Genomic DNA, 113989 nt, shown 5'->3' with positions numbered 1-113989 from the left:
ACAAGGTGTTCGCGCTGGCCGACTCGGTCGACCGGATACGGCGCCGGAACCTGGCCCCCGGCACCCGCGAGAGCGACCGCGACGTGCAGGTCGGGGCCGCTTCGGTACGGTCGCAGGACGGCGCGGTCGTCGCGGTCTACGGCGGCGAGGACGCCGTCACGCACTTCAGCAACAACGCCGACACCTCCAACGTGCCGGCCGGCTCGGCGTTCAAGCCGTTCGTGTACGCCGCCGCCCTGGAGTACGGCGGGCTCGGCTTCGTCCCCGCGGACCTCTCCGGAGTGCCGTCGACGCCGGGGCTCGACGACTCGCTGGTGGGCTCCCGGAACGACGCCTTCGTGGCGGCGGGCGAGAACGTCGGCCTCGACAAGGTCAGGGATCTGGCGGTCGCGACGGGGCTGCGCCCGGACAGCATGGCGCGGCTGGACCCGGCGTTCCCGGTCGGCACCTCCACCCCCAGCGCGGTCCGGCTGGCCAGTGCGTACACGGCCTTCGCGGGCGACGGCACCGCGCGGGAGCCGTACTCGGTGACGCGGGTGGAGCGCGACGGCGCCGTGCTCGGCGGCTTCGAGCCGCCGCGGGCCCGGCGCGCGATGGACCCGGCGGTGGCCCTGGAGGTCGGCGCGGCGCTCCAGCGGGTGGGCTCGACCGCGCTGGGCCCCACCCGGGACCAGTGGTTCGGCGCCCCGGTCTGGGCGGGCAGGACCGGGGCGGACGACGGGATGAACTCGGCCTGGTTCATCGGCGCGACGAGGGAGCTGTCCACGTCGGTCACGATGTTCCGTACGGAACCGGAGAGCGCGCGGCTGCTCGACATGACGGGGGTGGGCGGCGCCGACTCGGAGCGTGGCACGGTCTTCCCGCCGCGGATCTGGAGCGACTACCAGCTCACGGTGGCGCCGGACTCGTTCACCACGGCCCCGGTGGCACCCGTACCACCGCCCGCGGACACCTTCCCGGCGACCGGCCCGGCGCGGGAGGAGAGCCTCCCGGCGGACGGATCACTCGGATCGCGGACCGCCGGGAACCGGAACACCGGGATGCCGAACGCGCAGAGCGCGGCCGGGGGCGATCAGGCCACCGGCTCTCAGTCGTTCGGGACGGTCTCGTAGCGCGGGGTGTTCTCCGCCATCTGCCGGAGCGCGTCCTTGCGGTCGCGCTTCGAGAGCCGGTCGATGTAGAGGTACCCGTACAGGTGGTCCGTCTCGTGCTGGAGGCAGCGGGCGAAGTAGCCCGTGCCGCGCACCTTGATCGGGTTGCCCCGGGGGTCCTGGCCACGCACCACCGCGTAGTCGGGGCGCGCCAGCGACGCGTACGCCGTCGGCACCGACAGGCAGCCCTCGTTCGAGTCGTCCAGCACCCGCTCCGCCGGCGGCAGCTCCTCCAGCACCGGGTTGCAGACGACCCCGACGTGGCGCACCCCGTCGTCGTCCGGGCAGTCGTAGACGAAGACCTTGCGGTCCACACCGATCTGGTTGGCGGCCAGGCCCACGCCCTCGGCCGTGCGCTGGCTGGCGAACATGTCGTCGATCAGCGCGGCCAGTTCGTCATCGAACTCCGTGACGTCCTGGCACTCCTTGTGGAGCACCGGGTTGCCGACGACGGTGATCGGGCGGGAGGTGCCGCGCTCGCGGTACGCCAGCTCGCGCGCCTCGGCGTCCTCCGTGTCCACGACGAACCCGTCGCCCTCCGGTTCCGCCACCGGGGCCGCGCCGTCGATCCGCTGTTCCGTCTCCTGCTGCGCCATGTCCGCAGTACGCCTTCCTCGGTACCCGATGTGCTGCCTGCACGATCCGTGCGATGTGCCCGTACAGCCTATGCGCAGCGTCCGGCCCCGGGAGCCGTTCGGCGACTTCCCGCCGCCCGCTCCCCCGGCCGCCCGGTGCCCCCGGCCGCGCCGGCGCGGGCCGTCAGCAGACCTCTTCCAGGTCGCGCCACTCCCGGGTGTCCGGGCTGTCGGCGACCCAGCCGTCCAGCAGTCCCCGTACCAGTCCCGGCGGCGCGGCGATGCCGCACTCGCGCTCCGGCGCCCACAGCTCCCCCGCCGTGCGGTGGCCGAGCGGTCCTGGATGGCCCGGCTCGCTGTGGTCGTGCGGGTCGAGGTGCTCGTTGTCGCCCTCGGCGCTCGGCATCCGGCTCTCGGAGCAGGCGCGGCACAGCAGCCGTACGGACGAGGACCAGTCCTCGGCGGCGAACCCGGCGTCGGCCGCCAGCCGCTCCAGGGCGTCCCGGTCGGCCTCGGTCGCCGCCTCCAGCAGCACCACCCAGGTGGGTACGGGCGAGGGGGCCCACAGCTCGATCTCGTCGAAGACGGGGTAGGCGCGCGTGGCGCCGTCCTGGCCCGCCGATGTGGTCCGCTCGCCGTTGGGGACGCCGTCGTGCAGGACGACCTCGCCCCAGCGCCGCCCGGAGGACGGCAGCGGAATGGACAGGACCTCGATCCTGGCCGGGTCGAGCCTGCGGCCCCAGACGACCTCGGCCTCGCCCTCGGGCGAGAGCCGGACGGCGGCGCTGCCCAGCTCCATGCCCTCCGGCTCTCCGTTGGCGGCTCCGGCCGGGCGTATGGGCTGCGGATTGCCCGGCACGCGCAGCCCGTACGCCTGCCAGGCGCGGCGGGCCAGCGGCCAGTCCTGGAGCGCGGTGGCGGCGATCCCGACGTTCCACCAGTCGGGGGCGCCGGTCTCCTTGTCGAGCAGCGCGACGGCCCGCAGTCCGGCGGCGCGGGCCTGCTCCCAGTCGTGCCGGAACTTATGCAGGAGCGCCAGATTGAACCAGGACTCGGAGAGCCAGGGTTCCAGGTCCGCCGCGCGCGTCAGCAGCGCGCCCGCGTCCTCGTACCGGCCGTCACCGATCAGCGTGAACGCGCGGTCGGTGGCCTGCCGCCACGAGGCGGAGGGCCGATGCCGTACCTTCCCGAAGATCCTCACGATTCCCGCCTGCCGGTCGCTCGGGTCAGTGCCCCCGGACACCTTTTTCCTCGACTTCTTCGACACCCGCTGCTTCGCATCCAACCATGCTCGGTCGGGCGCCCGCTCATTACCCATCGGTTACCCCTTCCGACCAGGCACCGAGCGGCTCCTGGACAGGACGCGCGCCAGGGATTCCACCACCTCGGGCTGGTAGTCGTACGCCGTAGCGAGGCGCAGCCGCTCCAGAGCCCTGAGCGGTCCGCTCGCACTGGCACATTCCCCGACCAGGTCGTCGTACGCGTTGACGGCGCGAACGATCCGGGCGGACAGCGGCTGCTCCCGGTACGGATCGGCCTGCCGCTCCACGACGGTCGCGACGGCGGACGGCACCCCGGTCTGCCGTACCACCGCGCCGCCGAGCAGGGCGATGCGCCGCTGCTCGGCCATCGGCAGCAGGGCCGTGGCGCCCTCGGGGACCGGGTCCACCAGGGAGAGCTGGCCGATGTCGTGCATGAGGGCGGCGTACTCCAGAACGGTCAGCTCGCGCCCGGAGAGCCCCAGCTCGCGCCCCACGGCGCAGCTCAGCTCGGCGACGCGGTGGGCGTGGCCGGGCGAGGTGTATCCGGCGATCTCGGTGGCGCGCGCGAGGGAGGCGATGGTCTGCCGGTAGGTGGTGCGGACGGCGGCGTACCGGCGGAAGGAGAGCTGGGTGAGCAGCAGCGGTACGCAGAAGACCGGCAGCGCCCACAGCCCCGCGACCGCGACGCCGAGCGCGATGACCGCTCCGGTCGCGCAGACCGCGGAGCCGATGTGCAGCAGCGCCCGCAGTTCGTCGCGCAGCAGGGGCCCGAAGGGGTGGTGGGTGCGGGCCCGCAGGATCAGGGCGGTCAGTACGGCGTCGCAGAGCGCGGTGAGCGCGAGCAGCAGCAGGAGCAGCAGCGCGTAGCCGGGGCCGGAGCCGAACTGGTGGCGCAGCTCGTCCGCGTTGTACAGCGGCTGGAAGCAGACGGCCGCGAATCCGGTGGTGAGGGTGCGTCTGACCAGGTGGTCCAGGGCCGGTCCCGCTCCCCTGGCGACGTGCGGGACGGCCCCGGCGAGGGCCGCCGCCAGGACGACGGTGACGGTCTGGAGGACGCCGTGGTGGGTCTGCTGTCCGGCGTTCTCGCCCAGCAGCGCGTAGCCGAGGGCCCCGGCGGCGGCGAGCGGGGCGGGTTCGCGCTCGCCGGGGACCGCGCCCCAGCGGGCCAGTTCACCGACGGCGACGAGCACGCCGAAGGCGAGGGCGATCCGGGGCTCGGCGAGCCCGTTCCAGAGGGTGGAGCCGAGCCCGGCGAGGGTCAGCAGCCCGGCCGCGCCGTACACGCCGAGGACGGTCGGGGAGACGGGGTGGCGGCGCCCGGCGGCGGTCCCGACGACGGCCGCCGTCATCGGTGACCGCTCCGGGGCGCCTGGCCCGGTGCGCCGGTCCTGGCAGGAGGGACGTTTCCGCGCCCGGCGGTCGCGGGCCGGCGCCCAGGAGGCGGGTCGGGGAGCGGGGCCGACTCCGGTGCGGGCGCCTGGCGCTGGGCGGGCGCCCGGGTCTCGTCCGCCGTGACCGCCGTGCGCCAGCCGTGCCGGTCCAGGGCGCACACCAGCGCCCGCACCATCTCGGGGTCGAACTGCGTGCCCGCGCACCGCTCCAGCTCCGCGACGGCGGCGGGCACGGGCCGTCCGCGCCGGTACGAGCGGGTCGACGTCATCGCGTCGAACGCGTCGGCCACGGCCACCACCCGCGCGAACTCGGGGATGCGGTCCCCGGCGAGCCCGTACGGATAGCCGCTGCCGTCGAGGCGCTCGTGGTGGTGCAGGATCGCCGAGCGGGCCTCGCCGAGGAACCCGATGCCGCGCACCATCTCGTGTCCGTACTCCGGGTGCAGCTCGATCACCCGGCGTTCCTCGGGGGTCAGCGGCCCGTCCTTGCGCAGCACCCGGGTGGGGACGCCGAGCTTGCCGACGTCGTGCAGGATTCCGGCGAAGCGGAGCATCTCGATCCGTTCCTGTTCCATGCCCATCTCCTGGGCGATCAGCACGGAGGCGTGCCCGACCCGCTCGCTGTGCCCCCGGGTGTAGGTGTCCTTGATGTCGACGGCCTGCACGAGCGCCCTGATGGTGGCCTGGTGGGCGGCGCGCTCGCGGTGGTACTGGGCGAAGACCCAGCAGGAGATGTACATGGGCAGCAGGACGAGCAGCGCCGAGGCCGGGCCGTACGGGCTGCGCCACAGGACGGCCATCATCAGCCCGGCCAGCCCGTGGGCGCCGTGCGGGGCGAGCGAGCGGGACAGCAGCCCGCGCCAGGCGGTGCGCGCGGGCAGCCGCTCGGCGGTGAGGAGGATGCCGCCGTCCAGGGCGCACAGCACCAGGCAGAAGGCGAGGGCCGCGGCGCCGGCGGGCAGCAGGACGTACGGGAAGTCGGGCACGGTGAGCCCGTACCCGCCGCCGCCGAGCGCGACGGGACCGCCGAGGACCACCTGGGCCCGCGAGGCCGCCCAGGTCGCCACGGCGAGCTGCGCCGCGCGCCAGATCCGCCGCGCGGTCCTCGGCTTCCGCTCGACCTTGCCGCACAGCGCGCCCGGCACGGCCACCAGCGCGGCGGCGGCGGGCGGCAGCAGCAGGGCGGCGGCGATGAGCACGGGGAAGAACGACCCGGCGGCGACCGGTACGGAGCCGCTCACCGACCGGCCGAGGAGGCGGCAGCGGGCGGGCAGCTCACAGAAGGCGTAGACGGCGGCCAGCAGGGCGGTCGCCCGCCACGGGGTGCCGGCGCCCGGTGCGGGATAGGCGCAGGCCGCCGCGCAGAGCGCGACGCACAGGATGTACGCGCGTCCCGCACCCGGTATGACCCTCACGCGTCCCCACCCCCCTCGCCCGGCCCGAACAGACGGTCAGGCTAGCGAGTTGGGGGGCCGCGATCGGCCGAATGAGGGGGATTAGCACCTTCGAGTGATTTTGGTGCCGTGCGGCTGTACGTGCGGATGCGTCGCGCTTATTCCTTGGCCAGGCCCGGCAGGTCCACGCCCGCCGAGGACACCTCGTGGCCCGTCGTCCCGCGCCCCGCCGTCCCGCGCTCCGCGGTCGTCGTCCCGTGCGTGGCGGTGGAGGTCACATCGTGCTCCGGCACGGCCTGACCCGACCTGATCAAATCGATTCTGCCCATGACCTTGGAGCGCAGGTCGGCCGGTACGTCGTCCGATCCGCAGCACCGCTTGACCAGCTTCTTCACGGCCCGCTCAAGGCCGTACTTCTCCAGGCACGGGGAGCACTCCTCGAAGTGCACCTCGAACTTGGTGCAGTCGCTGTCGGGCATTTCGTGGTCGAGGAACTCGTAGAGGTGGTCGAGAACCTCGGCGCAATCCGTCTCATGCGGCTCTCCGCAGCTCATGAGTCCGAACCTTTCCGATCATCCGACGGCTCTCCGACACCCGCCGGCACGAGCCCGCGGTCACGGGCGTAGTCCTCCAGCATGCCGCGCAGTTGGCGGCGGCCGCGGTGGAGTCGCGACATCACCGTACCGATGGGTGTCCCCATGATGTCCGCGATCTCCTTGTAGGCAAAGCCCTCGACGTCCGCGAGATACACGGCGATGCGGAACTCTTCGGGAATCGCCTGGAGCGCGGACTTCACATCCGAGTCCGGAAGGTGGTCGAGGGCCTGGGACTCGGCGGAGCGCAGCCCGGTCGACATGTGCGACTCGGCGCGCGCCAGCTGCCAGTCCTCGATCTCCTCGGCGGCGCTGCGCTGGGGCTCACGCTGCTTCTTGCGATACGAGTTGATGAATGTGTTGGTGAGGATGCGGTACATCCACGCCTTGAGGTTCGTTCCTTCGCGGAACTGGTGGAAGGAGGCGTACGCCTTGGCATAGGTCTCCTGCACGAGGTCCTCGGCGTCGGCCGGATTGCGCGTCATGCGCAGCGCGGCCGAGTACATCTGATCGAGGTAGCCCAGCGCGTCCCGCTCGAACCGGGCGTTGCGCTCAGCGGTGGTCTCCTCGATCCGGCCGTCGTCGGTCGTTCCGTCGGTCCCTGTGACCGGACCCACCTCCTCCAACGCTGTGGCGGGACCGAATGCGGACCCACTCGAATCGGAGAATAGTCGACCTTGTCGCGACGGGGCCTGTCGGTCCGCTCCTCCGGCCGTCCGGCCGGCGCCGGTCTTGGCGGCGGAAAGCACCGTCCACTCCAGGTCAGTGGCTTCTGAGCGGCGCGGGCAGATGGTCGAACCCATACGACGGACTCCCTCTCGATGCGCGATGTACCGGCTGTGCCCTTGACAACAGAGACACCTTGCTCAACATTCCCGGAGGCCGCCCAGCCAGGCCGCCACCGACCGGGTGATCAGCTCCAGCGCCTCGTCCCCCGTCGACGGCGCCCGCTTCGGCACGGCGAACCCGTGGTCGCCGTACGGGACCTCGACCAGCTCGTACGGCACGTCCCCGGACGCGGCGTCCGGGGCCGGGAACTCGGCGGGCTTCCCGAACGGGTCGTTCCCGCCCTGCACGACGAGGGCCGGGACGCCGGCCGTCAGCAGCTCGGCGCTCCGGGACTTCTCCGGCCTGCCCGGCGGGTGCAGCGGGAAGCTGAGCGCGAGCACGGCGCGGGCGCCCAGCTCACGCGCCGTGCGGCAGGCCACGCGCGCCCCGGCGCTGCGCCCGCCCGCGACGACCGGCGGCCCGGAACCGGCCAGCGCGGGCCAGAGCGCCCGCCAGCCGGTGTCCAGGGTCTTCGGCGCGGGCGCCACCTTCCTGCCGGCCACCCGCCAGGGCTGCTCCACCAGGGCGACGGTGACGCCGAGCGCGGGCAGCGCACCGGCCAGCGCGGCCAGGTCGCGGGCCTCGATGCCGCCGCCGGCGCCGTGCCCGAGGGCGAGGACGAGACGGGGGCGCCGGGCGCGGTGCCAGGTGATCCGGGCCTCCCCGGCGGGGGTGTCGACGGTCTGGGTGTCTGTGGTCACCCGGCCCATCCTGCCGCCCGGCGGTGGATCCTCAGAAGAGCGTGCTCTCCTCGGGCGCGGCCAGTTCCGCCGGCAGTTCGGGCCCGTTGTTGCGGACATTGCTGACGGCCGTCGCCACGGGGTACGCCCGCATCAGCCCGGCGGGCGGCGGCGCGAGCAGGCTCCGCAGCTCGTCCGGGTCGGTACGGGCCGGGTCGAGCCAGGCGTCCCAGCGGTCCGGGGTCAGCATCAGCGGCATCCGGGGGTGGATGTCGGCGAGCGCCCCGGGCCCCTCGGCCGGGGCCACCGCGAGCGGCGCGGTCTCCGCCTCGGTGGTGAGCACCGAGCAGGTCGCCCACCAGGCGGCCGGGTGGTCGGGCGGCAGCGTGGGGTCGCGCCAGAACTCGTACACACCGGCCAGGGCCATCACCGAGCCGTCGGCGGGGGTGACGAAGTACGGCTGCTTGCGCGACCGCTTCTTCTTGCCCTCTTCCTCCAGCTGCCGTTCCTCGGAGCCGGTGGCCCACTCGTAGTACCCGTCGGCCGGCAGGATGCAGCGCCGCGCGGCGAACGCCCGCCGGAACGAGGGCTTCTCGTGCACGGTCTCCGACCGTGCGTTGAACATCCGGGCCGCGCCCTCGGGGGTCTTCGCCCAGGAGGGCACCAGCCCCCACCGGAGCCGCCGCAGCTGCCGGACCGGCCGGCGATCGGGCGCCTCTTTGAGAGGGCGCTCCAGCACGGCGTAGACCTCTTTGGTGGGCGCCACGTTCCAGTCGGGGGCGAGGGTCTCGGCCGGCTCCCACTTCTCGATCCCGAAGACCCCTTGAAGATCCTCGGGCCGCCGGCTCGCCGCGTACCGTCCGCACATCTGTTCCGGCCCCCTTCGTACCCCGGCAATCCTACTGTTCCGGGGCGTGGACCAGGAGTCCGGGAGGCCGGGGTTCCCGCGAGGGGCACCGGTCGGCGCGTACCTGCCGATGCCGCGTGTGGACCGCCTGTGCGTCCGCGCCCCCCGGGAACGGCCGGCCGCGGGTGGGCGTCTTTCACCCGTACCGCGTACGAGTGCCAGACTGCCACGACGCATCCCCAGTTGAGGAGCCCCGGAGAAATGGCCAGCATCGACCCCGCCTCGCTCGGCGATCTCTGGGATCGCGTCTTCGGCGATCAGCCCGCGCCCGACCGGTGGCTGGTGATCGTGACGGCGGCCGTCGCGCTCGTCGCCGTCGTACCGCACGCGCTCTGGCGGCTGACCCGCAACGCGATCACCATCGCGCACGAGGGCGGCCACGGGCTCATAGCCCTGGTCTCCGGGCGCCGGCTGGACGGTATCCGGCTGCACTCGGACACCTCGGGGCTGACCGTGAGCCGGGGCAGGCCCACCGGGATCGGCATGATCCTCACGGCGGCGGCCGGCTACACCGCGCCGCCCCTGCTGGGGCTCGGCGGGGCGTGGCTGCTCTCCGCGCACCACATCACCCTGCTGCTGTGGCTGGCCACGGCGCTGCTGCTGGCGATGCTGGTGATGATCCGCAACGCGTACGGCGCCCTCACCGTGATCGTGACGGGGGCGGCGTTCCTGCTCATCTCGTGGCTGACCGGTCCCGAGATCCAGTCGGCGTTCGCGTACACCGCCGTGTGGTTCCTGCTGCTGGGAGGCGTACGCCCGGCGTTCGAGCTCCAGTCCAAGCGCGGCCGGGGCGGCGCCGGGGACTCGGACGCGGACCAGCTGGGCCGGCTGACGCACACACCGCCGCTGGTGTGGCTGCTGTTCTTCCACGCCGTCTCGCTCTGCTCGCTCATCGGCGGCGGGCGCTGGCTGCTGGACGTGTAGTGCCCTATCACCCTCTGATTACGCCCCGGTTTCAGGGCATTTGATCAGGATCAGGGCCCGTCGGGAACCACTAAAGTGTTGGCCATGACCGAAAGCTCCACGCACCCCGCCCTCTGGCCCGCCCCCTACGCGAGCGGGGCCGTCGAAGCGACGGTCACCGTGCCCGGATCCAAATCGGTCACCAACCGCGGTCTGGTCCTCGCCGCGCTGGCCGCCGAGCCCGGCTGGCTGCGCCGCCCGCTGCGCTCGCGCGACACCCTGCTGATGGCCGAGGCGCTGCGGGCCATGGGCGTCGGCATCGAGGAGACCGTCTCCTCCAGCTCCACCGGCGACGCCACCACGGGCGAGGCGTGGCGGGTGATCCCCTCGGGGCTGCACGGCCCGGTCACGGTCGACGTCGGCAACGCCGGTACGGTGATGCGCTTCCTGCCGCCCGTGGCGACGCTGGCGGACGGCCCGGTGCGGTTCGAGGGCGACCCGCGCTCCTACGAACGTCCGCTGCACAGCGTCATCGACGCGCTGCGGGTCCTCGGCGCCCGGATCGACGACGACGGCCGCGGGTCCCTCCCGCTGACCGTGCACGGCGGTGGCGCGCTGGACGGCGGCCCGGTCGAGATCGACGCCTCCGCGTCCTCCCAGTTCGTCTCGGCGCTGCTGCTGTCGGGCGCCCGCTTCAACCAGGGCGTGGAGGTACGGCACATCGGCTCCGTACTGCCCTCCCTGCCGCACATCCGGATGACGGTCGACATGCTGCGCGGGGTCGGCGCCCAGGTGGACGAGCCGGAGACCGGCGGTGAGCCCAATGTCTGGCGGGTCTCCAGCGGCGCGCTGCTCGGCCGCGATCTGACCGTGGAGCCCGATCTCTCCAACGCCCAGCCGTTCCTGGCGGCGGCGCTGGTCACCGGCGGCCGGGTGACCGTCCCCGACTGGCCGGTCAGGACCACGCAGCCGGGGGACGCGCTGCGCGAGATCTTCACCGCGATGGGCGGTGTCTGCGAGTTCACCGAGACCGCCGAGTCCACCAGCCTCACCTTCACGGGCACCGGGCGGATCCACGGAGTCGACCTCGATCTGAGCGAGGTCGGGGAGCTGACGCCCGGGATCGCCGCCGTCGCCGCGCTCGCGGACTCGCCCTCGACCCTGCGCGGCGTCGCCCATCTGCGGCTGCACGAGACCGACCGGCTGGCCGCGCTCACCAAGGAGATCAACGAGCTGGGCGGTGATGTCACCGAGACCGCCGACGGCCTGCACATCCGCCCGCGCCCGCTGCACGGCGGCGTGTTCCACACGTACGAGGACCACCGCATGGCCACGGCCGGTTCGATCATCGGCCTGGTGGTGAAGGGGGTGGAGATCGAGAACGTCGCCACGACCGCGAAGACCCTGCCCGATTTCCCGCGGATGTGGACGGACATGCTCGCGGGAGCGGGATCGGGAGCCTGACGCGATGCGGCGCTACGGCAAGAACCCGGACGAGGACGACATCCGTACCCGTCCCAACCCCAAGGGCAACCGCCCGCGTACGAACATCAGGCCCAAGCACGAGGACGCGGCGGAGGGCATGGTCCTCACCGTCGACCGGGGCCGGCTGACCTGTCTCGTCGACGACCGGGTCGTCCTCGCGATGAAGGCGCGCGAGCTGGGCCGCAAGGCCGCGGTGGTGGGCGATCAGGTCTTCCTCGTCGGCGATCTGTCCGGCAAGAAGGACACGCTGGCGCGGATCGTACGGATCGAGAAGCGCCGCTCGGTGCTCCGGCGCACGGCGGACGACGACGATCCGTACGAGCGCGTGGTCGTCGCCAACGCCGACCAGCTGGCGATCGTCACGGCGCTCGCCGACCCCGAGCCGCGCCCCCGGCTGATCGACCGCTGCCTGGTCGCGGCGTTCGACGCGGGGCTGGAGCCGCTGCTGGTGCTGACCAAGTCGGACCTGGCGTCGGCGGACGAACTGCTGGAGACGTACCGGACGCTGGGCATCCGCTATGTCGTCACCCGCCGCGACGAGCTGGTGAGCGGGCACGCGGCGGATCTCGTGCGGGAGTATCTGGACGGCCGGGTCACGGCCTTCGTCGGCCACTCGGGCGTCGGCAAGACGACCCTGGTCAACGCGCTCGTGCCGGACGACCGGCACCGCATCACCGGGAGCGTCAACGCGGTGACGGGACGGGGCCGGCACACGACCACCTCGGCGCTCGCGCTGCCGCTGGCGAAGGCGGAGGGCTGGGTGATCGACACGCCCGGTATCCGCTCCTTCGGGCTGCACCACGTCGATCCGTCCCGGGTCATCCTCGCCTTTCCCGACCTGGTGCCGGGCACGGAGGGCTGCCCCCGCGCGTGCAGCCACGACGAGCCGGACTGCGCGCTCGACGCGTGGGTCGCCGAGGGCCACGCCGAACCGGCCCGGCTCTACTCGCTGCGGCGGCTGCTCGCCACCCGGGAGCGACGCGAGGGCGACTGACCGGCGTACCTTCACGGTCATTCCGCTCCGGTAAGGCCATAATCACACCAGGCGGGACCAGCCCTTGGAGCCGGACGAGCCGGACCGGGGGCCACTGACGCGGGGAGGCCCTTGACGATGGCGTGGCTGCTGGTTGTGGTCGCCGGAATCCTGGAGACGGGTTTCGCCGTCTGTCTCAAGCTCTCCCACGGTTTCACCCGGCTGTGGCCGACGATCGCCTTCGCGGCCTTCGCGCTCGGCAGCTTCGGGCTGCTGACGCTGGCGCTGCGCAAGCTCGACGTGGGTCCCGCGTACGCGGTCTGGACGGGTATCGGCGCGGCGGGCACCGCGATCTACGGAATGATCTTCCTCGGCGACATCGTGTCCGTACTCAAACTCATCTCCATCTCGCTGGTGATCGTCGGCGTCATCGGGCTTCAGCTCTCGGGCTCGGCGCACTGAGCAGCGCGGACGGCACCGCGGTGACGGCGGTACGGACCAGCGGCCCCACGGAGTCCCCGCCGGGCGCGACGAGGTGGGCCAGCGCGAGGCGTACGGCCAGCTCGCAGCGGTGCAGCAGTTCGGCGCGGCCCTGATCCATCCGGCTGCGGTCGAGCGCCGCCGCCGATCTGTCCCGTACCAGCGCCACCAGCTCCGTGGCGGCGGGCGGTCCGGCGTCGGCGCGGCGCTGGGCCGGGACGGCGGACGGGGTGGCGGTGGGCCGGACGGGACGGGGCGCGGGCAGCCACGACCCCCAGCAGCCGGTCAGCAGCGCGCGCAGCAGCGGCCGGGCCACGGCCTCGCCGACGGTCCACTCGGCGACGGCCACCAGCCGGTCGGCGGGGTCCGCGCGCTCTTGCAGCAACCGTTCCACACCGTGCAGATAGCGGTCGGCCTCGCGGCGCAGCAGCGCGCGGGCCAGGCCGTCCTTGCTGCCGAATTCGTTGTACAGGGTCTGCCTGGAGAGACCGGCGGCCGACGCCACGTCGACCATCCTGACCGTGGACCAGGGCGCCTCGGCGAGGGCCGAGAAGGCGGCGTCGAGCAGGGCTTCGCGCGCTGAAGGCATCGTTGTCTCCGGGACGGTTCGGCTCTGGGGCTCGGATCTTTGGCGGTGGTCGGTGGTCGGTGGCGGTGGTCGGTGGTCGGTGACGCGTCGGTGTGCGGGCTTCGCGTGGCGCGTCGGCGTGCAGAGGTTCGGGCGTTCGGCGTCACCTCGCCGGTCGCCGTCACGTCGTCGGCGCCGGGTCATCCGTGCGAGTGCTGTCGGTGCCGGCCGGGCTCGAATACGCGCTCAGAGTTGACGGGTCGTCGCTGTCTGTCAAGACCGGCGGCGACTTCACGCCGGATCGCGCGGTGCCCACGGAGCGGACCTCGTGGCCGGGCGCGGCGCCCGGTGGATACTGTGACGCCCATGCCCGATTACCACGATGACCTGCGTCTCGCCCATGTCCTGGCGGACGCCGCCGACGCCGTGACCATGGACCGTTTCAAGGCGCTGGACCTCAAGGTCGAGACCAAGCCGGACATGACCCCGGTGAGCGAGGCCGACAAGGCGGCCGAGGAGCTGATCCGGAGCCATCTCAAGCGGGCCCGGCCGCGCGACGCGATCCTGGGCGAGGAGTACGGGGTCGAGGGGACGGGGCCGCGCCGCTGGGTCGTCGACCCCATCGACGGCACCAAGAACTACGTCCGCGGTGTGCCGGTCTGGGCGACGCTGATCTCGCTGATGGTGAGCGCCGAGGGCGGTTACGAGCCGGTCGTCGGCGTGGTCTCGGCGCCGGCGCTCGGCCGGCGCTGGTGGGCGGCGAAGGGCGGCGGCGCGTACACGGGGCGCAGCCTGACCTCGGCGAGCCCGTTGCGCGTCTCGAACGTCTCGCGGGTCCAGGACGCGTCGTTCGCGTACTCCTCGCTGACCGGCTGGGAGGAGCAGGGGCGGCTCGACGGCTTCCTGGATCTGACCCGGGCCTGCTGGCGCACCCGGGGGTACGGCGATTTCTGGCCGTACATGATGGTCGCCGAGGGTTCGGTGGACATCTGCGCCGAGCCCGAGCTGTCGCTGTGGGACATGGCGGCGCCCGCGATCGTCGTCCAGGAGGCGGGCGGCACCTTCACCGGCCTCGACGGGCGCCCCGGTCCGCACAGCGGCAACGCGGCGGCGTCGAACGGGGTGCTCCACGAGGAGCTGCTCGGGTATCTGAACCAGCGCTACTGACCTAACGGGGTGCCGCGCGGCCGGACCCGGCCGTGCCCGTGGGTCACGTGCGGCGGCCGGGGCGTTTGTCGGATTCGCGCACGCCCCGTGCTCGCTCCCAGCGACCCTTGCTGACGGCGCTCGACAGTGTCACTCTGAGAGTCCCCCCACTTGTGAACTTGTGAATCGTTTCTCGAAACCCCTCACCCGCTTCGCGAGCGGTTCACCTAGGAGGTGGCTCCACCCCATGCTCGTCCGTGACGCCATGAGTTCGGTGGTCCTGACCATCGGCCCCACCCACACCCTCCGCCAGGCGGCCCGGCTGATGTCGGCGCGCCGCGTCGGCGCCGCCGTCGTCCTCGACACCGACCACTGCGGCATCGGCATCCTCACCGAGCGGGACATCCTCAACTCGCTCGGTGCGGGCCAGAGCCCCGACACGGAGACGGCCTGTTCCCACACCACCAACGCCGTGGTCTTCGCGGCGCCGGCCTGGACGCTGGAGGAGGCCGCGGCCGCCATGTCGAACGGCGGCTTCCGGCATCTGATCGTGCTCGACGAGCGGGAGCCCGTCGGCATCGTCTCCGTACGCGACATCATCCGCTGCTGGGCGCCCGTCCGGCGGGCACCGGCCCGGCGGGAGGACGCCGTACCGGCGGGCGCCTGAGCGCCCGGCGGGGCGCGCCCCGCCGCCGGGGGGCCGGTTCGGCACGGCCCCGCGCGAGGCCGGGCGCGAACGGCGGAAGGGACCGGACCCCGTCAAGGACCCGGCCCCTTCCGCCTCGGCAGGACCGTCAGCCGCGCAGGGCCTGAACGGCGGCCTCCAGCCGCTTGCCGAAGTCACCGTCCGCCTGGCGGAAGTTGTTCACCGCGCGCTCGGCGATGTCGTCCCGCGACACCTTCGAGATGAACCCGGCGAGGTTGTCGACCAGCCGGGCCTTCTCGTCCTCGGAGAGCAGGCGGTAGAGGTTGCCCGCCTGCACGAAGTCGTTGTCCTCGGCGTGGCTCGGCGCCTCGTGGTTGCCCGTGCCGCCCGTGACCGGGACGGACTGCCACAGCGGCCGGTCCGTCTGGAAGGGCCCGCCGAAGCTGTTCGGCTCGTAGTTCTTCGCACCCTTGTGACGGCCGTCGTACAGGAAGCCGTCCCGGCTGTTCGTCCGGGCCTCGGTGGCGTGCGGACGGTTCACCGGAAGGTGGTCGGCGTTGATGCCGACGCGGTAGCGGTGGGCGTCGCCGTAGGCGAAGAGACGGCCCTGGAGCATCTTGTCCGGGGACGGGCCGATGCCGGGCACGAAGTGCGCCGGGGAGAAGATCGACTGCTCGACCTCGGCGAAGATGTTCTCCGGGTTGCGGTTCAGCTCCAGCTTGCCGATCTCGATCGGCGGGTAGTCCGCGTGCGGCCAGACCTTGGTCAGGTCGAACGGGTTGAAGCGGTAGGTCGCCGCGTCGGCCGCGGGCATGACCTGGATCTGCACCGTCCAGGACGGGAAGTCACCGCGCTCGATGGACTCGCGCAGATCGCGCTGGTGGGAGTCGGCGTCCTCACCGGCGAGCTTGTCGGCCTCGGCCTGGGTGAGGTTCTTGATCCCCTGGTCGGTCTTGAAGTGGTACTTGACCCAGAAGACCTCGCCGGCCTCGTTGTTCCACTGGTACGTGTGCGATCCGTACCCGTTCATGTGGCGCAGCGTCGCCGGGATGCCGCGGTCGCTGAACAGCCAGGTCACCTGGTGGGTGGACTCGGGCGACAGACCCCAGAAGTCCCAGACGTTGTCCGCCTCCTGCGAGCCGGTGTACGGGTCGCGCTTCTGGGTGTGGATGAAGTCGGGGAACTTGATGGCGTCCTTGATGAAGAACACCGGGGTGTTGTTGCCGACGAGGTCGTAGTTGCCCTCCTCGGTGTAGAACTTCAGCGCGAAGCCGCGGGGGTCACGCACCGCGTCGGCCGAGCCGAGGTTGCCCGCCACCGTGGAGAAGCGCAGGAAGGTCTCGGTCTGCTTGCCGACCTCGGAGAGGAACTTCGCGCGGGTCCACTGGGAGACGTCACGCGTCAGCGTGAAGGTGCCGTACGCGCCGGCGCCCCGGGCGTGCACGATGCGCTCCGGGATGCGCTCACGGTTGAAGTGCGCCAGCTTCTCCAGCAGCGCCTGGTCCTGGACCAGAACGGGACCACCGACGCCCGCGGTCTCGCTGTTCTGATTGTCGGCGACCGGCGCTCCGGCCTCCGTGGTGAGCGGTCCCTGCGTCACGTGCGCCTCCTGCGTCATTTACTGCAGTCCCTGTCCCTTGGCGATTGCCGGTCTCGATCCTACAATGGACTAAGTCCAAGTCAAGCAAACATCCAAAGTCGCACTGATTCGGGACCTGGGTCCCCTCACTGTTAGGCTGAGCCCATGAGTGACCTGTTGGAACGACTTCGCGGACGCGGCTGGCGCATGACGTCTCAGCGGCGCGTGGTGGCCGAGGTCCTCGACGGGGACCACGTCCATCTGACGGCCGACGAGGTGCACGCGCGCGCCGTCGCCAGACTTCCGGAGATCTCCCGGGCGACCGTCTACAACACCCTGGGTGAGATGGTCACGCTCGGCGAGGTCATCGAGGTCTCCACGGACCGCCGCGCCAAGCGGTACGACCCGAACGCGCACCGCCCGCACCACCACCTGGTCTGCGCCCGGTGCGGCGCGATCCGCGATGTCCACCCCGGGGGCGACCCGCTGGCGGATCTGCCCGAGAGCGAGCGCTTCGGCTTCACGGTGTCGGGCGTCGAGATGACCTACCGGGGCACCTGCCCCAACTGCGCCTCCGCGTAAACGGTTCTCCCGGAGGACACTCCGCCCGGGTGCGCCGGCGCGGCTCGCTGCGGCGCACCCCGCGTTCCCTTCGTCCGTCCTTCCGTCCATGCCGACGGGACGACGGACGTGCACATGCCGAAGGCCCGGATCTCTGACGAGATCCGGGCCTTCGGTTTCAGTAGCGGGGACAGGATTTGAACCTGCGACCTCTGGGTTATGAGCCCAGCGAGCTACCGAGCTGCTCCACCCCGCGCCGCTGAACGCAACATTACGTCGCGCCGCCGACCAGCGCAAATCCGATGTCGACGGCCGGAGGAAGGCCGGTCGCGCGGTCAGGCCGTCAGCTCCTGGTGCAGCGCCTCGCGCAGCCGGGCCGCCCGCTCCGAGACCTCGGCGGGCCCCAGCTCCACGGCGCGCGCGCACCAGCGCTGGCCCTCGGTCAGCTCGCCCCTGCGGGCGGCGAGCAGCGCCAGTCGCAGCGCGGCCCTGCCGTGACCGGCCTGAGCGGCCCGGGTCCACCACAGGGCGGCCTCCCGCTCCCCGCCCTCACGCGCGAGCAGCAGCCCGAGGTTGAAGGCGCCGCTGCGGCTGCCCGCCTCGGCGGCCTCCCGGTACCAGCGGGCGGCGCCGCCGTTGTCCCCGCGCGCTGCGGCCAGCATGCCGACCCGCACCTGGGCACGGCGGTGCCCCTGCTCGGCGGCGCGCTCGTACCACTGCTCGCACTCGCTCTTCGCCGTGTGCGGCTCACCGAGCGCGGGCGGTCCCGGCGGCGGCTGGCGCGAGTCGAGTACGGTCGCCAGCCGGAACGCCGCCTCGGCGCTGCCGCCGCCCGCCGCGCAGCGCAGATAGCGCTCGGCCGACCGGTCGTCGCCGTCGCGCAGGCAGGCGATGCCGACCTGGAGCGCCGCCTCGGTGTGACCGGCCGCGGCGGCCCGCTCGTACCAGACCAGGGCCGAGGCGTCGTCGTCACGTCCCGCGTACAGAATCCCCAGGTTGAAGGCGGCGTCCACGCTGCCCGCCTCCGCCGCCTTGGAGAACCAGGGCTCGGCGCCCGTCGGGTCGTCGGCCTGGAGCAGCAGAACGGCGAGGGCGTTGGCCGCCTCCCGGTGCCCCGCGTAGGCGGCGCGGCGGTACCACTGCTCGGCCTGGACCGTACGGTCCTGGGCGGCGCAGAGCAGCCCGAGGTTGTACGCGCCGTTGACGTCACCCGCGTCCATCGCGGCCCGGTACCAGCGCTCGGCGGTCTGCTGCTCGCCGCGCGCCGCGTGCAGCGCGCCGAGTGCGTTGGCGGCGTTCCCGTCGCCCTCCTGCGCGGCGCGCAGCCACCAGACGGCGGCACTCTCCTCGTCGCCCGCGTCGCGCAGCAGGAAGCCGAGGGCGCAGGCGGCCCGCGACTCGCCGTCCCTGGCGGAGGACAGGTACCAGCGGCCGGCCTCCTTCAGCTCGCCCCGCTTCTCCAGGATCGCGCCGAGGTGCAGCGCCGCCCTGCGGTGGCCCCGCGCGGCGGCCTGGCGGTACCACTGGGTGGCTTCGGCGATCAGCGCGGCCCCGGAGGCCGCACCGGCCGCCGGGGCCCCTCCCGCCCCCGTCCTGACGCCGGTGCCGAAGCCGCTCCCCGTACCCGTGTCGAAGCCGGCGCCGGTACGGAAGCCGCGCCCGGTGCCCGTGGGGAAGCCCGTGCCGGTACGGAAGCCGTCCCCCGTACCCGCGGGGAAGCCGGTGCCCGTGCCGGTCCCGAACGCCGTGCCGCCGCGCAGGCCCGTACCGGTGTCCATGGGGCGGACCGGATGCGCGCCCAGCCGGATACGGCCCGAGGTGGGCGGTCCCGTACCGCTGCTGTAGACCACGTCGGCGCCGGAGCGCGCCGTCTCGCGGGCCCGCCGCTCCAGGGAGCGGGCCAGCCGGTACGCCGCCTCCCGGTGCCCCTGCTCGGCGGCGGCGCGCAGCCAGCGCTCGGCACCCACATCGCTGCGGTGCTCCAGCAGGTCGGCGAGGGCGTAGGCGCCGAGGGCGTGGCCCTGCTCGGCGGACTGGCGCAGCCAGTACTCGGCGGCGGGCTCGTCGCCCCGCTCCCGGTAGTGACGGCCCAGCGCGTGGGCGGCCGGCGCGGATCCGGCGACGGCGGCGATACGCCACCAGCCGGACGCCTCGTCCACATAGCCGCGCTGGTACAGGAGAACGCCGAGGTTGTTGGCGGCGGCCCGCTCGCCCTCGGCGGTGGCCGCCCGGAGGTAGGGCTCGGCGGCGTCCAGCTCGCCCCGGCGCAGCAGCAGTGCGCCGAGGACACTCATCGACGCGGTGTCGCCAGCGTCGGCGGCACGCCGGTGGCGCGCCTCGGCGTCGGCGGAGTCCTCGGTGCCGGAGGTGCCGGCAGCGCTGTCAGCGCCCTCTTCCTGTCGCCGCACAAACCGCCCTGTCTCCAACAGAGTTGCCCTATCCCCCATATTTTCCATCGTCGCACCACCTGCCACCCGCGTACAGCTGGCGTACCGCGACCCGTCAAGGTCACTTCAGCGTTTTGTCGACATGCCCACAGAGAGACAAGTCAAACACCCGGGTGCCCAACTCGCCCGCCCCGAAACTCGGTTCGCGTCCGACGCATGGCAAGGGCCCGGATCCTTTAAGGATCCGGGCCCTTGCCTTCGAGTAGCGGGGACAGGATTTGAACCTGCGACCTCTGGGTTATGAGCCCAGCGAGCTACCGAGCTGCTCCACCCCGCGCCGTTGTGTCCCAACCGTACCACGGCGCGGGGTGGAGCCCTGCTCAGCTGCTGTCGCCGCCTCCTGAGCCCGAGTCGGAGCCCGACGCGGAGTCCGAGTCAGCTCCCGAGTCAGCTTTCGAGCCCGAGCCGGAACCCGAGCCGGAGCTGCCGCCGGAGTCGGCGTCAGCGGCCCGCTGGAGGGCGTCCTGAAGGTCCTTCTGGGCCTTGCCGTAGGCCGTCCAGTCCTGCTTCTGGAGCGCTGTCTCACCCTCCTCGTACGCCTTCTGGGCGTCCGCGATGGCCTGTTGGAGCGCCTTGCCGCCGGTGGCCGGCGGTTTGGTGGTGTCCCCGGTGGGCGGCTTCGTCGGCTCCTCGGTGCCCTCGGAACCGAACACCGCGTTCAGCGCCTCCGGCAGGCTGTCCTTGAAGACCGGCTTGCCTCCGTAGGAGACGGCCACCTTCTTCAGCAGCGGATAGTTGGCGCTGCCGCCTCGCGCGTACACCGGCTCGATGTACAGGAAGCCCCCGTCGAGCGGCACCGTCAGCAGGTTGCCGTACTCGATGTCCGAGTCGGTGCCTCTCAGGTTCCTGACGAACTCGGCGACCTCCGGCACACCGTTCAGCTCACTCTGCACCTGCTGCGGACCCTGGACGGTGGAGGTCACTCTCAGGACTCTGATCTTGCCGTAGTCACCGCTGGTGGCGTCCGCGTCCACCGCCATGAACGCCCCCAGGTTGGGGCGCCCGTTGGGCGTGAAGGTGGTCGTCAGGGAGAACTTCTGCTGGTCCTGCCCGGGCATCTTCAGGCTGAGGTAGTACGGCGGGACGGAGTTGCTCTCCTTGGTGGTCGGGTCGTCCGGCACCTGCCACGCGTCACTGCCGCTGTAGAACTGCGCGGCGTCCGTGACGTGGTAGCGGGTCAGCAGTTCGCGCTGCACCTTGAACATGTCCTGCGGGTAGCGCAGATGGTCCATCAGGTCGGAGTCGATGGCGCTCTTGGGCTGCACCGTGCCGGGGAACGCCTTCATCCAGGTCTTGAGGACCGGGTCCTCGGTGTCCCACTGGTAGAGCTTGACGGTGCCGTCGTAGGCGTCGACGGTCGCCTTCACCGAGTTGCGGATGTAGTTGACCTGGTTCTGCTGGGCGACGACCGCGCGCTGGCTGTCGGTCAGCGAGTCGGCGGTCGTGTCGCCCAGCGTGGTACGCGAGGCGTACGGGTAGCCGTTGGTCGTCGTGTACGTGTCGACGATCCACTGGATACGTCCGTCGACCACCGCCGGGTAGGCGTCGCCGTCGATGGTCAGCCACGGCGCGACGGCCTCGACGCGCTCCTTGGGCGTGCGGTTGTAGAGAATCCGCGAACCGTCGCCGATGGCGCCCGAGTAGAGCATCTGCGGCTCACTGAACGCCACGGCGTACGCCGCGCGGTTCAGCGGGTTGGAGAGGTCGACGCCGCTCTTCCCCTTGTAGCTCGTCGTCCGCTCGCCGTTCTTCTCGTAGTCGAGCTCCTTCTGCGGACCGCCCACGATCGAGTACTGCTCGGTCTTCTCGCCGTAGTAGATGCGCTGCTCGTACTTGCCGCCGATGTTCCCGGACGTCGGCAGGCCGGACTCCGTGAAGTCGGGAGCGCCGACGGTGCCCTCGTTCTCGTCGGTCACCGTGTTGGTGCCCTTCGAGGCGATCAGGCCGTACCCGTGCGTGTAGGTGAAGTGGTCGTTGATCCAGTTGCGCTTCGGGATACCGGTGATGTTCAGCTCGCGCAGACCGACCACCGTGTCCTGCGGCTTTCCGTCGGCGTCCTTGTACCGGTCGACGTCCAGCGTGGCGGGGAACTGGTAGTACTTGCGCTCCTGCTGAAGCTGCTGGAACGCGGGCGAGACCACATTGGGGTCGACCAGCCGGTAGCTGGCGGCCGAGTCGGCGGCCTTGCGCTGCTCGGTCTTCTTGGCCGGGTCGCCCTTGCCGCCGTAGTCCTGCACATCGGCGGTGTCGATGCCGTACGCCTCACGCGTGGCGTCGATGTTCTTCTTGATGTACGGCGCTTCCTTGGCCTGCTCGTTCGGCTGGACCTGGAACTTCTGCACGATCCCGGGGTACAGACCGCCGATGAGGATCGCCGAGAGCACCATCAGACCGAAGCCGATCATCGGCAGCTGCCAGGTGCGGCGCCAGAGCGTCGCGAAGAACAGCAGCGCGCAGATGACGGCGATGCAGAAGAGGATCGTCTTGGCCGGGAGATAGGCGTTGGCGTCCACGTACCGCAGACCGGTCCAGTTGCCCGCCGCCTTGAAGTCGCTGGACTTCACGGCCAGGCCGTACCGGTCGAGCCAGTACGCCACGGCCTTGAAGGAGACGAAGACCCCCAGCAGCACCGAGAGGTGGCCGGTGGCCGCGGCCGTCGCACGCGCACCCGGGCTGGTGACGCGCAGCCCGCCGTACAGATAGTGGGTCACAGCCGCGGCGATCAGCGACAGCACGGCCGCCGCGAAGCCGAAGGCCAGCAGGAAGCGGTACCAGGGCAGATCGAACGCGTAGAACGACACGTCCATCTTGAACTGGGGGTCCTTCTGCCCGAAGGGCACCCCGTTCACCCACATCAGCCAGGTGCGCCACTGGCCGGCGGCGGAGGCCCCGGCGATCAGCCCGATCAGGGCGGTGATCGCCAGCAGCACCCACTTCTTGTACGGGGCGATCCCCATCCGGTAGCGGTCGAGGTTCTGCTGCTCCATGGACATCGCGCTCAGCGGCGGCCTGAGCCGGTGCGCCAGCCAGATGTTCACCCCGACGGCAGCGGCCATCAGCAGCCCGAAGACCGCGAACAGACCGATCTTGGTCCAGAGCGTGGTGGTGAACACCGATGAGTACTTGACCGAGCGGTACCAGAGCCAGTCGGTCCAGAACCCCGCGAACATGATGAACAGCATGGCCAGCACGGCCAGCACGCCCAAAGTCATGAGCAGGGTCCGGGCCCGACGGGATGGCCGGCCCACTCTGATCCGTGGCCCTGTCGGGCCTCCGCCGCGGTCCGGCATCTGGAAAGCCAACGTGCGCACCTCAAAGTTCGCGGTCGTGTGATTCAGCGGGTCATGCGGGTCATGCGGTGTAGGCAACGGGCCCCGCGATCGTAGAGCCCACTCATGCAACTTACTGAGGCTTTACCTAGTTCCCGCATCCGGGTCCGAAGGAGGCAGGATATTGGCCATGTCCAATGTTTCCCCCTCATCAGGCACACCCATGGCCGCGAGCCCGCTGACCCGTGCGGTGCTCGAAATCGACGAGTACGCCTCGGGGCTCGGCTGGGATCAGCCCGCCCGGCTGTTCGCGCTCGTCGACACCACGCGGCTGCGCGCCGACGAGCCGGAGCTGGCGGCCCAGCTCGGGCTCGACAGTGACGACGGAGCCGTCGCGCCGTTCACCCCCGTCGAGCAGGACGAGATCCCGGCCGGCACCCCGCTGGACGAGTTCCTCGGCACCATCGCCTGGCCCGGGGCGGTGGCAGGCTGCGCGATGACCGTCGAGCGGCTCATGCTGCCGCCGTCGGCGGAGGCGTCCGTACCGGACGGTCTCGACGAGGCCGCCCTCGCCACATGGGTCTCGGCCCACCCGGAGCGCCAGGAGGTACGGATGACGGTCGCCGTGCTGCGTGACGGCGCCCGGGAGTCGGCGCTGCGGCTGCGCGAGAAGGACTCGCCGAACGAGGTCCTCACCGGCGCGGGGCTGGTCCCCGGACTGGCCGAGGCGCTCGCCGCCACCTTCGAGTCATGACCCCCGGCCCCCGGGCCCGCGTCCGCGCTCCCGCGGGGCGCGGGCCAGGGGGCTCCTGCCGGGCGCTCAGGCGCTTCTGCCGCTCGGGTGCCCGTACCGCTCGGGCCCGCACCGCTCCGGCGCTTCTCCCGCCCCGTGGGCGCTTCCGGTCGGCTAGCTCGCCGAGCAGCTCGGCAGGCCGGTCGTCTTCCCCGCGCTGATCCTGTCCAGGGACTTCTTGGCGTCCGCGAGGGTCTTCACCTTCACCAGCGTCAGCCCGGCCGGGATGTCCGAGGCGGCCGTGGCGCAGTTCTGGTCCGGGGTGAGGAAGTACTGGGCCCCCGCCTTGCGCGCGCCGACCAGCTTCATGCCGATGCCGCCGATGGGGCCGACCTTGCCGTCGTCGTCGATCGTGCCCGTACCCGCGACGAACTTGCCGCCCGTGAGAGAACCGGGGGAGAGCTTGTCGACGATGCCGAGGGCGAACATCAGCCCGGCGCTCGGTCCGCCCACATCGGCCAGCTTGATGTCGACGGTGAACGGGAACGTGTGGTCCGTGCCGGCCTGGATGCCGACCACGGCGCGGTCGCCCTCGTCGGACTTCTTGGTGGTGATCGTGACCTTCTCGGTGGCGGTGGGCTCCTTGCGTGCCTTCTCCGCCGCCTTCGCCTCCTTGGCGGGGACGATGGTGAACACGACGTCCTCGCCGGGCTCGTGCTTGGTCACGAGCTTCGCGACATCCGCCGGAGCCTTCACCGTCTCGCCGTCCACGGCCGTGATCACGTCTCCGGCGTGCAGCGTGCCTTCGGCGGGGCTGTTCTTGAGCACGGAGGCGACGATGGTGCGCGAGGAGACCGGAATCCCGAGCTGCCGCAGAGCCGCGACCTTGGCGCTCTCCTGGGACTGGCTGAACTCCTCGGCGTTCTCCTGCGTCGACTGCTCTTCCGTCTTGCCGTCCGGATAGAGGGTGTCGTGCGGTACGACGATATTGTCGTGCGCCAGCCAGCCGTAGACCGCTTCCGCGATATTCATGTTGTAGTCCGCCCCGGTGACTCTGACCGTCGTCATATTGAGATGGCCCGAGGTCGGGTAGGTCTTGCGATCGGAGATCTGCAACACCGGCTCGCCACCGGCGTCACCGAGGGTGTTCACCGTCGGACCGGGGCTCATCTCCGCGTACGGGACTTTGATCAGCACTCCCGCGCAGAGCAGCGCGATGAGGAGGAGCGTGGAGGCGAGCATCGTCGCGGTGCGGCGTGGCATGGAACGACAGTACGGGAAGGGTCTGTCAGTGCGCCTTGGGGGCCGGTCCGTACGGGGCCGCGCGGCAGGGGGCGCGGCGGCCTCGTCCGGTGACACGGTGACGCACAGGCACGAAGGTACGAAGGCGTGCCGACACGGAGGCGTCAGACGGGATCCGACCCGGGAGTCCCCGGAACCGCCTTCTCCATCGCGTCACGGAACCGGGCATAGCCGTTCAGCTCGGCTATGTCCCCGGTGGTGCGGTCTCTCGACGCCCAGCTCCCCCATATCGCCGCGCCGATGACGGCGAAAAGCGGAATCAGCAACCAGGCAAGTGCAGCCATACCGAACTCCTGACTCAATGAGTGTCCGCTGCGGTCTCCACCTGACCGATCAGCAGATTAACCATTTGCTGAACCAACGCTGCTGTCAGGGATGCGGTTACGCAAATCGGGCCGTACGGGTGCTGTCGTGGTACTGACACGGCTTCAGATTGCGCCGAACGCGCTACCCGCCCGCCGTCGCCCGGCCGGCGCCCCTCTCGGAGGCGCTACGCGCCCACCCATTCCTCTGTGCCGTCCGAGAATTTCTGGTGCTTCCAGATCGGGACCTCGCTCTTGAGGTCGTCGATCAGCCTCCGGCACGCCTCGAACGCCTCTCCCCGGTGCGCGCAGGACACCGCGACGACCACCGCCAGATCACCGACGGCCAGATCCCCCACGCGGTGGACGGCCGCCAGCGCGCGCACCTCGTGACCGGCGACGACCTTCTCCGCGACCCGGCGCAGCTCGGCCTCCGCCGACGGATGACAGGAGTAGCCGAGGCCGTCGACACCCGCGCCCCCGTCGTGATCGCGCACCGTGCCGACGAAAAGGGCGATGCCGCCCGCCGCGTCGTCCCCGACCGCGCGGAAGACCTCGTCGACGCTCAGCGGGGTGTCGCGGATCGCCAGCAGCCGGATGGGATCCTGTGCCGCCTGTTCGCCCGGATGGGGGTGCGTGCTCGCCATGCCGTCCATCGTGCCGTACGGCCCGGGCGGCACGGACACCCGCCCGTCCCGCCCGGAGAACGGAGCCGGGCGCGGGCAGGCACGGGCCCCCGGCCCCCGCCGAGGGACGGGCGGGCGGCCCCGCGGCCGACCGGCCGCTACAGCCGGCGCCGCGCCTTGCGCGCCCTGCGCACGAGCGCGGCCGTACCGAGCAGGGCCACCGTCGCCCCCGCCGCGCCCGCCGCTGTGGCGTCCTTGCGTCCGAGCCGGCGGCCCGCGACGGTGTGCCGGCCCTCGACCTCCTCCAGCAGCGCGGCGAGCACCTCCTCGTTGGTCCATCGGGGGCGCCAGCCCGCGTCGTGGAGGCGGCTCACGCTGACCACCCAGGGGTGCATCGTGTACGCGAGGTCCCCGGCGGGTGACGGCGTCAGACCGATGCGGTGCAGCCGGGCGGCGGCCCCCAGCGCGACCGCCGAGGGCAGCTCCATGCGGCGGATGCCGCTCAGCTCCTCGACCTCCTCCTGTTCCAGCCAGCCGTCACAGCCGACCGCGAACTCGCCCTCGACCTTTTCGAGCGCGGCGTACTCCAGCGCGCTGACCAGGTCCTCGATGTGGCAGAACTGCCAGGTGGGACGGGAACCGGCGACGACGAGCAGCCTCGGTGACTCGAAATAGCGGGTGAGGGCGGTGTCCGTGCCGCCGACGAGGACGGCGGGCCGTACGACCGTCACATTGAGGCCGGGGTGCGCGCGGGGCGCGCGGCGCCCCAGGCGTTCGATCTCCAGCAGGTCGCCCACGCCGGTGGCCTCGGCGGTGGCCCGCAGCTCCGCGTCCTCGGAGAGCGGGATGTCGTTGTCCGGCAGCGCGCCGTAGACCATGGCCGAGGTGCAGAGCACCACCCGGTGCACCCCGGCGGCGGCCGCCGCCGTCAGCACCGTCTGCGTGCCCCGGACGTTGTAGGCGGTGCGGGCGGCGGCGTCGGTCTCCAGGTCGAGGTCGAGCGCGAGGTGCACCACCACGTCCGCGCCGCGCAGCTTGTCCGCGATGGCCGGGTCGCGGACGTCGAGGACGTGCCACTGTGCCTCGGAGACCTCTCCTCTGCGCTCGTCGAAGGCGATGACCTGCTTGATCTCCTCTGACGCGGCCAGGCGCCGGGTGAGCAGATCACCCACGCCGGTGGCGGCGCCGGTGACCGCGACGACGGGGCCGCGGGACGGGGTCGGGGTTGAGCGGTTTCGCGCTGCGCGAACCTGCGGATCTGGGGAACTCACCGGGCGTCTCCAGCGGTTGTCTTCAATACGTACGTGAATGACACGTACGTACCAGGTGACGTCCATCCTGCCGCAGGCGATCCGCCGACGGAGCATCGAGCCCGGAAGCCACCGGGGTGTCGAGGCCGTTTCCGCCGGTCAAACCGGGGGAAACAGGCGGACGGAACGGGTCGGGGGCCAGGTCCGGGCACAGCCGCCGGACGGCCCGAGGCCCACGAGCCAGGCCCGCTCGGCCCGTCCCGCTTAGGCTGGGTGGTGCAGTCGGGCAGCCGCCGCCGGCAGGAAGCCGGTGGCCCTACGAGCCGAGGAACCCCGTGAGTGACACCCCATTCGGATTCGGCCTTCCGCCGGAGGAGCCGGAGGACGGCGACGGCAAGAAGAAGGACTCTGCCGGAGGTGGTCAGGGTGCCGGTGGCCAGGGCGGTCCCGGCAACCCCTTCGCAGGATTCGGGCTGCCGGGCCCCGGCGGCGCGGGCGGACCGGGCGGCGCCGACAATCCGTTCGCCGCGATGTTCGGTTCGCTGAACCCCAACGACCTGGGGGCGGCCTTCCAGCAGCTGGGCCAGATGCTCAGCTACGAGGGCGGCCCCGTGAACTGGGACATGGCGAAGCAGCTCGCCCGCCAGACGGTCTCGCAGGGCACGCCCGACGGCACGAAGGACGCGAGCATCGGCCCCGCCGAGCGGTCCGCCGTCGAGGAGGCGGTCCGGCTCGCCGACATCTGGCTGGACGGCGTGACCTCGCTGCCCTCGGGCGCGAACACGGCGGTGGCGTGGAGCCGCGCCGAATGGGTCGAGGCGACACTGCCGGCCTGGCAGCAGCTCGTCGACCCGGTGGCGGAGCGGGTGGGCACCGCCATGGGCGAGGTGCTGCCCGAGGAGATGCAGTCCGTGGCCGGGCCGCTGATCGGCATGATGCGCTCCATGGGCGGCGCCATGTTCGGGCAGCAGATCGGACAGGCCGTGGGCGTGCTGGCCGGCGAGGTGGTCGGCTCCACCGACATCGGGCTGCCGCTCGGACCCGCCAACAAGGCGGCGCTGCTCCCGCTGAACATCGAGGCGTTCAGCAAGGACCTCGGGGTGCCCAAGGACGAGATCCGGCTGTACTTGGCGCTGCGCGAGGCCGCCCACCAGCGGCTTTTCGCCCATGTGCCGTGGCTGCGGTCGCACATGTTCGGCGCGGTCGAGGGCTATGCGCGCGGGATCAAGGTCGACACCAGCAAGCTGGAGGACGTGGTCGGGCAGTTCGACCCGGCGCATCCCGAGGAGCTTCAGGAGGCGCTCCAGCAGGGCATGTTCCAGCCGGAGGACACCCCCGAGCAGAAGGCGGCGCTGGCCCGGCTGGAGACGGCGCTCGCGCTGGTCGAGGGCTGGGTGGACGCGGTGGTGCACGAGGCCGCCAAGCCGAGGCTGTCGGGAGCCGACGCGCTGCGCGAGACGCTGCGCAGGCGGCGGGCGTCCGGCGGTCCCGCCGAGCAGACCTTCGCCACGCTCATCGGCCTTCAGCTGCGTCCGCGCCGGCTGCGGGACGCCTCGCGGCTGTGGGCCTCGCTCACGGACGCGCGGGGGGTCGACGGCCGGGACAGGCTCTGGGAGCACCCGGACATGCTGCCGACGGCTTCCGACCTGGACGACCCGGACGGTTTCGTCCACCACGAGCAGGCGGACTTCTCCGAGCTGGACAAGATGCTCGGTGAAGCGGCGAGCGGCGGGCCGAATCTCCGCAAGGACGACGGCCGGCAGGACGACGGCAAGGACAGCACCGACGGCAAGGACGACTCCGGCACATGAGCCTGCACGACGACGCCGTCCTCGTACTGAAGGAGTACGAGGACCAGCCGGAGCTGCGCGGGCTCTACCTCGACCATCTGGCGGCCCACCCGGACGCCATGTGGAAGGCGTGCGCGGCCGGGCATCTGACCGCCAGCGCCCTGGTGATCGATCCGGAGCGGGAGCGGGTGCTGCTGACCCTGCACAAGAAGCTCGGTATGTGGCTCCAGATGGGCGGCCACTGCGAGCCCGGTGACAGGACGCTGCTGCGGGCGGCGCTGCGGGAGGCCATGGAGGAGTCGGGGATCCTGGACCTGTGGCCGCTGCGTGAGGAGCCCGTACGGCTCGACCGGCACCCCATCCCCGCGCCCTGCCACTGGCACCTGGATGTCCAGTACGCGGTGCTGGCGCCGCCCGGGGCGGTCGAGAGGATCAGCGAGGAGTCGCTCGACCTGCGCTGGTTCTCCTACGACGAGGTGGCGGGGGTGGCCGACGGCTCGGTCGTACGGCTGCTGGAGCGCACCCGGGCCGCACTGCCCGGCTGACCGGCCGAGGTCCGCGACGCGGGCGGGACGACAGTGGGACGGGTGGGGGCGGGTCACGTACGTGGCCCCGCCCCCACCCGATCGTCCGGTGCGCCGCTCTCCGGCCGTCCTGCGCCCGGTCCGCGCCCCCGGCCGCCGGTCAGCGGCCCCAGTCGTTGGTCGGGTTCTGTCCGTGCGCGCCATTGCCGCCGATGCCGTACTGCGCGCCGAGTCCCTGGCCGATCACCGCGTTCTGCGGAGGCATGACCTCGCTGGGCTGGACGAGGGCGAAGCCCTCCCCGAGGAAGCTCAGCTCCCACCCCTCGCCGGTGTTGCCGCGCCGCCGCCGCACGCCCGAGGAGTGCGTCTGCGCCTGCATCTGTACGCGCAGGGCCGAGGACCAGGCGACGACCGCGTCGGCGTCCGCGCTGATGTACTTGTCCGGCGTGACCCGCATCATCAGCGGCTGGCCCGAGGTCATCAGCGCGACCCTGCCCCGGCCGGAGATGTGCAGCTGGTACTTGCCGGAGCCGGAGATTCCGTACTGGCTGTCCACCGCGACGACCTCGGTGTGCAGCGCGGAGTCGAGCGCCAGCACATAGGCGCTGTCCACGGTCATACCGTCCTGGCCGACCTCCACGACGTGGATGTACTGGGCGAGGTTGGCCAGATAGACCGTGCCCTGCCCGGAGCAGCGCATCAGTTCCAGTCCCTCGCCGGTGTACGTGCGGGTCAGGCGCCGGTCGTGCGACTCGTACTCGCCGTCGAAGTCGATCAGTCCCTGATAGGCGACCATGGCGCCCTTGCGGGCCAGGACATCGTCGTGACCGGTCAGCGCGACCCGCAGGAGCTGCGGATTCTGCACCGTGTAACGGTCCTCGGACTGCTGTTCCGTGTGTGCGAAAAGCGGACTCTGCATGGGTTTCTCTCCTCTCAGCCCTGGATCCGCAGTCGGTCGGTGCTGTCCTCGCTGGGCTGCACGACCACGATGCCCTCGCCGGAGAAGGCCATCTGATACGCCTCGCCGCTGCCCCGGCCGATCAGCGCGGACGCCTTGAAGCTGCGCTTGCCCTTCACCTTGAGGGCGGGCGACCAGGCGACGAGGGCGTCGGGGTCGACATACGTCTCGTCCTCGCCCCGGCCGCAGTCCACGACGACGGGGGTTCCGCGCGAGGTCAGGGCGACCCACCCGGTGCCCGCGATCCGCACGTTCCACAGGCCCTGGCCGGCGAACTTGGCCAGCCCCTTGACCCGCTCGACGCCCCACTGGAGGTGCGCGTCGAACGCCAGGAGGTTGGAGCCGTTGACGGAGAGCGCGTCGTCGTCGAGGTTGATGACGACGACGTCAGCGCCGTAGTCGGCGAGATAGAGCAGCCCGTCGCCGGAGCACTTCATCACGGGCGTGGACTCGCCGGTCACCCACTGGGAGGCGATCTGGCGGACGGCGGGCGGGTTCGGCTCGTACTGGATGAAGCCCTCGTAGGCGATCATCGAGCCGGTGCGGGCGAACAAGTCCTGGCCTGTGGCCATCGCGACCTTGAGCATGGAGTGGCCGTGGTTCTCCATCCGGGCCACGACGGGGGTGGGGGCGTAGCCCGTGAGCTGCTGGTTCATTGTCAGGGCTCCCTCAGACCTCGTACGGCTGGACGACGATGAAGTTGCCGGGGGCTCCCCGGAACTGAAGGTTCACGGTCTCTCCGCTGTGGCCGGGATAGGCGTGGCGGCGCAGGCTGACCTGGCTGGAGACGATCACCTGGGACGCCGCCGACCAGGCCACGACCGCGTTGGAGTCGGCGAAGGTCGTGGGGGTGACGGGGAGCACCACCGGGGTGCCGTGGGTCTTCACGACGACGGTGCCGGTGCCCTGGAAGACCATGGTGAACAGGGCGCCGCCGGGAATGCCGTGGCCGTCGATGCGACGGACCTCGTACTGGAGGCTCTCGTCGAAGGCGAGGACGTTCTCGGCGGAGACGCAGATGCCGTCGCCCTGGAGTTCGACGGGGTGCAGATGTGTGCCCTCGTCTGCGAGGAAGACCTGCCCCTTGCCGGTGCAGCGCATCAGCTGCATCTCCTGGCCGGTGACGTTGCCGACGATGCGGCCGACGAAACCGGCGCCCTTGTAGCCGAAGTCGACCTTGCCCTGGTACATCACCATGCTGCCCTGCCGGGCCAGGACCGGGCTGCCGTCCGTGCCGAGATCGACGCGCACCAGCTGGCTGTTCTGCGCGGTCCAGCGCTGCCCTGTGGGTACTTCCCGGTACGGCTGGAGGGCGGCCTGAAGCCCGGCGCCACCGGGCGGGGCCCCCTGCGGAACGCCCTGGGGGGCGCCGGGCGGCTGCTGTCCGTACGGGCTCGGCGCGGGCTGCCCGTACGGAGCCGGCGCGGGCTGTCCGTACGGCGCGGGCTGCCCATATGGCGCGGGCGCGGGCGGAGGTAGCGCCCCGGGCGGCGCGGACAGTGGCGCCACGACCGTCTGCGCGGCGTGCACCGGCTGCGGCGCAGGGGCCGGGGCCGGCGGGGGGACGGGGGCGCCGAAGGCCGGAGCGGGCGGGGGAGCCGGGACGGCGCTCTGCGCAGGCACGGCGGGCGCGGCCGGCGGGGCGAAGCCCGGGACCGGACCGGCGGGCGGGGCGAAACCCGGCACCGGCCCGGCGGACAGCGGCTCCGGCGCGGCCGGCTCCTCCTCGGCGACCTCGCCGCCGAAGTTCTTGAGGAGGGCGTCGAGCCCGCCGTCGAAGCCCTGGCCGACGGCGGCGAACCGCCAGACGTCCTTGCGGTAGAAGTCACCCAGCATCACGGCGCGCTCGGTGGTGAACTCCTCGCCGGTGAAGGCGTATCTGACGACTTCCTCCCCGCCCGCGACGATCCTGATGTATCCGGGGCCGATGTGGGACATCTGTCCCGCGCCGTCGATGGTCGCGGTGAAGGAGAGCTTGTGAATGGCTTCCGGGACGCGGTCCAGCGTCACCCTGAAGGACTCGGTGTCACCTGCCTGGGCGCCCAGCAACTGGATCGATTCCTCGGGTGACTTCGGCTGGTTGAAGAAGATGAAGTAGCGGTCGTCCGAAAGCTGCTCGTCCGCGTCGAGACCGAAACAGCTGATGTCGAAGGTCAGTCCGGGAGCGGCGATCCGCACGCCGACGTACAGATCCGTTCCCTGTGTGAGATCACTGACCCGGGCCTTGTGGCCGCGCTGAAATTCCCTGGCCATGCGTAACGACCGTCCCCCGTCCCGACGATGAATCCTTCGCGCCAGGCTAACGGCTCGCTCCGACAACGGGCCGAGCCGGTACGGACTCGGTACACGATCGACGAGCGCTCATTCCTCCGATACGACGGGGAGCTGCGGCAGCCGCTCGGCGGCCACCACGCCTTCGAGGTAGCCGCGCGCCCGCTCGGTGCGGGGGTACGCCTCCAGCAGCTCCCAGAAGTCCGGGCCGTGCCCCGGCACGAGCAGATGGGCCAGCTCATGAACGAGTACGTAGTCGATGACGTACTCGGGCATGCCCTGGAGGCGGTGCGACAGCCGGATGCTGCCTTCCGCGGGGGTGCAGGAGCCCCACCGCGTGTTCTGGTTGGTGACCCAGCGCACGGTGAGCGGTCTGGCCCGGCCGCCCAGGTGCTGGGCCGACAGCCGTTCGGCCCGCCGGGTCAGCTCGTCGTCGCCGAGGAGGCGTTTGCTCTCCCGCGCGGCGAGCTTGTCCAGCATCACCGTCACCCAGCGCCGCTCCTCCGCCTCGGACATTCTGGCGGGGATGAGCACGATGGTCCGGTCGCCCTCGCGGTACGCCGAGACCGTTCTTCTGCGGCGGGCGCTTCTGCGGACCTCGACAGCGCTCGTCGCCGAGCGGCGCGGGGAGGATTCGGCGGACACGCCACGACGTTACCCGCTGGCCGAGGCGGACGTCCTGCCTACGCGTTGGTCCGGCCTCGATCCATCGCATGACGCACTGCGTTTGAACGACTAATGACCGCTCCTGTGGATAACTTTGCGCACCGTCCGCCGCTGACCCGCATTCTGAGCACACGGACGCGGAAATCGAAGGACGGGGAGGCCGGACATGCATCCGATGGTGAAACCCGCGCTGCGGCGCGCCTGGCGGGAGCGGCAGACGGTGCAGTTCGGGGTGACGCCCGCGCACGCGGTGCTGGTGGGTCCGGTCGACACGGCGACCGGCAGCTTTCTGGAGCTGCTGGACGGGACGCGCGGGCTGCCGCTGCTGCGGGAGGAGGCCCGCGCGATGGGGTTGCCGGACGGCCGGGCGGACGCGCTGGTGCGGCGGCTGACGGCGGCGGGGGTGCTCGACGACATGGACGCGGGCGGCGCTGCGGCCGACGCGTTGCGCGGGCGGACCAGGACCGTCGAGCGGCTGCGCCCCGATCTCGCCTCGCTCTCCGTCGTCCACCCGGAGCCCGGGGCGGGGATGCGGCTGCTGGCCGCGCGGCGGTCGATGCGGGTCCAGGTCAGAGGCGCGGGACGGGTGGGGGCGGTCGTCGCGGCGCTGCTCGCCGCCTCCGGGGTGGGCCGGGTCGACGTGCTGGACGGCGGCTGTGTGCGGGAAGGGGACGTGGCGCCCGGCGGACTGCCGCCCGAGTGCGTCGGGGAGCGCAGGGACGCGGCGGCCGGGCGGCTGGTCCGGCGCTCGGCGCCGGGCGCGGCGGAGCACGCGCGGCGTGGGGAGGGGCCGGAGCCGGGGCTCGCTCTGGTGATCGTGGCGCCGCGCGACGGGCTCGGGGCCCACGCACCCGATCCGCGGGCGGCCGAGGACTGGATCGCCACCGGCACTCCCCATCTCTACGCGGGGGTGATCGAGGCCACGGGACTCGTCGGGCCACTCGTCCTGCCCGGTGGCACGGCATGCGCGGGCTGTGTCGCGCGGATGCGGGCGGATCGCGACCCGGGGTGGCCGAGGATGCGGGCGCAGTGGGGATCGGGCCGCCGGGCCACGCCTGTGGCGGCCTGCGATCTGGGGCTGGCGACCACGGTGGCGGGGCTGACGGCGGCGCACGCCCTGTCGTTCCTGGACGGGGAGTTGCCGGCCAGTACCGGCACGCGGTGGGAGGTGTCGCTGCCGTTGCTGGAGTGGCATTCCGAGCGGGTCACGCCTCACCCGGAGTGCCCTTGCGGCGCGGCGGGACGGCGAGCGGGGGAGCGCGTCGCGGTGGAGGGGGCCGCGCAGGACACAATGGCGGGGTGACCGCCGTAACCGGCTTGGCTGTCTGGGACTGGTCGCAGCACACCCGAGGAGGGGCTCATGTCCGATCTTCCCCGCAAGGCGGTCACCCGCACCGCGAAGTTGGCCACGCTGCCCTTGGGTTTCGCGGGCCGGGCCACCTGGGGCCTGGGCAAGCGGATCGGCGGGAAGTCCGCCGAGATCGTCACCCGGGAGTTGCAGCAGCGCACCGCCGACCAGTTGTTCAAGGTCCTCGGTGAGCTGAAGGGCGGCGCGATGAAGTTCGGGCAGGCGCTGTCCGTGTTCGAGTCGGCGCTGCCGGAGGAGATCGCCGGGCCCTACCGGGCGGCGCTCACCAAACTCCAGGAGGCGGCCCCGCCGATGCCGACCCGCACGGTGCACGCGGTGCTGGCGGAGCGGCTGGGCGACGAGTGGCGGGAGCTGTTCGTCGAGTTCGAGGACAAGCCGTCGGCCGCCGCTTCGATCGGGCAGGTGCACCGGGCGGTCTGGCACGACGGGCGCGAGGTCGCGGTCAAGGTCCAGTACCCGGGTGCCGGGGAGGCGCTGCTCTCCGATCTGACCCAGCTGAGCCGGTTCGCCCGGCTGCTGGGGCCGCTGATCCCCGGGATGGACATCAAGCCGCTGATCACCGAGTTGCGGGACCGGGTGTCCGAGGAGCTGGACTACGCCTTGGAGGCCGAGGCGCAGCGGGCGCACGCGGCGGAGTTCGCCGACGACCCGGATGTGGTGGTGCCGGCGGTCGTGCACCAGGGCGAGCAGGTGCTGGTCACCGAGTGGATGGAGGGCGTGCCGCTGGCGGAGGTGATCTCCGGGGGGACACCGGAGGAGCGGGACCGGGCGGGGCAGTTGCTGGCGCGCTTCCTGTTCTCCGGTCCGGCGCGCACCGGGTTGCTGCACGCGGATCCGCATCCGGGGAACTTCCGGCTGCTGCCGCCCGCTTCCGGTGCCGGGGACGAGGCCGGAGCCGACGAGGGGGACGCGGGCGCGTTCCGGCTCGGGGTGCTCGACTTCGGGACGGTGGACCGGCTGCCGGGCGGGCTGCCGGACATCATCGGGGAGGCGCTGCGCACGGCGTTGGAGGGCGACGCCCAGGCGGTGTACGACCGGCTGCGCGAGGAGGGTTTCGTCAAGGGCTCCGTCGATCTCGACCCGGACGCGGTGCTGGAGTATCTGCTGCCGATCATCGAGCCGACGGCGGCGGAGGAGTTCACGTTCACCCGGAGCTGGATGCGCGAGCAGGCCACCCGGATCGCCGACCCGCGCTCCCCCGCGCATCAGCTGGGCAAGCAGCTGAATCTCCCGCCGGCGTATCTGCTGATTCACCGGGTCACGCTGAGCACGATCGGTGTGCTGTGCCAGCTGAACGCGACGGTGGGGCTCCGGGAGGAGTTGGAGTCGTGGCTGCCCGGGTTCCTGCCGGAGCCGGAGCCGGAGGCCGAGGGAGCCGGCGCCGCGATCGAGGCGGAGGGCTGACAGTCCGGTGGGGCCGGTCCTCCTGGACCGGCCCCACCGGGGCAGCGTCGGTGGTGACACCGACGGCTGTCCGGTTCGCCTCACGCGGTGGGCGCCGCCGACGGGATCGGCGGCGCCCGGGCTGCCGCGACGGGACTTCTACTGCATGACGGCCATGGCCAGCGCGCGGCGGGCGCGCATGGACACGCGCTCGGCCCGGCGCTGCATGCGCCGCGCGGCGACCAGGCGCACGGCCCGGCGCTCCTCGGTGGCTTCCCGCACACGTTGGTTCATATGCGCGCGAGCCAGGGCTTCTGGGATGAGTTGCATCTCGCGGGTCCTGTTCTGACGCGATGCGTTCGCGCCCATGGTGCTGACTACTGGCGTGGCGGAGCCTGACGGCTCACGCGTGGAAGAGGTCATCGGAGCCTGCTTCTGGGGATCGTGCGTGTAGGGGCGGTCGATGGTTCCGGAGAGGTTCATGCCGCGACCGGGTTCTTGCGCGGACGCCCACGCGGACGCTTCCGGGCCACGACCACGCCCTGGACGAACAGCTCACCGCCCCAGACACCCCACGGCTCGCGCCGCTCCTTGGCGCCGGCGAGGCACGCCTCGATCAGCGGGCAGGTGCGGCAGAGGGTCTTGGCGTACTCGACATCGGCCGGGGACTCCGCGAAGAAGACCTCCGGGTCGTAGGCACGACAGGGGACGGCTACGCCGAGGTTCTCGATGGCGTCGTCGAGCGCGGTGAGCGCGGTGAGGGGGGTCAAGGTGGAGTCCTCCGTGGGGACGGGCGGGGAGTTCGTTGCGGAAGGCGGTACGGACGTGGCGTGCGCTTCGAGTTGCACGGCGGTGTCTTCCTCGTCTGGTCGGTCCGGCTGGTGGCCGGTGTCTGCTGGTACCGGGTGTCGCTTGCCCGGAGGCCCCTTCTCTCCGTCCGCCCCGTTCGGGGCAAACAAAAGGGCCGCGGATCCCGAGTGGGGTTCCGCGGCCCTGAAGGCGCCTGCCTGATGGCGAATCAGGCTGGATCACTCCAGGGTTCGAGCCCACGGAAGGCCCACATCGTGTGATGCTTCGTCTGCTTCTTCGCCTCGGCACCGGTCGCCGCGAAGGCATAGGCCGTAGCCCGTGCTGCCGCTACTCCTGCTTCCGGTGCCTCGGTCGGTCGCTCATTGCGCACCAGGACGGGACGCTCCCGGACAGGGAGGGTCGACAGATCCATGGGACGGGCGGCAAAGGAGCCGGACAGTCCGCTGGCGATGAGTTCGGAACGGGAGGCGCCGAGCGAGCAGGCGGAGACGACCGAGAGACCGGTCATTTTCTCGGGGCTGGTGAAGCCTGTGTTGATGCTGATCACTGGAATCGCCTCCTCTCGGCGTCTCGAAGACCGGCCTGAGCCGGTCGTACGTATATGGACAAGTACAGCTGAGATAAGTAGAGCACGGGACAGTGGCTTCGGAGAAGCCGCCGTTTCCGTGGTTAAGAACCTATGGGGATTCGCGGGGCGGGCGCAAACTATTTTTTCGTCGAGTTCGCATCAGCTGTCCGTATCGTCCCCGGCAACCTCCTCACCTGCGCAGATCGCCAGCACATCCGCGCCGAAGCGGTCAAGCTTCCTGACGCCGACCCCGGAGATCACGGCAAGCTCCCCCGCGGTGCCCGGCACCGCCTCGGCGATCGCCATCAGCGTCTTGTCGGTGAAGACGCAGAACGCGGGCTGGCTCAGCCGCTCCGCCTGGTCAGCCCGCCAGTCGCGCAGCCGGCCGTACAGCGCCTCGTCCATGTCCGACGGGCACTCCTCGCAGCGCATGAGCTTCATCTCGCCGGCGTCGGTGAGCGTCTTGCGGCACACCCGGCAGCGCGCGGGGCCGCGCTGCTTGCGCCGGGCCGCCCCGCCGCGCTCGACGGATCCGCCCGCACCGGACGCCGTGCCCCGCGCGCCGGGGGCCGTGGAGCCCGGCCGGAGGCCGTTCAGGAAGCGGGTGGGCCGCCGGGAGGCCCGGCCCCCCGGCGCGCGCGAGAGCGCCCAGGAGAGCGAGAGATGGAGCCTCGCCCTGGTCACCCCCACATAGAGAAGCCGCCGCTCCTCCTCGACCTGCTCGTCGGTCTTGGCGTAGGTGATCGGCATCATGCCCTCGGTGAGCCCCACCAGGAACACCGCGTCCCACTCCAGGCCCTTCGCCGCGTGCAGCGAGGCGAGCGTGACGCCCTGCACGGTGGGCGCGTGCTGCGCGGCGGCGCGCTCGTCCAGCTCGGCCACCAGATCGGAGAGCGTCGCCTCCGGCTTCGCCCGGACGAAGTCCTCGGCGAGCCGGACCAGGGCGGCCAGCGACTCCCAGCGGTCCCGGACGGCGCCCGAACCCGCCGGCGGTTCGGTGGTCCAGCCCTTGGTGGAGAGCACCGCGCGCACCTGCGAGGGCAGTTCCACGACATCGTCGAGCAGCGCGTCGTTCCCCCCGAAGCGGGCGGCGCCGCGCAGCGCCGCGCCCGCTTCCCGTACCTCTTGGCGCTCGAAGAACCGCTCGGCGCCCCGCAGCTGGTAGGGGACACCGGCGTCGGCCAGGGCCTGTTCGTAGACCTCCGACTGGGCGTTGATGCGGTAGAGGACGGCGATCTCGCCGGCCGGGACGCCCGCCGCGATCAGATCGCGGACACGGCGGGCGGTCCCCTCGGCCTCGGAGGGCTCGTCGGCGTACTCCGTGCAGACCGGCTCGGGGCCCGGGTCGCGCTGCGAGATCAGCTCCAGACGGTGCTCGGCGGCCCGGCCGCGCGCCTGGTTCAGCAGGCCGTTGGCGAGATGGACGACCTGCGGGGTCGACCGGTAGTCGCGGACCAGCTTCACCACGGTCGCGCCCGGGTGCCGGGTCCGGAAGTTCAGCAGGTGGTCCGGGGTGGCGCCGGTGAAGGAGTAGATCGTCTGGCTGGCGTCACCGACCACGCACAGGCTCTCCCGCTCCCCCAGCCACAGGTCGAGCAGCCGCTGCTGGAGCGGGCTGACGTCCTGGTACTCGTCCACCACGAAGTGCTGGTACTGCCGGCGCACATGGTCGGCGATGTCGTGCCGGTCCTGGAGGATGCCGACCGTCAGCAGCAGCACGTCCTCGAAGTCGATGACCGAACGCTCGCGCTTCAGCTGCTCGTACATCCCGTAGACCTGGCCGATCTCCGCCGGGTCGCGGGGCGCTTCGCGCAGGGACTTGGCCACGGCCGCCGGATAGTCGGCCGGAACCGTCTGGGTGACCTTCGCCCACTCGATCTCGCTGGTCACATCCCGCAGCTCACCCCGGTCGAGCCGGATACGGCAGCGGGCGGCGGCCTCGGCGACCAGCTGGACCTTGCGGTCCAGCAGCCTCGGCAGCTCGCCGCCGACGGCCTTCGGCCAGAAGAACTGGAGCTGGCGCAGCGCCGCCGAGTGGAACGTCCGCGCCTGGACGCCGCCGGCGCCGAGCTGGCGCAGCCGCCCGCGCATCTCGCCCGCCGCGCGATTGGTGAACGTGACGGCGAGCACGCTGCCCGGCTGGAGTATCCCCGCCCGCACCCCGTACGCGATCCGGTGCGTGATGGCGCGCGTCTTGCCCGTGCCGGCCCCGGCCAGCACGCACACCGGCCCGTGCAGGGCCGTCGCCACCTCGCGCTGCTCCGGGTCCAGCCCGTCGAGCACCGCGTCGGCGTCGCGCGGCGGCGTCACGATCTGGCCGCCGCCGGATTCCTGCGGGAAGAGTGGGGAGTACGTCGCTGCTGTCACCCCGCCATGCTGCCAGGTCCCCCGAGCCTCCCGGGAAAGTTGTCCACAGGGGAGCCACGGCGGTCATACCGATCGCATCGTCGGACCGGGACAACGGTGACGGGCGGGCGTCGGACCGGAGGCGCGGTGACGGCTTCGGGAATGGTCACCGGGTCACGTACGTTCGGCAGAGGGCGAGTGTCGTACCCGTACGACGGGCGACGCGTCCAGCGAGACGGACGAGACAGAGGAGTGCGAGAGACCATGCCGGGCACTGTGACGATGTACAGCACCACGTGGTGCGGATACTGCCGTCGGCTCAAGGGCCAGATGGACCGCGAGGGCATCGCGTACACGGAGATCAACATCGAGCACGACCCGGAGTCGGCGGCCTTCGTCGAGAAGGCCAACGGCGGCAATCAGACCGTGCCGACCGTGCTCTTCCCCGACGGCTCCACGCTGACGAACCCCTCCCTGGCCCAGGTCAAGGAGAAGGTCGGCGCCTGACGGTGCGGCGCCGGACGACGCGGCGCCCCACGTTGCCCGCTGTCGCGAAGCCCCCGTCCGAACGCCCCCGTCCGAACGCCCCCGCCGGAGCGTCTGCGGCGGGGGCTTCGTCATGCCCCCGGCGGGGGCTTCGCCGTGGGGCTCAGCCCGCCGGCTTCGGCAGGGGCTTGCCGTACCACAGCTCCACCAGGCGCGCGGCGATCGAGATGCCCGCCGGGGGCAGGATCTCGCCCGACTCGATCGCGGTGCGCAGGTCCTCCCGCGAGAACCAGCGGGCCTCCTCGATCTCCTCACCGTCCACCGTGATCTCCGAGGAGGTGGCCCGTGCCATGAAGCCCAGCATCAGGCTGGAGGGGAACGGCCACGGCTGGCTGGCGACGTACTCGACGTCCCCGATCGTGACGCCCGCCTCCTCGAAGACCTCGCGGACCACCGACTGCTCGATCGACTCCCCGGGCTCCACGAACCCCGCGAGCGTGGAGAACCGGCCCTCCGGCCAGTGGACCTGCCGGCCCAGCAGCGCGCGGTCGTTCTCGTCCGTGACCAGCATGATGACCGCGGGGTCGGTGCGCGGGTAGTGCTCGGCCCCGCACGCCTGGCAGCGGCGGATATGGCCGGCCGCCGCGATCACGGTGCGCTCACCGCAGCGGGAGCAGAAGCGGTGCAGCCGCTGCCAGTTCTCCAGCGCCACCGCGTGCACCATCAGACCAGCGTCGCGCGCCGAGAGCAGCAGTCCCGCCTCGCGCACTCCCGCCGGGCGCGCCGACTGGTCCATCCGGCCCGGCAGGGTGTCCTTCTGGAGCGCGAAGTAGCGGACCCCGTCCTCGTCCGTGCCGAGGAAGTAGCGGTGGGTCTCGGTGAGGGGCGCCTCGAAGGACGGGGTCATGACCAGTTCGGTCCGGCCGTCCGGGGTGTCGTCGATCAGCGCCTGTCCGCCGGACACCACGAAGACGCGGGTCGTCGGGTGGCTCCAGGCCGCGGCGAGCCACGCCTCGTCGAGACGGTGGTGCGCGGCCCGGTCGATGCCGCTGTGGGCGGTGAGGCCGATGGGTCGGTGTGCGGTGGCGTCACTGCTGAGGGTGCTCACAGGTAACTTCCAACTCCCCCGGGTGGGTCGGGTTTCGATCAGCGGAGTGTTCGGCTCGGGGCGGCGGCCGGGACGGATCCCAGGTCACCCCAGAGATGGGCGGTGGTCTCCACACCTTTGAGGAGCAGTTCGATCTCGATCTTCTCGTTCGGCGCGTGCCAGCCGTCGGACGGTACGGAGACGCCCAGGAAGAGCACCGGCGCGCCCAGCACGTCCTGGAGGTCGGCGGCCGGCCCCGAGCCGCCCTCGCGGGTGAAGCGGACCTTCCGGCCGAAAGCGCGGCCCATGGACCGTACGACCGACTGGAGCGCCGGGTGGTCCAGCGGGGTCAGACAGGGGCGGGTGGCGGCGCCGAAGGTGATCCGGTGGCGGATCCCGGCCGGGACGCGGGCCTCGGCCCACTCCCGTACGGACCGCTCGATCCGGTCCGGGTCCTGCCCCGCGACCAACCGGAACGAGAGCTTCACCAGGGCGGACGACGGGATGATCGTTTTGCCGCCCGGGCCCTGGTAGCCGCCGCCGATGCCGTTGACCTCGGCGGTCGGACGGGCCCAGACGCGTTCCAGGGTGGAGTAGCCCGCCTCGCCGAGGGTGGCGTGGGACGAGGCCGTGCGCAGCCAAGCGTCCTCGTCGAAGGGCAGCTCAGCGATGAGGGCGCGCTCGGTCTCCGTCAGCTCGGCGACGCCGTCGTAGAAGCCCGGGACGGTGACACGTTCGTCCTCGTCGTGCAGGGCCGCGACCAGGCGGGCGGCGACCGTGGCCGGGTTCGGTACGGCTCCGCCGAAGGAACCGGAGTGGATGTCCTGGTCGGGGCCGTGCAGCTCGATCTCGCAGTCGGCGAGGCCGCGCATGCCGGTACAGACCGTCGGGGTGTCCTCGGACCACATTCCGGTGTCGGAGACGATCACCACGTCGGCGGCGAGCCGCTCCGCGTGCCGCTCGGCCAGGGCGCGGAAGTTCGGGGAGCCCGACTCCTCCTCGCCCTCGACCAGCAGTTTGAGGTGGACGGCGGGGGTGGTGCGCCCGGTGGCGGCCAGATGCGCCCGTACGCCGAGGGTGTGGAAGAACACCTGCCCCTTGTCGTCGGCCGCTCCGCGCGCGTACAGGCGGCCGTCCTTCACCACCGGCTCGAACGGGTCGGTGTGCCAGCCGTCCTCGCGGGCGGCGGGCTGCACGTCGTGATGGCCGTAGACGAGCACGGTCGGCGCGGCCGGGTCGTCGGAGGGCCACTCGGCGAAGACGGCGGGGGCACCGGGTGTGTCCCAGATCTCAGTGACCGGGAAGCCGGTCCTCTTGAGTTCGGCGGCGAGCCAGTCGGCACTGCGCCGCACATCAGCGTCGTGGTCGGGGTCCGCGGACACGGAGGGAATGCGCAGCCACTCGGCGAGGGCGTCGAGGAAGGCCGTGCGGTGGATCTGGACGTACGTACGGACGACGCTGTCCGGGGTGTCGCTCATGATGTCGAGCCTAACGGGCCCGGCGGGCGGTCTCGTCTGCCGGAGGTGACGGCGGCCGGGCGGCGGGGGCGTCCGCGCTCCCGTCGTCGTGGGTGAGGAGACGCTCCAGCTCGGGACGGCCGGGGAGGCGCTCGGGGCGGACGACCTCTCCCGTCCGTACGTACAGGAAGGCGGCGGTCACGGCGGACAGCGGAACGCCGAGCTGCTCCGCCCAGGCGAGCCGGTAGACGGCGAGCTGGAGCGGATCGGCGGTACGGGCCCGGTTGGTCTTCCAGTCCACGATCTCGTACGTGTACGAGAGGGCGCCGGTGGCCGGGTCCGTGGCCCGGTGGCGGTAGACGGCGTCGATACGGCCCCGGACGACGCGGCCCGCGAGGGTGAGGTGGAAGGGCGTCTCCACGCGGTACGGCGTGCGGCGGGCGTACGGGGTGCGCTCGAACGCCTCCTTGAGCGCGGCGAGGTCGCGCTCGTCGGTGATCTCCGGCTCGTCCTCGTCGCCGCCGGGCAGCTCGTCGGGGCCGAGCATCGGCAGCGGTATCTCCTCGAACCGCGACTCGACCCAGGCGTGGAACCGGGTGCCCCGGCGGGCCGCGGGCTGCGGCGGGCGCGGCATCGGCCGGGCCAGCTCCCGGGCGAAGCCGTCCGGGTCGGCGGCCAGGCGCAGCAGCTGGGAGGCGGAGAGGGACGGCGGTACGAGTACGTCACGGACGGTGGCGCGGGCGCGCCGCAGCTCGCCCGCGAGCGCGTCGAGGTCGCGGTCCCAGGAGGCGAGGGTGCGGGCCTCCTCCGGGGTGAGCGGCTCCTCGGGGGTGAGCGGCTCGTCCCGCGTGGACGGCTCGTCCGGGGGCGCGCCGGACGGCGGCCGGGGGGCGGGAACGGGCGCGGGCGTGGACTCCGGGGCGGGGTGCGGGCGCGCGGTCCCGGCGTCGGGCCCGTCAGCCCCGCGCTCCCCCGGGGTGGCTCCGGCGGGCTCGACGGGGCGACGGGCTCGGTCCGGGTCCGGCTCGTACGGGTCGGACCCGGACCGATCAGCCAGGTCCCGGTCATACGGATCGGCCAGGTCGGGGTCGGACGGATCGGCCGGACCGGATTCGAAGGAACCGGATTCGAAGGGATCGGACTCGAAGGGATCGGATTCGTCGAGGTCCGGTCCGAAGGGGTCCGGCTCGTACGGGTCCGGCTCGTACGGGTCCGGCTCGTACGGGTCCGGCTCGTACGGGTGCTCGTGCGGGTCCCGCTCGTACGGGTGCTCGTGCGGCCCGTCCCGGAGGCCCGGCTCCCCGGACGTCCCCGGCGTCCCTCCCCCCGCTCCGAAGTCCGCGCTCCCGTCGCTCGCGTCACTCCCCGCGCTCTCCTCGCTCCCGCCGCCGTCTCCGGCCGCCCGAAGTTCCTCCAGGTGGGCCAGGACCCTGTCCCTGGCCTCGCGGCGCCGGGCGAAGGACCGCGCGTCCAGGGGCAGCGGCCAGGGGTGCGGGGCGGTCTCGGCCGCCAGCGACGGGTTCTCCTCGGCCTCCTCGGGGGCGTCCGCCCACACCTCGATCTCGCCGTGGCCCGCCGCGCAGTGGTCGTGGAGGGCGTGCAGGAAGTTCGAAGGGCCACGGGGGCGCTTCTGGGTGGGGCCCCACCAGTGACCCGAGCCGAGCAGCAGGGAGCGCGGGCGGGTGAAGGTGACGTAGCCGAGGCGCAGCTCCTCGGTGTGCTGGTGCGCCTTCATGGCCTCCTTGAAGGACTTGAGGCCCTTCGCGTCCCACGAGGTGACGCCGGGAAGCGTCGGGGCGTCGCCGCGCAGGGGATGCGGGAGGACCTTGGGCTGCGCGGTCCACGCCTCGCGGGCCCTGGTGTTCGGGAACTGACCGGTGACAAGTCCCGGGACGGCGACGACGTCCCACTCCAGGCCCTTGGACTTGTGGGCGGTGAGGACCTTCACGGTGTTCTCGCCGCCGGGCAGCGCGTTGTCGAGGCCCTTCTCGTACTGCGCGGCCGTACGGAGGAATCCGAGGAAGGCCAGCAGACCCGCCTCCCCGTCGAGGGCGGCGAAGGAGGCCGCGATGTCGAGGAAGTTGCCGAGGGTCTCCCGGCGGCGGGCGGCCAGGGCGTGCGGGGAGGCGGAGAGTTCGACTTCGAGGCCGGTGGTGGCGAGGACGCGGTGCAGGACGTCCATGAGCGGGTCGGCCAGGGAGCGGCGCAGCTCGCGCAGCTCGGCGGCGAGCCGGGCGAAGCGGACCCGGGCGGCGGCCGAGAAGGGCAGCCCGTCCTCGGGGGCGCCCGCCGACTCCAGGAAGGTGTCGAGCGCGTCGGCGAGCGAGATCACCTCGGCGGGATCGGTGCCCTCGACCGCCGCGGCGAGCCGCGCGTCCGGGTCGTCGTCCGTACCGGCGCCGCTGGACCGGTGGACCAGCAGCCGGGCGCGCCGGCCGAGCAGGGCCAGATCACGGGGGCCGATGGACCAGCGGGGGCCGGTCAGGAGCCGGACCAGCGAGGCGTTGGCGCCGGGGTCCTGGAGGACCTCGCACACCGCGACGAGGTCGGCCACCTCCGGCAGGTGGAGCAGCCCGGACAGCCCGACGACCTCGATGGGCACGTCGCGGGCCACCAGTGCGGCCTGGATCTGCGGGAAGTCGCCCGCCGTACGGCACAGGACGGCGATCTCGGCGGGCTCCTTGCCGGTGCGCACGAGATGGGCGAGGGAGTCGGCGAGCCACTCGATCTCCTCCTCGTGGGTCCGCAGCAGGGCGCAGCGCACGCTGCCGTCGCGCTCCGCGCCGGGCGCCGGGCGCAGCGCCTCGACGCCCTCGTGCATGGCGCGCAGCGGTGCGGCGAGGCCGTTGGCGAGGTCCAGCAGCCTGCCGCCGCTGCGGCGGTTCTCGCTGAGGGAGTGGCGGGCGGCGGGGGTGCCGTCGGCGTGCGGGAAGTGGGACGGGAAGTCGTCGAGGTTGGCGACGGAGGCGCCGCGCCAGCCGTAGATGGCCTGGCAGGGGTCGCCGACGGCGGTCACCGCGTGGCCGGTGCCGCCGCCGAAGAGGCCGGACAGCAGCAGGCGCTGAGCGACCGACGTGTCCTGGTACTCGTCGAGCAGCACGACCCGGAACTCGTCCCGGAGCAGGGCGCCGACCTCGGGTCTGGTGGCGGCCAGCTCGGCGGAGAGTGCGATCTGGTCGCCGAAGTCGAGGAGATCGCGGGCGCTCTTGGCCTCCCGGTAGCGGCCGACGAGTTCCAGCAGCTCACGGCGGGCGAGGGCGGTCTCGGGGATCTTGCGCAGCTCGGCGTTGGAGAGCCTGACCCCTTCGAGGGCGGCGAGCAGCTCGGTGTCGTGGGCGGTGAGCCGGGCGGGCGTCACGAGATGCTCGGCCAGTTCGGCGTCGAGCGCGAGCAGATCGCTGACCAGGGCGGGGAGCGTCTTGGTCAGCGCGGGGTACGGGCCGGGCGCGTCCCGCAGGACGCGGGCGGCCAGCTGGAATCGGGTGGTGTCGGCGAGGAGCCGGGCGGTGGGTTCGAGGCCGATCCGCAGGCCGTGGTCGGTGAGGAGCCGGCCGGCGAACGCGTGGTACGTCGAGATGCGCGGCTCGCCGGGGGGATCGTCCCCCGCGAGGGGGTCCGGATCGGTGACCCCGGCGCGGACCAGTGCCTTGCGGACGCGCTCGGCCAGCTCGCCCGCCGCCTTGTTGGTGAACGTGAGCCCGAGGACCTGCTCGGGCGCGACCTGTCCGCTGCCCACCAGCCACACCACCCGGGCGGCCATCACCGTCGTCTTCCCCGAGCCGGCTCCGGCCACGATCACCTGCGGGGCGGGCGGCGCGGTGACGCAGGCCATCTGCTCCGGGGTGAAGGGGATACCGAGCAGCTCCTTGAGCCGCTCGGGATCGGTGAGGGGTGCGGACATGTGAGGAAGGCTAGCCGCCGCCACTGACAGCGGCCGGGGGCGGCGTACGGGGGCCCGGCCGGCGACCGTCACGAGGTGACCGTCACGAGGCGGCTGCCGCCTCGTGACGGGTGTCTCATTCCACGACCTGCTGCCCCTCCGGCTGCGCGCTGCACGACGCGCGGAACGCGCAGTGCGCGCAGTGCTGGCCCGTGGAGGGGGTGAAGCGCTCGTCCAGGACGCGGCCGGCCGCCGTGGTGAGCAGCTCGCCGACCCACTCGCCGGTGAGCGGTTCCTGGGCCTGGACCCTGGGGAGTTCCTCGCCGCCCTCCTTCCTGGGGGCGGGCTGGCGCAGCTGGACCAGCTCGGCACCGGCCGACGGCGGGCGGCGGCCGTCGAAGACGTCGTCCAGGGCGCCCTCGGCCACGGCCAGCTGGTAGACGGCGAGCTGGGGGTGGCGGGCCACCTCGTCCTTGGTGGGGGCCTGCTTGCCGGTCTTGAAGTCGACCACGTAGGCGTGGCCCTCCGCGTCCCGTTCGACCCGGTCCATGGAGCCGCGGATCCGTACTTCGTACGGGCCCGCTTCGAGGGTGACGTCGAAGCCGTGCTCGGTGGCGGCCGGGGTGCGGCCGCCCCGGTCCATGACGTGCCAGCGCAGGAAGCGTTCGAGCGCCACGCGCGCGTGCTCCTTCTCCTGCTGCGACTTCCAGGGCGCGTCGAAGGCGAGCGCGTCCCACACGGAGTCCAGCCGGGTCATGAGGACGTCGAGGTCGGCGGGGGTACGGCCGGAGGCGACCTCGTCGGCCAGGACATGGACGACGTTGCCGAACCCCTGGGCGGCCGTGGCGGGCGCGTCCGCCTTCACCTCGCGCCCCAGGAACCACTGGAGCGCACAGGTGTGGGCCAGTTGCTCCAGGGCACTGCCCGAGAGCGCGACGGGCCGGTCCCGGTCGCGCAGCGGTTCCGGCGCCCGCGTCGGCTCGTACATGCCCCACCAGCGGTCCGGGTGCGCGGCGGGGACGAGCACCTGGCCCTCGTCGTCGGCGAGAGCCGCGAGCCGGGCGAGACGCCGGGCCGCCGCGTCCCGCAGCGCCGGGGTGGCGGCCGGGTCGACGGTGGTGGCACGCAACTCCGCGACCAGCGGGGCGACGGCGAGCGGGCGGCGGGGGCGGGCGGTGATGTCCCGGGGCTCGACGCCCAGTTCCGGCAGGAAGCGGGAGGGCTGGTCGCCGTCGTCGGCGGGCGCCTTGACGGCCGTGACGACGAGCCGGTCGCGGGCGCGGGTGGCGGCGACGTAGAACAGCCGCCGCTCCTCTGTAAGGAGGGCGCCGGGCGAGAGGGGCTCGGCCAGCCCGTCCCGGCCGATCCGATCCGCCTCCAGCAGGGAGCCGCGCCGCCGCAGGTCGGGCCAGAGCCCCTCCTGTACGCCCGCGACGACGACCAGCCGCCATTCGAGACCTTTGGAGCGGTGCGCCGTCATCAGCCGTACGGCGTCCGGGCGTACGGCGCGGCGGGTGAGGGTGTCGGCGGCGATGTCCTGCGCGTCCAGCTCCAGCAGGAAGTTGAGCGCGCCCCGGCCCCCGGTGCGCCGTTCGGCGCGGGCCGCCGCGTCGAAGAGCGCGCACACCGCGTCGAGGTCGCGGTCGGCGTTGCGGCCCCCGGCGCCGCCGCGCAGGGCGGAGCGTTCGAGTCGGCCGGGCCAGGTGGTGCCCTGCCACAGCTCCCACAGCGCCTCCTCCGCCGTGCCGCCGCCCGCCAGCAGCTCGCGGGCCTTGCGCAGCAGCGCGCCGAGCCGTTGCGCGCCCCTGGCGTACGCGGGGTCGTGCGCCACCAGCCGCTCCGGCTCCGCGACGGCCTGTGCGAGCAGCACGTCGGACGGCGCGGGCACCGCGACCCCGCCGGCCCGCTCCTCGTCCCGCAGCGCCCGGCCGAGCCGCCGCAGATCGGCCGTGTCCATTCCGCCGAGGGGCGAGGCGAGCAGGGTGAGAGCGGTCTCGACGTCCAGCCAGGCGCCCTCGCCCGTCGCGGGACCGGTGGACCGCGCCGGAGCCCGCAGCGCCGCCGTGGCGACCGCCCGCAACGCTGTCAGCAGCGGCGCCACCGCCGGTTCGTGGCGCAGCGGAACGTCGTCGCCGTCCACCTCCAGCGGAACGCCCGCCGAGGTCAGGGCGCGGCGGATCGAGGGGATGGTGCGGCCTCCGGCCCGCACCAGCACCGCCATGTCCTGCCACGGCACCCCGTCCTCCAGATGGGCGCGGCGCAGGATGTCGGCGATGTTGTCCAGCTCGGCCGACGGGGTGGGGAAGGTGTACGTCTCGACCCGGCCGCCCTCCCGTACCGCCGCCGGTTCGCGATGCGTGCGCACCTTCTCGGCGGGGAGCCGGGTCAGTGGCATCCGGCGGGTCAGCAGCCGGGTCGCGGCCAGCAGCCGGTCGCCCGAGCGGCGGGAGGTGGTGAGCACCTCCACCGGCGCCGGGCGGCCGTCGGGGCGCGGGAAGGCGTCGGGGAAGTCGAGGATGCCGTTCACATCCGCGCCCCGGAAGGCGTAGATGGACTGGTCGGGGTCGCCGAAGGCGACCAGGGTGCGGCCCCGGCCCGCCACCGCGCGCAACAGCCTGACCTGCGCCGGGTCGGTGTCCTGGTACTCGTCGACGAACACCGCGTCGTATCGGGCGACGACCCGCGCGGCGACCTCCGGGCGCTCGGCGAGCAGCACCGCCCGGTGCACCAGCTCCGCGTAGTCCAGCACCCCCTGCATGTCCAGGACGTCCAGGTACTCGGCGAGGAAGGCGGCGGCGGCGCCCCAGTCGGGCCGTCCGGTGCGCCGGGCGAACGCCGCCAGGGCGTCGGGACCGAGCCCCAGCTCGCGGCTGCGGGCGAGGACGGCCCGTACCTCGTCGGCGAAGCCGCGCGTGGTCAGGCAGGCCCGGAGTTCGTCCGGCCAGCGCACCCGCTGGTGCCCCTCGCGCTCCAGCTGGAGCTGGCCCGCGAGGAGATCGCGTACGGCCACGTCCTGTTCGGGGCCGGAGAGCAGCCGCAGCGGTTCGCTGAACAGCTCGGCCTCCTGGTGGGCGCGGATCAGGGCGTAGCAGAAGGAGTGGAAGGTGGTCGCCTGCGGGGTGCGCGCGCCGCCGAGCCGGACCGCCATCCGGTCGCGCAGCTCCACCGCCGCCTTGCGGCTGAAGGTCAGGACGAGGATCCGTTCGGGGTCGGTGCCCCGGGCGACCCGCCGGGCGACCGACTCCACCAGCGTCGTCGTCTTGCCCGTGCCCGGCCCGGCCAGCACCAGCATCGGTCCGGCGCCGTGCTCAACCACACGGCGCTGCGCCGCGTCCAGCACAGGAGGCGCCACCGCGACCGGCGGGGTACGCACCAGTCGGTACGCGCCCGGCGGCCGCTGCCCCGCCCGCCGGTGCGGGGCGCGCCGGGGGACGGGCCCGGGGACGGTCCCGGGCGGAGAGCCGGTGGAAGGCCCGGTGGATGAAGGGAAGCTCACGTGGATCGCCGGTCCTGGAAGAGGTGCTGGTGGTGACGGTGCCCGGGCACGGGACGGATGTCCGTGTCCCGGCGGCGGCGCCCGCGGTGCTCGGTGCGCCGGCGGGGCGCGGCGGGCGGCCGGGTCCGGTCCGGGCGCGTGCCGACGACGCTACGCCGTCGGACGGGCGGGACGCGCACCGCCCGCCACCGGGAGGCCGCCCGGCCGGACCGGCGCGTCAGCCGTACGGGCCGTCCGCCGCGTCCGGCGGCTCCCGCCGGACGGCCGGATGGCGGAAGCTGTCATGTGTGAGCCACATCGCCGCTGCCCGCGCCGTCCCACCGCGCCCTCCTCATGTCCAGGCGCGGCAGGTGTCCCTCCGCCGTACGCGCGGCCTCGCGCAGCGGCGTGCCCTCCTCGCGGTAGTGGTCCAGGGCCCGCAGCTCGTGTCCCGCGAGCAGCACGCCGTCGGAGCGGACCACGCGCCACCAGGGCACGGCGCCGCCGTAGAGCGCCATGGCCCGGCCCACCTGGCGGGGGCCGCCGTCGCCGAGCCACTCCGCGACGTCGCCGTACGTCATCACTCTTCCGGGCGGGATCAGCTCGGCGACGTCGAGCACTCGTTCCGCGTACTCGGGCAGCGCGCCGGCCCCCGGCTCCCCGGCCGCCCCGGTATCCGTCGCGTCCCCGGCATCGTGGTTCCTCATCCGCCCCATCCTGCCGCACTCCACCGACAGCGGGCCGGGCGCGGTCCGCTCACCGTGTTCCGGCGCGTACGGGCCGTCACCCCCGGTGCGTACGGTCGCGAAGGGCCGCGTCCCGCGCGCCCGATGCCCCCGCAATGCACCCTGATGCCCCCGTCTGTCATCCGCTCGTGCCACCATCATCCGGGCGGTGACAGGTGATACGAGATCAAGAAGAGACCGATTCGGCGGAGGGACCGGCCGTGCAGCCTTCCGAGGCGGACGGCACCTCCGGTGCCCCGTCGCGTCCGGACACCGGGCCGAAGGCCGGACGGGATGCCTCGGATCCGGCCGGAGAAGCACCCCCCGATCCGCCCCGTCCGGCCCCTCGCGCGGCCGCTGACGACGCCCCGCGGGAGACGTTCGGCGCAGCGCCTCCCAAGGACGGGGACAAGGACGGGGACAGGGCCGGGGACAAGGACGGGCACGACGACGGGAGCGCGACCCGCGCCGACCGCGTCTCCGGGGACGAGCCGCTGCTCGCCGCCCGCGTCCACCGCCCCTCCGATCTGCTGCGCCTGCTGGTCGGCGTCCTCGCCATCGCCCTCCTGCTGGGTCTCTCCGCCTTCGCCCACGGCACCACCACCGGGCTGGAGAACGACATCAGCAAGGGCACCGGCCAGGCCCCCGACCTGATCGTCAAGCTGGCCGGGCTGGTCTCCAGCATCGCCGTCCTGCTCGTGCCGGTCGCGTTCGCGATCGAGCGGCTGATCAAACGCGACGGTCTGCGTATCGCCGACGGTGTGCTCGCCGCCGTACTGGCCCACGGTGTGACGCTCGCGACCGACCTGTGGGTCGCCCAGGCCGCCCCCGAGTCCATCGAGGCGGCGCTGACCCGGCCGCAGCTCGGCGGCAGCGGGATCACCGACCCCGTGCACGGCTATCTCGCCCCCGTCATCGCGTACATGACGGCCGTGGGGATGGCCCGCAGACCCCGCTGGCGGGTGGTCCTGTGGGTGGTGCTGCTGCTGGACGCCTTCGCGATGCTGGTCGCCGGCTACACCACACCGTTCTCGATCATGCTGACGGTCCTGATCGGCTGGACCGTGGCCTACGGCACGCTCTACGCGGTCGGCTCGCCCAACGTCCGGCCGACCGGACAGAACCTGATGGCGGGTCTGCGCCATGTCGGTTTCCGTCCCGTCAGCGCGATGCGCGCCGAGGATGTCGCCGACGCCAGCGAGCAGGGCGACCGGGGCCGCCGCTATCTGGTCACCCTGGAGGAAGGGCCACCGCTCGATGTGACCGTCGTCGACCGCGAGCAGCAGGCGCAGGGCTTCTTCTACCGGGTCTGGCGGCAGCTGACACTGCGTTCCATCACCACCCGCAGATCCATCCCCTCCCTGCGCCAGGCGCTCGAACAGGAGGCGCTGCTCGCGTACGCGGCCATCGCCGCCGGGGCCAACGCGCCCAAGCTGATCGCCACCTCCGAGCTGGGCCCCGACGCCGTCATGCTGGTCTACGAGCACCTGGGGGCCCGCTCGCTGGACTCGCTGCCCGACGCGGAGATCACCGACGAGTTGCTGCGCGGCGCCTGGCGCCAGGTCAAGGCGCTCCAGTCGCGGCGCATCGCCCACCGCAGGCTCACCGGTGACGCCCTGGTCGTGGACCGTACGGGCAAGGTCATCCTCACCGAGCTGCGCGGCGGCGAGATCGCGGCGGGCGATCTGGTGCTGCGCATGGACACCGCCCAGCTGCTCACCACGATGGGGCTGCGGGTGGGCGCGGAGCGCTCGGTCGCCGCCGCCGTCGGGGTGCTCGGCCCCGACGCCATCGCGGACTCGCTGCCGCTGCTCCAGCCCATCGCGCTGAGCCGCTCCACGCGCGCCACGCTGCGCAGACTGGCCCGTGAGCGGTCCCAGCGCGAACGGGACGCGGTGCTCCAGGCGTCCGAGACGAACAAGCGCGCCAAGGTGGCGGAGACGGTCGCCGCCGACGGCGACCGCAAGGCGGCGCGGAAGTCCCTGCGGGCGGAGAAGCAGGCGGAGAAGCGGGCCATAGACGAGGCTCTGGACGAGGCGCGCGAGGAGGACCTGCTCTCCCAGATGCGCCAGCAGGTGCTGCTGATCAGACCGCAGGCACCGGTCGAACCCGTCCGGCTCGAACGGATCAAGCCGCGTACGCTCCTCAGCTTCATCGCCGGGGCGGTCGCCGCGTACTTCCTGCTGACCCAGATCACCCAGGTGGACTTCAGCACGGTCGTCAGTGACGCGCACTGGGGCTGGGTGCTCGCCGCGCTGGCGTTCTCCGCGCTGAGCTATGTCGCGGCGGCGATGAGCCTGCTCGGCTTCGTACCCGAGCGGGTGCCGTTCCGGCGGACGGTCATGGCGCAGGTCGCGGGCTCCTTCGTCAAGATCGTCGCACCGGCCGCGGTCGGCGGTGTGGCGCTGAACACGCGCTTCCTCCAGCGCGCCGGGGTACGGCCGGGACTCGCCGTCGCCAGTGTCGGCGCGTCCCAGCTGTTCGGGCTCGGCGCGCACATCCTGCTGCTGCTGTCCTTCGGCTATCTGACGGGTACGGAGAAGACCGCGTCCCTCACCCCGTCCAGGACCGTGATCGCGGGGCTGCTGACGGTCGCCGTGCTGGTGCTGGTGGTGACGGCCATCCCGTTCCTGCGCAAGTTCGTGGTGACCCGGCTGCGCTCGCTGTTCGCCGGGGTGGTGCCGCGCCTGCTGGACGTGCTCCAGCGGCCGATGAAGCTCCTCACCGGCATCGGCGGGATGCTGCTGCTGACGGGCGTGTTCGTGATGTGTCTGGACGCCTCGATCCGCGCCTTCGACAACGGCAATCAGCAGTTGAGTTACGCGAGTATCGCCGTCGTCTTCCTCGCGGGCAACGCGCTGGGCTCGGCGGCGCCCACCCCGGGCGGCGTCGGCGCGGTCGAGGGCGCGCTGACACTGGGTCTGCTGGCGGTCGGGCTGCCGAAGGAGGTCGCCGCGCCGGCGGTGCTGCTGTACCGGCTGCTGACGCTGTGGCTGCCGGTGCTGCCGGGATGGCTGAGCTTCTCCCACCTCACCCGTAAGGGAGCGCTCTAGTCACCGCCGGGCGCAGCGCCCGGGCCCCGGCCGCGCCCCACCCGAGGAGCGCTGCCGGACGCCGCCCGCAGCGGCGTCCACCCGCATGGCCCGCCGCCCCGCGCGGGCCGTCCGGTCTGCCCGCACGATGAGGACATGCCGACCTTCTCCGCCCGGCGCGGCACGGCTCTCGCCGTCACCGCCGCCGCTCTGCTGGCCGCCTCCGGATGCTCCGACGGCGGGACATCCCGCGGCGGGAACTCGGGGGGAGGCAACTCCCCCACGGGATCGTCCCGGAGCGCCGGCCTGCCCGGCGACCTCACGTCCCAGCGGCTCGACTGGAAGGCGTGTCCCGCGCCGTCGACCTCGGAGGGCGGCGGCCCCTCGCCCTCCCCGCTGCCCGGCGGCACGCCGTGGCAGTGCGCCACCATGAAGGCGCCCCTCGACTACACCAAGCCGGACGGTGACACGATCGGTCTGGCGCTCATCCGGGCCAGGGCGCGTGACACGAAGCAGCGCATCGGCTCGCTCGTCTTCAACTTCGGCGGCCCCGGCGGCTCGGGCATCACCGGCCTGCCGTCCTTCGCGAGCGACTACGAGAAGCTCCGCTCCCGCTACGACCTGGTCAGCTTCGACCCGCGCGGCGTCGGCCTCAGCGCCGGCGTCCGGTGCGAGAGCGACAAGCAGCTCGACGCGTACTACGCGCGGGACGCCTCGCCGTCCACCCCCGCCGAGCAGAGGAATTACGTGAAGGGGCTGGCGGGCTACGCTGCGGCCTGCGAGAAGAACTCCGGCAAGGTGCTCCCGCACGTCGGCACGGCCAACGCCGCGCGCGACATGGAGCTGATGCGCACGGTCCTCGGGGACAAGAAGCTGCACTACTTCGGGATCTCGTACGGCACCGAACTGGGCGGCGTCTACGCGCATCTGTATCCGAAGTCCGTCGGCCGCGCGGTCTTCGACGCCGTGGTCGACCCCACCCAGGACTCCGAGCAGGGCTCGCTCGGCCAGGCGAAGGGCTTCCAGCTCGCCCTGACCAACTTCGAGAAGGACTGTGTGGCGCGCGGCAGCGCCTGCAAGCTGCCGGGCACCACCCCGAAGGAGATCGAGTCCTTCATCACCGGGCTGCTCGACCGGATCGGCAAGCGGCCCATCACGGGGATCGGCAACCGCCGGCTGACACAGACCCAGGCGACCAACGGCATCGCCCAGTCGCTCTACTCGAAGGAGTTCTGGCCGTATCTGGAGCAGGGCCTCGACGAGGCGGACGGCGGCAACGGCGCTCTGCTGCTCGCGCTGTCCGACGCGATGAACGGCCGTGACCAGTACGGGAAGTACAGCAACCTCCAGGCGGCCAACGCGGCGGTCAACTGCGCCGACTCCAAGGAGCGCTACACCCTGGCGCAGACGAAGGCGAAGCTGCCCGGCTTCCGCAAGGCGTCCCCGGTCTTCGGCGACTTCCTCGGCTGGGGGCTGATGGGCTGCTCCAAGTGGCCGGTGGCCGGGCAGTGGACCCACCCGGACGTCAGCGCGCCCGGCTCGGCCCCGATCGTGGTCATCGGCAACACCGGCGACCCGGCGACCCCGTACGCGGGCGCCAAGGCGATGTCCGACGCGCTGGGCAAGGGCGTCGGCGTGGAGGTCACCTACCACGGCCAGGGCCACGGCTCGTACGACAGCGGCGACAAGTGCGTCCGGTCCGCGGTCGACGACTATCTGCTGAACGGCAAGGTCCCGGCGGCCGGCACGGTCTGCCGCTGACGCCGGACATCCGCCCCGGGTACGGGGGGGGGGGGGGGGGGGGGGGGGGGGGGGGGGGGCCCCCCCCCCCCCCCCCCCCCCCCCCCCACCGCCGTACCTCAGCGACCTCAGCGGCCTCAGTAGATGGGCTTGCTCGGCTCGATCTGGTTCACCCAGCCGATGACTCCGCCGCCGACGTGCACCGCGTCGGAGAAGCCCGCCGACTTCAGCACCGCGAGGACCTCCGCGCTGCGGACGCCCGTCTTGCAGTGCAGGACGATCTTCTTGTCCTGCGGCAGCGTCTCCAGGGCGGTGCCCATCAGGAACTCGTTCTTCGGGATCAGCTTGGCGCCGGGGATCGAGACGATCTCGTACTCGTTCGGCTCCCGGACATCGATGATCTCGATGTTCTCGCCGTCGTCGATCCACTCCTTGAGCTGCTTGGGAGTGATCGTCGACCCGGCCGCCGCCTCCTGCGCCTCCTCGGACACGACGCCGCAGAACGCCTCGTAGTCGATCAGCTCGGTGACGGTGGCGTTCGGGCCGCAGACCGCGCAGTCGGGGTCCTTGCGGACCTTGACCTGGCGGTACTGCATCTCCAGGGCGTCGTAGATCATCAGCCGGCCGACCAGCGGGTCGCCGATGCCCGCGAGGAGCTTGATCGCCTCGGTGACCTGGATGGAGCCGATGGACGCGCAGAGCACGCCCAGCACGCCGCCCTCGGCGCAGGAGGGGACCATGCCGGGGGGCGGGGGCTCCGGGTAGAGGCAGCGGTAGCAGGGGCCGTGCTCGGACCAGAACACGCTGGCCTGGCCGTCGAACCGGTAGATCGAGCCCCACACGTACGGCTTGTCCAGCAGCACGCAGGCGTCGTTGACCAGGTAGCGGGTGGCGAAGTTGTCCGTGCCGTCCACGATCAGGTCGTACTGCGAGAAGATGTCCATCACGTTCTCGGCCTCAAGCCGCTCCTCGTGAAGGATCACGTTCACATAGGGGTTGATCCCGAGGACGGAGTCCCGTGCGGACGCCGCCTTGGACCGGCCGATGTCGGCCTGGCTGTGAATGATCTGCCGCTGGAGGTTCGACTCGTCGACCTCGTCGAACTCCACGATGCCGAGCGTGCCGACACCGGCCGCGGCCAGGTACATCAGCGCCGGGGAACCGAGACCCCCGGCCCCCACGCACAGCACCTTGGCGTTCTTCAGCCGCTTCTGACCCTCCATCCCGACGTCCGGGATGATCAGATGACGGGAGTACCTGCGGACCTCGTCGACGGTCAGCTCGGCAGCGGGCTCGACCAGGGGTGGCAACGACACAGAGACCTCAACAAGGGGGTTGGTCGGTCATTCAATACGGATGTTCTCCCTGTAACACTGCCACGGCCCTTCTCATTCCGAGACACCCGGTCCGACTCGCGAGACGATCTCGTCCCAGTAGCCGGGCAGCGCCTCGAAGGGGCTGCCGCGGCCCGTCCGGTCGTGGTGCGCGGTGCGGTCGGTGAAGAAGATCGTGCCCGCGCCCTGCCAGCGGGCTATCCGCACGGCCTCGTCCAGATGGGTGCGCGGTATTCCGTGGACGAGATGGACGAATCGCTCGGCCGGGTAGTCCGCCGTCCAGGGAGCCGCCTGTGACCAGCGGTAGTCCGTCCACGGTCCGGAGAAGGTGACCAGCTGGTCGGCGGCCCCGGCGTATCCGGGGTACGGATGCCTGCCGACCCCCAGGACGATGTACCCGCCGTCGTACCGCCGTTCGTGCGCGTGCCCGGCCGGGGCGCCGGGACCGTCGTCCAGCATCGCTTCGAGGACGGCCGTCGTCCGCCGCACGCCGGTCAGCTCCGCGCGGCCCGCCGGGCAGCGGTCGAGGAAGAATCCGCCGACGCGGTACCAGTCGAGGAAGCGTCCGGCGTCGGTGGCGATCTCGCCGAAGGGCCGGGCGCCGTACGCCAGGTCGAGATGGCCGAGCACTCTGGCGCCCGCGTTGGTGAGCCGGCCCGCCGCCGCCAGGCAGTGCGGGTCGGGCCGCTCGCCCGGGCCGTCCGCGACATTGAGGACGGCCCAGTGCAGCGGTGTCCCGGGGCGGGCCAGTTCGGCCCACTCGACCGGGGCGAGCAGCGGGTGCGCGTACCCCGGCACGCCGAAGCCGAGCCGGCTCCCCTCCGTGGCGGAGAGCCGGCCGCCCGCGCTGGTCAGATACGGCACGCGGCCTCCATCCAGATATCGGCCAGTGACTCCTCCAGATTGATCCGGGGCCGCCAGCCGAGCCGGTCGCGCGCGGTGCGTACGTCGGCCTGCTGCCAGGCGCCGCAGCCGTCGGGGTACGGGGAGGGGCCGGCGCCCAGGTGCTCGGCCACCGGTTCGGCCCTGGGGTGGCCGATGGTGGCGTGGCCGGCGCGCAGCAGCCGCGGATCGCCGTGGCCGCCGGCGCCCTGCGGCACGTCGAGTTCGTGCAGGGCGCCGGGGTAGCCCGCGACCCTGGCCAGTACGGCCGCCGCGTCCCGGAGCCTGACCGCGCGGCCGGTGCCGATGTTGACGATGCCCTGGGCGGCGGAGAGCGAGGCGGCGTGCACGGCGCGCGCCACGTCGCGTACGTCCACGAAGTCGCGCTGCACACCGAGCCCGCTGAGCTTCAGCTCGCCGTCGCCCGACTGCATGGCGCGGCGCATCGCCTCCGCGAGCCGGCCGAGCGGGGAACCGGCGGGGGTGCCGGGGCCGACGGGCGAGAAGACCCGCAGGACCAGGGCGTCGAGCCCGGAGCCCAGGACGAGTTCGGAGGCGGCGAGCTTGCTCACCCCGTACGGGCCGCCGGGCCTCGGTACGGCGTCCTCGGCCGTCGAGGAGCCCTGCGGGGAGGGTCCGTACTCGGACGCGCAGCCGAGCTGTACGAGCCGGGCGCCGCAGCCGCTGCGGCGCAGCGCCTCGCAGACGGTGGCGACGGCGACCGTGTTGTGACGGGTCAGTTCGCGCGCGCCGCCCCGGGTGGCGCCGGCGCAGTTGATGACGACGCCGGGGTGGACGGCGTCCAGGAAGCGGGTGAGCGCCCCCGGGCTGCCGCCGGCCAGGTCGAACCGGACATCGGCGTCGTCGCCCCGGCCGAGCGCGGTGAGATGGACGGCGGGGTCGGCGAGCAGCCGGTCGGCCACGAAGCGGCCGAGGAATCCGTTGGCGCCGAGCAGCAGGACCCTCATCGTGCGGCTCCTGGGTGACGACGGGCCGCCTGCGCGGCCGGTGCTGGGTAGTGCGGGCTCATCTCCGGTCTCTCCTTCTTTGCGGATGTTTCTTGGTGGGCGCTTCTCTGCGGATGCGTTACGGAGCGTTCTTCAGAAACGCGTCGAACAGCTGGGGTCGGTGTGCGCCGAGGCCCGGGAGAGGGCGATGGCGGCGTGGCCGAGGAGTGCGAGGGCGGCCGTCGCGCAGGCGAGCGTGGGTACGGCCGCGGCGCCCCCGTTCAGGACCAGGGCCCTGACGGGTACGGCGAGGGCGTCGCAGCCGGGAACCCGGCCCGCCAGGGCGGTCGCGCAGGCCAGCGCCTCGATCGCGCAGGCGGCGGCGAGCCCGGCGGCCGCGGGCCGGGGGAAGCCGTGGACCATGAGCAGCCGGGCGAGCAGGAAGAGGGTGGCGAGCGCGACCGTGGGGGCGAGCGCGCCGTCGCCGCCGTCCCCGAGGACGAGCGCCGTGAGCAGCGAAAGACCGGTGACGGCCAGGGCGTACAGCGCGACGAGGACGAGCAGCAGGGGCCGTGCGGACGCGGCGAAGTCGGCGAGCCCCCGGCTTCGGCGCAGCCGGCGGCGCGCGTGTACGGAGAAGAGGTGGGCGCACCACGCGGCCGGGACGACGGCCAGGGCGAGGGCGACCGGCGCGGTGAGCGGCGCCGGCCAGGCGGCTTCGGGTCCGCCCGCGACCAGTGCGGTCGGCAGTCCGTCACCGCACAGGAGGTAGGCGAGCAGCCAGCAGGCCGACAGTCCGGCGACGGGGCCGGTGCGCGCGCCCGCGCGCAGCGGACCGCGTCGCAGGCAGGCGGTGAGCGCGCCGGAGAGCGCGAGCGCGCCCGCCGCGCCCGTGACGAGCCGCCCCTGTCCCGAGGTGTGGTCGAGGCCGAGGAGGGTGGCGGCGCAGACGGCGCCGGGCAGCAGCGCGAAGGCGGTCCAGCGGGCGCGGCCGGGCGCGCCCCGGCCGGCCGGGGCGGGGGCGGGCTCCCGGCCGGTGGCGGTGTCCGGGGTGGGCGAGGTGTGGAGGGCGTGCGGGGCGTGCGCGCCGGAGTGGGTGGCGCCGGGTGCGCCGTGCGCCGCGCCGACCGCGTCGTGTGCCGGACCGTGTGCGACGTCGTGTGCCGGGCCGGGCGCGCCGCTGTCCGTCCCCTGCGGCACGCGCGCGTACAGCTCCTCGGCGAGCGAGAAGACGTCACGGTGCCGGAAGCGGGCGGCGGTCCTGTCGGTGATCCCGTGCGCTTCGAGCCCGGCCGCGATCTCCAGCGGGTCGACGGCCCGCTCGCACAGTGCGCGGTGTCGGTGCATCAGCGCTTTGACCGGATCCGCTGAGCCCCGGCGCGGAGCGGACTTCAGGGCCGGCTTCGAAGCCCGCGCCGCCGGGTCCGGGGCCGCCGGGTCCGGGGCCGCCGGGTCCGGGGCCGCCGGGCGCCCCGGCGGCAGCAGCGACCGGGAGCGCTCGTCCCACGGACCGGGGCTGCCGGGGGCCGGGGCGTCGGTGGCGAGCGAGGCGGGCGGAGTGGGCTGTGCGGTCATGCGGCTTCCTCCGTAGGACGGTCGCGGCCCTCGTGAGGGTGGTCGCGGTCCGCGCGCTCCGGCAGCGCCCGGCTGCCCGCAGTCCAGGGGCCGGGAACATAGGTCTCGGGCGGATGGGCGAACAGCAGCGGCTCCCCGTCGCCGTCGACGGCCTCGGCTCGGCGCAGCACGGGCGCCCGTGCGATGAGTTCCAGGTAGAGGGCGCGGAAGGCGGCGAGATTCTGCTCGACGGTGAAGAGTTCCAACGCGCGGGCGCGCGCCGCCGCGCCGAGCCGCGCCCGGCGCTCGGGGTCGCGCAGCAGCGCGACACAGGCGTCGGCGAGCGCCCGGGGGTTGCGCGGGGGCACCACCAGACCCGTACCGCCGATCACCTCGACCACCGCGCCGGTGTCCGTGGAGACCGTGGCGCGGGCGCAGAACATCGCCTCGACCAGGCTGACCGGGAAGCCCTCGACCACGCTGGAGAGGACGACCACCCCGGCCGCCGCGTAGACGGCGGGCAGGTCGGGCGCCTCGGGGCCGCCGATCTCCTCGAAGGAGACGGGGTTGTCGCCGACCGCGTGCGCGTCGGCCGCCTCGTCGGGGAAGAGATGCGCGGCGAGCCCCTGGCAGTGCGCGAGGTACCCCCGGCGGTGGGCGCGATGGGCGGCGTCCTCGGCGCCCGCGACGGGCACCGAGACGATCCGCAGCCGCGCGTCCGGTGCGGCCGCGCGGATCTCCGCGAAGGCGTGCAGCAGCGAGATCAGGTCCTTGCCGGGCTCGATCCGGCCGACCCAGACCAGCGTCGTCGGGTCGCCGCCGCCGTCGCCCGCGCCCCTGCCGTCCGCGCCCTCGCCCACCCCGTCGAACCCGCGCGCCTCCATGCCGGGGTAGACCGTGCGCAGCTTGGCCCGGTCGGCGCCGCACCGCTCCTGCCAGCGCCTGGCGTGGGCGTTGCCGGGGGTGATGATGTCCGCCCGCCGGTAGACCTCGGCGGCGAGCAGGCCGTGGAAGGAGGCGAGGAGCGCGCGGACCGGCGTGCGGAGAGCGGCGGGCGTGAACCGACCCGTCGCCACGAGGTCGCCGTCGCCCGGCGCACCGGTGGCCAGGTAGTGCGCCCGTAGCCGCACCCCGTGCTCCGTGACCAGCAGCGGTACCCCGAAGAAGCGTTTGGCCAACAGCCCCGGCAGGGCCGCGGTGCCCCCGGAGGCGGCGTGACAGAGGTCGACGGCGGCCAGTGCGTCGTCCCCGTACCAATCGAGCGACAGGGGGCGCAGAGCGCGCTCCAACTGGTCGGCGAAGGCCAGGAAATCGGGCACGGTGGCCGCCTGCACGCTCCGGCGCACACCGGGTGCGCGGCACGCGGATTCCAGCAGCCGCACGGCGGTCTCCGAGCGCAGGGCGGCGTACAGCCCGCCGCGCTCCCGCGCGAGGTCGGCCAGTCCGTAGAGGCCCGCGGCGAAGCGGTCGGCGGCGGTCGCGGCGGCGGCGGTGGTCGCGGTCGCCGTGGCGGCCGCGGAGATCGCGCCGGTGGGGGCCCCGGCGTCGGAGGCCGTCCCGGCGAAGGCGCCTCCGGCGGCAGGCGCCGAGCAGACCGCCGAGGCCAGTTCGGCGAAGTGGGCCGCGAACCTGCGCCGGTCGCGCCGTCCGTAGCGGGCGCCGTCGTCCACCGGGGCCAGGAGCGGCGCGGTGCGCACCCGTCCGACCGGGGGCGGCTGCTGTATCCGGCCGCGCGCTGCCCGCCGCGCGCTGCCGTCGAGCGTGTAGATGTCGAACTCGTGCGGTGCGAGCCCGTGTACGAGCCGCTCGCACCAGAGCCTGGACTCACCCGTCGCGTACGGATGTCCACCGTCCGTCAGCAGTCCGATCCGCACGAGCGCACCCCCGATCTCCCTTGTGGGCAGCCGTCGTTGATCGACGACTCACAGCGGGACGACCGTAAGCGGACAACCCGGTGGTACGACGGACGGTTGTCCGTCGCACCACCGGAAGGGGTGAATGCACGTAACTTTCCCGTACCGATGGCGTTCTGCGGCGGTACAGAGCGGTACGGGTACGGAGTGTCAGGCCAGAGCCACTTCCTGGTCCGCGTCCGGCACCGTCTCGCGGGCCGCGCGGGCGTCGCGGCGCTCCGCCGCCAGCGCGGGATCCAGCGCGGGCACAGCCGCCAGCAGTTGCCGGGTGTACGGGTCGCGCGGCGATCCGTACACCTGCTCGACCGTGCCCTGCTCCACGATCCGGCCGCCGCGCATCACCGCGATCCGGTCGCTGACCTGGCGCACCACCGCGAGGTCGTGCGCGATGAAGACCAGCGCCAGGCCGAGCTCCCGCTGGAGTTCCGCGAGCAGCGCGACGACCTGGGCCTGGGTCGTCACATCGAGCGCGGAGACGGGCTCGTCGCAGACGATCAGCCGGGGGTCGGCGGCGAGCGCGCGGGCGATCCCGACGCGCTGGCGCTGTCCCCCGCTGAACTCGTGCGGATAGCGGTCGTACCGGTCGGGGTCGAGTCCGACCCGCTCCAGCAGCTCACGGACGCGTGCGACCGTCCGCCCCTCGTCCAGCACCCCGGCGGCCCGCAGCGGGTCGGCCACCGACTCGCCCACCGAGCGGCGCGGGTTGAGCGAGGAGACCGGGTCCTGGAAGACCATCTGGAGTTCGCGGCGGTAGGGCCGCAGCTCCTTCTCGGAGACGTTCGCGATCTCCGCACCCCGGTAGACCAGCCGCCCGGCGCTCGGGTCGAGCAGCCGTACGAGCATCCGCCCCAGTGTGGTCTTGCCGCTGCCGCTCTCCCCCACGATGCCCAGGGTCTCCCCCGGCGCGACGGTCAGCGACACCCCGTCCACGGCGGTGAGGGTCCGCCGCCCGCGCCGGAACTCCCGCCGCAGTCCGTGCGCTTCGAGCAGCGGCTCGGCACGGGACGGCTCACCGGTACGGGACGGCGCGTCGGTACCGGAGGGCGCCTCGGCACGGGACAGTGCTTCCGTACCACCCGTACCGGATGCACCACCCGCACCACCCGTACCGGATGTACCGCCCGTACCCGACAGGGACCCGGCGGGCGAGGACGCCCCGGTACGCGCCCGCGGCACGGCGCCCCGGGTCAGCGGCGCGTCCAGCCGGGGCACGGCCGACAGCAGTGCGCGCGTGTACGCGTCTCGGGGGCGCCCCAGCACCTCGGCCACGGGACCGCGCTCCACCTCCCGCCCCCGCCGCATCACCAGCACCTCCTCCACGCTCTCCGCCGCGACACCCACGTCATGGGTGACCAGCAGCAGCCCCATGCCCGTCTCCTGGCGCAGCCCGTGCAGCAGGTCGAGGATCTGGGCCTGGACCGTGACGTCGAGGGCCGTGGTCGGCTCGTCGGCGATCAGCAGCCGGGGCTCGCAGGCCAGCGCCATCGCGATCAGGGCGCGCTGGCGCATCCCGCCGCTGAACTCGTGCGGGCGGGACCGTGCCCTGCGGGCCGCGTCGGGGATGCCGACCCGGTCGAGGACCTCGACGGCCCGCGCGCGGGCTGCCCCGCGCGTGGCGGCGGTGTGGACGCGGTAGACCTCGGCGATCTGGTCGCCGACGGCGTAGTAGGGGTCCAGCGAGGACAGCGGGTCCTGGAAGACCATGGCGGCCACCGCGCCGCGCAGCGCCCGCAGTTCGCTGTCGGTGGCGGCGCCCACGTCCGTACCGTCCACACGCACGCTGCCGCCGACCCGGGCGCCGGTCCCCCGGTGCAGGCCGAGCAGCGCGCTCGCGACGGTGCTCTTGCCGCTGCCCGACTCGCCGACCAGCGCGAGCGCCCGGCCGGCGTCGAGCGAGAAGGAGAGTCCGTCGACGGCGCGCACGGTCTCCTCCCCCGCCGCGTGCGCGCCGGTGGTGAAGTCCACGGTCAGGTCCGTCACCCGGACCAGCCGGTCCGCCCGGTCCCGCTGCTCCGGCCGCTCGGGCCGCCCTGTCTGCTTCGTCTTCGTCTGCTTCGTCACAGGAGTGCCACCCTCCGGTCGGCCGCCGCGTACAGCAGGTCGGCCACCACATTCGCCAGGACGACCACAGCGCCCGTCACCAGCACCACGCCCACCACCACCGGCAGATCGACCGTACGCACCGAGTCGACCAGTGTCTTGCCGATCCCGGGGATGCCGAAGAGGGTCTCGGTGAGCACCGCACCGCCCATCACCGTGCCGAAGTCGTTCGCGTTGAGCGCGATCACCGGCGGTACGGCGCCCCGCAGCGCGTGCCGTCCGACGACGCCGCGCTCCGCGACCCCGTAGGCCCTGAACGTACGGATGTGGTCCTCGGCCAGCGTCTCCAGCGTGGAACCGCGGGTCAGCCGGGCGTACTTGGCGCTCTCGAACAGTCCGAGGGTGAGCCACGGCAGCAGCAGGTTCCACGCCCACTGCTCGGGGTCCTGCGACAGCGGTACGTACGAGGGGAACGGCAGCCAGCGCAGATACGCGCACACCACCATCAGGAGCAGCAGCCCGAGGATGAAGACGGGCGTGCCGGTGGCGGCGAGGGTCAGCACGGTCAGCGCCCGCTCGGTGATCCCGCCGCGCCGCAGCGCGGAGAGCAGTCCGGTACCCACGCCGACGAGCAGCCAGATCACCATGGCGCCGACCGCGAGGGAGAGCGTGGCCGGGGCCCGCTCCAGGATCAGCTGGGTGACCTGCTGGTCGGTCTTGTACGAGAAGCCCAGGCAGGGGGCGTGGCAGTGCAGCACGGAGGTGCCGGTCGAGTAGTCGCGCCCGACGAAGATCCCCTGGAGGAAGTGGCCGTACTGCGCGAGGACCGAATCGCCCAGGCCGAGCCGCTCCCGTACCTGTGTGACCTGCGCCGTGGAGCACCGCTCGCCGCAGGCCAGCCGGGCCGGGTCGCCCGGGGCGAGATAGAACAGCGCGTAGACGACGACGGAGAGCACGAGCAGGACGAGCAGCGCGCCGCCGAGCCGTTTGAGCAGGTAGCGCGTCATGAAGCGGTTTCCTTGGCAGCGGTCTTCCGAGCGGAAGCGGTCTTCCGGAGAGGGGTACGGGGGGTGCGGGGCGGGCGGGACGCGCGCGTCCCCACCCGCAGCCGGGCGGCCTCGCGCGGGTCGAGAGCCGTCCGTACCGCGTCGCCGAGGACGGTGAAGGCGAGCACCGTCACGAACAGCAGTCCGGCGGGCAGCAGGACGTACATCGGGTCCGCCCGGAACCAGGTCTGCGCGTTCGACAGCATCTGCCCCCAGGAGGGCGTCGGCGGCTTGACCCCGATCCCCAGGAAGGAGAGCGACGCCTCGATGACGATGTTGGTCGGCAGCAGGATCGCCGCGTACGTGATGACGGGCGCGGCGAGCGACGGCAGCAGTTCGCGCCGCGCCACCCGCAGCCGTCCGGAGCCGGCGAGCCGGGCCGCGGCCACGAAGTCGAGCTGCTTCAGGGTGAGTGTCTGCGCCCGTACGATCCGGGACGCACCGCCCCAGTTGAGCAGCCCGATCACCAGGACCAGCAGCAGCGGGCGGGGGAAGCCGTCCGGTACGACGGCCGTCAGGGCGATGGCGATGACCAGCATCGGCAGGGCGACCATCAGATCGGTGACCCGGCTGAGGAAGCTGTCGAGCAGCCGGTTGCCGAGCCCGGCGGCGAGGCCGACGGCGACCCCGATCACCACTTGGACCACGGTCGCGCCCACGGCGACCAGCAGCGAGACCCGGGCTCCGTAGAGCAGCCGGACGAACAGGTCGCGCCCGGTGCCCGGTTCGACGCCGAGCCAGTGGTCACCGCTCACGCCGCCGAACGAGCCGGTCGGCACACCGCCGCGCGCGGAGTCGATCAGGGCGTCGTGGTACGTGGTGGCGTCCTGGCCCTCGATCGCGGCGAGCAGCGGGGCGGCCAGCGCCAGCAGGACGAGCAGCACGAGGACGCCCCCGGCCACCAGGGCCGAGGGGCGCCGACGCAGTCGCCGCCAGACCTGGCGGCCGGCGCCCGAGGCGGCGGCCCGCGCCGCCTCGGGGGCCAGTGGGAGGGGAGCGGTGCTCACTTGACCGAGACCTGCGAGATGTCCAGGACACCGGTCCAGTCGCTGATCACGATGTTCTTGACGTCCTTGCCGTACAGCCGCTTGTAGACCGGGTGGAAGAGCGGCACGTCGAGGGCCTTCGCACCGATCTTCTTGTCGAGGGCGCCCCAGCGCTTCGCCGCCGCGGCCTGGTCGGTCAGCTTGTTGATCTCGTCGATCTCCTTGTTGACGGCCGGGTCGTCGAGCTGCGCGTGGTTGAAGTTGGAGCCGTCCTCGACGATCTGCCGGCCGTCGAAGATCGGCGCCAGGAAGGGGCCGCCGGAGGGCCAGTCGGCGCCCCACCGGGAGAGGAAGAAGCCGGGTCCGTCCTTGTAGGCCCAGCGCGCCTCGTTGAACGCGTTCTGGTCGAGGCCGACGAGCTTGACCGTGATCCCGGCCTTCTTGAGCGCCTCCTGTACGGCGGTGGCGACCTCGGGGCTGGTCTCGCGGTTCTGGACGGTGGAGTGGGTGAGCGAGATGGTCAGGCCCTTGGCGTAGCCGGCCTCCTTGAGCAGCTCCTTGGCCTTGGCCGGGTCACCGGTCTCGCCTGCCGGGAAGTGGTCGTAGGGCGTGTAGCCGAACGCCTTCTGCTCGGGGAGGAAGGTGGTGGCGGGCTCGGCGAGCGCGGAGCCGCCCGCCGCGTTGATGACGCTGGTGCGGTTGATGGCGTACGAGATCGCCTGGCGCACCTTGGCGTTGTCGAACGGCTTCACCTTCGGGTTGAAGGCGAGGTAGTTGGTGTAGCCGAAGTGGCCGGTGCCGACCCGGGCGGCGAGCGACTTGTCCCCGCCGACCTGGGCGAGTTCGGCGGGGCCGAGGTTGGTGTCGGTGGTGATGGCGGCGGCGTCGGCGCCCGAACTGGTGGAGAGGCGCTGGTTGATGACGGCCGCGTCGAGACCGGCCGTCACATCGATTTTGTCCGGGTAGGCGTGCCGCTGGTCGTCGGTCTTCTCCGACCAGTGGGGGTTGCGCTCCAGGACCAGGCGCCGGCCGTCGCCCTCGTTCGAGACGACCTTGTACGGGCCGGAGGAGACGGGGTGCTCCTCGTACTTGGCGCCCGTGTCCTTGGCCTTGGGCACCGGTGCGAACTGGGTCTGGGTCGCCACGAAGGGGAAGTCGCCCTCGGGCTTGTCGAGCTTGAAGACGATCGTCTTCGCGTCGGGTGTCTCGATCGAGGCGAGGCCCTTCTTGTCCTTGTACGGGCCCTCGTAGTCGGCGCCGCCGACGAGCCAGTCCCGCAGATAGGGCGCGCCGCCGGAGAGTTCGGCGGCGAAGGAGCGCTCGATGCCGTACTTGATGTCGGCGGTGGTGATCGGGGAGCCGTCCTCGAACTTGAGCCCGTCCTTGAGCGTGTACGTCCACTCGGTCGCGTCCTTGTTGGGGCGGCCGGTGTCGGTGGCGAGGTCGGGGACGACCTTCGTACCCTCGGCGCCGTTGGCGCGGTTGCGGGTGGTGAGCGTACGGAAGACCAGCGACGGGACGTTGCCGCCGCCGGAGGTGTAGAGCCGCGCCGGGTCGAAGTCGCTCTGCGGCTCGGTGTTCAGCACCGTGAGCGTGCCGCCCTTGCCGGGCTTGCCGCTGTCCGCGCCGCCGGCCTTGGCATCGTTGTCCTCGGGCCCGCAGGCGGCGGTGCCCGCCGCCACGGCCAGGGTGACGGCTGCCGCGGCCAGGCGGCGGGACATGACGGGCGGTTGACGCATCGGAAGGGCCTCTCGGTGGGCTGCGCGGCAGCGGTCGGGACGGAGATGGGGCGGTGACGCACGCCCGGTGTCCGCGCAGGCGACAGCGGCGGAGAGGAGAAGGGGAATTCGGCATGCCGCGCCCGCGTACGAACGGAGTTCGGCCCGGGGCGCGGGGGATACGGCACGAGGATCGGCCGGGCGCGCTCGGGCAGGCGTCAGCGACAGAGAATGTCCGCCACGCACAGCGCCGTCACGCCGATGAGCGCGAGCTCAATGGCGGCATGACCGTAGGCGGTGGCGGGGCGGGACGACATGTCGAGAAATATGGCCGACCAGGCGTTCGATGTCAACGCGGGTCGAGACGGCCGTCCCAGCGGGCGGACAGGAGCGTCGGCGGACCGGGCCTCCGGACCGCCCTGACGGCTCCCCGTGCGGCTTCGCGGCTCACGCGGTGGGGAACACCCAGGGGTTGGGCCGGCACTTGATCCCGTCGATGTCCAGCGTCTTGGTCTGCTGCTGCATCACCGGTGCGAGCGCGCCGGGGGTGCGGCAGCTCTCGTGGTTGTGCCCGAGCCGGTGGCCGACCTCGTGGTTGATCAGCATCTGCCGGTAGCTGTGCATCGACTTGGCGCCGAAGGTCTTGGCACCCCGGGCCCAGCGGAAGGCGTTGATCATGACGCGGTCGGTCGCGGCGGAGTCGCAGGAGACGTTGTCGACGGTGGTGTCCAGGCCGGACTTCTCACACCAGAAACCGGTGGTGCCGGGGCTCGCCAGCGTGATCACGAAGTCGGGCCGGCCGCTGGAGACGCGCTCGAAGGTCATGGCGCCGTCATGGGCCCAGCTGCGTTTGTCGTTCAGGGTCTTCTGGACGGCGTCGGCGAACAGCTTGCCGTCGAGCCCGAGTCCGTTCTCGATGTCCACGCGGTAGCGGAACTTCTGCCCCTTGCCGGGGGCCTTGTCGAGCCCCGGTACGGCGCTGAACTCGCCGGAGGCCGTCAGGTCCGCCGCGAGCGGGAACTGACGGGACATCAGTTGCGCGTAGGTGGGAGCGACGGCGGGAGCCCCCGCCCCGCTGGGCGTCGGCGTGGTCCTGCCGTCGGAACGTGAGGCGTCCGCGCCGCGGTCCGCGCGGTCGAGCCCGCCGGCCGCGGCGGCCCCGGCCGGCTCCGAGCCGCCGTCGGCGACCTGTCCGGCCACGACGACGGCGAGGACGGTGGTGACGGCGGCCGCGGCGATGCCGGTGAGGGCGCGCCCCTTGCCGCCCTTGGCGGGGTCCTGCGCGTCCGGGTCCCGCGGGTCGGTATCCCGCGCGTCATCCCGCGCGTCCGGGTCCCGCGCTTCGGATCCGTCGGAGGCGGCGCCGCCGCCCGGACCGCCGCCCGCGCCCGCGCCGTTCCGCTCGCCCGTGTCCTTCCGCTCGCCCGTGTCCGGCTCGGCGCCGGTGCGGCGGCCGGGGACGCGCTCGTCGTCGGTGGCGCGCTCGTCCTCGGGACGCTGGTGGGTGGTGCGCTCGTCGGTGGTGGGGCCGGGGGCCGGGGAGCGCCGTCCCGCCGTGCCCTGCCGGGCGATGGTCCTGGCGACCGGCGCGTCGAACGCCCCCGCGGCGTCGAACGCGTCGATGAACTCGCGGCGCGGGCCGGGGACCGCCGGGCCGTCCTCACCCGGTTCGCGGGCCTCCGGGCGGGTCTCCGGACGGCTGTCCCGCTCCCGGTCCGGGGAGCGCGGGGACCGGCCCGGCGCGGTGGCCGCACCGGGCGCCGCGCCCTGGAGCGGGGAACGCGCGGGGCCGCCGTGCCAGTCGCCGTAGTGCGGCGCCGCGCCCCAACCGCCTCCGGGCTCGCGCTGTTCCGGATGCCCGCCGCGCACCTGCGGCACGCCGTGCGCGGGGGTGGCGGCGTACGCCGGAGGGACAGGGCCCTCCCCGGCCGGCGCCGCGCCACCGCGCCGCCGCCTGCCGCTGCCGGTGTCGGCCTCCTCGGCGGCGTCCGGGGCGCCGCTTCCGGTGTCCGCGGCGCTCGCGGAGTCCTGCTGGGGTGCGGGACCCTTGCGGCTGTGTCTACCCACGCCCCGGATCAGCTCCTGCCGTCTTCGACTCGTCGTGTTCTCGCGCGTCTTCGTACTCGCCGATGAGGTCCCGGCTCGCCCGGGCGACCTCTCCCGGGTACTCCATCATGGCGACATGACCGGCGTCCGGGAGCGTAAGGAGCCGGGAATCACGGAAAGCGGCCGACGCCCTGCGCGCCATCCGGTACGAAACCAGCTGATCCCGCCCGCCGTAGACGAGCAGGGTCGGCGCGAGCACCCGCTCGGCCCGCCGCCACAGTCCGTGCTGCCCGCCGAGCGTGTACGCGTTGACGATACCGCGCGCCGAGCCCGTCATCGCCTGCCAGAAATGCGGGAGTTGAAGTCTGTGTTCCAACTCCGCCACGGCGCCGCGCAGTTCCTCCTCGCCGACGTTCGCGGGGTCCCCGTACGTCAGCGACATCGCCCCCAGGGTGCGCCGTTCCGCCGTCCAGTCGCTGGTCAGCCGGGTGAACAGGGCGGTGATCCCGGGCACCGCCAGGAGGGCCGTGGGCACCGCCGTGCGCTGCACCCGGATCTCCGGGAGCGCGGGCGAGACCAGCGTCAGGGTCCGCACCAGGTCGGGCCGGGCGGCGGCGACCTGGGTGACGACGGCGCCTCCGAGCGAGTTGCCGAACAGATGTGTGGGGCCGCGTCCGCCCGCGTCGAGCAGCCGGATGACGGCGCGCGCGTGGGCGGTGACCGAGTAGTTCCCGTCGCCCGGCGGAGCCGAGTCCCCGAAGCCGGGCAGGTCGACGGCCTCGCCGTCGACGACGTCCTCCAACAGCGGCATCAGCGCCGACCAGTTCCGCGAGGAGCCGCCCAGCCCGTGCACGTACAGCGCGGGCGCGGCGCCGTCCCCGGTCGCGGGCCGTGACCGCACGTTCAGCGTGAGCCCCGGCAGTTCGACGGAGGAGAGCCGTTCCCCCGGCGCGGCCCGCACGGGACTCACCTTCGGAGCCACCGCGGCGGCGACGGTTTCCGGCAGCTCGGTCGAAGACATGCGGGCAATGTTACGAGACGATCACGCCCGGATTCATGTGTTCGCGCTCACAGGCCGCATGGCGTCGCGCCCCCGTGGCTCCTAGGCTCGAAGGAGAGGAAAGGGGGACGGCATGGCGGTCGATCCCACAGATCCCGACACCTTCGCGACGGACGACGAGGAAGCCGCGGCGGCCGGCCGGACCGCGGAGGTCCCCGAGGCCGACGCGGCCGAGCAGCGGCGGGAGGTATTGCAGCACGGCGACGAACCGCTCACGGATGTCGACCCGGACGCGGCCAGCGAGGGGGACGCGGCGGAGCAGGCGCGCGCGGTCGAGAACGGCGACGACGACTACCGACCGTAACCGGCGGCGCGGCCCGGAAGCGGGTCCGGCGGCACTCCCGCGCCGGTCCGCCACCGGTCCGAGGTTTGGCCCGAGCTTCCGAAAGGACGGGCTCCGTGAAATTCTGCGTCCGCACGACGCGCCGTGTCGTTACCCAAAAGTACGATGACGGGGTGGCGCATCGCGCGCACGGAACGATTTTTGGGAGGCGGCGTGACAGCCATAGAGCAGACCGAGGCGGCCCGCCCGCGAGGCACCCGCCTGCCGCGCCGCGCCCGACGCAATCAGCTGCTGGGCGCGGCACAGGAAGTATTCGTCGCGCAGGGCTACCACGCGGCCGCGATGGACGACATCGCCGAGCGGGCGGGCGTCAGCAAGCCCGTCCTCTATCAGCACTTCCCCGGCAAGCTCGACCTGTATCTCGCCCTGCTCGACCAGCACTGCGAAGCGCTGCTCCAGGCGGTCCGCACGGCGCTCGCGTCCACGACGGACAACAAGCTCCGGGTCGAGGCGACGATGGACGCGTACTTCGCGTACGTGGAGGACGAGGGCGGCGCGTTCCGTCTGGTCTTCGAGTCGGACCTGACGAACGAGCCGGCGGTGCGCGAGCGCGTCGACCGGGTCGCCCTCCAGTGCGCGGAGGCGATCTCCGATGTGATCGCCGAGGACACCGGGCTCTCCAAGGAAGAATCCATGCTGCTGGCCGTGGGACTCGGCGGGGTCTCCCAGGTCGTCGCGCGGTACTGGCTCTCCAGCTCCTCGGCCATCCCCCGCGAGCAGGCCGTCCAGCTGCTCACCTCGCTGGCCTGGCGCGGCATCGCGGGGTTCCCGCTGCACGGCGCCGAGACCCACTGACCCCGCGCCGGGCGCTCCCCCGGCGAGCGTGTTCGCTGCGGGCGTGGGCCGCGGCGTCTTCCGGATCGTCCCTGCGGGCTAATGTGTGCGGAGTACGGCGCGGCTGATCGCGCAACGCAGACCGTTCGGAGGGACATAGCCGTGGAGGTCAAGATCGGCGTGCAGCACACGCCCCGCGAGATCGTTCTGGAGAGCGGGCAGTCCGCCCAGGATGTCGAGCGAGCCGTGGCCGACGCGCTGGCCGGCAAGGCACAGCTGCTCAGTCTCACGGACGACAAGGGGCGCAAGGTGCTCGTACCGGCCGAGCGGATCGCGTACGTGGAAATCGGTGAGCCGACGGCCAGGCGGGTCGGATTCGGCGCGCTGTAGTCACGGTCGCGCACCACGCTCGCGCCGGAGCGCGACGAGGTACGCGTCAGGCGTCACCCGGGTATCCGCGAGGGCCCGGCGGGAAATCTCCCGCCGGGCCCTCGCGCTGTCCGGGACGGCCGCCGCTGCCGGGCGGGGTCACTGCGCGGTTCCGCTCTGCGCGTAGTCCGGGCCCGCACGGGCGCCGGGAAGGGTTGCGATCCGGACACTCCGGGTAGTGACGTGCTGGGGCCGACAGCCCGCACCACAGAGCCACTCCCGGCGTCGTGAGGTGATCAGCAGTGATCCTGCAAGTCCTCGGATCGGTCCTGCTCGGACTGGGTCTCTCCTGGGCCGCGGCCCACCGCTTCTCCCACCGGCTTCCGGCCCACCGGACCGTCTACACCGCGGGCCCGCTGGGCGCGCTCTTCGGCGCGTATCTGACGCACGCGGCGCTGGGTCCCGGCCATGTCCTGATCGCGCTGGCGGGCGCGCTGCTGGTGGGAGTGGTGCTGCTCTCGCTGCTGCTGCGCCCGGCGGCCCCCCGGCTGCACCGGGCGATGCCGTGACGCCGACGGGCCCCTGATCCCGGGGCCCGTCTCCTTGTCCGCTCAGTCCGGCCGGTCCGTACGGCCGTTCCGTCCGGCTGTCCCGTCCGCCCGGTCCGTACGGCCGTTCTGCCGGCCCGTCCGGGCGCCGGTCCGGTCCGTACGGTTCGCCGCGCAGGTCAGGCGGCGAGGCCGAGCGCCGCCATCCGCTTGGTGTGCGCCTCGGTGATCCGGGAGAACATCCGGCCCACCTCCGCGAGGTCGAACCCGTCCGCGACCCCGCCCACCAGCATCGTGGAGAGCGCGTCCCGGTCGGCCACCACCCGCTGCGCCTGCGAGAGCGCCTCTCCCATCAGCCGGCGCGCCCAGAGCGCGAGCCGGCCGCCCAGGCGCGGGTCCGCCTCGATCGCGGCGCGCACCTTCTCGACGGCGAAGTTGCCGTGGCCGGTGTCGTCCAGCACCGCCAGCACCAGCGCGCGGGTGTCGGTGTCCAGCCGGGCGGCCACCTCGCGGTAGAAGTCACTGGCGATCGAGTCCCCGACGTACGCCTTGACCAGGCCCTCCAGCCAGTCGGACGGCGCCGTCAGCCGGTGGAAGTCGTCCAGGGCCTTGCCGAAGGGCTCCATGGCGCCGGTCGGATCGGCGTCGATGGCCCGCAACCGGTCACTCAGACGTTCGAAGTGGTGGAATTCTGCGGCGGCCATCCGCGCCAGCGCGGCCTTGTCCCCCACCGTCGGCGCGAGCTTGGCGTCCTCGGCGAGCCGCTCGAAGGCCGCCAGCTCGCCGTAGGCAAGGGCTCCCAGCAGATCCACGACGGCGGCGCGGTACTGCGGCTCGGCCGAAGCCGTGGCCCAGTCCTGGGCGGCGATTCCGGTGGGCTGTTCGGCTGCGGGTGCGGGCTCGGTGGCGTTGTCGGGCGTCTCCATGGAGCGCACAATAGCCCGCTCGTCGCAGGACGTAACGGCCCGGTACGAGAGAGCTGTCACACCCTTCCGTCGATTTCGCCCGCCACACCTGCGCGATTCCGGGGTACAGTGATAAAGCGCCTGCCGACTTTTCGGCGGGCCATCGCATGTGTTGGACAGTGTTTGACCAGTGCTTGAACGAGGTTGTCGCCTCGTACAGGCCCCATGAGGATGCCCGGTCGGTGGCCCGATCGGCTCCGAACCCGACCGCCCTCCGCGCGGACCGTGCGCACAGCTGCGCACGACTCGCAGATGAGGGGCCCCCTCAGCGGCACGAGCGCTCGAGCGACGGCAGTGGTCCCGCGCCATCCGGCCAATCCACGGCCGGCCGAGTACCCAGGTGCGGTACGACCCCCAGCGTTCGCCTCGCGTCGCGTCTCACAGAAGAGGCAGCACCCTGACTACGACTTTCCGAGAGCTCGGAATCCTGCCCGAGACAGCCGAGGCGCTTGAAGCCGTCGGCATCGTGTCTCCGTTCCCCATCCAAGAGATGACCCTGCCGGTCGCCCTGTCCGGCAAGGACGTCATCGGCCAGGCCAAGACCGGTACGGGCAAGACGCTCGGCTTCGGTCTGCCGCTCCTGGAGCGCGTCACCGTCCCCGCGGACGTCGAATCGGGCCGTGCCGGGCCCGAGCAGCTCACCAACGCCCCGCAGGCCCTCGTGGTCGTCCCGACCCGCGAGCTGTGCCAGCAGGTCACCAACGACCTGCTGACGGCCGGCAAGGTGCGCAATGTGCGCGTCCTCGCCATCTACGGCGGCCGGGCGTACGAGCCCCAGGTCGAGGCCCTCAAGAAGGGAGTCGATGTGATAGTCGGCACCCCGGGGCGGCTGCTCGACCTGGCGGGCCAGAAGAAGCTCGACCTCTCGCATGTGCGCGGGCTCGTCCTCGACGAGGCCGACGAGATGCTCGACCTGGGCTTCCTGCCCGACGTCGAGCGGATCATCCAGCTGCTGCCCGCCAAGCGCCAGACGATGCTGTTCTCGGCGACCATGCCGGGCGCGGTCATCGGCCTCGCCCGCCGCTACATGTCGCAGCCCACGCACATCAGCGCGACCTCGCCGGACGACGCGGGCGCCACCGTCGCCAACACGACGCAGCGCGTCTACCGCGCGCACTCCATGGACAAGCCGGAGATGGTCGCGCGCATCCTCCAGGCCGAGGGCCGCGGACTCGCGATGATCTTCTGCCGTACGAAGCGCACGGCGGCCGACATCGCCGACCAGCTCGCCCAGCGCGGCTTCGCCTCCGGCGCGGTCCACGGCGACCTGGGCCAGGGCGCCCGCGAGCAGGCGCTGCGCGCCTTCCGCAACGGCAAGGTGGACGTGCTGGTCTGCACGGACGTCGCCGCGCGCGGCATCGACGTCGAGGGCGTGACGCACGTCATCAACTACCAGTCGCCCGAGGAGGAGAAGACCTACCTCCACCGCATCGGCCGCACGGGCCGGGCGGGCGCCTCCGGTACGGCGGTCACGCTGGTCGACTGGGACGACATCCCGCGCTGGCAGCTGATCAACAAGGCGCTCGACCTCGGTTTCCCGGACCCGCCGGAGACGTACTCCACCTCGCCGCACCTCTTCGAGGAGCTGAGCATCCCGGCCGGCACCAAGGGTGTCCTGCCGCGCGCCGAGCGCACCCGCGCCGGGCTCTCGGCCGAGCAGGTCGAGGACCTGGGCGAGACGGGCGGCCGAGGCCGCAAGTCCGCCGCCGCGCCCGCCCCGGCCGTACGGGAGGAGCGCCCCGCGCGCACCCCGCGCCAGCGTCGCCGCACCCGTGGCGGCGCCACGCTGGACGCGGCGGACACGGCGGTGACCGTGTCGGCCCCGGCGCCCGCGCCGGTGACCGAGCCCGAGCCGCAGTTCCAGACGGCCGTCCCGATGGACGTGCCGGACAGCGCGGAGCCGCGTACGCCGCGCCGCCGCAGGCGCACGCGTGCCGCCGCCGTGGTCGAGCTGCCGCAGACGGTCACGGAGCCCGCGTCGTCGGAGCCGGAGGCCGAGGCCGAGACCGCCAAGCCGCGCCGTCGCCGCACCCGCGCCGCGAAGCCCGCGGTCGAGCCGGCCGCGACCGCCACCGGGAGCCCGGTGGCCGAGGCCCCGGCCGAGGAGCCCAAGCCGCGCCGCCGCACCCGCGTCGCCAAGCCCAAGGCCGACGCGGTCGCCGCGCCGGAGACCGCGGGCGCCGAGGCGGAGGGTGCGGCCGCCAAGCCGCGCCGCCGTCGCACCCGCACGGCGACGACGGCGTCCGAGCAGGACTGACCGGCACCGCACCGCACGCCGATGGCCCGGCTCCCCCCGCACGGGGGCGCCGGGCCATCGGCGTACCCGGACACGGAGGCGCGAAGGACGCGGCCGGCGGCGTGTTGCGAGAGTCCCGCCCGGCCCACGACGCCTGGCACGCACGCTCGCCGCGTTGTCGGGATCACCCCCGTACACCCCTATGCGGACGCTCCCCCGCCGTGCGATGCACCGCATCTGACGCCGCGCGCTGAGCCACCAGGCATGACGGGACAGCCCTTAGCCTCGTCGTATGAGCAGGCCGCCTACCTTCACCCCGCCGCCCTGCGCGCGTGCGCGCACCCTCTCGACCCGCCGCGGGCGGTTCGCCGTGCTGGACGGGCGGCCCGACGGGGAGCCCCGGGGCACCGTGCTGATGCTGCCCGGTTTCACCGGGAGCAAGGAGGACTTCGTCGCGCTGCTGGAGCCGCTGGCCGCGGCGGGCTACCGCACGGTCGCCGTGGACGGGCGCGGGCAGTACGAGACGGACGGACCTGACACCGAAGATGCTTACGCGCAGGGCGAGTTGGCGGCCGATGTGCTGGCGCAGGCGGAGGCGCTGGACACCTCCGTGCAGCTGCTCGGGCACTCGCTCGGCGGGCAGATCGCCCGCGCCGCCGTGCTGGTCGACCGCGGTCCTTTCGACACGCTGACGCTGATGTCCTCGGGACCCGCGCGGGTCACGGAGACGCAGCGGGAGCGGGTGAGGCTGCTGAGCGACGCGCTCACGACGATGACGATGGAGCAGCTCTGGGAGGTCATGCGGTCGATGGACCCTCCGGAGGAGACCCCGGTCGACGGCGCCGGGCTGCGGACGCGCTGGCTGCGGACCCGGCCGGCCCAGCTGATCGCGACCGGCCGGCAGCTGAGCGGGGAGCCCGACCGGGTGGCCGAGCTGGCGGCCGTGCGGCGGCTGCCCATGCATGTGATCTCCGGCGAGCGGGACGACACCTGGCCGGTGCCGCTGCTCGACGCGATGGCCGAGCGGCTGGGAGCGCGCAGGACGGTGATCGCGGGGGCGCAGCACTCGCCCAACACCGACCGTCCGCGCGAGACGGCGGCGGCGCTGGCGGAGTTCTGGGACGCGCACGCCTCGTACGGGAGCGCGCCGCACTGAGAGGCACGGGAGGGGGCCGGGAGGAGGGCGGAGCCCGCGCGTCGGAAGGGCGCGGAGCCGCCTCCGGGCGTCGCATCCCCGCCGGCGCCGGCGGTCAGTACTGCGCCTGCAAGTGCTGCCAGAAGCCGTCCCGCAGCGACCGCCGCAGCACGGCATGGCCCCGTAGCGACCTCTGGAGCAGCTTCTCCGCCTCGATCAGCAGATCCTGGTCCACCGGGCCCGGCAGATACGGATGGCCCGGCAGCAGCTCCGCCATGGCCTCGCGCCCGCGCTCCGCCAGCCAGGTGGCGGCGATCTGCGCGCCGACGAACCGGACCTGGTCCCGGGAGGGCGGCGGCTCGCCCTCGTGCTCGTACGTGGTGACCGCGCGGCGGGTGACGTAGGGCCGGCAGAACTCCAGGTCGAAGGTGCGCTGGCTGTCGACCTCCCAGAGCAGCGGCTCCGCCTGGTTGCGGCCCTCGCCCGCCTCGATGCCCCACAGGTGCACCCGGGCCCCGTACCCCTGCGCCGCCTCGACGGCGGAGACCAGGTCCTCGTCGCCGCCGACCAGTGCCGCGTCGCTGATGGCGCGGTGGCGGGCGAGCGACTCCAGGTCCGTGCGGATCAGCGAGTCGACGCCCTTCTGCTGGTTGTTGGCGTTCAGGTTGCCGAGCCTGACCTTGACGTCCGGCAGTTCGGCGATGGACTGCTGCTCCGTGGTGTGGATGCGCCGCCTGGCGCCGTCGTACCAGTAGACGCGGAGCAGTCTGCTGTCCGCGAAGATGATGCGGGCCTTGTCGATGAACGCCTCGATGAGCCCTTCGGCGTCCAGATCGAAGGCGCGCCGGTCCTCGGTGCCCGCTACAAGCAACCCGGCGGCAGCATAGACGTAACCGGCGTCGACGAAGATGGCATGCGTGGACGGCGTCTTGGCGACCTCGGCGAGCATGCGCTGGAGCAGCTCGTTGGTCCGCTCCAGCCGAGCGCCGATCTCGGTGGCGTCCGGGACGCCGCGCGGGATGCCCACTGGGGTGTCCTCCGGGTGGATCTCTGCCTCGTTCATACGCGGTTCATTCTCCCGTGAGCCACACCCTACCCGCCAGTAGTTAGCCATCCAAAAAATTTCCTTAGTGTAGGGAATGTTTGCAGAGGGCAACCCGTTGCACATTGATGTAAGCAACGGAATTTTCCGTCATCCATAGTTCTCCACCAGGAGGATCAGGCGAAGGGAGAAGCCTTGCGCTTCGAAATCATGCGACTCGACGACGTCGACGGTTCAGCCGTAGACAGCACCGTCGTGGACGCCGCCTCCGTCAACCGGATCGTGCAGCAGGCCGCCGCGATGGGCCAGCGCATCTATATCCGTCCGGCCGAATCCTCGGCCTCATAACCACTTCTCCGCCGTTCATCACTGTTCACACGAGTGACGAAGCGCCCCTGTACGGATCACCCGTACGGGGGCGCTGCCCGCGTCAGGCGTTCTGAATCACCTGGGTCACGCCGTTGATGATCTGCTGCACGGCAATGGCCGAAAGCATCATCCCGGCGAGCCGGGTCACCAGCACCACACCGCCGTCCTTGATCACCCTGATGATCAGCAGCGAGTAGCGCATCGTCAGCCACAGCACGACATGCATGGCGCCGATCGCGGCCCAGACCGAGAGCTGCCCGGTGGCGCCGTCGGCGTGCTGGACGGCGAGGATGACGGAGACGATCGCGCCGGGCCCCGCCAGCAGCGGCATGCCCAGCGGTACGAGCGCCACGTTGACGTCCTTGGTCTGCTGCGGCTCGTCCGTCTTTCCCGTCAGCAGGTCCAGCGCGATGAGCAGCAGGAGCAGCCCTCCGGCGATCATCAGGGCCGGTACGGACACATGGAGATAGTTCAGGATCTGCTGGCCGAGCAGCCCGAAGACGGCGATGACGCCGAAGGCCACGGCCACCGCCTGCCAGGCCATGGCGCGCTGCACCTTGGCGGGCCGCCCGGAGGTGAGGGCGAGGAAGATCGGAGTGATCCCGGGTGGGTCCATGATCACAAAAAGGGTGAGAAAGAGGGATCCGAAAACGGCGAAGTCGAACACAGGTGAGGGCCTTGCGAGAAGTGAGCGGAAGGAACAAGGGGAAGAAAGGACCGGAGAACACCGGAGAGCAATGAGAACACCGGAGAGCAACGGGGACACGGCGGCGCGAAAGGAAGAGAGGACCCGGCGGGCGGGGCCGTTCGGGCCGGTGTCACGTTCCTCGCGCGGTATACGACGCGGAGGCGGCGACGGTCAGACGCGTCCGCCCGCGCCCGGCACCGGGAAGGCACCGGAGGCGCGCCGGGTGATCTCGCCGTAGATCTCCGGGTCGGTGGTGAAGGCGCCGAGCTGCACGGTCTTGCGGCTGCCGTGGTAGTCGCTGGAGCCGGTGGTCAGCAGTCCCAGGTCGGCGGCGACCGCGCGCAGCGCGGCGCGGGTGGGTCCGTCGTGGTCCATGTGGTCGACCTCTATGCCGTCGAGTCCGGCGGCGGCGAGCTTCGCGACGGCGGACTCGGGGACGACCTCGCCCCGCTTGACGGCCCGGGGGTGCGCGAGGACGGTGACCCCGCCGGCCGCCCTGACCAGGCGGATCGCCTCGACGGGGTCGAGTTCGTGCTTCTCGGCGTAGGCGCGCCCGCCGTCACCGAGCCACTCGGCGGTGAATGCGTCGGAGACGGTCTCGACGACACCGAGTTCGACGAGGGCGGTGGCGATGTGCGGGCGGCCGAGCGAGGCGTCGCCCGCGATGCGCGCCACCTGCTCCCAGGTGACCGGCACGCCCAGCTCCTGGAGCTTGCCGACCATGGCCCGCGCGCGCGGGACGCGGTCGTCGCGCACCAGCTCGCGCGCGGCCAGGAACTCCGGCTCGTCCGCGTCGAAGAGGTACGCGAGCATGTGCAGGCCGACGCCGTCGAGGCGGCAGGAGAGTTCGGCGCCCGTGACGAGGGTCAGGGGTTTGGCGGTGTCCTTCAGGCCGGCGAGCGCGGCGATGGCCTCGGCGTGACCGCGGGTCGAGTCGTGGTCGGTCAGGGCGACGACGTCGAGTCCGGCGCGCGCGGCGTTGCGGACCAGTTCGGCCGGGGTGTCCGTACCGTCCGAGGCCGTGGAGTGGGTGTGCAGATCGATGCGCACGACGCGGACTCCGGGGGCTCGGGGGCGGACTGGGGACGCCCAAGGATAACCGCCCCCTCACCCGCCGGTCCCCGCCGCCGCCCATCGTCGGGTGCGGGCCGGGCCGGTGGCCGTGGGCCCGGTCAGTGCAGCAGCCGGGGCGAGAGCGCCCCGACGGGCAGCAGCTCCACCTCCGGGCCCACGTCGCGGAGGTCGGTCAGGACGAGTTCGTCGTAGAGCAGCAGTCCTGACTGCTCGGGCCAGACGATCGCCCACAGCCACAGCCCCAGGGCCTCCCCGGCGAAGACCGCGCGGTCCTGCGGGGCCTCGGGGACGTGCCAGAGCGGGGTGGGGCGGCCGGCGGCGAGGAGTTTGGTCTGCGGTGGCTTGTCGGCGCAGATCGCGGGCCCAGGGTCGGGCCCCTCGATGCCCGCGTACCGCGCGCCCAGTCCCACTCCCAGCTCCTCGGCGACGAGCATCAGCTCCCCCGCCCCGCCGAGCGGTCCGGGGCCCGAGCAGGCGACGGCGGTGGCACGGCCGCCGCTGCGGTCGTCACCCGCGTACGCGACGCCGCTGAACAGCCAGCCGACGGGCAGCGGCCAGGGCATCCAGACGGGCACCCGGGCACGGTGCACCACCACTCCGAGTGCCTCGACGCTGGGCGGTATCACCGGTTGCAGCGGATGTACGACGCCGTGCGTGTCGCACTGCCAGGAGTCGGCGAAGAGACCGGGCGCCCTGAGCCGGCCACCGCACTTCGGGCAACTGGGTTGGCCCCTCATAGCGCCCAACGGTCCTCTTCGACCCGCGCCGCGTCAAGGACGATCACTCGTGCGTACCGGGCCGTGACACAGCGATGTGCGTGTACATTGCACTTATTAGCTTCCCTAACTTAATATGTGTCTATCGCATCGGCTTACGGAGAGAGAGGCGTCCCATGCGCGGTAGCGGAAGCGGAGCGGATCCGTTGGACGAGGGAGCGGGCGCCGGGGGCGGGGGCAGGGCCGGGGGCGGCGGGCTGCCGCGGCAGCCGAAGGCCGTCTGGGCGACGGCGGGCGCGTCCGTGGTGGCCTTCATGGGCATCGGGCTGGTGGATCCGATCCTGCCGTCCATCGCGAAGGGACTCGACGCCACCGCGAGCCAGGTCTCGCTCCTGTTCACCTCGTACTTCCTCATCACCGCCGTCGCCATGCTCCTGACCGGCTGGGTCTCCAGCCGGATCGGCGGACGCAAGACCCTGCTGCTCGGCCTGGCGCTCGTCGTCGTCTTCGCCGCGCTGTCCGGCACGTCGTCGTCGGTGGGCGAGCTGGTCGGCTTCCGGGCCGGCTGGGGACTGGGCAACGCCCTCTTCGTCTCGACGGCGCTCGCCGTCATCGTGGGCGCGGCGGCCGGGGGCAGCGCCACGGCGATCCTGCTGTACGAGTCGGCGCTCGGCCTCGGCATGGCCTGCGGGCCGCTGCTCGGGGCGGTGCTCGGCAACGCGAGCTGGCGCTATCCGTTCTTCGGCACGGCGGCCCTGATGGCGATCGGCTTCGTCTGCATCACCGCGTTCCTCAAGGAGCAGCCGCGGCCCGCCCGCAAGACCTCACTGCTGGATCCGCTCAGGGCGCTCGGCCACGGCGGTCTCGCCTCGGCCGCCGCCTCCGCGTTCTTCTACAACTACGCGTTCTTCACCGTGCTGGCCTTCACCCCCTTCGTACTGAACATGACGCCCTACCGGTCGGGTGCCGTCTTCTTCGCCTGGGGTCTGCTGCTCGCGGCCTTCTCCGTCCTGGTCGCGCCGAGGCTCCAGGCGCGTTTCGGCTCCCTCAAGGTGCTGGGCGGCTCGCTGCTCCTGCTCGCCGTCGACCTGCTGCTCATCGGGTACGGGAGCCACGGCGCGGCCGTCGCCGGCACGATCGCCTCCGGTGCGTTCATCGGCCTGAACAACACGGTCTTCACCGAACTGGCGCTCGGTGTCTCGGACGCGCCCCGCCCGGTGGCGAGCGCGGGCTACAACTTCGTCCGGTGGTTCGCCGCCGCGGCGGCGCCCTTCCTGGCCCCGAAGATCGAGGAGTGGACCGATGTCCACATCCCGTTCGTGGTGGCCGCGGGCGCGGCGGTCGTGGGCGCGGGCATCGTCGGTCTCAGGCGCGGTGCGCTGAGCCACGAGGCGGCGCGGCTGCGGCCGGTCCACCGGACCGAGGACAGCGTCTCCGTCTTCGCGGACTGACGGCCCGGGTGCCCCGGCCGGAACGGCGGGCCGCCGCCCTTCCGGCCGTCGTCGCCGCCCCGTTCAGTCCAGCGCCACCGAACGGCGCAACGGGTCGCGCAGATCCGTGCCGTGCGCGAGCCAGCGCTCCTCCAGCTCCCGCGCCCCGCGGACCCGCTTCCACGCGGCCTCGTTGGGCGTCATCGGCAGCAGCGGCAGGAACCGTACGGGCTCCAGCGGCGCCGCCAGCTCCAGGTCCGCCACCAGCCCGCCCGGCTCCCCCACCAGCACGGAGCTGAACGGCGCCCCCGGCCACAGGGGTTCACCCAGGTCGAGCGAGCTGCCCGGCGCCACGATCACTCCCTCGACCTGCGGAGAGGCGGCCAGGACCGCCAGGGGGCGCAGCACCTGGTCGGTGCCGGCCGCTCCGGCGCGTACGGAGAGGATCAGTTCGGCCCTGGGGCCCCGCTCCGCGTCGGCCAGGAGCGCCGACGGATCGGTCATGGGCCGGCCCGACATCCCCAGCGTGGCGTAGCGCACCACGTCCGTGCCGCCCTCCGTGTCCCGGAACCGCAGGACCTCGTAGCGGTCCGTGCCCAGGAAGGTCACCGCGGCACGCGCGTCCGGCTCGCCGAGGGCGGTACGGAGCCGGGCCTCGGTCAGCGCGAGAATTTCTTCCATCCGGGGAGCATAGATCGCTTGCGCTCGGGGCATGGGTACCGTTTGGCCCTCGGCTGGCTGATAGTCTTGGCCGCTGGTCGGGACAGCACGCCGAAGCGTCGCTCTCCAGTCCCGACGCACGACATCCCCCACGGGGGACCGGCCGGAGGAGGTGGGGCTGCGGTGGATCGAAGTCATCCGGCCAGTACCAGCCGCTCTTCCGCCCGCACCGCGTCCAGGTGATCCGACGCCCCGCCCGGTCAGGGCAGACGGCCTCTCGCACGACGGAAGAGCACATCTCCACCGCCGGTGTTTTTGCCTGTCTGTAGCGAACAGCCGTCACCGCGTGGACCCGCGGTGCCGCCCGCTTTGCGGACGTTGCGTATCACGTCCCCATTCCGGGCTGTGCCACGCGCCCCGCCGACGGCCTCTCCGTGAAGGAGCCCGCCATGTCGATGATTCGTGACCTTCGCGCAGCGGTCAGCCCGTCCCTGCGCAAGAACCGCTCCGCGCACAGCAAGTACGACACGTACGACGCCACCCGTGACCCGTCCGCGTCGAGCGCGGTCGTGGACTGCGCCGTCTACCGCCAGGGCCGCCGGGTGATGAGCGCCCCCTGTGTCACCCCGCACGAGGCGATGCTGCGGGTCCGCGAGAGCGGGGGCTTCGCCTGGATCGGTCTGCACGAGCCGACCGAGGAGGAGTTCGCCGGTATCGCGGCCGAGTTCGGACTGCACCCGCTGGCCGTCGAGGACGCGGTGCACGCGCACCAGCGGCCCAAGCTGGAGCGGTACGACGACACGCTGTTCACCGTCTTCAAGACCATCCACTACGTCGAGCACACCAAGCTGACCGCGACGAGCGAGGTGGTCGAGACCGGTGAGGTGATGTGCTTCACCGGCCGGGACTTCGTCATCACCGTCCGGCACGGCGGCAGGGGCTCGCTGCGCAATCTCCGCCACCGGCTGGAGGGCGACGCGGAGTTGCTGGCCAAGGGCCCATCGGCCGTGCTGCACTCCATCGCCGACCATGTGGTGGACGGGTACATCGCGGTGGCCGGGGCCGTGCAGGACGACATCGACGAGGTCGAGATCGATGTGTTCTCCGAGCCGGCCAAGGGCAGCACCCGTGGCTCGGACGCGGGCCGGATCTACCAGCTCAAGCGCGAGGTGCTGGAGTTCAAGCGGGCGGTCTCCCCGCTGCTGCGGCCGATGCAGCTGCTGAGCGAACGGCCGATGCGGCTGATCGACCCGGACATCCAGAAGTACTTCCGCGATGTCGCGGACCATCTGGCCCGGGTGCACGAGCAGGTCATCGGCTTCGACGAGCTGCTGAACTCGATCCTCCAGGCCAATCTGGCCCAGGCGACCGTCGCGCAGAACGAGGACATGCGCAAGATCACCTCCTGGGCCGCGATCATCGCCGTGCCGACGGCGGTCTGCGGGATCTACGGCATGAACTTCGAACACATGCCGGAGCTGGAGTGGAAGTACGGCTATCCGCTGGTCCTGGGCGCGATCGGCACGATCTGTCTGGCCATCCACCGCATGCTCAAGCGCAACGGCTGGCTCTGAGGACAGGGGCGGGGGCACCGGCCCGGAGGCCGGCACCCCCGCCCCTGTCGTCGCGACCCGCCGCCACTCGCCGGACGGACCGTCATGGTCCGTCCGGCGTCGTGCTTCACATGGCGGTGGCCGTCGGTCAGTTCAGGGCGCGGAAGCCCGTCATCCCCGTACCGACGCCGACGCCGCTGCCCTTGATGTCCGGGTAGTACAGCAGGTCGCCGGCCGGGTTGGTGGACCAGACGCCCGGCTTGCCGTCGCCCTGGACATCGGGCACGGCGGTCAGCAGCGGACGGTTGGCGGCGGTCCAGCCGGTCCCGATCTGGGTACGGTCCGGGCCCGAGCCGAGCCCCTGGCCGCCGGTGCCCGTACCGGTGTAGCGGTACAGCTCGCCGGTGCTCTTCTTGCGGGCGACGAGGTCGACATGGCCGTTGCCGGTGGTGTCACCGGGCGCCACCAGGTCGTACTGCGACCAGCTGCCGTTGCCGATGAGCACCGGGGGCTGCTCGATGAAGTCGTCCAGGTAGATGTAGTCGTCGAGGTAGCCGGAGACCGAACCGAAGTACAGCCAGAGCTGGTCGCCCTGCTTGACCAGCAGGTCCGGATAGCCGGGGCGGTCGTCCTCGCCGATCACGCCGTCGCCGTCGAGGTCGAGCGGTCCGTCCACGTCACCGATCGCGAGAATCTGGTCGGCGCCCTGCCAGTGGTCGTTCTCCTCGTCCCAGACGCGCAGTTCACGCCGGTCGGAGTAGTCGGCGCCGCCCGCGCCGTCGTTCGGGTGCACCCACAGCCGGTCGCGGTCGACGGCCGGGTCGTTGGCCATGGCGATCAGGTCCTCGTAGCCGTCCTCGGTCCAGTCGCCCCGCCGGGTGGTCTTCTGGTCCTTGTAGCGGCCCGCGTCCGACGCGGGCTCGGCCGCCTTGGTGACCTTGCCCGTACCGTCGCCGAAGTAGCGCTGGAGCGTGCCCGCCGCGTCGACCGCCCACAGGTCGGGGTGGCCGTCGCCGTTGAGGTCGCCGGCCTTGTCGGCGACCGCGGCGCCGTTCGCGTAGAAGAGGTACGTACGGATGTCGGAGCGGTTGCCCGCCTGGTCGAGTCCGCGTACGTACAGCTGCTGCGCGCCGGCCTTCGTCGGGGTCAGTTCGATGGCCACCGAGCCGCCCACGGCCGCGGGGGCGCGTGTCTTGACGGCGGCGTCGATGGTGGACCAGTACTCGTACGACGCGATGTTCTTCGCCTCGCCGGGACCGACGGTGAAGGTGCCCTTCGTGCGGACCGGGCTGGTGTCGACCGGCCAGCCGGCGTCACCGTTGGGGAACTGCTCGGAGGTGACGCTCGGCGGGGTGCTCGGCCGGTCGGGCATGTAGACGAACCGGCAGCCGGCCGCGCCCAGGGCCGGGTTCCAGGCGCTGGTGAGCGAGCCGTCGTCCGCCTGGACCTTCCAGGAGAAGTTGGCGTTGGCGGTGGCGAGATGGGCCTTGAGCGTCGCCTTGGGGACGGTGAGCCTGGCGACGGTGCCGGAGGTGACGGAGACGGTCTTGTTGACGATCAGCACCCCGTTCGGATCGTCGTTGGGGTGGTGGCCGGTCGCCCACAGATGGAACTTGACGTTGACCTTGCCGCCGTCGGGGTCGACGGCCTTCGCCGTCAGCTGGACGTCCGTGTCACCGATCAGCCCGTACGGGGCGGTGTTGCCGCAGCCAGCCGAGTTCTTCGTGCTGGGGACGGTGTCCAGGTCGGAGGGGGTGTTCGGCGGGGTGTTGTACTCGGTGGAGAGCACGGCCGTCGAGGCGTCGAACTTCTTCCAGCCGTAGGTGTCCGACTCGTTGGCCTTGAGGCCGAGGGTCATGGTGGCCCACTTGGAGGCGCCCGCCTTGACGGCGTTGCCCTTGACGTCGAACTCCAGGTTGCCCGCCGGGCAGCCGCTCGACCAGCCCTTGGCGTCGTTCACCGTGGTGAGCGCGGTCGATGTCCAGGTGGGCTGCTTGGACCAGGTGGTGGCGGAGCTGATGGGGTTGGTGGCGTACAGCTCCACCGGCTTCTTCGTGCAGGACCAGGAGTGGGTGTTCTTGATCCGGAAGGTGGATTTGGTGATGGTCTTGCCGGCCAGGTTCCTGGTGTCCATGGTGAACAGTGAGCGCCAGGTGCCACCGGTGTCCGACTCGTAGCCGACGCGGGCCACGTTGTCCGACTTGTTCCAGTAGCTGGTGCTGGGGTACTTCTTCGCGACCGAGGTCCAGTTGTTGCGCCCGCCCGAGACGTACGGGTCGATGTGGACCGGGTAGACCGTGTCGGCGGCGGTGAGCAGGTCCTGGTCGGGGGTCAGCTTCAGCGCGCCGTCCTCGACGACCGCGGGCAGCGCCGACTCCTTGGCGCCGACCGCCGCCACGAAGCCCTCCTCCTCGATCCCGGACGGGGCGACGGTGCCCGGCGCGGCGAGCGCGGCGGCGACCGAGCCGAGGCTGCGGGGCGTCGCGCCGTCGGCGGCGACGCCGGAGCTGTCCCACATCACCGGGGTCGGGGCGGCGAAGACGTTCTGTCCCGCCGGGTTGACGGCGGTCAGGTTGCCGGCGTCGTCCGTGCGCGCGGTGACGCCGTCGGTCTCCATGGGGAACGTGAGCCGCTCCAGCCGGGGATCGGCCGCCGCCGCGCGGTTCTTGACGACCAGCAGCTGCTGGAATCCGTTGACGCTCGCGCGGAGCTTGAGGTCGACGCCGGGGAAGACCTCGGGGTAGGTGGCGGTGTCGCCGTCGAGTTCGGGCGCGGGCAGCGCGCCCTGCCAGTCCAGCGACAGGCTGCGGCCGTCGCGCTCGATGGTGGCCATCGGGGCGTCCCCGCCGCCGGAGAACTCCAGCCCCACGGAGGTCGCGCGCGGCCGTACGGCACCGTCCGCGCCGCGTACCAGCGTGGAGTCGGCCGTCACCAGCCGGCCTTCCTTGCGGACCCGGACCGGGACGACATGGGTCTCGGTGGTGAAGGTGCCCGAGGGGTTGGCGTAGGTGGTGGAGTACTCGCTCCGTTCCGCCACCACCTCGACCGGCTCTCCGCTCTCGGCCGCGCGGGTCAGGGCGCGTGCCGCCGCCGTCCGCTCGGCGCCGGTGACCGGTTCGTCCGCCGCGGCGGGCCCTGCCGCCGCCGGCAGCGCGGCGCCCGCGAGAGCGGCGACCAGGGCGCCGGTCATCAGCGGGCGCAGCCCGGATCTGCGCTTGCGCGGCAGTGGTTGCTGTCTCAAGACGTTTTCCTCCCCGAAGCCTCGGCGGCACGCCCGCGGAGCGGCGGAGCGCCGAAGCCCAAAAAACTTTTTGTGAATGAACAGTGATGGCGAACGAAAGGAGAGTAAATCGCACTCCAGGGATGAATTAATCCCGCATTTCGCACTGAACCTGACATTCCGCTTGTGCATATCGCAGTGGAAGCGATCAACTTTGTCCTTTTAGGGAGGCTTTACGTGATCCTTACGTACGTATTCTTCACAAGCGGTTATCACTTCAGCACTAGGGGGCATCCATGACCGACCCTTCGGGCCGCGCCGCTCGCAGCGCGCGCCGAACGAAACACACCCGCCGAAGAAGGTGGGCGAGAGTCACTTCCGTCGTCACCGCCTCCGTCCTCCTCGGCGGATTCCTGAGCGCCGAGACCGCGTTCGCGGTCAGCGGTCTCTCCCTGCCGAAGCTGGACACCACCAAGCCGGTGCCGGTCACCCCGGTGGAGGCGGCGAAGCCCGGCGGACGCGACGACGCCGCTCGGGACTCCCGCAAGGGCGTACCGGCCGTCAGCTGGCCCGCGCCCGGTACGGCCGAGGTCGAACTCCCGGACGGCCGGGGCGCGGTGAAGCGGGCCGGCAAGCTGCCCGTACGGATCGGGCAGGCCGGTGCGGCGAAGAAGACCGGCGCGAACCGCAAGGCGGACCGGACCGCGCCCCCCGGGCGCGCGCAGGTCCAGATACTCGACCGGAAGACGGCCGACAGGCTCGGGGTCGACGGCGTCCTTCTCGCCGTGCGCGCGGCGGAGGGCGGGCACGACGCGAAGGTACGCCTCTCCCTCGACTACTCCGGGTTCGAGCACGCCTACGGCGCCGGCTGGGCGTCGCGGCTCACCCTCGTACAACTCCCGGACTGCGCACTGGACTCGCCCGGCGCCGGGAAGTGCTCCGCGTCGGCGCCGCTCAGCACGGACAACGACTCCGGGGCGAAGACGCTGACCGCGGACGTCCCGGTCGACGCGGCCTCGGACGGCCCGGCCGTGGACGGTGGAGCGCCGGTACGGAAGGCGCCGAGCGGCGCGCGTTCCGCCACCGGTCTGACCGCCGCCTCCGGGGTGACCCTGCTCGCCGTGTCCGCCGCCCCGTCCGGTTCGTCCGGCGACTACAAGGCGACACCGCTGAGCCCGTCGGGCAACTGGGTGGCCGGTGACTCCTCCGGCAACTTCGGCTGGGGCTACGAGATCCAGACCCCGGACGTCCCCGGCGGCCTGGAGCCCGAGCTGTCGCTCGGCTACTCCTCCCAGTCGCTCGACGGCCGTACGGCGGCCACCAACAACCAGGCCAACGCCGTCGGCGACGGCTGGGCGCTGACCGAGAACTACATCGAGCGCCGCTACGTGTCGTGCAACGACGACATGACCGGCGGCAACAACAAGGCCAAGAACGGCGACCTGTGCTACGGCACCGAGAACGCCACCATGTCGCTCGACGGCCAGTCCCACGAGCTGGTGCGGGACGACAAGACCGGCGTCTGGAAGCTCAAGGACGACGACGGCACCCGCGTCGAGCTGCTGACCGACACCGCGCTCGGCAACGGTGACAACGACGGCGAGCACTGGCGGATCACCACCACCGACGGGACCCGCTACACCTTCGGCCACAACCGGCTGCCCGGCTGGTCGTCCGGCAAGGAGGAGACCAACTCCACCTGGACCGTGCCGGTGTACGGCAACCAGAGCGGCGAGCCCTGCTACAAGAGCGCCTTCGCCGACTCGTACTGCCAGCAGGCGTGGCGCTGGAACCTCGACTACGTGGTCGACACCAACGACAACGCCACCGCGTACTACTACAAGGCCGAGAAGAACCGTTACGGCCGTAACGTCTCGGCCACCACCGGTCTCGGCACCCCCACCGAGTACACCCGGGGCGGCTACCTCGACCGGATCGAGTACGGACTGCGCTCCGACAACCTGTACACCGCCAACGCGGCCGCAGCGAAGGTCGAGTACACGGTCGCCGAACGCTGCCTGCCCGACTCCTCGTTCGACTGCGCCCCGGCGAAGATGACCACGGCCAACGCCAAGCGCTGGCCCGATGTCCCGGTCGACCAGGACTGCAAGGCGGGCGAGACCTGCAAGGACAGGATCGCGCCCACCTTCTGGACCACCAAGCGGCTGACGAAGATCACCACGAAGGTGCTCGACGGTTCCGGCTACCGGCCCGTCGACTCCTGGGACTTCCGCCACCAGTTGCCCGACCCCGGCGACGGCTCCCCCGCCACCCTGTGGCTGGCCGGCATCACCCGTACCGGACACACCGGTGACACCGCCGAGTCGCTGCCCGAGATCACCTTCAAGGGCACCCAGCTGGCCAACCGCGTCGACACCACAGGCGACGGCATCCCGCCGCTGGTCCGCTACCGCGTCAACCAGATCAACAGCGAGACCGGCGGATCCATCGGCGTCACCTACTCCGCCGCCGACTGCAAGCCGGGCGACCTGCCCACCGAGGCGAGCAACACCAGGCGCTGCTACCCGGTCTACTGGTCCTCGGCGGACTCTCCCGCCGCCGACTACAAGCCGGTGAAGGACTGGTTCCACAAGTACGTCGTCACTCAGGTCCTGGAGAACGACCTGGTCGGCGGCTCCCCGACCGAGCAGACCGACTACACGTACGTGGGCGGCGCGGCCTGGGCCAAGAGCGAGGACGAGTTCACCAAGGCCGAGCACCGCACGTACAGCGACTACCGGGGGTACGGCGAGGTCCGCACCCAGAACGGCAACGGCACCGACGGCCCGAAGCAGGACAGCCGCACCCGCTACTTCCGCGGGGTCGCGGGCGCGAAGGTCGCCGACTTCGAGGGCAACGAGGTCGCCGACCACGCGTCCTTCCAGGCCATGGTGCGCTCGGAGATCGTCTACAACGGCTCCGAGGTGGTCTCCGAGGAGACCTCCACCCCGTGGCGCTCCGCCGTCACGGCCACCCGCGCCCGTACCGGACTGCCGGCCCTGGAGGCCGATATGACGGACGTCCAGGCGGAGACCACCAGGTCGCCCGCCAAGGGCGGCGGCTGGCAGCGCACGAAGACGGAGCGGACCTTCGACGCGTACGGCATGGTCGCCACCGAGACGGACCACGGCGACACGTCGAAGACCGGCGACGAGACCTGCGACACCACCACCTACGCCCGGAACACGGCGGCCAACATCCTGGATCTGGAGGCCACCGAGAAGACCACGGCGGGCACCTGCGCCGCGCCGGGTGAGCTGATCGCGGAGAACCGCAGCTACTACGACGGCTCCACGGTGCTGGGCGCCGCCCCGACGAAGGGCAACAACACCCGGGAGGACGAGAACAACGCGGAGGGGACGGGTTTCTTCACCACCTCGCTGACCACGTACGACGCCTACGGTCGCGCGCTGGAGGTGACGGACTCGCAGGGCCGCGCCATGACCACGAAGTACGTCCCGCCGACGGGCACGCCGACGAGCATGGTCGTCACGAACCCGCTCGGCCACACGCGGACCACCGAGATCGACCCGCTGCGCGGGGTGCCCACCGCCGAGGTGGACGCCAACGGCAAGCGGTCCGAGCTGGGCTACGACGGGCTCGGCCGGCTGACCGGGGTCTGGGAGCCCGGCCGTACCAAGGCCAAATTCCCCGACCACCCCAACGCCTCCTACGCGTACCGGATCTCGACCACCGACACCCCCGTCGTCACCACCCGTGAACTGCGCGGGGACGGCTCCACCGAGACGAGTTACGAGATCTACGACGGTCTGCTGCGCGAGCGCCAGACCCAGGTGCCCTCGCTCAGCGGCTCCGGCCGGGTGCTGACCGAGACGCTGTACGACTCGCGCGGTCTGGAGTGGAAGTCGTACGACGACTACCACGCCACCGGGTCACCCGAACCGAAACTGGTGGCCGCCGACGACACCAAGGCCCCGGCCGCGGTCCGTACGGTGTACGACGCGGCTGGGCGGCCCACCGAAGCCGTCGCCATGAAGTTCGGCACGGAGACGCGCCGGACGAAGACGGTGTACGACGGCAACCACACCACCCTGATCCCGCCGAAGGGCGGTATGGCCAGCACCACGGTCACGGACGCGCAGGACCGGCCGGTCGAGGTCATCGAATACACCAACGAGGCACGCACCACCTCGCAGACCGTCAAGTACGGCTACGACAAGCGGGGGCTGCTGGAGAAGGTCACCGACCCGGCCGGCAATGTGCGCGCGTTCAGCTATGACGCACGCGGCAGGGAGACTCTCAGCGACGACCCGGACAGCGGCACGCTGCGCACCACCTACGACTCGCTCGACCGGGCGCTGACCACGACGGACGCCCGCGGGGTGACCCTGAAGGTCGCCTACGACGAGCTGGGCCGCAGGACCTCGCTGAGCCAGGGCGACAAGGTCCTGTCCGAGTGGAAGTACGACACGGTCGCCAAGGGCGAGATCAGCGAGTCCCTTCGGTACGTGGACGGCAACGCCTACGTACAGAGGATCACCGGTTACACGGACGATTACCAGCCGACCAAGGTGGAGGTCACCGTCCCGGAGTCGGAGGGCGCCCTCGCGGGCACCTACTCCGTGGGGTACGCCTACGACGCGCTGACCGGCCTGCCGACGGCCCTCAACCAGCCCGTGCTCGGTGATGTGCCGGCCGAACGGGTGGTCACCCGCTACGGCGGGGACGACCAGCCGCAGGGGCTGACCGCGGGCAGCCGCGTGCTGGTCAACTCCACGGCGTACGACCCCTTCGGGCGTCCGCTGCGCACCGAGTACAACGACGCGGCCCGGCGGCTGTACCGGTCCGTCTCGTACGACGAGCACACCGGCGAGCTGCTGCGGACCACCACGGACCGCACGTTGGCGCCGAGCCGGGTGGACGACACCACCTATGACTACGACCCGGCGGGCAATGTCACCCGGATCACCACGGTCACCGGCCAGGACACGACGCGGCAGACCGACACCCAGTGCTTCACCAACGACGCGCTCCAGCGTCTGACCGAGGCGTGGACGTCGAAGGACTCCTGCGACGTGGCGCCGTCCCCGTCGAACGTCGGAGGCCCCAAGCCGTACTGGCTGACGTACAGCTATGACGCGCTGGGCAACCGCACCAAGGAGGTCCGCCACGACGTGGGCACGGACGGGGCGGCGGGCAACAGCGCGCTGAACTCGGTCCGTTCGTACGAGTACGCGAAGCCCGGCGGCGCCAAGCCGGCCGCGCTCACCTCGGTGAGCACGGAGCGGGACGGGGTCGCGAGCGTCACGGGCTCATTCGCCTACGACGCGGCGGGCAACACCACGACGCGCAATACGGACGGCCGGGACCAGACCCTGGTCTGGGACGCGGAGAACCAGCTCGCGAAGGTCGAGGAGCCGGGCAGGACCACCGTCGAGTACACGTACGACGCCGACGGCGGCCGGATGCTGCGCAAGGACCTCACGGGGACGACGCTGTATCTGCCGGGCGGCAACGAACTGCTGCTGCGGCCGGACGGCAAGAAGACCGGAACGCGCTACTACGAGCTGGACGGCGAGACGGTCGCCGCGCGGACGGGCGGCGCGGTCCAGTTCCTCTTCGACGACCACCACGGCACCGCGTCCACCGCGATCGACGCGGCCACCCAGGAGGTGCAGCACCGGACGCTCGCCCCCTTCGGCGAGGAGCGCGGTTCGCCGTCGGCGACACCCGCGCTCTGGCCGGGTGGTGACCAGGGCTTCGTCGGCGGGACGGTCGACAGCACGGGGCTGACCCAGTTGGGCGCCCGTGCCTACGATCCGAAGCTCGGCCGGTTCCTGAGCGTGGACCCGATGTCCGACCTCGGTGAATCGCAGCGCATGAACGCGTACGCGTACGCCAACAACAACCCGGTCAGCTTCTCCGACCCCGACGGCCTCTTCTGGGGAAAGCTCAAGAAAGCAGTCACCAAGAAGGCCAAGAGCCTCTACAAGAAGATCAGCAAGAACAAAAAAGTGGTTGCGCTCAAGAAAGCGACGAAGAAGCTCGTCAAAAAGGTCCGCCATGTGGTGAAGCACACCAAGAAATTGGTGAAGAGAGCCAAGAAGGTCATCTCCCGGCAGAAGAACAAGCTGGTCAAATCGACGCGTGCCGCGGTGAAGAAATACAAGGCGAGAGCACAGCGGTATTACCACAAGAAGAAGCGGCAGACCACGACGTGGCTGAAATCCACGGGCAAGAAGGCCGCCTCTGTCTACAAGTCGGCGAAGAAATCCACCTCGAACGGACTGAAGGCAGCCTCGAAACAGGTCACCCTGAACAGAGCGGCCAAGGTACTGGGGCATGTGAGTACCTTCACCGGCACAGCCGGCGGGATCATGGCGATGGTCCCGGGTCTTCAAGGAGCCGCCGCGGTGATGGGCGCGATCTCGGCGGGTACCGGCCTGGCTTCCGCGGGCGCCTACGCCCTTGACGGCAACAAGTCGGCGGCCGTCAGCCAGCTCGCCGGCACCGCTGCCGCCGTCATGCTCGGCGGAGCCGGTTCCGCCGCCAGGCTCGTCCGGGGCAGCGGTGCTGTGGCCCGGGGATCCCGGGCCGCGCTCAGCGACGGACTCGCGGGTGTGGGCGGCAAGCTGATGGCGTCGGGCGGCAAGCTGGAGAAGGGGGTGGGGAGGGCGTCGATCGGCCTCCACACCGCCGCGGCCAACACCGGGGGCCTGATCGGCCTTTACTCTGACGCCAGGAGTCTTGCGACACGCTGATCCGGCAGCGGGCCGGGGAAGGGGCGAAGGCCCCTTCCCCGGCCCGCATCACCACCACCGCACCGTCCCGCCCTCCAAAGGGAGTTCCATGCTCGACATCCCTCGCGAGATCGTCTTTCTCGTCTTCACCCTCGGCATAGCCGTCTTCGCTCTCTCCTACATCTCGTTGACCGTCACCTGGGGTCAGCGGTCCCCGCTTCTGTGGATGCTCATCCCGCTCGTGGGCGGTATCGGGATCGGTCTCGGCAAAGGCGAGTCGATCGACGTGCTCCTCTTCAGCCTGGGCGGCTTCTTCCTGATGCTCCCGTTCCTTCTTCTCCTGCCACGGGGAAAGAGGAAAGAACTCAACCGGCGTGAAGCGGCCGGGGAGAAGGTCGACTGGCAGGAGGCGGCGCCGCCGACATGGGCGGTCCTCGTCTTCGCCGGAGTCGCCTGCCTCTGGGCGGTCTTCTCCTTCATCGCGACCGGAGGATGAACTCCAGCCCCTCGGACGGAGCCATGCAGCTTTCCTCGATACCCCTGGTAGTCATGATCATCGCGGTGGCTCTCGCCATCGGCGTCTTCCTCCGCGCGTGGTTGCCGCTGATGAACACCAAGGAACAGCAGGTGAAGATCGGAGTGGCCGCCGCGCTGGGCCTCGTCGCGATCAACACGGCCGGGGTGCTGAAGTTCGGCTGGCCGCTCAGAACCGCGCTCGCCTACTACCTCGTCGTCATCGTGTCGTTCGCGATCGGCACGCTCGGCCACGCCAAGTCGATCAGAGCCGTCGCGAGCCGCGAGGCCACCGAGGGCCCCAGCAAAGAGAATCAGATGCCCGGCCTGATGATGATCCAGCTGTTCGGCGTGATGGCGGCGCTCTTCGTGCTCGGTGGAAAGCTGTTCAGCGACTTCTGAATCAAGATGTGAGCGGGGGCCCGGGTGGCCCGCGAGGGCGAGCGGGCGGGTGACCGCTCCCCGGCCGCTGGATAGGCTGCGGGCATGACACCACCACAGCTCGGCCCGGCGCTCGTCGAGGAGGCCACCAAGAAGTCCGGCCTCGTGTGGGTCAGGGGCTCCGGTCCCGACCGCGCGCTGTGGCACGTCTGGCACGAGGGCGCTGCGCTGCTGGTCGGGGACGGTCCCGGTGAGCAGCCGCTGCCGGGGCTGGTGGCCGGTGCCACCGCCGAGGTGACCGTACGCAGCAAGGACAAGGGCGGGCGACTGGTGGCCTGGACCGCCGCCGTCGTGGAGCTGGCCCCGCACTCGCCGGAGTGGGAGGCGGCCGTGGCCGAGCTGAAGGGCAAGCGGCTCAACGCGCCGGACGCGGAGGTCATGACGGAGCGCTGGGCCCGGGAGTGCCGGGTGCTGCGGCTGGTGCCCGAGGACTCGACCACCGAACTGCCGGCCGACTCGCTGGCGGCCACCCCGCTGCCGACGCCCGCCACGACCCGTGAGCCCGTACCCGCCTCCCTGGGCCGGCTGCTCCTCAAGCGCGCGAAGAAGGCCCCGAAGAAGGGGCGGGAGAGCTGACGGCCAGACAAGGACCGGCCTCCGTCCGACAGGCTCTATTCGCCGGTCTTGGGCAGCTGCTTGCCGTAGTCGACGGTCTGGCCCTTGGACGGGGCCGCCAGTTCGAAGTCCTTGCCCCAGTCGGCGAGGGTCAGCGTCCCCGCGTTGCCCGCGCGCTCCAGCCGTACCGGGTACGGCGTGCCCTCCAGCGAGATGTCCAGCGTGCCGCCGTCGCCCGCGCTCCCGCTGATCTTGACGGTCCGCACGCCACCGATCCGGTCGCGGGCTCCCTTGTTCAACTCGCCGTGCAGGGTGAGGATTCCGCCGAGCAGTACCTTCATGTCCGTGAAAACGGTCAGCTGCTTGTACGCCGGGTCCTCCTGGGGCACCTTCACATATTTGTCCCCGAGCTTTCCCGCCGCCTCGGAGTCCGAGGCGCCGGGCGTCGCGGTCGCCTTGCCGTCCGAGTCGTCCGCGTGGCTCCAGAACCCCGCGTCGGCCTTCAGATACAGCGCGTCCTCGATCCGCAGCAGCTGGAAGGTGCTGTTCTTCGAGACGACGGAGCCGAGCGCGCCGTTCTCCTTGAGCCGCATGTTGAGCTTGTACGCCTCGCCGCCGCTGACCAGGGTGCCGGCGAGCCGCACCGCCCCCGCCGTGCCCGCCGCCGTCTGTGCCTTCTTCTCGATCTCGGCGGCGGAGAGCTTGCCGACCCCGTTCGTCCCCTCGTCGGGATCCTCGCCGCACGCCGTGAGCCCCGCGGCCAGTCCCAGGCAGAGCGCGAGGGGGAGGACGGCCCGACGGGCCCGGTCCGACGACGGGAGAACGGTCACAGCCGTACTGCCTCTCATACGCTGCTGGCGGTGGCAGACCGCAGCGTACCCGTGCCGGGGCGACCTCTCGACGTGGAGTACCGGGGGCGCCGCGCGGACGGAACCGTCACGGCGGGCCACACCGGTTCGGGCTAGCCTGAACCCGTAATCACGCTGGATACAAGGACAATCAACGACAAGGAGGCGCTCGGCGATGGCCGCAGTCACGCCCCGGGTCTTCGTCTCGCATCTGGTCGGCGTGCCGGTCTTCGACCCCACCGGCGACCAGATGGGCCGGGTCCGCGATCTCGTCGCGATGCTGCGGGTCACCGGCCGGCCGCCGAGGCTGCTCGGTCTGGTGGTGGAGATGCTGAGCCGGCGCCGGATCTTCCTGCCGATCACCCGGGTGACGGGTATCGAGTCGGGCCAGGTGATCACCACCGGTGTGCTGAACGTACGGCGCTTCGAGCAGCGGCCGACCGAGCGCCTCGTCCTCGGTGAGCTGCTCGACCGGCGGGTGCGGCTGGTGGAGACCGGCGAGGAGGTGACCGTGCTCGATGTCGCCATCCATCAGCTGCCGGCCCGCCGCGACTGGGAGATCGACAAGGTCTTCGTGGAACGCGGCAGGAAGGGCGGCGCGCTGCGCAGGCGCGGGGAGGCGCTGACCGTCGGCTGGTCGGCCGTCACCGGCTTCTCGCTGGAGGAGGAGGGGCAGGGCGCCGAGCGCCTGGTGGCCTCCTTCGAGCGGCTGCGCCCGGTCGATCTCGCCAATGTGCTGCACCATCTGACCCCCAAGCGCCGGGCCGAGGTGGCCGCCGCCCTGGACGACGACCGGCTCGCGGACGTCCTGGAGGAGCTGCCGGACGACGACCAGGTGGAGATCCTCGGCAAGCTCCAGGAGGAGCGCGCGGCCGACGTCCTGGAGGCGATGGACCCGGACGACGCGGCCGATCTCCTCTCCGAGCTGCCCGAGGCGGACAAGGAGCGGCTGCTGACGCTGATGCGCCCCGACGACGCGGCCGACGTGCGGCGGCTGATGTCGTACGAGGAGCGCACGGCCGGCGGTCTGATGACGACCGATCCCATCGTGCTGCGCCCCGACGCGACCGTGGCGGACGCGCTGGCCCGGGTGCGGCGCCAGGACCTCTCCCCGGCGCTCGCGGCCCAGGTCTATGTGTGCCGGCCGCCGGACGAGACGCCGACGGGCAAGTATCTGGGGACCGTGCACTTCCAGCGGCTCCTGCGGGACCCGCCGTACACGATGGTCAGCTCGATCGTGGACAGCGATCTGCCGCCGCTCGCGCCGGACACCCCGCTGTCCGCCGTCACCAGCCATCTCGCCGCGTACAACATGGTCGCGGCGCCGGTCGTCGACGAGACCGGGGCGCTGCTCGGCGCGGTCACGGTCGACGATGTCCTCGACCATCTGCTGCCGGACGACTGGCGCGAGACCGGTTACGCGGAGGGCGACGGGCCGGAAGAGGCGCATCGGACGGCGGCGGCGCACGGAACGGACGAGGCGGACGACGAGGCGGAAGAGGCGGACCGTGGTGTCTGAGCGTCCGGAGCGGGAGAGCGGCGGCCGGGAGCGCACGAGGGCCGGTTCGGGGGCGGGGGCGACGGCCCTGTCGCACGGCGGCCGGACACGGCTCGACCAGCCCCGGCCGCAGCGGCGCCGGATCCTGCCGGAGCTGCCCGAGTACGACCCCGAGGCGTTCGGGCGGCTCTCGGAGCGGGTCGCCCGCTTCCTGGGGACGGGCCGCTTCATCGTCTGGATGACGCTGGTCATCGTGGTCTGGCTGGGGTGGAACGTCCTCGCCCCCACCGAGCTGCGCTTCGACCCCTACCCCTTCATCTTCCTGACGCTGGTGCTCTCGCTCCAGGCGTCGTACGCCGCTCCGCTGATCCTGCTGGCGCAGAACCGCCAGGACGACCGGGACCGGGTCACGCACGAGCAGGAGCGCAAGCAGAACGAGCGGTCGATCGCGGACACCGAGTATCTGACCCGGGAGATCGCGGCGCTGCGGATGGGGCTGGGCGAGGTCGCCACGCGCGACTGGATCCGCTCCGAGCTCCAGGACCTGGTGCGCGAGACGGCCGAACGGCGGCCGGCGGACGGGCCGGGGACCGGTGGCGGGACGGGGCAGGGACGGGCGGAGAGCGACCGCTGAGGGGCCTTCGTCGGGGCGGCGCGGATCGCCGTACCATCTCCGTATGGCTACCGACACGTACGGAACCGCCGTCCCCGCGGAAGACGCGGTGCGCGATGCGCTGGCGACGGTGAACGACCCCGAGATCCACCGGCCGATCACCGACCTCGGCATGGTCAAATCGGTGGAGATCGGCGAAGACGGCGCGGTGGCCGTCACGGTCTATCTGACGGTGTCCGGCTGTCCGATGCGCGACACCATCACCCGGAACGTGACCGAGGCGGTCGCCGCCGTCGCCGGGGTGACCCGGGTCGATGTGACGCTGGACGTGATGGGCGACGAGCAGCGGCGCGAGCTGGCCGCCTCCCTGCGCGGCGGCACCGCCGAGCGCGAGGTCCCCTTCGCCCAACCGGGATCGCTCACCCGGGTGTACGCGGTGGCGTCGGGCAAGGGCGGCGTCGGGAAGTCGTCGGTGACGGTCAACCTGGCGGCGGCCATGGCGGCGGACGGACTGAAGGTCGGGGTCGTCGACGCGGACATCTACGGGCACAGCGTGCCCCGGATGCTCGGCTCCGACGGGAAGCCCACCCAGGTCGAGAACATGATCATGCCGCCGTCGGCGCACGGCGTGAAGGTGATCTCCATCGGGATGTTCACCCCGGGCAACGCGCCGGTGGTGTGGCGCGGCCCGATGCTGCACCGCGCGCTTCAGCAGTTCCTGGCGGACGTCTTCTGGGGCGACCTGGACGTGCTGCTGCTGGACCTGCCGCCGGGGACGGGCGACATCGCGATCTCGGTGGCCCAGCTCGTGCCCAACGCCGAGATCCTGGTGGTCACCACCCCGCAGCAAGCGGCGGCCGAGGTGGCGGAGCGGGCGGGCTCGATCGCCGTGCAGACCCATCAGAAGATCGTCGGTGTGGTCGAGAACATGTCGGGGCTGCCGTGCCCGCACTGCGACGAGATGATCGACGTCTTCGGCACCGGCGGCGGCAAGCTGGTCGCCGAGGGACTGACCCGGACGACCGGCGCCGAGGTGCCGGTGCTGGGTGCGATCCCGATCGACGTACGGCTGCGCGAGGGCGGCGACGAGGGCAAGCCGATCGTGCTCTCCGACCCGGACGCCCCGGCCGCCGTGGCGCTGCGCGGGATCGCGGGCAAGCTGGGCGGCCGGCAGCGCGGCCTGTCGGGCATGTCGCTGGGGATCACCCCGCGCAACAAGTTCTGAGCACGCCACGGCCCGTTCCGGAGGCGGTACGGACGGACCGGGGACCGGGCGCGGTACGAATGGGACGGGGGCGGCCGCTCATGGCGGTCGCCCCCGTCCCGTCGGCCCGGGCGGTCGGCCCGTCTCGGCCGTTCAGCCGTACGTGTTGATGTCCTCGATCACCGAGAACCCGAGGCCGTAGGCGCTCATCCCGCGCCCGTACGCGCCCAGGTGCACCCCGCCGGCCGTCGAGCCGGCGAGCACCCAGCCGAACTCGGACTCCCGGTAGTGGAAGGGCGTGAGCGCGCCGTCCACGGGCAGGGAGAGCGCCGACCACGCCGCCCCGGCCAGATCGTCGGCCAGCTCGAAGGCGGCCTCCGTCTGCTGCTTCAGCCAGTCGTCGCGCAGCGCGTGGTCCAGCAGCGCGGGCCAGGTCGACGCCAGCAGCCCGGAACCGGCCAGCCAGGCCGCCGAGGACGCCGTCGTGGCCTCCAACTGGCCCGTACCGTCGCTGGTCCTGCGCACCGGGCTCGTCCCCACCGTGACGACGACCGCGAACCGTCCCTTGTCCGCGTCCGACGTGTCCGGTCTTATCGACGGCGCCTCACCGTGGCCCGTGGCGCCGTGCTGCACCACCCCGTCGGAGTCCGCGCCGACCTGCATGAGCCAGCGCGGGCCCGTGAACGCCTCGTCCAGGCCGTACCAGGGGAACGGGGCCCGCAGGTAGGCGTCGACCGTACGCGGGGCCGTGGTGCCCCCTTCGGTCTCCGCAGGACCGTCCGCGCCCCGCGCACCCGCCCGACTCGTCGTCTCCATCTGCCGGCCGCCTCCTCGATCTCGTACGTCCGGCGTGGCCCGCCCCCGACGGGCGTCTCAGTGCCGGACAGATGGAGGATAGCCACCCGGTCCCGACTCGCAGGGATTGGTCGTGCTCAGGTGGCGTCTGCGTCGAAGGGAGGCCGTTCGGGCCGATCGGCCTTCCCGGCCTTCTTGAGCAGGTCAGGACCGGCTGTCGCGGCAGCCGCCGCGGCGCCGCCGGCGCCCTGGCCGGTCAGCGATTTGACGGTGGAAACCGGTGAGTCCGACACGGCGGTTCCACTCTCATGGCCGTTGACCGCGTCGACGACATCGGTCACCTCCTTGCGGAGGTCGAAGCTGCTGCGGATCTCCTTCAGCCCCAGATCGTCGTTCTCCAGGAGCTGCTTGCGCACGAACGTCTTGGGGTTGAGGTCCTCGAACTCGAAGTCCTTGAACTCCGGGCCCAGCTCCGAGCGGATGTCCTGCTTGGCGTTCTCGGAGAACTCGCGGATCTTCCGGATGAAGCGCGAGACGTCCTGGATGACCTTGGGAAGCTTCTCCGGGCCGAAGACGATCACGGCGATCACCACGATCGTGACCACCTCAAGGGCGCCGATGTCACTGAACACTCTGCTGCTCCTCGTGTTCTCCGGGCCGCGGCCGGGGGGACGCGGTCGTCCTGGCCCGGGGAATACCGGGGCGGGTCGCGGTGGATCGGGGGTCCGGGCCGCTCCACGGTACCTTCCCCCTCTGTCGTGGCGGTACCTCCAGGTGGCCGTCGGGTGCCGCGGGGGCCTCGGCCACGGGTGGCCGTCAGGTGCCGTCCGCCGAGCCGAGGGACAGGGTCATGGTCCGCTCCTTGCCCGCGCGGAGGAGGGTCAGCTCCAGGCGGTCGCCGGGGCGGTGGGCGCGGATCTTGACGATCAGTTCCTCGCCGCTGTGCACGCGCTGTCCGTCGACCTCGGTGATGACGTCGCCCGCCCGGACACCGGCTTCGGCGCCCGGCCCGCCCTCGGTCACCGCGGGGCCGCCGTCGGCCGCCTCGGCGCCGACCCGGGCCCCGTCGCCCGCGTACTCCATGTCGAGGCTGACCCCGATGACCGGATGGGTGGCCTTCCCGGTGTTGATCAGCTCCTCCGCCACTCGCTTGGCCTGGTTGATCGGTATGGCGAAGCCCAGGCCGATGGAGCCCGACTGGCCGCCGGTGAGGCCGGAGCCGCTGTCGGCGGCGCGGATGGCGCTGTTGATCCCGATGACCCGGGCCCGGCCGTCGACCAGCGGGCCGCCCGAATTGCCGGGGTTTATCGGGGCGTCGGTCTGGAGGGCGTCCACGTAGCTGATGTCGCTGCCGTCGCCCTTCTCGCCGCCCGCGGTGATCGGGCGCTCCTTGGCGCTGATGATCCCGGACGTCACCGTGTTGGACAGGTCGAAGGGGGCGCCGATGGCGACGACCGGGTCGCCGACGCGGACGTTGTCGGAGTTGCCCAGCGGGAGCGGCTTGAGCCCGGAGACCCCGGTGACCTTGACCACGGCGAGGTCGTAGCCGCTGTCCTTGCCGACGAGCCGGGCGCGGGCGGTCTGGCCGCCGCTGAACGTGACCGATATCTCGCCGGAGGAGGAGGCGGGCTGGACGACGTGGTTGTTGGTCAGGATGTGGCCGCTGCGGTCGAGGACGAAGCCCGTGCCGGTGCCCTGCTCGCCGCTGCCGCTGACATGGAGCGTGACGACGCCGGGCAGCGCGCTGGCGGCGATACCCGCGACGCTGTCGGGGGCGCGGTCGGTGGTCTCCGGGCCCGCCTGCGGGAGTTCGACGCTGGTGAAGCCGCCGTTGCGCTCGATGTACGCGCCGACCGCGCCGCCGAGGACACAGCCGGCGAAGGCCAGCAGGACGAGGGCGGCGCCGCCGACGCGCCGGCGCCGCCCGGCCGGCTCCCCGTACTGGGTGAGCGGCTGCCGCTGTCCCGGCGCGCTCCAGGGGTCGTACTGGCCCCACTGCGGGGACGGCGACGGCGGCTGGTGCGGCACCCGGGGCACGGACGGCGGCGGCAGGTGGGCGGCGGCGGGCGTCCCCGCGTCGTACGAGGGCGGCGCGGCGCCGTGCTCAGGGGGCAGCGGGGTGCCGTGTGCCGGGGTGGGCAGCTGTACGGGGGGTGCGGGCGCCCAGGGGCCCGGGCCGCCGTAGGGCGGGGTGCTGTAGTCGTCGGGCTCGTGCAGCGGCCGGGGACGGTCCTGGGGCGCCGTGACGGCGTCGGCGGGGCTCTGCGCCCCCACGAGGGGCGGCGCTCCGGCGGCCGGCGGCCCGTCCGGCCGGGACTCGGCGGGCATGGACTCCGCGGGCCGCGACGCGGCGCTGGCCGGATCGGCGGATGGTGACGGGCTGTCATCCGGGCCGGCCGGGCGGAGCGGCTCCGTCTCCGGTCCGTCCGCCGCCGGCCGTCCCGGCGCGGGACGGCTCCACCAGCTCGCCTTCGGTCCGCTGGGCTTCCCGTCGTCCATGCTCTCCCCGCAACTGCCGTTCCGCGCGCCCCCCGTGGGGGCCGCTCTAGCCGGTGCCGCTCACGGCAAGAGGGATTCAACCAGGTCCGGGGAGCTTTCCGCAGGGCGCGGGCTCAGCGCCTGGCCGAAAGCGGAGCGGTGGGCAGGGTCGGAGCGGCGAGGCGGGAGGGGTGAGGTGTGGCCGTGGGGCCGCTGCCGGTGGTCTCGTCGATCTGGCGGGCCGAGCCGGTGGGACGTACCCACAGGGCCGACGACGTGCCGGTCAGGGCGGTGGGCGTGAACGACTCCCCGGCGAGGGTCTCCGCGCGGGGACCGCCGGGCGCGTCCGTCGGTGCCGGCCGGTCGACGGACTGCGGGCGCATGCCGCCCTGGCGGCGGGCGCTCTCGCCGACCGGGACCGGGGAGGTGGTGCCCGGGGCGCGCATGGGGGTCACCGCGTTGCCCGCGCCGCGCGGCAGGATGTCGGCGGTGGTGCCCAGCGGCATCGTCCCGCCGAGGGCCATCGCGGCGAACGACACCGCGCTGGCCGCCGCGAAGGCGAACCGGCGTCCGCGCCACGGCGAGCGCTCCGCTTCCCGCCGCCCGACCTCGTGGATCCGGAAGCCGGAACCGCCGGGCAGCGCGACGGCGTGCGCCCCCATCGGGACATGGCCGAAGGCGTCGGACCGTACAGGAAAGACGCCCTCACCGAAGCGGCCCGCGTCGAACAGCCCTTTTCCGTTGTCGTCGTCTCCGGGGCCCGGCCCCTGGCCACCACCGGGCAGTCCGTGCAGGCGGGCGAGGAACCCGGCCGACGGCAGCGGCGGGGCCGTCTGCGCGAACATGCTCTTGAGCCGACGCTGCGCGTCGGCCTCCGCCTTGCACTTGGCACAGGTGGCGAGGTGGGCCAGCACGCGCTCGCGCGCGTCGTGGTCCAGCTCCCCGTCCACCAGGGCGGCTAGTCGGTCCCCCAGATGCTGCTCGGCGGGGGTCTGGCTGGTGCCGCTCACGCCGATCCGCCCTCCCCGGCCACGCTCGCGAACGCGCGCTGCTCGGCCCTGGCCTCGGGGGAGCGGTGCTGGAGCGCCTTGCGCAGATGCGAGCGGCCGCGGTGGATGCGGCTGCGGACGGTGCCGAGCTTCACGCCGAGGGTGGCGGCGATCTCCTCGTACGAGAGCCCCTCGATGTCGCAGAGGACCACCGCGGCCCGGAACTCGGGCGCGAGGGTGTCCAGCGCCTGCTGGACGTCCGCGTCGAAGTGCGTGTCGTGGAAGACCTGCTGGGGCGACGGCTCACGGCTGGGCAGCCGCTCCGCCGCGTCGTCGCCGAGCGCGTCGAACCGGATGCGCTGCTTGCGGCGGACCATGTCGAGGAAGAGGTTGGTGGTGATGCGGTGCAGCCAGCCCTCGAAGGTGCCGGGCGTGTAGGTCGACAGCGAGCGGAAGACCCGGACGAAGACTTCCTGGGTCAGGTCCTCGGCGTCGTGCTGATTGCCCGTGAGGCGGTACGCGAGGCGGTAGACCCGTCCGCTGTGCGTGCTGACGATCTCCTCCCAGCTGGGAGGCGTCCACGCCTGCGATTCCGCATCCGATGCGAAGGTCGCGGTAACTGCGGAGTCGATGGAGCGAGAACGGTCAGCGGACTTGGTCACGGATTTCGGCTCGCCGGCCGACCTGAGAAGACGCCTGAGCACTCCTCCCCGATCCACAGGCGCAGCCGCACCTCCCCTATCGGCTCTGGTGGTGTCCAGTGGAGCCCCTACCATAGCCACTCCGCCCGTTAGCTCCGGATAAGAATCTTTACGCGAATTTGGGCCCGGCCCCCGGGTCGGTCCCCACCCTGATCCCGGCCCCGCGCGCCTTGCTCCGCACCTCTTCTTAACGCCCGGTCCCATCTGCGGGTTCCCGGGCGCAGCGGATACAGTCACCGTTGCGCCGCCAACGGGGACAAGGAGAGGGTCATTACCGCCAACCGGCAGACGAGCTGGGCGTTCGCCGACGCCTTTGTCGCCGAGGACGAAGCACTGCGCTGGGCCCGTGACCGGGCCAGGGACGCGGGGCTCCGCTCGGTGTCACCAGGCACGGGTGCCGCGCTGCGGCTGCTCGCTGCCACGCTCGACGCGAAGTCGGTGGCGGAGATCGGGACGGGTACCGGTGTCTCCGGTACGTATCTGCTCCAGGGAATGCGCCCGGACGGTGTGCTGACCACGGTCGACACCGAGCCGGACCGGCAGCAGTTCGCCCGGCAGGCGTTCCGCGCGGCCGGATTCGCCGGGAACCGCGCGCGGTTCATCCCGGGCGGCGCCCTGGACGTGCTGCCGCGTCTCGCGGACGGCGGGTACGACCTGGTCTTCTGCGACGGCGACCGGCTCGAATCGCTCGACTATCTCGCTGAATCGTTGCGGCTTCTGCGGCCGGGCGGACTGGTCTGTTTCGAGGGTGTCTTCGCGAACGGACGGACGGTCGACTCGTCGGCTCAGCCCGCCGAGGTCCTGCGGGTACGGGAGCTGCTGCGGGCCGTGCGGGAGAGTCAGGAGCTGCAGTCGACGCTGCTGCCGGTGGGCGACGGGCTGCTCTGCGCCGTACGGCGCGGCTGAGGCGGCGCCGCACGCCGGCCGGTCCGCGCGGGCGAGCCCGGACAGACCTCTGCCCCGGTACGGAAGAACTCCGTACCGGGGCAGAGGTCTGTCTGTCCAAGGATGATGCGTTCACCCCGAAGACCCTGAAAACGTTCCGCTCAGCCGACGACCTTCTTCAGCGCGTCGCCGAGCGCCTCCGCCTCGTCCGGAGTCAGCTCGACGACAAGCCGACCGCCGCCTTCGAGCGGAACGCGCATGACGATGCCCCGCCCCTCCTTGGTCACCTCGAGCGGGCCGTCGCCCGTTCGCGGCTTCATGGCCGCCATGCTCGTTCCCCTTCCTGAAACCAGCTCATCGCAGCCGGCGGCCCCATGACAGGCGCTGTGTCACCGGCATCGAACACATTGCTTCCAGCGCATTATCCCGCATGGCGGGACCCGATGACCAACATGGAACGGCATCGCTTGCGCAACGCGCTCTCGCAAAACCCCGCAATTCGGCGATCCTCCTGCGATACTTCGCCGCCGTTCGCTCCGCCGGCGCCCCGGTTTCTTAGACGCAGGTCACATGCCCGCGGCCGGAGATCTCCGACATGCTGGGGCCGGACAGGACCTGCCCGAGCCGCGAGGGGACCCGATCATGACCGACACCGTGCTGTACGACGTCGCCGACGGACTGGCGACGATCACGATCAACCGGCCCGAGGCCATGAACGCGATGAACACGGCGGCCAAGGTGGCGCTCAGGGACGCGCTGTCCGCCGCCGCGGCCGACTCCGACGTACGGGGTGTGCTGCTGACCGGCTCCGGCGACCGCGCGTTCTGCGTGGGCCAGGACCTCAAGGAGCACACGTCGCTGCTCGAAGCGGCACGGCGGGACGGCGCGGGTGATGCCATGAGCACCGTGCGCGAGCACTACAACCCGATCCTGCGGGCGATCACCGAGATGGCCAAGCCGGTGGTGGCCGGGGTCAACGGGGTCGCGGCGGGGGCCGGCCTGGGCTTCGCGCTGGCGGCCGACCACCGGGTGGTGGCCGACACCGCTTCGTTCAACACGTCCTTCGCCGGGGTGGCGCTGACGGCGGACTCCGGGGTCTCCTGGACGCTGCCCCGCCTGGTCGGCCGGGGCCGCGCCACCGATCTGCTGCTGTTCCCGCGCTCGGTGCCGGCGGCGGAGGCGTACGCGTGGGGGCTGGTCGACAAGGTCGTCCCGGCGGCGGAGCTGGCGGCCGAGGCGGCCTCGGTCGCCCGCGCGCTGGCCTCGGGCCCCACGCTCGCGCTGGCGGCGCTCAAGGAGTCGCTGGCGTACGGCGCGGGCCACTCCCTCGCCGAGACGTTGGAGAAGGAGGAGGAACTCCAGTCGCGGGCGGGCGCGTCGGAGGACCACGCCATCGCGGTGAGCGCCTTCCTGGCGAAGGAGAGGCCCCGGTACGTGGGGCGCTGAGCCCGGACCGCCCCGCGCGGTCGCCGGCCGGCTCAGCCCCGGCGGGCCACGCAGTCCGCCAGGTGGTCGTCGACCAGACCGCACGCCTGCATCAGGGCGTACGCCGTGGTGGGGCCCACGAAGCGGATGCCGCGCTTCTTGAGCGCCTTGGCGAGGGCCGTGGACTCGTCGGTGACCGCCGGGACGTCGGCGGTCGTCACGGGCGCGGGACGGGCCGTATCGGGCGCGTACGACCAGATCAGGCCGTCGAGTTCGCCGGGAGACCACCCGGCCAGCGTCCTGGCGTTGGAGAGGGTCGCGTCGATCTTGGCGCGGTTGCGGATGATGCCGGGGTCGGCGAGGAGCCGGTCCCGGTCCGCGTCGGTGAACTCCGCCACGGAGGCGATCGCGAAGGAGGAGAAGGCGGTACGGAACCCCTCGCGCCGGCGCAGGATGGTGATCCAGGAGAGACCGGACTGGAAGGCTTCCAGACACAGCCTCTCGAAGAGGGCGTCGTCGCCGTGGACCGGCCGCCCCCACTCGTCGTCGTGATAGGCGAGATAGTCCTCGGTCGACAGGCCCCAGGGGCAGCGCGGGCGCCCGTCCGGGCCGGCCACCGCCGTGCCGTCGCTCATCGCCCGGTCTCCTCTCCCGGCTTCCCGAACAGGTCGGGTGAGGAGACGGCCGCGGCCTGCGCCCCGGCCAGCGCCGCCTCCAGCTCCGCGATCCGGGCGTCGCGCTCGGCCAGTTCGGCGCCGAGCCGGCTCAGCACCTCGTCCACGTCGGCCATCCGGTAGCCGCGCGCGCCGACCGGCAGCCGCAGCGCCTCGACGTCCGCGCGGCCGACCGGGCGGGTCACGGGCAGCGGGTCGACCAGCTGCTCGGGGGGCACGTCCGGCAGGACGGTGCTGTCGCCACCGCCGACGACCGCGAGCGTGACGGCGGCGACGACGACGACCATCGCGATGAGCAAGAACAAGAACACGTGCTTCTCCCGTGGCAGGAAACGTCCGATGCCGATCGTGCCACGAGCTGTCGGCCGTGGGGGCGGCCGAAGCCGGTTAAGGTCGCAGGCGAACCGAACGCTGGGAGGATGCAGGGGATGCGCGGCACGCTGCGGCTGGGGCGCCGGGAATTCGGCCCGCACGAGCCGGTGATCATGGCGATCGTCAACCGGACACCGGATTCCTTCTACGACCGGGGCGCGACCTTCCGCGACGAACCGGCCCTGGACCGCGTCGAGCGGGCGGTGTCCGAGGGCGCGGCGATCATCGACATCGGCGGTGTCAAGGCGGGGCCGGGCGACGAGGTCACGGCCGACGAGGAGGCCCGGCGTACGGTCGGCTTCGTCGCGGAGGTGCGGCGGCGCCACCCGGACGTGGTGATCAGCGTCGACACCTGGCGCAGCGAGGTGGGCGAGGCGGTCTGCGAGGCGGGCGCGGACCTGCTGAACGACGCGTGGGGCGGGGTGGACCCCGGGCTCGCCGAGGTGGCCGCGCGGTACGGGGCGGGGCTGGTGTGCACGCACGCCGGCGGCGCCGAGCCGAGGACCCGGCCGCACCGGGTCGCGTACGACGATGTGATGGCCGACATCCTGCGGGTGACGCTCGCTCTGGCCGACCGGGCCGTCGCGCTGGGGGTGCGCCGGGACGGGATCATGATCGACCCCGGCCATGACTTCGGGAAGAACACCCGGCACTCGCTGGAGGCGACCCGCAGGCTCGGCGAGATGGCGGAGACGGGCTGGCCGGTGCTGGTCTCCCTCTCGAACAAGGACTTCGTCGGCGAGACGCTCGACCGGCCCGTCAAGGAGCGGCTGACCGGCACGCTCGCGACGACGGCGGTGTCGGCGTGGCTGGGCGCCAGGGTCTACCGGGTGCACGAGGTCGAGGAGACCCGGCAGGTGCTGGACATGGTGGCCTCGATCGCGGGCCACCGGCCGCCGGCGGTCGCCCGCCGGGGTCTGGCCTGAGCGGTTCCCCGGCCGCCCGGCGGGCGGCCGGGGGCGGCCGGGCCGGGAAGCGCGGGGCCGGCGGGTCGCCGCCCGTGGCCCCGCGCTCCCGTGTCAGTTGCCGGTCTCCTTCGTGACGAGGGCGACGGCCTCCTCCACGTCGTCCGTGACGTGGAAGAGCAGCAGGTCCTTCTCGGACGCCTTGCCCTGGCCGACGACCGTGCCGCGCAGCCAGTCGACGAGCCCGCCCCAGTACTCCGTACCGAACAGGACGATCGGGAAGCGGGTGACCTTGCGGGTCTGCACCAGGGTGAGCGCCTCGAACAGCTCGTCCAGGGTGCCGAGGCCGCCGGGCAGCACCACGAAGCCCTGCGCGTACTTCACGAACATCGTCTTGCGGACGAAGAAGTAGCGGAAGTTCACCCCGATGTCGACATGCGGGTTGAGTCCCTGCTCGAAGGGCAGCTCGATGCCCAGGCCGACGGAGATGCCCTCCGCCTCCCGCGCGCCCTTGTTGGCCGCCTCCATCGCGCCCGGGCCGCCGCCGGTGATCACCGCGAATCCGGCGTCGACCAGCGCGCCGCCGAGCCGGACGCCCGCCTCGTACTCCGCGGAGCCGGCCGGCGTGCGGGCCGAGCCGAACACGGCGATGGCGCTCGGCAGTTCGGCGAGGGCGCCGAAGCCCTCCACGAACTCCGACTGGATGCGCATCACCCGCCAGGGATCGGTGTGCACCCACTCCGAGTCGCCCTCGGTGTCCAGCAGCCGCTGATCGGTCGTACCGGGCTGTACCTGCTCCCGTCTGCGGATCACCGGACCGAGCCGCTGTTCCTCCGGCCTGCGCGTTCCGTCTGGCATGCCCATGAGCCGCTCCTTCCGCTGCTGTGCGTCGTTCTGCGCAAGGGTAGATCGGCGCACGTGACAAACGGCGAAATTCCGGCAGTCGATCAGGTCCCCGGCCGGTGAGCGCCCGTTCGGGCACTCACCGGGTGAGCCAGTCCCGCAGCCGGTTCTCGCAGTGGGTGATCCGCTCCACGGCCACCCGCTCGTCCCGCTTGTGCGCGAGCAGCGGGTCGCCGGGGCCGTAATTGACCGCGGGGACGCCGAGCGCGCCGAAGCGCGAGACGTCGGTCCAGCCGAACTTGGGCCGCGCCTGCCCGCCCACGGCCGCCATGAACGCGGCGGCGGCCGGGTGCGCGAGGCCGGGCAGGGCGGCGCCGGAGTGGTCGTCGACGGTGAACTCCGTCACCCCGCAGTCCGCGAAGACCTCCTGGACGTGGGCGAGCGCCCGCGCCTCGTCCAGGTCGGGGGCGTAGCGGTAGTTGACGGTGACGGTGCAGGCGTCGGGGATGACGTTGTTGGCGACGCCCCCTTCGATCCGTACGGCGTTGAGGCCCTCGTGGAACTCCAGCCCGTCGATGACCGGACGGCGCGGTTCGTACGCGGCGAGCCGGGCCAGGATCGGCGCGGCGGCGTGGACGGCGTTGGAACCCATCCAGCTGCGGGCGGAGTGCGCCCGCTCCCCCTCCGTGCGGAGCAGCACCCGCAACGTGCCCTGGCAGCCGCCCTCGACCTCTCCGTCGGACGGTTCGAGCAGGACGGCGAAGTCGCCCTCCAGCCAGTCCGGGTGGGCCTCGGCGACATGGCCGAGTCCGTTGAGGTCCGCGGCGACCTCCTCGTTGTCGTAGAAGACGAAGGTGAGGTCGCGGTTGGGCTCGGGGACGGTCGCCGCGATCCGGAGCTGGACGGCGACGCCGGCCTTCATGTCGCTGGTCCCGCAGCCCCACAGCACGCCGTCGGCGTCGAGCCGGGAGGGCACGTTGTCCGCGATCGGGACGGTGTCGATGTGCCCGGCGAGTACGACCCGCTCCGCGCGCCCGAGGCTCGTCCGCGCCACGACGTTGTTGCCGTGCCGGTCCACGGTGAGGTGCGGCAGGGTGCGCAGCGCCTGTTCGACGGCGTCGGCGAGCGGCTTCTCCTCGCCGCTGACGGAGGGGAAGTCCACCAGCGCCGCGGTGAGTGCGGGGCCGTCGAGGGTGAGGTCGAGCGCGGGCTCTGAGGTGGTGTGGGACATGGTCCGACCCTAATACGATGCCCCTCGCCGACGGCCCGCACGTGGTGTCGCCGATGAAGCCGTGTGCGGCGCGGGACTCCAGTACGGTGAGCGCGTGCCCGAGACCGCCACCCCCTCCCGTCGCGGACGCCCCCTGCGCCTCGTCTCCGCGTTCGTCATGCTGCTGGCCCTCTCCGGCTACACGTATGTGCAGTACATGACCAGTCGCGACAGTCTGCCGCGCTGTGTGGTGCGGGCCTCGGGCGACGACGCCGCGTCGTACGCGCTGAGCCCGGACCGGGCGGCGAACGCGGCGACGATCGCCGCCGTGGGCAGCGGCAGGGGGCTGCCGGAGCGCGCCGTGACGATCGCGCTGGCGACCGCGCTCCAGGAGTCGGCGCTGCGCAATCTCGACTACGGGGACCGCGATTCGCTCGGCCTCTTCCAGCAGCGCCCCTCCAAGGGGTGGGGCACCGAGGCGCAGGTCCAGGACCCCGTCTACGCGGCGGGCGAGTTCTACGACCATCTGGTGAAGGTCCAGGGGTACGACCGGATGCCGCTGACCGAGGCGGCGCAGCGGGTGCAGCGCAGCGGCTTCCCGCTGGCGTACGCGAAGCACGAACCGGACGCGGCGCTGCTGGCCTCGGCGCTCACCGGCAGGTCGGCGGCCTCGCTGACGTGCTCGGCGCCGAACGGCGGGGTGATGGGCGATCCGGCGGAGGTACGGGCCCAGTTGGTGCGGGCCTTCGGAGCGGACGTGCTGCCGGCCGGGCGGTCCGCCGGGAAGTCGGCGCCGGGCGGCTCGGGCGCGGGTGCGGGCGCGGGCGCCGGAAGCGGCGGCGAGCTGTCCGTACCGGTACCGGCCGCAGCGGCCGGTACCGCCCCCCGGCGCGGCGACCCGGCCGGGGGGACGGCGGGTTCGCGGCACGGCTGGGAGCTGGCGCACTGGGCGGTGGCGCAGTCGACGGCGCTCGGGATCGACGAGGTCTCCTTCGCGGGCCGGGTGTGGAGTGCCGAGGACGCGTTCAAGGGCTGGCGGCCGGTGGCCGGTCCGGCGGTGACGGCGAGCACGGCGGAGGTCAGAATCCGCACCGCTCGGTAGTCGACACCGCCCGGCAGTCGCGCGGGGGCCGGAATTCCACACCGCGCGGCAGTACGGCCTGTCACCCGTGCGGGTGGGGCTCGCACCGCCGGGAAGCCCTTGGGACGCCGGTGCGGGCGGGCGGGGACCGCGTCGCCGAACTCCCTGCGTACGGCGGGAACTGACGGTCCGTCACACCTGGGCGTCCCTACTCGTTCGCCCTTTTTTATCCATACCCGATCATGCGACGCATTGCTGATTCTTTACCCGTGCCCACCGCATCCTCGGGCGCCCTTCGAGGGGTTGTCACTGCGTCCGGTCCACTCACGGACACGGCACGCGACAAGCGACCAGCACTGTTCTCTCCCCCGAAGGAGCATCATGTCCGCGAACCTCCCCCTCACCCGTCGGATCGCCCGCGCCGCACTGCTCATCGCGGCGGGCGCCGCCCCGGTGATCGGTGCGGCCGGCTCCGCGAGCGCGGCGGAGCTGCCGCAGACCGATCTGGGTTCGGTGAGTTCGCTCGACGGCGCCGCCGTGGGCAACACCCTCGACAGCGGCGCGCAGCAGGCCACCAAGACCGTGGGCGACGCGGGCGGCAAGGCCGTCCAGCAGGGCGTACCGGCCGCGGGCAAGGCCGTCGGCAAGGCCGCCAAGACCGCCACCCCCGTCGTCCAGAAGACGGCCGGTGACACCGCCGGCGGCGCGGGCACCCTGCTGGGTCAGACCGCCAAGACGGCCACCGCCGGCACCGGCGCGGCCAAGGCGCCCGCGGGCGGCACGCTCGGCGGGCTGCCGGTCCAGGGCCTGCCGATCGGCTGACCGCCGAGGACCCACGGCCCAAACCCCCGGCCGGGCCAGCCCGGACGGCGCGGGGTGCCCGCTGCGCCCGGATACGCGCGGTGGGGCCGGGGGCGCGCGCGCCCCCGGGCCCCCCCCCCCGCCGCCCCCGCCCCCCCCCCGCCCGCCGCCCCCCCCCCTCCGCGTCGCCC

95 protein-coding genes, 2 tRNA genes and 1 pseudogene (1 of these 98 cut by a window edge) are annotated in these 113989 nt (G+C 72.4%); 37 read left to right on the top strand and 61 right to left on the bottom strand.

The features are described from left to right. On the top strand, nucleotides 1-1112 hold the 3' portion of the coding sequence (locus ACFY6S_RS23995) for a transglycosylase domain-containing protein (protein WP_388815207.1). 1036 nt of this gene lie to the left of the window's left edge; only the last 1112 of its 2148 coding nucleotides appear in the window; its start codon lies off the left edge, out of view; it ends in the stop codon at nucleotides 1110-1112. Here ACFY6S_RS23995 and def read toward each other — a convergent pair. From def to ACFY6S_RS23955, 8 genes are all read right to left on the bottom strand, one after another. Continuing rightward, on the bottom strand, nucleotides 1088-1747 hold the full coding sequence (gene def, locus ACFY6S_RS23990) for a peptide deformylase (protein ID WP_388815209.1): 660 nt from the start codon (nucleotides 1745-1747) through the stop codon (nucleotides 1088-1090). The two genes, ACFY6S_RS23995 and def, sit on opposite strands and share 25 nt — an antisense overlap. A 163-nt stretch (nucleotides 1748-1910) precedes the next feature. Further along, nucleotides 1911-2927 (bottom strand): tetratricopeptide repeat protein, encoded by a 1017-nt coding sequence (locus ACFY6S_RS23985; RefSeq protein ID WP_388817874.1) that lies wholly within the window; start codon nucleotides 2925-2927, stop codon nucleotides 1911-1913. A 120-nt stretch (nucleotides 2928-3047) separates the two neighbouring features. Beyond that, nucleotides 3048-4337, bottom strand: coding sequence for an HD-GYP domain-containing protein (locus ACFY6S_RS23980; RefSeq protein WP_388815211.1), 1290 nt, complete (start codon nucleotides 4335-4337; stop codon nucleotides 3048-3050). Continuing rightward, entirely contained in the window at nucleotides 4334-5794 is a 1461-nt protein-coding gene (locus ACFY6S_RS23975) for an HD-GYP domain-containing protein (protein ID WP_388815213.1), read from the bottom strand. Before ACFY6S_RS23975 ends, ACFY6S_RS23980 begins: the two co-directional genes overlap by 4 nt. A gap of 137 nt (nucleotides 5795-5931) precedes the next feature. Next, nucleotides 5932-6327: a mycothiol system anti-sigma-R factor gene (rsrA, locus tag ACFY6S_RS23970; RefSeq protein ID WP_388815215.1), complete on the bottom strand. Its 396-nt coding sequence runs from the start codon at nucleotides 6325-6327 to the stop codon at nucleotides 5932-5934. Beyond that, a complete protein-coding gene (locus ACFY6S_RS23965) occupies nucleotides 6324-6983 on the bottom strand; it encodes a sigma-70 family RNA polymerase sigma factor (protein ID WP_388817876.1) in 660 nt (219 codons plus the stop codon). Before ACFY6S_RS23965 ends, rsrA begins: the two co-directional genes overlap by 4 nt. 249 nt (nucleotides 6984-7232) lie before the next feature. Continuing rightward, on the bottom strand, nucleotides 7233-7904 hold the full coding sequence (locus ACFY6S_RS23960; RefSeq protein WP_388815217.1) for an alpha/beta family hydrolase: 672 nt from the start codon (nucleotides 7902-7904) through the stop codon (nucleotides 7233-7235). Between the two features lie 22 nt (nucleotides 7905-7926). Then, nucleotides 7927-8742, bottom strand: coding sequence for an SOS response-associated peptidase (locus ACFY6S_RS23955; RefSeq protein WP_388815219.1), 816 nt, complete (start codon nucleotides 8740-8742; stop codon nucleotides 7927-7929). Between the two features lie 249 nt (nucleotides 8743-8991). On the opposite strand from ACFY6S_RS23955, the gene ACFY6S_RS23950 reads away from it, so the two are divergent. The 4 genes from ACFY6S_RS23950 to ACFY6S_RS23935 all read left to right on the top strand — a co-directional run bounded on the left by ACFY6S_RS23950 (nucleotide 8992) and on the right by ACFY6S_RS23935 (nucleotide 12604). Continuing rightward, nucleotides 8992-9705 (top strand): M50 family metallopeptidase, encoded by a 714-nt coding sequence (locus ACFY6S_RS23950; protein WP_388817878.1) that lies wholly within the window; start codon nucleotides 8992-8994, stop codon nucleotides 9703-9705. An 84-nt stretch (nucleotides 9706-9789) separates the two neighbouring features. After that, nucleotides 9790-11148: a 3-phosphoshikimate 1-carboxyvinyltransferase gene (gene aroA / locus ACFY6S_RS23945; protein ID WP_388815221.1), complete on the top strand. Its 1359-nt coding sequence runs from the start codon at nucleotides 9790-9792 to the stop codon at nucleotides 11146-11148. 4 nt (nucleotides 11149-11152) lie between these two features. Beyond that, nucleotides 11153-12163 (top strand): ribosome small subunit-dependent GTPase A, encoded by a 1011-nt coding sequence (gene rsgA / locus ACFY6S_RS23940; protein ID WP_329063688.1) that lies wholly within the window; start codon nucleotides 11153-11155, stop codon nucleotides 12161-12163. Between the two features lie 117 nt (nucleotides 12164-12280). Next, nucleotides 12281-12604 carry a DMT family transporter gene (locus ACFY6S_RS23935; RefSeq protein WP_388815224.1) on the top strand — a complete coding sequence of 108 codons (324 nt, stop codon included), beginning with the start codon at nucleotides 12281-12283 and terminating at the stop codon, nucleotides 12602-12604. Here the strand turns inward: ACFY6S_RS23935 and ACFY6S_RS23930 are convergent. After that, nucleotides 12570-13211 (bottom strand): TetR/AcrR family transcriptional regulator, encoded by a 642-nt coding sequence (locus tag ACFY6S_RS23930; RefSeq protein WP_388815226.1) that lies wholly within the window; start codon nucleotides 13209-13211, stop codon nucleotides 12570-12572. The two genes, ACFY6S_RS23935 and ACFY6S_RS23930, sit on opposite strands and share 35 nt — an antisense overlap. Nucleotides 13212-13556: 345 nt before the next feature. Here ACFY6S_RS23930 and hisN point away from each other — a divergent pair, with 345 nt between their 5' ends. Then, entirely contained in the window at nucleotides 13557-14357 is an 801-nt protein-coding gene (gene hisN, locus ACFY6S_RS23925) for a histidinol-phosphatase (RefSeq protein ID WP_388815228.1), read from the top strand. A 226-nt stretch (nucleotides 14358-14583) separates the two neighbouring features. Further along, on the top strand, nucleotides 14584-15003 hold the full coding sequence (locus tag ACFY6S_RS23920; RefSeq protein ID WP_388815230.1) for a cyclic nucleotide-binding/CBS domain-containing protein: 420 nt from the start codon (nucleotides 14584-14586) through the stop codon (nucleotides 15001-15003). A 127-nt stretch (nucleotides 15004-15130) separates the two neighbouring features. On the opposite strand, the gene ACFY6S_RS23915 is transcribed toward ACFY6S_RS23920, so the two are convergent. After that, nucleotides 15131-16600: a catalase gene (locus ACFY6S_RS23915; protein WP_388815232.1), complete on the bottom strand. Its 1470-nt coding sequence runs from the start codon at nucleotides 16598-16600 to the stop codon at nucleotides 15131-15133. Nucleotides 16601-16726: 126 nt separating this feature from the next. Between ACFY6S_RS23915 and ACFY6S_RS23910 the strand changes: the two genes are divergently transcribed. Beyond that, entirely contained in the window at nucleotides 16727-17143 is a 417-nt protein-coding gene (locus ACFY6S_RS23910) for a Fur family transcriptional regulator (protein WP_388815234.1), read from the top strand. A gap of 161 nt (nucleotides 17144-17304) precedes the next feature. On the opposite strand, the gene ACFY6S_RS23905 is transcribed toward ACFY6S_RS23910, so the two are convergent. From ACFY6S_RS23905 to ACFY6S_RS23890, 4 genes are all read right to left on the bottom strand, one after another. After that, a tRNA-Met gene (locus ACFY6S_RS23905) sits at nucleotides 17305-17378 on the bottom strand. A gap of 79 nt (nucleotides 17379-17457) precedes the next feature. Further along, entirely contained in the window at nucleotides 17458-19578 is a 2121-nt protein-coding gene (locus ACFY6S_RS23900) for a tetratricopeptide repeat protein (protein WP_389462592.1), read from the bottom strand. A gap of 194 nt (nucleotides 19579-19772) precedes the next feature. Continuing rightward, nucleotides 19773-19846 (bottom strand) — tRNA-Met (locus ACFY6S_RS23895). Nucleotides 19847-19889: 43 nt separating this feature from the next. Then, entirely contained in the window at nucleotides 19890-22859 is a 2970-nt protein-coding gene (locus ACFY6S_RS23890; RefSeq protein ID WP_388817881.1) for a UPF0182 family protein, read from the bottom strand. 169 nt (nucleotides 22860-23028) lie between these two features. Here ACFY6S_RS23890 and ACFY6S_RS23885 point away from each other — a divergent pair, with 169 nt between their 5' ends. After that, entirely contained in the window at nucleotides 23029-23592 is a 564-nt protein-coding gene (locus ACFY6S_RS23885) for a PPA1309 family protein (protein ID WP_388815238.1), read from the top strand. A gap of 153 nt (nucleotides 23593-23745) precedes the next feature. On the opposite strand, the gene ACFY6S_RS23880 is transcribed toward ACFY6S_RS23885, so the two are convergent. From ACFY6S_RS23880 to ACFY6S_RS23865, 4 genes are all read right to left on the bottom strand, one after another. Further along, nucleotides 23746-24834, bottom strand: coding sequence for a PDZ domain-containing protein (locus tag ACFY6S_RS23880; RefSeq protein ID WP_388815240.1), 1089 nt, complete (start codon nucleotides 24832-24834; stop codon nucleotides 23746-23748). Nucleotides 24835-24977: 143 nt separating this feature from the next. Next, nucleotides 24978-25157: a hypothetical protein gene (locus ACFY6S_RS23875; RefSeq protein WP_388815242.1), complete on the bottom strand. Its 180-nt coding sequence runs from the start codon at nucleotides 25155-25157 to the stop codon at nucleotides 24978-24980. 206 nt (nucleotides 25158-25363) lie between these two features. Then, nucleotides 25364-25822 carry a molybdenum cofactor biosynthesis protein MoaE gene (locus tag ACFY6S_RS23870; protein ID WP_388815244.1) on the bottom strand — a complete coding sequence of 153 codons (459 nt, stop codon included), beginning with the start codon at nucleotides 25820-25822 and terminating at the stop codon, nucleotides 25364-25366. Nucleotides 25823-25959: 137 nt separating this feature from the next. Then, complete coding sequence (locus tag ACFY6S_RS23865) at nucleotides 25960-27072, bottom strand: SDR family oxidoreductase (protein WP_388815246.1); 1113 nt, start codon at nucleotides 27070-27072, stop codon at nucleotides 25960-25962. Nucleotides 27073-27386: 314 nt separating this feature from the next. Between ACFY6S_RS23865 and ACFY6S_RS23860 the strand changes: the two genes are divergently transcribed. Beyond that, entirely contained in the window at nucleotides 27387-28862 is a 1476-nt protein-coding gene (locus ACFY6S_RS23860; RefSeq protein ID WP_388815248.1) for a zinc-dependent metalloprotease, read from the top strand. Next, nucleotides 28859-29386 carry an NUDIX hydrolase gene (locus ACFY6S_RS23855; RefSeq protein ID WP_388815250.1) on the top strand — a complete coding sequence of 176 codons (528 nt, stop codon included), beginning with the start codon at nucleotides 28859-28861 and terminating at the stop codon, nucleotides 29384-29386. The genes ACFY6S_RS23860 and ACFY6S_RS23855 overlap by 4 nt, the downstream gene beginning before the upstream one ends. A 139-nt stretch (nucleotides 29387-29525) precedes the next feature. Here the strand turns inward: ACFY6S_RS23855 and ACFY6S_RS23850 are convergent, their stop codons facing one another. From ACFY6S_RS23850 to ACFY6S_RS23835, 4 genes are all read right to left on the bottom strand, one after another. Beyond that, the gene (locus ACFY6S_RS23850; RefSeq protein WP_388815252.1) at nucleotides 29526-30284 is read right to left on the bottom strand and encodes an AIM24 family protein; all 759 of its coding nucleotides are present in this window, start codon (nucleotides 30282-30284) and stop codon (nucleotides 29526-29528) included. Nucleotides 30285-30298: 14 nt separating this feature from the next. Then, nucleotides 30299-30979, bottom strand: coding sequence for an AIM24 family protein (locus ACFY6S_RS23845; RefSeq protein ID WP_388815254.1), 681 nt, complete (start codon nucleotides 30977-30979; stop codon nucleotides 30299-30301). A 13-nt stretch (nucleotides 30980-30992) separates the two neighbouring features. Then, a complete protein-coding gene (locus ACFY6S_RS23840; RefSeq protein ID WP_388815256.1) occupies nucleotides 30993-32576 on the bottom strand; it encodes a TerD family protein in 1584 nt (527 codons plus the stop codon). Nucleotides 32577-32684: 108 nt separating this feature from the next. Then, nucleotides 32685-33239 carry a M48 family metallopeptidase gene (locus ACFY6S_RS23835; protein WP_388815258.1) on the bottom strand — a complete coding sequence of 185 codons (555 nt, stop codon included), beginning with the start codon at nucleotides 33237-33239 and terminating at the stop codon, nucleotides 32685-32687. 187 nt (nucleotides 33240-33426) lie between these two features. Here ACFY6S_RS23835 and ACFY6S_RS23830 point away from each other — a divergent pair, with 187 nt between their 5' ends. After that, nucleotides 33427-34563 carry a TOMM precursor leader peptide-binding protein gene (locus tag ACFY6S_RS23830; protein ID WP_388815260.1) on the top strand — a complete coding sequence of 379 codons (1137 nt, stop codon included), beginning with the start codon at nucleotides 33427-33429 and terminating at the stop codon, nucleotides 34561-34563. 57 nt (nucleotides 34564-34620) lie between these two features. Next, nucleotides 34621-36033, top strand: a complete 1413-nt coding sequence (locus tag ACFY6S_RS23825) for an ABC1 kinase family protein (protein ID WP_388815262.1) — start codon at nucleotides 34621-34623, stop codon at nucleotides 36031-36033. A 138-nt stretch (nucleotides 36034-36171) separates the two neighbouring features. On the opposite strand, the gene ACFY6S_RS23820 is transcribed toward ACFY6S_RS23825, so the two are convergent. The 4 genes from ACFY6S_RS23820 to ACFY6S_RS23805 form a co-directional block, all read right to left on the bottom strand. After that, nucleotides 36172-36495 (bottom strand): hypothetical protein, encoded by a 324-nt coding sequence (locus tag ACFY6S_RS23820; protein WP_388815264.1) that lies wholly within the window; start codon nucleotides 36493-36495, stop codon nucleotides 36172-36174. Continuing rightward, nucleotides 36492-36860, bottom strand: coding sequence for a WhiB family transcriptional regulator (locus ACFY6S_RS23815; protein WP_388815266.1), 369 nt, complete (start codon nucleotides 36858-36860; stop codon nucleotides 36492-36494). The genes ACFY6S_RS23820 and ACFY6S_RS23815 overlap by 4 nt, the downstream gene beginning before the upstream one ends. A gap of 170 nt (nucleotides 36861-37030) precedes the next feature. Next, on the bottom strand, nucleotides 37031-37369 hold the full coding sequence (locus ACFY6S_RS23810; protein ID WP_388815268.1) for a hypothetical protein: 339 nt from the start codon (nucleotides 37367-37369) through the stop codon (nucleotides 37031-37033). Nucleotides 37370-37549: 180 nt separating this feature from the next. Continuing rightward, a complete protein-coding gene (locus ACFY6S_RS23805; protein ID WP_388815270.1) occupies nucleotides 37550-39757 on the bottom strand; it encodes an ATP-dependent DNA helicase UvrD2 in 2208 nt (735 codons plus the stop codon). Between the two features lie 243 nt (nucleotides 39758-40000). Between ACFY6S_RS23805 and ACFY6S_RS23800 the strand changes: the two genes are divergently transcribed. Next, nucleotides 40001-40243: a mycoredoxin gene (locus tag ACFY6S_RS23800; protein ID WP_388815272.1), complete on the top strand. Its 243-nt coding sequence runs from the start codon at nucleotides 40001-40003 to the stop codon at nucleotides 40241-40243. Between the two features lie 142 nt (nucleotides 40244-40385). Here ACFY6S_RS23800 and nudC read toward each other — a convergent pair whose 3' ends face one another. The 5 genes from nudC to ACFY6S_RS23775 all read right to left on the bottom strand — a co-directional run bounded on the left by nudC (nucleotide 40386) and on the right by ACFY6S_RS23775 (nucleotide 50828). Continuing rightward, complete coding sequence (gene nudC / locus ACFY6S_RS23795) at nucleotides 40386-41330, bottom strand: NAD(+) diphosphatase (RefSeq protein WP_388815274.1); 945 nt, start codon at nucleotides 41328-41330, stop codon at nucleotides 40386-40388. A 38-nt stretch (nucleotides 41331-41368) separates the two neighbouring features. Then, nucleotides 41369-42787, bottom strand: coding sequence for a dipeptidase (locus tag ACFY6S_RS23790; RefSeq protein ID WP_388815276.1), 1419 nt, complete (start codon nucleotides 42785-42787; stop codon nucleotides 41369-41371). A gap of 10 nt (nucleotides 42788-42797) precedes the next feature. Next, nucleotides 42798-46667, bottom strand: coding sequence for a UvrD-helicase domain-containing protein (locus ACFY6S_RS23785; protein ID WP_388815278.1), 3870 nt, complete (start codon nucleotides 46665-46667; stop codon nucleotides 42798-42800). A gap of 115 nt (nucleotides 46668-46782) precedes the next feature. Next, complete coding sequence (locus ACFY6S_RS23780; RefSeq protein ID WP_388815280.1) at nucleotides 46783-50019, bottom strand: ATP-dependent helicase; 3237 nt, start codon at nucleotides 50017-50019, stop codon at nucleotides 46783-46785. 404 nt (nucleotides 50020-50423) lie between these two features. Further along, complete coding sequence (locus ACFY6S_RS23775) at nucleotides 50424-50828, bottom strand: MGMT family protein (protein WP_388815282.1); 405 nt, start codon at nucleotides 50826-50828, stop codon at nucleotides 50424-50426. Nucleotides 50829-51067: 239 nt separating this feature from the next. On the opposite strand from ACFY6S_RS23775, the gene ACFY6S_RS23770 reads away from it, so the two are divergent. Beyond that, nucleotides 51068-53899 (top strand): lysylphosphatidylglycerol synthase domain-containing protein, encoded by a 2832-nt coding sequence (locus tag ACFY6S_RS23770; protein ID WP_388815284.1) that lies wholly within the window; start codon nucleotides 51068-51070, stop codon nucleotides 53897-53899. Nucleotides 53900-54034: 135 nt separating this feature from the next. Then, on the top strand, nucleotides 54035-55639 hold the full coding sequence (locus ACFY6S_RS23765) for an alpha/beta hydrolase (RefSeq protein WP_388815286.1): 1605 nt from the start codon (nucleotides 54035-54037) through the stop codon (nucleotides 55637-55639). Between the two features lie 116 nt (nucleotides 55640-55755). Here ACFY6S_RS23765 and moeZ read toward each other — a convergent pair whose 3' ends face one another. The 12 genes from moeZ to ACFY6S_RS23705 form a co-directional block, all read right to left on the bottom strand. Continuing rightward, nucleotides 55756-56934, bottom strand: coding sequence for an adenylyltransferase/sulfurtransferase MoeZ (moeZ, locus tag ACFY6S_RS23760; protein WP_388815288.1), 1179 nt, complete (start codon nucleotides 56932-56934; stop codon nucleotides 55756-55758). Nucleotides 56935-57006: 72 nt separating this feature from the next. Continuing rightward, nucleotides 57007-57816, bottom strand: a complete 810-nt coding sequence (locus ACFY6S_RS23755) for a spherulation-specific family 4 protein (protein ID WP_388815290.1) — start codon at nucleotides 57814-57816, stop codon at nucleotides 57007-57009. Next, nucleotides 57804-58802 carry an NAD-dependent epimerase/dehydratase family protein gene (locus ACFY6S_RS23750; RefSeq protein ID WP_388815292.1) on the bottom strand — a complete coding sequence of 333 codons (999 nt, stop codon included), beginning with the start codon at nucleotides 58800-58802 and terminating at the stop codon, nucleotides 57804-57806. The genes ACFY6S_RS23755 and ACFY6S_RS23750 overlap by 13 nt, the downstream gene beginning before the upstream one ends. A 132-nt stretch (nucleotides 58803-58934) precedes the next feature. After that, complete coding sequence (locus ACFY6S_RS23745; RefSeq protein ID WP_388815293.1) at nucleotides 58935-60356, bottom strand: hypothetical protein; 1422 nt, start codon at nucleotides 60354-60356, stop codon at nucleotides 58935-58937. Further along, nucleotides 60353-62209, bottom strand: coding sequence for a DUF3492 domain-containing protein (locus ACFY6S_RS23740; RefSeq protein WP_388815295.1), 1857 nt, complete (start codon nucleotides 62207-62209; stop codon nucleotides 60353-60355). The genes ACFY6S_RS23745 and ACFY6S_RS23740 overlap by 4 nt, the downstream gene beginning before the upstream one ends. A gap of 189 nt (nucleotides 62210-62398) precedes the next feature. Beyond that, the gene (locus ACFY6S_RS23735) at nucleotides 62399-64237 is read right to left on the bottom strand and encodes a dipeptide ABC transporter ATP-binding protein (RefSeq protein WP_388817884.1); all 1839 of its coding nucleotides are present in this window, start codon (nucleotides 64235-64237) and stop codon (nucleotides 62399-62401) included. Nucleotides 64238-64305: 68 nt separating this feature from the next. Then, nucleotides 64306-65295, bottom strand: coding sequence for an ABC transporter permease (locus ACFY6S_RS23730; RefSeq protein WP_388815297.1), 990 nt, complete (start codon nucleotides 65293-65295; stop codon nucleotides 64306-64308). Then, nucleotides 65292-66341, bottom strand: a complete 1050-nt coding sequence (locus ACFY6S_RS23725) for an ABC transporter permease (RefSeq protein WP_388815299.1) — start codon at nucleotides 66339-66341, stop codon at nucleotides 65292-65294. Before ACFY6S_RS23725 ends, ACFY6S_RS23730 begins: the two co-directional genes overlap by 4 nt. Next, the gene (locus ACFY6S_RS23720) at nucleotides 66338-68059 is read right to left on the bottom strand and encodes an ABC transporter substrate-binding protein (protein WP_388815301.1); all 1722 of its coding nucleotides are present in this window, start codon (nucleotides 68057-68059) and stop codon (nucleotides 66338-66340) included. Before ACFY6S_RS23720 ends, ACFY6S_RS23725 begins: the two co-directional genes overlap by 4 nt. A 197-nt stretch (nucleotides 68060-68256) precedes the next feature. After that, nucleotides 68257-68355 (bottom strand): Ms4533A family Cys-rich leader peptide, encoded by a 99-nt coding sequence (locus tag ACFY6S_RS23715; protein WP_388815303.1) that lies wholly within the window; start codon nucleotides 68353-68355, stop codon nucleotides 68257-68259. A gap of 130 nt (nucleotides 68356-68485) precedes the next feature. Then, entirely contained in the window at nucleotides 68486-70105 is a 1620-nt protein-coding gene (locus ACFY6S_RS23710; protein ID WP_388815305.1) for a DUF3152 domain-containing protein, read from the bottom strand. After that, nucleotides 70098-71105 carry an alpha/beta fold hydrolase gene (locus ACFY6S_RS23705; protein WP_388815307.1) on the bottom strand — a complete coding sequence of 336 codons (1008 nt, stop codon included), beginning with the start codon at nucleotides 71103-71105 and terminating at the stop codon, nucleotides 70098-70100. The genes ACFY6S_RS23710 and ACFY6S_RS23705 overlap by 8 nt, the downstream gene beginning before the upstream one ends. 112 nt (nucleotides 71106-71217) lie before the next feature. Here ACFY6S_RS23705 and ACFY6S_RS23700 point away from each other — a divergent pair, with 112 nt between their 5' ends. The 4 genes from ACFY6S_RS23700 (at nucleotide 71218) to ACFY6S_RS23685 (ending at nucleotide 73199) form a co-directional block, all read left to right on the top strand. Then, nucleotides 71218-71448: a hypothetical protein gene (locus ACFY6S_RS23700; RefSeq protein WP_388815309.1), complete on the top strand. Its 231-nt coding sequence runs from the start codon at nucleotides 71218-71220 to the stop codon at nucleotides 71446-71448. A gap of 192 nt (nucleotides 71449-71640) precedes the next feature. Continuing rightward, nucleotides 71641-72282, top strand: coding sequence for a TetR/AcrR family transcriptional regulator (locus ACFY6S_RS23695; protein WP_388815311.1), 642 nt, complete (start codon nucleotides 71641-71643; stop codon nucleotides 72280-72282). Nucleotides 72283-72423: 141 nt separating this feature from the next. Further along, nucleotides 72424-72651, top strand: a complete 228-nt coding sequence (locus ACFY6S_RS23690; protein WP_162794024.1) for a DUF3107 domain-containing protein — start codon at nucleotides 72424-72426, stop codon at nucleotides 72649-72651. A gap of 281 nt (nucleotides 72652-72932) precedes the next feature. Next, nucleotides 72933-73199 (top strand): hypothetical protein, encoded by a 267-nt coding sequence (locus tag ACFY6S_RS23685; protein WP_388815313.1) that lies wholly within the window; start codon nucleotides 72933-72935, stop codon nucleotides 73197-73199. 158 nt (nucleotides 73200-73357) lie between these two features. Here the strand turns inward: ACFY6S_RS23685 and ACFY6S_RS23680 are convergent, their stop codons facing one another. Then, nucleotides 73358-74104 carry a ferritin-like fold-containing protein gene (locus ACFY6S_RS23680; RefSeq protein WP_388815315.1) on the bottom strand — a complete coding sequence of 249 codons (747 nt, stop codon included), beginning with the start codon at nucleotides 74102-74104 and terminating at the stop codon, nucleotides 73358-73360. 529 nt (nucleotides 74105-74633) lie between these two features. Here ACFY6S_RS23680 and ACFY6S_RS23675 point away from each other — a divergent pair. Both ACFY6S_RS23675 and ACFY6S_RS23670 read left to right on the top strand, forming a co-directional pair. Continuing rightward, complete coding sequence (locus ACFY6S_RS23675) at nucleotides 74634-76400, top strand: DEAD/DEAH box helicase (RefSeq protein WP_388815317.1); 1767 nt, start codon at nucleotides 74634-74636, stop codon at nucleotides 76398-76400. A gap of 271 nt (nucleotides 76401-76671) precedes the next feature. Next, nucleotides 76672-77535 carry an alpha/beta fold hydrolase gene (locus tag ACFY6S_RS23670; protein WP_388815319.1) on the top strand — a complete coding sequence of 288 codons (864 nt, stop codon included), beginning with the start codon at nucleotides 76672-76674 and terminating at the stop codon, nucleotides 77533-77535. 94 nt (nucleotides 77536-77629) lie between these two features. Here the strand turns inward: ACFY6S_RS23670 and ACFY6S_RS23665 are convergent, their stop codons facing one another. Further along, nucleotides 77630-78577 (bottom strand): NYN domain-containing protein, encoded by a 948-nt coding sequence (locus tag ACFY6S_RS23665; RefSeq protein WP_388815321.1) that lies wholly within the window; start codon nucleotides 78575-78577, stop codon nucleotides 77630-77632. 174 nt (nucleotides 78578-78751) lie between these two features. On the opposite strand from ACFY6S_RS23665, the gene ACFY6S_RS23660 reads away from it, so the two are divergent. Continuing rightward, nucleotides 78752-78904 carry a hypothetical protein gene (locus tag ACFY6S_RS23660; RefSeq protein ID WP_165840668.1) on the top strand — a complete coding sequence of 51 codons (153 nt, stop codon included), beginning with the start codon at nucleotides 78752-78754 and terminating at the stop codon, nucleotides 78902-78904. Nucleotides 78905-78986: 82 nt separating this feature from the next. Here the strand turns inward: ACFY6S_RS23660 and ACFY6S_RS23655 are convergent, their stop codons facing one another. From ACFY6S_RS23655 to ACFY6S_RS23645, 3 genes are all read right to left on the bottom strand, one after another. Next, a complete protein-coding gene (locus ACFY6S_RS23655) occupies nucleotides 78987-79592 on the bottom strand; it encodes a MarC family protein (RefSeq protein WP_388815324.1) in 606 nt (201 codons plus the stop codon). A 192-nt stretch (nucleotides 79593-79784) separates the two neighbouring features. Then, nucleotides 79785-80663: a PHP domain-containing protein gene (locus ACFY6S_RS23650; protein WP_388815326.1), complete on the bottom strand. Its 879-nt coding sequence runs from the start codon at nucleotides 80661-80663 to the stop codon at nucleotides 79785-79787. Nucleotides 80664-80785: 122 nt separating this feature from the next. After that, a complete protein-coding gene (locus ACFY6S_RS23645) occupies nucleotides 80786-81424 on the bottom strand; it encodes a DUF6758 family protein (protein WP_388815328.1) in 639 nt (212 codons plus the stop codon). A 155-nt stretch (nucleotides 81425-81579) separates the two neighbouring features. Here ACFY6S_RS23645 and ACFY6S_RS23640 point away from each other — a divergent pair, with 155 nt between their 5' ends. Continuing rightward, nucleotides 81580-82854 carry an MFS transporter gene (locus tag ACFY6S_RS23640; protein ID WP_388815330.1) on the top strand — a complete coding sequence of 425 codons (1275 nt, stop codon included), beginning with the start codon at nucleotides 81580-81582 and terminating at the stop codon, nucleotides 82852-82854. 63 nt (nucleotides 82855-82917) lie between these two features. Here the strand turns inward: ACFY6S_RS23640 and ACFY6S_RS23635 are convergent, their stop codons facing one another. Next, nucleotides 82918-83514 (bottom strand): suppressor of fused domain protein, encoded by a 597-nt coding sequence (locus ACFY6S_RS23635; protein ID WP_388815332.1) that lies wholly within the window; start codon nucleotides 83512-83514, stop codon nucleotides 82918-82920. A 428-nt stretch (nucleotides 83515-83942) separates the two neighbouring features. Here ACFY6S_RS23635 and ACFY6S_RS23630 point away from each other — a divergent pair, with 428 nt between their 5' ends. Further along, a complete protein-coding gene (locus ACFY6S_RS23630; protein ID WP_388815334.1) occupies nucleotides 83943-85067 on the top strand; it encodes a magnesium and cobalt transport protein CorA in 1125 nt (374 codons plus the stop codon). 127 nt (nucleotides 85068-85194) lie between these two features. Here ACFY6S_RS23630 and ACFY6S_RS23625 read toward each other — a convergent pair whose 3' ends face one another. Continuing rightward, the gene (locus ACFY6S_RS23625; RefSeq protein ID WP_388815336.1) at nucleotides 85195-88287 is read right to left on the bottom strand and encodes an FG-GAP-like repeat-containing protein; all 3093 of its coding nucleotides are present in this window, start codon (nucleotides 88285-88287) and stop codon (nucleotides 85195-85197) included. Nucleotides 88288-88562: 275 nt separating this feature from the next. On the opposite strand from ACFY6S_RS23625, the gene ACFY6S_RS23620 reads away from it, so the two are divergent. From ACFY6S_RS23620 to ACFY6S_RS23605, 4 genes are all read left to right on the top strand, one after another. Next, nucleotides 88563-94988, top strand: a complete 6426-nt coding sequence (locus ACFY6S_RS23620) for an RHS repeat-associated core domain-containing protein (protein WP_388815338.1) — start codon at nucleotides 88563-88565, stop codon at nucleotides 94986-94988. A gap of 88 nt (nucleotides 94989-95076) precedes the next feature. Beyond that, entirely contained in the window at nucleotides 95077-95463 is a 387-nt protein-coding gene (locus ACFY6S_RS23615; RefSeq protein ID WP_388815340.1) for a hypothetical protein, read from the top strand. A gap of 53 nt (nucleotides 95464-95516) precedes the next feature. Then, the gene (locus ACFY6S_RS23610; RefSeq protein ID WP_388815342.1) at nucleotides 95517-95882 is read left to right on the top strand and encodes a hypothetical protein; all 366 of its coding nucleotides are present in this window, start codon (nucleotides 95517-95519) and stop codon (nucleotides 95880-95882) included. A gap of 84 nt (nucleotides 95883-95966) precedes the next feature. Further along, nucleotides 95967-96497, top strand: a complete 531-nt coding sequence (locus tag ACFY6S_RS23605; RefSeq protein WP_388815344.1) for a hypothetical protein — start codon at nucleotides 95967-95969, stop codon at nucleotides 96495-96497. Between the two features lie 35 nt (nucleotides 96498-96532). Here the strand turns inward: ACFY6S_RS23605 and ACFY6S_RS23600 are convergent, their stop codons facing one another. Further along, nucleotides 96533-97306, bottom strand: coding sequence for a hypothetical protein (locus tag ACFY6S_RS23600; protein ID WP_388815346.1), 774 nt, complete (start codon nucleotides 97304-97306; stop codon nucleotides 96533-96535). Between the two features lie 193 nt (nucleotides 97307-97499). Here ACFY6S_RS23600 and ACFY6S_RS23595 point away from each other — a divergent pair, with 193 nt between their 5' ends. Genes ACFY6S_RS23595 through ACFY6S_RS23585 form a run of 3 tightly spaced genes read left to right on the top strand, consistent with a single transcriptional unit; the run spans nucleotide 97500 to nucleotide 100660 of the window. Beyond that, entirely contained in the window at nucleotides 97500-98843 is a 1344-nt protein-coding gene (locus ACFY6S_RS23595; RefSeq protein ID WP_388815348.1) for a magnesium transporter MgtE N-terminal domain-containing protein, read from the top strand. Continuing rightward, nucleotides 98833-99456, top strand: coding sequence for a DUF1003 domain-containing protein (locus ACFY6S_RS23590; protein WP_388815350.1), 624 nt, complete (start codon nucleotides 98833-98835; stop codon nucleotides 99454-99456). Before ACFY6S_RS23595 ends, ACFY6S_RS23590 begins: the two co-directional genes overlap by 11 nt. A gap of 43 nt (nucleotides 99457-99499) precedes the next feature. Beyond that, entirely contained in the window at nucleotides 99500-100660 is a 1161-nt protein-coding gene (locus ACFY6S_RS23585; protein WP_388815352.1) for an Mrp/NBP35 family ATP-binding protein, read from the top strand. Nucleotides 100661-100792: 132 nt separating this feature from the next. On the opposite strand, the gene ACFY6S_RS23580 is transcribed toward ACFY6S_RS23585, so the two are convergent. The 5 genes from ACFY6S_RS23580 to sigE form a co-directional block, all read right to left on the bottom strand. Then, nucleotides 100793-101455, bottom strand: coding sequence for a hypothetical protein (locus ACFY6S_RS23580; protein WP_388815354.1), 663 nt, complete (start codon nucleotides 101453-101455; stop codon nucleotides 100793-100795). Nucleotides 101456-101571: 116 nt separating this feature from the next. Further along, entirely contained in the window at nucleotides 101572-102066 is a 495-nt protein-coding gene (locus ACFY6S_RS23575; protein WP_388815356.1) for a sec-independent translocase, read from the bottom strand. 184 nt (nucleotides 102067-102250) lie between these two features. Further along, complete coding sequence (locus ACFY6S_RS23570) at nucleotides 102251-103933, bottom strand: trypsin-like peptidase domain-containing protein (RefSeq protein ID WP_388815358.1); 1683 nt, start codon at nucleotides 103931-103933, stop codon at nucleotides 102251-102253. 113 nt (nucleotides 103934-104046) lie between these two features. Next, entirely contained in the window at nucleotides 104047-104922 is an 876-nt protein-coding gene (locus ACFY6S_RS23565) for an anti-sigma factor family protein (RefSeq protein ID WP_388815360.1), read from the bottom strand. Continuing rightward, nucleotides 104919-105677: an RNA polymerase sigma factor SigE gene (gene sigE / locus ACFY6S_RS23560; RefSeq protein WP_388815362.1), complete on the bottom strand. Its 759-nt coding sequence runs from the start codon at nucleotides 105675-105677 to the stop codon at nucleotides 104919-104921. The genes ACFY6S_RS23565 and sigE overlap by 4 nt, the downstream gene beginning before the upstream one ends. A gap of 164 nt (nucleotides 105678-105841) precedes the next feature. Between sigE and ACFY6S_RS23555 the strand changes: the two are divergent. Continuing rightward, nucleotides 105842-106508: pseudogene (locus ACFY6S_RS23555) on the top strand (O-methyltransferase). Nucleotides 106509-106648: 140 nt separating this feature from the next. On the opposite strand, the gene ACFY6S_RS23550 reads toward ACFY6S_RS23555, so the two are convergent. After that, complete coding sequence (locus tag ACFY6S_RS23550; RefSeq protein ID WP_009997451.1) at nucleotides 106649-106816, bottom strand: DUF3117 domain-containing protein; 168 nt, start codon at nucleotides 106814-106816, stop codon at nucleotides 106649-106651. A 313-nt stretch (nucleotides 106817-107129) separates the two neighbouring features. Between ACFY6S_RS23550 and ACFY6S_RS23545 the strand changes: the two genes are divergently transcribed. After that, on the top strand, nucleotides 107130-107933 hold the full coding sequence (locus ACFY6S_RS23545; RefSeq protein WP_388815364.1) for an enoyl-CoA hydratase-related protein: 804 nt from the start codon (nucleotides 107130-107132) through the stop codon (nucleotides 107931-107933). Nucleotides 107934-107965: 32 nt separating this feature from the next. On the opposite strand, the gene ACFY6S_RS23540 is transcribed toward ACFY6S_RS23545, so the two are convergent. Further along, a complete protein-coding gene (locus tag ACFY6S_RS23540) occupies nucleotides 107966-108547 on the bottom strand; it encodes a DNA-3-methyladenine glycosylase I (protein ID WP_388815366.1) in 582 nt (193 codons plus the stop codon). Beyond that, complete coding sequence (locus ACFY6S_RS23535; protein WP_388815368.1) at nucleotides 108544-108897, bottom strand: hypothetical protein; 354 nt, start codon at nucleotides 108895-108897, stop codon at nucleotides 108544-108546. Before ACFY6S_RS23535 ends, ACFY6S_RS23540 begins: the two co-directional genes overlap by 4 nt. Nucleotides 108898-109014: 117 nt before the next feature. Between ACFY6S_RS23535 and folP the strand changes: the two genes are divergently transcribed. Next, nucleotides 109015-109884, top strand: coding sequence for a dihydropteroate synthase (folP, locus tag ACFY6S_RS23530; protein WP_388815370.1), 870 nt, complete (start codon nucleotides 109015-109017; stop codon nucleotides 109882-109884). A gap of 93 nt (nucleotides 109885-109977) precedes the next feature. Here the strand turns inward: folP and ACFY6S_RS23525 are convergent, their stop codons facing one another. Together ACFY6S_RS23525 and dapE are read right to left on the bottom strand one after the other, a co-directional pair. Continuing rightward, nucleotides 109978-110727 carry a TIGR00730 family Rossman fold protein gene (locus tag ACFY6S_RS23525; RefSeq protein WP_388815372.1) on the bottom strand — a complete coding sequence of 250 codons (750 nt, stop codon included), beginning with the start codon at nucleotides 110725-110727 and terminating at the stop codon, nucleotides 109978-109980. 118 nt (nucleotides 110728-110845) lie between these two features. Continuing rightward, a complete protein-coding gene (gene dapE / locus ACFY6S_RS23520) occupies nucleotides 110846-111937 on the bottom strand; it encodes a succinyl-diaminopimelate desuccinylase (protein WP_388815374.1) in 1092 nt (363 codons plus the stop codon). 94 nt (nucleotides 111938-112031) lie between these two features. Between dapE and ACFY6S_RS23515 the strand changes: the two genes are divergently transcribed. Together ACFY6S_RS23515 and ACFY6S_RS23510 are read left to right on the top strand one after the other, a co-directional pair. Beyond that, complete coding sequence (locus ACFY6S_RS23515; RefSeq protein WP_388815376.1) at nucleotides 112032-113018, top strand: hypothetical protein; 987 nt, start codon at nucleotides 112032-112034, stop codon at nucleotides 113016-113018. A gap of 360 nt (nucleotides 113019-113378) precedes the next feature. Further along, nucleotides 113379-113819, top strand: coding sequence for an ATP-binding protein (locus ACFY6S_RS23510; RefSeq protein ID WP_388815378.1), 441 nt, complete (start codon nucleotides 113379-113381; stop codon nucleotides 113817-113819). Nucleotides 113820-113989: the final 170 nt, after the last annotated feature.

This window comes from Streptomyces sp. NPDC012835 (genome assembly GCF_042900885.1).
Taxonomy (GTDB): domain Bacteria; phylum Actinomycetota; class Actinomycetes; order Streptomycetales; family Streptomycetaceae; genus Streptomyces.
Note: the sequence above shows the minus strand (reverse complement) of the source record. Positions and strands in the feature narration are given on the sequence as shown.

What these genes read in the sequence shown, in the direction of transcription:
- def (WP_388815209.1), bottom strand. Translation starts at nt 1,747, where the DNA reads ATGGCGCAGCAGGAGACGGAACAGCGGATCGACGGCGCGGCCCCGGTG.
- ACFY6S_RS23980 (WP_388815211.1), bottom strand. Translation starts at nt 4,337, where the DNA reads ATGACGGCGGCCGTCGTCGGGACCGCCGCCGGGCGCCGCCACCCCGTC.
- rsrA (WP_388815215.1), bottom strand. Translation starts at nt 6,327, where the DNA reads ATGAGCTGCGGAGAGCCGCATGAGACGGATTGCGCCGAGGTTCTCGAC.
- ACFY6S_RS23960 (WP_388815217.1), bottom strand. Translation starts at nt 7,904, where the DNA reads ATGGGCCGGGTGACCACAGACACCCAGACCGTCGACACCCCCGCCGGG.
- ACFY6S_RS23955 (WP_388815219.1), bottom strand. Translation starts at nt 8,742, where the DNA reads ATGTGCGGACGGTACGCGGCGAGCCGGCGGCCCGAGGATCTTCAAGGG.
- aroA (WP_388815221.1), top strand. Translation starts at nt 9,790, where the DNA reads ATGACCGAAAGCTCCACGCACCCCGCCCTCTGGCCCGCCCCCTACGCG.
- rsgA (WP_329063688.1), top strand. Translation starts at nt 11,153, where the DNA reads ATGCGGCGCTACGGCAAGAACCCGGACGAGGACGACATCCGTACCCGT.
- ACFY6S_RS23935 (WP_388815224.1), top strand. Translation starts at nt 12,281, where the DNA reads ATGGCGTGGCTGCTGGTTGTGGTCGCCGGAATCCTGGAGACGGGTTTC.
- ACFY6S_RS23930 (WP_388815226.1), bottom strand. Translation starts at nt 13,211, where the DNA reads ATGCCTTCAGCGCGCGAAGCCCTGCTCGACGCCGCCTTCTCGGCCCTC.
- hisN (WP_388815228.1), top strand. Translation starts at nt 13,557, where the DNA reads ATGCCCGATTACCACGATGACCTGCGTCTCGCCCATGTCCTGGCGGAC.
- ACFY6S_RS23920 (WP_388815230.1), top strand. Translation starts at nt 14,584, where the DNA reads ATGCTCGTCCGTGACGCCATGAGTTCGGTGGTCCTGACCATCGGCCCC.
- ACFY6S_RS23915 (WP_388815232.1), bottom strand. Translation starts at nt 16,600, where the DNA reads ATGACGCAGGAGGCGCACGTGACGCAGGGACCGCTCACCACGGAGGCC.
- ACFY6S_RS23910 (WP_388815234.1), top strand. Translation starts at nt 16,727, where the DNA reads ATGAGTGACCTGTTGGAACGACTTCGCGGACGCGGCTGGCGCATGACG.
- ACFY6S_RS23900 (WP_389462592.1), bottom strand. Translation starts at nt 19,578, where the DNA reads ATGGAAAATATGGGGGATAGGGCAACTCTGTTGGAGACAGGGCGGTTT.
- ACFY6S_RS23890 (WP_388817881.1), bottom strand. Translation starts at nt 22,859, where the DNA reads ATGCCGGACCGCGGCGGAGGCCCGACAGGGCCACGGATCAGAGTGGGC.
- ACFY6S_RS23885 (WP_388815238.1), top strand. Translation starts at nt 23,029, where the DNA reads ATGTCCAATGTTTCCCCCTCATCAGGCACACCCATGGCCGCGAGCCCG.
- ACFY6S_RS23880 (WP_388815240.1), bottom strand. Translation starts at nt 24,834, where the DNA reads ATGCCACGCCGCACCGCGACGATGCTCGCCTCCACGCTCCTCCTCATC.
- ACFY6S_RS23875 (WP_388815242.1), bottom strand. Translation starts at nt 25,157, where the DNA reads ATGGCTGCACTTGCCTGGTTGCTGATTCCGCTTTTCGCCGTCATCGGC.
- ACFY6S_RS23870 (WP_388815244.1), bottom strand. Translation starts at nt 25,822, where the DNA reads ATGGCGAGCACGCACCCCCATCCGGGCGAACAGGCGGCACAGGATCCC.
- ACFY6S_RS23855 (WP_388815250.1), top strand. Translation starts at nt 28,859, where the DNA reads ATGAGCCTGCACGACGACGCCGTCCTCGTACTGAAGGAGTACGAGGAC.
- ACFY6S_RS23850 (WP_388815252.1), bottom strand. Translation starts at nt 30,284, where the DNA reads ATGCAGAGTCCGCTTTTCGCACACACGGAACAGCAGTCCGAGGACCGT.
- ACFY6S_RS23845 (WP_388815254.1), bottom strand. Translation starts at nt 30,979, where the DNA reads ATGAACCAGCAGCTCACGGGCTACGCCCCCACCCCCGTCGTGGCCCGG.
- ACFY6S_RS23840 (WP_388815256.1), bottom strand. Translation starts at nt 32,576, where the DNA reads ATGGCCAGGGAATTTCAGCGCGGCCACAAGGCCCGGGTCAGTGATCTC.
- ACFY6S_RS23830 (WP_388815260.1), top strand. Translation starts at nt 33,427, where the DNA reads ATGCATCCGATGGTGAAACCCGCGCTGCGGCGCGCCTGGCGGGAGCGG.
- ACFY6S_RS23825 (WP_388815262.1), top strand. Translation starts at nt 34,621, where the DNA reads ATGTCCGATCTTCCCCGCAAGGCGGTCACCCGCACCGCGAAGTTGGCC.
- ACFY6S_RS23820 (WP_388815264.1), bottom strand. Translation starts at nt 36,495, where the DNA reads ATGAACCTCTCCGGAACCATCGACCGCCCCTACACGCACGATCCCCAG.
- ACFY6S_RS23800 (WP_388815272.1), top strand. Translation starts at nt 40,001, where the DNA reads ATGCCGGGCACTGTGACGATGTACAGCACCACGTGGTGCGGATACTGC.
- ACFY6S_RS23790 (WP_388815276.1), bottom strand. Translation starts at nt 42,787, where the DNA reads ATGAGCGACACCCCGGACAGCGTCGTCCGTACGTACGTCCAGATCCAC.
- ACFY6S_RS23785 (WP_388815278.1), bottom strand. Translation starts at nt 46,667, where the DNA reads ATGTCCGCACCCCTCACCGATCCCGAGCGGCTCAAGGAGCTGCTCGGT.
- ACFY6S_RS23775 (WP_388815282.1), bottom strand. Translation starts at nt 50,828, where the DNA reads ATGAGGAACCACGATGCCGGGGACGCGACGGATACCGGGGCGGCCGGG.
- ACFY6S_RS23765 (WP_388815286.1), top strand. Translation starts at nt 54,035, where the DNA reads ATGCCGACCTTCTCCGCCCGGCGCGGCACGGCTCTCGCCGTCACCGCC.
- ACFY6S_RS23750 (WP_388815292.1), bottom strand. Translation starts at nt 58,802, where the DNA reads ATGAGGGTCCTGCTGCTCGGCGCCAACGGATTCCTCGGCCGCTTCGTG.
- ACFY6S_RS23745 (WP_388815293.1), bottom strand. Translation starts at nt 60,356, where the DNA reads ATGACCGCACAGCCCACTCCGCCCGCCTCGCTCGCCACCGACGCCCCG.
- ACFY6S_RS23730 (WP_388815297.1), bottom strand. Translation starts at nt 65,295, where the DNA reads ATGACGCGCTACCTGCTCAAACGGCTCGGCGGCGCGCTGCTCGTCCTG.
- ACFY6S_RS23720 (WP_388815301.1), bottom strand. Translation starts at nt 68,059, where the DNA reads ATGCGTCAACCGCCCGTCATGTCCCGCCGCCTGGCCGCGGCAGCCGTC.
- ACFY6S_RS23715 (WP_388815303.1), bottom strand. Translation starts at nt 68,355, where the DNA reads ATGTCGTCCCGCCCCGCCACCGCCTACGGTCATGCCGCCATTGAGCTC.
- ACFY6S_RS23705 (WP_388815307.1), bottom strand. Translation starts at nt 71,105, where the DNA reads ATGTCTTCGACCGAGCTGCCGGAAACCGTCGCCGCCGCGGTGGCTCCG.
- ACFY6S_RS23700 (WP_388815309.1), top strand. Translation starts at nt 71,218, where the DNA reads ATGGCGGTCGATCCCACAGATCCCGACACCTTCGCGACGGACGACGAG.
- ACFY6S_RS23680 (WP_388815315.1), bottom strand. Translation starts at nt 74,104, where the DNA reads ATGGAGACGCCCGACAACGCCACCGAGCCCGCACCCGCAGCCGAACAG.
- ACFY6S_RS23675 (WP_388815317.1), top strand. Translation starts at nt 74,634, where the DNA reads ATGACCCTGCCGGTCGCCCTGTCCGGCAAGGACGTCATCGGCCAGGCC.
- ACFY6S_RS23670 (WP_388815319.1), top strand. Translation starts at nt 76,672, where the DNA reads ATGAGCAGGCCGCCTACCTTCACCCCGCCGCCCTGCGCGCGTGCGCGC.
- ACFY6S_RS23665 (WP_388815321.1), bottom strand. Translation starts at nt 78,577, where the DNA reads ATGAACGAGGCAGAGATCCACCCGGAGGACACCCCAGTGGGCATCCCG.
- ACFY6S_RS23645 (WP_388815328.1), bottom strand. Translation starts at nt 81,424, where the DNA reads ATGAGGGGCCAACCCAGTTGCCCGAAGTGCGGTGGCCGGCTCAGGGCG.
- ACFY6S_RS23640 (WP_388815330.1), top strand. Translation starts at nt 81,580, where the DNA reads ATGCGCGGTAGCGGAAGCGGAGCGGATCCGTTGGACGAGGGAGCGGGC.
- ACFY6S_RS23635 (WP_388815332.1), bottom strand. Translation starts at nt 83,514, where the DNA reads ATGGAAGAAATTCTCGCGCTGACCGAGGCCCGGCTCCGTACCGCCCTC.
- ACFY6S_RS23630 (WP_388815334.1), top strand. Translation starts at nt 83,943, where the DNA reads ATGTCGATGATTCGTGACCTTCGCGCAGCGGTCAGCCCGTCCCTGCGC.
- ACFY6S_RS23620 (WP_388815338.1), top strand. Translation starts at nt 88,563, where the DNA reads ATGACCGACCCTTCGGGCCGCGCCGCTCGCAGCGCGCGCCGAACGAAA.
- ACFY6S_RS23615 (WP_388815340.1), top strand. Translation starts at nt 95,077, where the DNA reads ATGCTCGACATCCCTCGCGAGATCGTCTTTCTCGTCTTCACCCTCGGC.
- ACFY6S_RS23610 (WP_388815342.1), top strand. Translation starts at nt 95,517, where the DNA reads ATGATCATCGCGGTGGCTCTCGCCATCGGCGTCTTCCTCCGCGCGTGG.
- ACFY6S_RS23605 (WP_388815344.1), top strand. Translation starts at nt 95,967, where the DNA reads ATGACACCACCACAGCTCGGCCCGGCGCTCGTCGAGGAGGCCACCAAG.
- ACFY6S_RS23595 (WP_388815348.1), top strand. Translation starts at nt 97,500, where the DNA reads ATGGCCGCAGTCACGCCCCGGGTCTTCGTCTCGCATCTGGTCGGCGTG.
- ACFY6S_RS23585 (WP_388815352.1), top strand. Translation starts at nt 99,500, where the DNA reads ATGGCTACCGACACGTACGGAACCGCCGTCCCCGCGGAAGACGCGGTG.
- ACFY6S_RS23580 (WP_388815354.1), bottom strand. Translation starts at nt 101,455, where the DNA reads ATGGAGACGACGAGTCGGGCGGGTGCGCGGGGCGCGGACGGTCCTGCG.
- ACFY6S_RS23570 (WP_388815358.1), bottom strand. Translation starts at nt 103,933, where the DNA reads ATGGACGACGGGAAGCCCAGCGGACCGAAGGCGAGCTGGTGGAGCCGT.
- sigE (WP_388815362.1), bottom strand. Translation starts at nt 105,677, where the DNA reads ATGGTAGGGGCTCCACTGGACACCACCAGAGCCGATAGGGGAGGTGCG.
- ACFY6S_RS23550 (WP_009997451.1), bottom strand. Translation starts at nt 106,816, where the DNA reads ATGGCGGCCATGAAGCCGCGAACGGGCGACGGCCCGCTCGAGGTGACC.
- ACFY6S_RS23545 (WP_388815364.1), top strand. Translation starts at nt 107,130, where the DNA reads ATGACCGACACCGTGCTGTACGACGTCGCCGACGGACTGGCGACGATC.
- ACFY6S_RS23540 (WP_388815366.1), bottom strand. Translation starts at nt 108,547, where the DNA reads ATGAGCGACGGCACGGCGGTGGCCGGCCCGGACGGGCGCCCGCGCTGC.
- folP (WP_388815370.1), top strand. Translation starts at nt 109,015, where the DNA reads ATGCGCGGCACGCTGCGGCTGGGGCGCCGGGAATTCGGCCCGCACGAG.
- ACFY6S_RS23525 (WP_388815372.1), bottom strand. Translation starts at nt 110,727, where the DNA reads ATGGGCATGCCAGACGGAACGCGCAGGCCGGAGGAACAGCGGCTCGGT.
- dapE (WP_388815374.1), bottom strand. Translation starts at nt 111,937, where the DNA reads ATGTCCCACACCACCTCAGAGCCCGCGCTCGACCTCACCCTCGACGGC.
- ACFY6S_RS23510 (WP_388815378.1), top strand. Translation starts at nt 113,379, where the DNA reads ATGTCCGCGAACCTCCCCCTCACCCGTCGGATCGCCCGCGCCGCACTG.